Annotated in this window: 126 protein-coding genes, 1 tRNA gene and 4 pseudogenes (1 of these 131 only partly in view); 76 read left to right on the plus strand and 55 right to left on the minus strand. The window is 53.0% G+C overall.

The features are described from left to right. Window positions 1-715, minus strand: the 5' portion of a protein-coding gene (locus SIB58_RS01165) for a photosystem II S4 domain protein (RefSeq protein ID WP_066911194.1). The gene continues 65 nt to the left of window position 1, outside the view; only the first 715 of its 780 coding nucleotides appear in the window; the start codon lies at window positions 713-715; its stop codon lies off the left edge, out of view. Further along, window positions 712-1,242 carry a hypothetical protein gene (locus SIB58_RS01170; RefSeq protein WP_066911284.1) on the minus strand — a complete coding sequence of 177 codons (531 nt, stop codon included), beginning with the start codon at window positions 1,240-1,242 and terminating at the stop codon, window positions 712-714. The genes SIB58_RS01165 and SIB58_RS01170 overlap by 4 nt, the downstream gene beginning before the upstream one ends. Before the next feature lie 146 nt (window positions 1,243-1,388). Between SIB58_RS01170 and serA the strand changes: the two genes are divergently transcribed. From serA to SIB58_RS01190, 4 genes are all read left to right on the plus strand, one after another. Further along, the gene (serA, locus tag SIB58_RS01175) at window positions 1,389-2,975 is read left to right on the plus strand and encodes a phosphoglycerate dehydrogenase (RefSeq protein ID WP_066911197.1); all 1,587 of its coding nucleotides are present in this window, start codon (window positions 1,389-1,391) and stop codon (window positions 2,973-2,975) included. Further along, window positions 2,975-3,859 (plus strand): 50S ribosomal protein L11 methyltransferase, encoded by an 885-nt coding sequence (gene prmA / locus SIB58_RS01180; protein ID WP_066911200.1) that lies wholly within the window; start codon window positions 2,975-2,977, stop codon window positions 3,857-3,859. The genes serA and prmA overlap by 1 nt, the downstream gene beginning before the upstream one ends. Before the next feature lie 150 nt (window positions 3,860-4,009). Further along, window positions 4,010-4,309, plus strand: coding sequence for a ferredoxin (locus tag SIB58_RS01185; protein WP_066911287.1), 300 nt, complete (start codon window positions 4,010-4,012; stop codon window positions 4,307-4,309). Between the two features lie 106 nt (window positions 4,310-4,415). Further along, complete coding sequence (locus SIB58_RS01190; RefSeq protein ID WP_066911290.1) at window positions 4,416-4,802, plus strand: hypothetical protein; 387 nt, start codon at window positions 4,416-4,418, stop codon at window positions 4,800-4,802. A 71-nt stretch (window positions 4,803-4,873) separates the two neighbouring features. Here the strand turns inward: SIB58_RS01190 and psbV are convergent, their stop codons facing one another. Together psbV and rnz are read right to left on the minus strand one after the other, a co-directional pair. Next, on the minus strand, window positions 4,874-5,386 hold the full coding sequence (gene psbV, locus SIB58_RS01195) for a photosystem II cytochrome c-550 (RefSeq protein ID WP_066911293.1): 513 nt from the start codon (window positions 5,384-5,386) through the stop codon (window positions 4,874-4,876). An 87-nt stretch (window positions 5,387-5,473) separates the two neighbouring features. After that, window positions 5,474-6,445: a ribonuclease Z gene (gene rnz, locus SIB58_RS01200; protein WP_066911203.1), complete on the minus strand. Its 972-nt coding sequence runs from the start codon at window positions 6,443-6,445 to the stop codon at window positions 5,474-5,476. Between the two features lie 88 nt (window positions 6,446-6,533). Between rnz and SIB58_RS01205 the strand changes: the two genes are divergently transcribed. The 3 genes from SIB58_RS01205 to SIB58_RS01215 are packed head-to-tail and all read left to right on the plus strand — an operon-like array spanning window position 6,534 to window position 12,456. After that, complete coding sequence (locus SIB58_RS01205) at window positions 6,534-7,949, plus strand: SpoIID/LytB domain-containing protein (RefSeq protein ID WP_231857175.1); 1,416 nt, start codon at window positions 6,534-6,536, stop codon at window positions 7,947-7,949. Continuing rightward, window positions 7,946-8,755 carry a glucosamine-6-phosphate deaminase gene (locus SIB58_RS01210; protein WP_067326516.1) on the plus strand — a complete coding sequence of 270 codons (810 nt, stop codon included), beginning with the start codon at window positions 7,946-7,948 and terminating at the stop codon, window positions 8,753-8,755. Before SIB58_RS01205 ends, SIB58_RS01210 begins: the two co-directional genes overlap by 4 nt. Then, window positions 8,752-12,456, plus strand: a complete 3,705-nt coding sequence (locus tag SIB58_RS01215) for a hydantoinase B/oxoprolinase family protein (protein WP_066911209.1) — start codon at window positions 8,752-8,754, stop codon at window positions 12,454-12,456. The genes SIB58_RS01210 and SIB58_RS01215 overlap by 4 nt, the downstream gene beginning before the upstream one ends. On the opposite strand, the gene SIB58_RS01220 is transcribed toward SIB58_RS01215, so the two are convergent. Next, window positions 12,434-13,177: a YebC/PmpR family DNA-binding transcriptional regulator gene (locus tag SIB58_RS01220; protein WP_066911299.1), complete on the minus strand. Its 744-nt coding sequence runs from the start codon at window positions 13,175-13,177 to the stop codon at window positions 12,434-12,436. The genes SIB58_RS01215 and SIB58_RS01220 overlap by 23 nt on opposite strands. Before the next feature lie 50 nt (window positions 13,178-13,227). After that, window positions 13,228-14,130: a tRNA pseudouridine(55) synthase TruB gene (gene truB, locus SIB58_RS01225; RefSeq protein WP_066911301.1), complete on the minus strand. Its 903-nt coding sequence runs from the start codon at window positions 14,128-14,130 to the stop codon at window positions 13,228-13,230. 81 nt (window positions 14,131-14,211) lie between these two features. Here truB and SIB58_RS01230 point away from each other — a divergent pair, with 81 nt between their 5' ends. Together SIB58_RS01230 and SIB58_RS01235 are read left to right on the plus strand one after the other, a co-directional pair. Then, on the plus strand, window positions 14,212-14,973 hold the full coding sequence (locus SIB58_RS01230) for a class I SAM-dependent methyltransferase (RefSeq protein WP_066911212.1): 762 nt from the start codon (window positions 14,212-14,214) through the stop codon (window positions 14,971-14,973). A 12-nt stretch (window positions 14,974-14,985) separates the two neighbouring features. Continuing rightward, the gene (locus tag SIB58_RS01235) at window positions 14,986-15,447 is read left to right on the plus strand and encodes a DUF2127 domain-containing protein (protein WP_066911215.1); all 462 of its coding nucleotides are present in this window, start codon (window positions 14,986-14,988) and stop codon (window positions 15,445-15,447) included. 19 nt (window positions 15,448-15,466) lie between these two features. Here the strand turns inward: SIB58_RS01235 and rpmA are convergent, their stop codons facing one another. Both rpmA and rplU read right to left on the minus strand, forming a co-directional pair. Continuing rightward, window positions 15,467-15,733: a 50S ribosomal protein L27 gene (gene rpmA, locus SIB58_RS01240; protein ID WP_066911218.1), complete on the minus strand. Its 267-nt coding sequence runs from the start codon at window positions 15,731-15,733 to the stop codon at window positions 15,467-15,469. 51 nt (window positions 15,734-15,784) lie between these two features. Beyond that, window positions 15,785-16,159 (minus strand): 50S ribosomal protein L21, encoded by a 375-nt coding sequence (rplU, locus tag SIB58_RS01245; protein WP_066911221.1) that lies wholly within the window; start codon window positions 16,157-16,159, stop codon window positions 15,785-15,787. 126 nt (window positions 16,160-16,285) lie between these two features. Here rplU and SIB58_RS01250 point away from each other — a divergent pair, with 126 nt between their 5' ends. From SIB58_RS01250 to kaiC, 3 genes are all read left to right on the plus strand, one after another. Beyond that, window positions 16,286-17,176 (plus strand): circadian clock protein KaiA, encoded by an 891-nt coding sequence (locus SIB58_RS01250; protein ID WP_067326519.1) that lies wholly within the window; start codon window positions 16,286-16,288, stop codon window positions 17,174-17,176. Further along, entirely contained in the window at window positions 17,173-17,532 is a 360-nt protein-coding gene (kaiB, locus tag SIB58_RS01255; protein ID WP_066911227.1) for a circadian clock protein KaiB, read from the plus strand. The genes SIB58_RS01250 and kaiB overlap by 4 nt, the downstream gene beginning before the upstream one ends. Window positions 17,533-17,598: 66 nt before the next feature. Continuing rightward, window positions 17,599-19,137, plus strand: a complete 1,539-nt coding sequence (gene kaiC / locus SIB58_RS01260) for a circadian clock protein KaiC (RefSeq protein WP_066911230.1) — start codon at window positions 17,599-17,601, stop codon at window positions 19,135-19,137. Here kaiC and SIB58_RS01265 read toward each other — a convergent pair whose 3' ends face one another. Both SIB58_RS01265 and purD read right to left on the minus strand, forming a co-directional pair. After that, window positions 19,138-21,231, minus strand: coding sequence for an ATP-binding protein (locus SIB58_RS01265; RefSeq protein WP_066911233.1), 2,094 nt, complete (start codon window positions 21,229-21,231; stop codon window positions 19,138-19,140). It lies immediately after the preceding gene. 24 nt (window positions 21,232-21,255) lie between these two features. After that, window positions 21,256-22,572, minus strand: a complete 1,317-nt coding sequence (gene purD / locus SIB58_RS01270) for a phosphoribosylamine--glycine ligase (RefSeq protein WP_066911236.1) — start codon at window positions 22,570-22,572, stop codon at window positions 21,256-21,258. 101 nt (window positions 22,573-22,673) lie between these two features. On the opposite strand from purD, the gene SIB58_RS01275 reads away from it, so the two are divergent. The 9 genes from SIB58_RS01275 (at window position 22,674) to SIB58_RS01315 (ending at window position 31,174) form a co-directional block, all read left to right on the plus strand. Further along, on the plus strand, window positions 22,674-23,669 hold the full coding sequence (locus tag SIB58_RS01275; RefSeq protein WP_066911239.1) for a hypothetical protein: 996 nt from the start codon (window positions 22,674-22,676) through the stop codon (window positions 23,667-23,669). After that, entirely contained in the window at window positions 23,666-24,418 is a 753-nt protein-coding gene (purC, locus tag SIB58_RS01280; protein WP_066911242.1) for a phosphoribosylaminoimidazolesuccinocarboxamide synthase, read from the plus strand. The genes SIB58_RS01275 and purC overlap by 4 nt, the downstream gene beginning before the upstream one ends. Window positions 24,419-24,463: 45 nt before the next feature. Beyond that, on the plus strand, window positions 24,464-26,827 hold the full coding sequence (locus tag SIB58_RS01285) for a BamA/TamA family outer membrane protein (RefSeq protein ID WP_066911245.1): 2,364 nt from the start codon (window positions 24,464-24,466) through the stop codon (window positions 26,825-26,827). Continuing rightward, the gene (gene lpxC, locus SIB58_RS01290; protein ID WP_066911248.1) at window positions 26,827-27,681 is read left to right on the plus strand and encodes a UDP-3-O-acyl-N-acetylglucosamine deacetylase; all 855 of its coding nucleotides are present in this window, start codon (window positions 26,827-26,829) and stop codon (window positions 27,679-27,681) included. The genes SIB58_RS01285 and lpxC overlap by 1 nt, the downstream gene beginning before the upstream one ends. 42 nt (window positions 27,682-27,723) lie before the next feature. Then, window positions 27,724-28,152: a 3-hydroxyacyl-ACP dehydratase FabZ gene (fabZ, locus tag SIB58_RS01295; RefSeq protein ID WP_066911304.1), complete on the plus strand. Its 429-nt coding sequence runs from the start codon at window positions 27,724-27,726 to the stop codon at window positions 28,150-28,152. Between the two features lie 5 nt (window positions 28,153-28,157). Further along, entirely contained in the window at window positions 28,158-29,009 is an 852-nt protein-coding gene (lpxA, locus tag SIB58_RS01300) for an acyl-ACP--UDP-N-acetylglucosamine O-acyltransferase (protein ID WP_066911307.1), read from the plus strand. Continuing rightward, window positions 29,009-30,187 carry a lipid-A-disaccharide synthase gene (lpxB, locus tag SIB58_RS01305; protein WP_066911251.1) on the plus strand — a complete coding sequence of 393 codons (1,179 nt, stop codon included), beginning with the start codon at window positions 29,009-29,011 and terminating at the stop codon, window positions 30,185-30,187. The genes lpxA and lpxB overlap by 1 nt, the downstream gene beginning before the upstream one ends. An 11-nt stretch (window positions 30,188-30,198) precedes the next feature. Further along, complete coding sequence (gene msrA, locus SIB58_RS01310; RefSeq protein WP_066911310.1) at window positions 30,199-30,819, plus strand: peptide-methionine (S)-S-oxide reductase MsrA; 621 nt, start codon at window positions 30,199-30,201, stop codon at window positions 30,817-30,819. Window positions 30,820-30,997: 178 nt separating this feature from the next. Continuing rightward, window positions 30,998-31,174, plus strand: a complete 177-nt coding sequence (locus tag SIB58_RS01315; protein ID WP_170953742.1) for a hypothetical protein — start codon at window positions 30,998-31,000, stop codon at window positions 31,172-31,174. A 21-nt stretch (window positions 31,175-31,195) separates the two neighbouring features. Here SIB58_RS01315 and SIB58_RS01320 read toward each other — a convergent pair whose 3' ends face one another. From SIB58_RS01320 to SIB58_RS01340, 5 genes are read right to left on the minus strand one after another with little or no spacing between them, the layout of a single operon-like run. Continuing rightward, complete coding sequence (locus tag SIB58_RS01320; protein ID WP_066911254.1) at window positions 31,196-31,453, minus strand: hypothetical protein; 258 nt, start codon at window positions 31,451-31,453, stop codon at window positions 31,196-31,198. Between the two features lie 26 nt (window positions 31,454-31,479). After that, window positions 31,480-32,970 (minus strand): leucyl aminopeptidase, encoded by a 1,491-nt coding sequence (locus SIB58_RS01325; RefSeq protein WP_066911257.1) that lies wholly within the window; start codon window positions 32,968-32,970, stop codon window positions 31,480-31,482. A gap of 37 nt (window positions 32,971-33,007) precedes the next feature. After that, complete coding sequence (locus SIB58_RS01330) at window positions 33,008-33,595, minus strand: hypothetical protein (protein ID WP_066911260.1); 588 nt, start codon at window positions 33,593-33,595, stop codon at window positions 33,008-33,010. 5 nt (window positions 33,596-33,600) lie between these two features. After that, the gene (locus SIB58_RS01335) at window positions 33,601-34,182 is read right to left on the minus strand and encodes a type II secretion system protein GspK (protein WP_066911263.1); all 582 of its coding nucleotides are present in this window, start codon (window positions 34,180-34,182) and stop codon (window positions 33,601-33,603) included. A gap of 34 nt (window positions 34,183-34,216) precedes the next feature. Beyond that, window positions 34,217-34,942 carry a response regulator transcription factor gene (locus SIB58_RS01340; protein ID WP_066911266.1) on the minus strand — a complete coding sequence of 242 codons (726 nt, stop codon included), beginning with the start codon at window positions 34,940-34,942 and terminating at the stop codon, window positions 34,217-34,219. A 124-nt stretch (window positions 34,943-35,066) separates the two neighbouring features. Between SIB58_RS01340 and SIB58_RS01345 the strand changes: the two genes are divergently transcribed. The 3 genes from SIB58_RS01345 to pyrF are packed head-to-tail and all read left to right on the plus strand — an operon-like array spanning window position 35,067 to window position 37,417. Further along, a complete protein-coding gene (locus tag SIB58_RS01345; RefSeq protein WP_066911269.1) occupies window positions 35,067-35,393 on the plus strand; it encodes a DUF1825 family protein in 327 nt (108 codons plus the stop codon). 42 nt (window positions 35,394-35,435) lie between these two features. Then, a complete protein-coding gene (gene tyrS, locus SIB58_RS01350) occupies window positions 35,436-36,680 on the plus strand; it encodes a tyrosine--tRNA ligase (protein WP_066911272.1) in 1,245 nt (414 codons plus the stop codon). Next, window positions 36,680-37,417, plus strand: a complete 738-nt coding sequence (gene pyrF, locus SIB58_RS01355) for an orotidine-5'-phosphate decarboxylase (protein WP_067326522.1) — start codon at window positions 36,680-36,682, stop codon at window positions 37,415-37,417. Before tyrS ends, pyrF begins: the two co-directional genes overlap by 1 nt. 85 nt (window positions 37,418-37,502) lie before the next feature. Here the strand turns inward: pyrF and SIB58_RS01360 are convergent, their stop codons facing one another. Then, a complete protein-coding gene (locus tag SIB58_RS01360) occupies window positions 37,503-38,882 on the minus strand; it encodes an NAD-dependent succinate-semialdehyde dehydrogenase (RefSeq protein WP_066910309.1) in 1,380 nt (459 codons plus the stop codon). A 174-nt stretch (window positions 38,883-39,056) separates the two neighbouring features. Here SIB58_RS01360 and SIB58_RS01365 point away from each other — a divergent pair. Beyond that, window positions 39,057-39,242 (plus strand): annotated as a pseudogene (locus SIB58_RS01365) (orotidine-5'-phosphate decarboxylase); the annotation flags it as partial. A 40-nt stretch (window positions 39,243-39,282) separates the two neighbouring features. Here the strand turns inward: SIB58_RS01365 and plsY are convergent. The 5 genes from plsY to SIB58_RS01390 all read right to left on the minus strand — a co-directional run bounded on the left by plsY (window position 39,283) and on the right by SIB58_RS01390 (window position 43,547). After that, window positions 39,283-39,882 carry a glycerol-3-phosphate 1-O-acyltransferase PlsY gene (gene plsY / locus SIB58_RS01370; protein WP_066910315.1) on the minus strand — a complete coding sequence of 200 codons (600 nt, stop codon included), beginning with the start codon at window positions 39,880-39,882 and terminating at the stop codon, window positions 39,283-39,285. After that, complete coding sequence (locus SIB58_RS01375) at window positions 39,882-40,856, minus strand: DUF3086 domain-containing protein (protein ID WP_066910318.1); 975 nt, start codon at window positions 40,854-40,856, stop codon at window positions 39,882-39,884. Before SIB58_RS01375 ends, plsY begins: the two co-directional genes overlap by 1 nt. A 125-nt stretch (window positions 40,857-40,981) precedes the next feature. Further along, window positions 40,982-41,389: a DUF3119 family protein gene (locus tag SIB58_RS01380; protein WP_066910321.1), complete on the minus strand. Its 408-nt coding sequence runs from the start codon at window positions 41,387-41,389 to the stop codon at window positions 40,982-40,984. 17 nt (window positions 41,390-41,406) lie between these two features. After that, a complete protein-coding gene (locus tag SIB58_RS01385; protein ID WP_066910542.1) occupies window positions 41,407-42,156 on the minus strand; it encodes an MlaE family ABC transporter permease in 750 nt (249 codons plus the stop codon). Between the two features lie 23 nt (window positions 42,157-42,179). Then, window positions 42,180-43,547, minus strand: coding sequence for an MFS transporter (locus SIB58_RS01390; RefSeq protein WP_066910544.1), 1,368 nt, complete (start codon window positions 43,545-43,547; stop codon window positions 42,180-42,182). A gap of 89 nt (window positions 43,548-43,636) precedes the next feature. Here SIB58_RS01390 and SIB58_RS01395 point away from each other — a divergent pair. After that, window positions 43,637-43,707, plus strand: a tRNA-Gly gene (locus SIB58_RS01395). A gap of 22 nt (window positions 43,708-43,729) precedes the next feature. Here SIB58_RS01395 and SIB58_RS01400 read toward each other — a convergent pair. Beyond that, on the minus strand, window positions 43,730-45,829 hold the full coding sequence (locus SIB58_RS01400) for a glycogen debranching protein (RefSeq protein WP_066910324.1): 2,100 nt from the start codon (window positions 45,827-45,829) through the stop codon (window positions 43,730-43,732). A 69-nt stretch (window positions 45,830-45,898) separates the two neighbouring features. On the opposite strand from SIB58_RS01400, the gene SIB58_RS01405 reads away from it, so the two are divergent. The 6 genes from SIB58_RS01405 (at window position 45,899) to SIB58_RS01430 (ending at window position 49,076) form a co-directional block, all read left to right on the plus strand. Further along, on the plus strand, window positions 45,899-46,564 hold the full coding sequence (locus SIB58_RS01405; protein WP_066910327.1) for an MBL fold metallo-hydrolase: 666 nt from the start codon (window positions 45,899-45,901) through the stop codon (window positions 46,562-46,564). A 152-nt stretch (window positions 46,565-46,716) separates the two neighbouring features. After that, window positions 46,717-46,992: an HU family DNA-binding protein gene (locus SIB58_RS01410; RefSeq protein WP_006043393.1), complete on the plus strand. Its 276-nt coding sequence runs from the start codon at window positions 46,717-46,719 to the stop codon at window positions 46,990-46,992. 53 nt (window positions 46,993-47,045) lie between these two features. Next, window positions 47,046-47,942, plus strand: coding sequence for a tRNA glutamyl-Q(34) synthetase GluQRS (gene gluQRS / locus SIB58_RS01415; protein ID WP_066910330.1), 897 nt, complete (start codon window positions 47,046-47,048; stop codon window positions 47,940-47,942). Between the two features lie 63 nt (window positions 47,943-48,005). After that, the gene (locus SIB58_RS01420; protein WP_066910333.1) at window positions 48,006-48,227 is read left to right on the plus strand and encodes a hypothetical protein; all 222 of its coding nucleotides are present in this window, start codon (window positions 48,006-48,008) and stop codon (window positions 48,225-48,227) included. Between the two features lie 232 nt (window positions 48,228-48,459). After that, window positions 48,460-48,762, plus strand: coding sequence for a hypothetical protein (locus tag SIB58_RS01425; RefSeq protein WP_066910336.1), 303 nt, complete (start codon window positions 48,460-48,462; stop codon window positions 48,760-48,762). 68 nt (window positions 48,763-48,830) lie between these two features. Then, on the plus strand, window positions 48,831-49,076 hold the full coding sequence (locus SIB58_RS01430; protein ID WP_066910547.1) for a lactate dehydrogenase: 246 nt from the start codon (window positions 48,831-48,833) through the stop codon (window positions 49,074-49,076). Between the two features lie 46 nt (window positions 49,077-49,122). Here SIB58_RS01430 and SIB58_RS01435 read toward each other — a convergent pair whose 3' ends face one another. Further along, complete coding sequence (locus tag SIB58_RS01435; protein ID WP_066910339.1) at window positions 49,123-49,764, minus strand: alpha/beta fold hydrolase; 642 nt, start codon at window positions 49,762-49,764, stop codon at window positions 49,123-49,125. Between the two features lie 672 nt (window positions 49,765-50,436). Between SIB58_RS01435 and psbF the strand changes: the two genes are divergently transcribed. Together psbF and SIB58_RS01445 are read left to right on the plus strand one after the other, a co-directional pair. Beyond that, entirely contained in the window at window positions 50,437-50,580 is a 144-nt protein-coding gene (gene psbF, locus SIB58_RS01440; protein WP_066910550.1) for a cytochrome b559 subunit beta, read from the plus strand. A 628-nt stretch (window positions 50,581-51,208) separates the two neighbouring features. Continuing rightward, window positions 51,209-51,733: a pentapeptide repeat-containing protein gene (locus SIB58_RS01445; protein ID WP_197461144.1), complete on the plus strand. Its 525-nt coding sequence runs from the start codon at window positions 51,209-51,211 to the stop codon at window positions 51,731-51,733. A gap of 125 nt (window positions 51,734-51,858) precedes the next feature. Here SIB58_RS01445 and SIB58_RS01450 read toward each other — a convergent pair whose 3' ends face one another. Next, window positions 51,859-52,086, minus strand: coding sequence for a hypothetical protein (locus SIB58_RS01450; protein ID WP_156486659.1), 228 nt, complete (start codon window positions 52,084-52,086; stop codon window positions 51,859-51,861). 854 nt (window positions 52,087-52,940) lie between these two features. Between SIB58_RS01450 and SIB58_RS01455 the strand changes: the two genes are divergently transcribed. From SIB58_RS01455 to SIB58_RS01465, 3 genes are all read left to right on the plus strand, one after another. After that, a complete protein-coding gene (locus SIB58_RS01455) occupies window positions 52,941-53,276 on the plus strand; it encodes a hypothetical protein (RefSeq protein ID WP_231857149.1) in 336 nt (111 codons plus the stop codon). Window positions 53,277-53,488: 212 nt separating this feature from the next. After that, the gene (locus tag SIB58_RS01460) at window positions 53,489-53,728 is read left to right on the plus strand and encodes a hypothetical protein (protein WP_156486661.1); all 240 of its coding nucleotides are present in this window, start codon (window positions 53,489-53,491) and stop codon (window positions 53,726-53,728) included. 249 nt (window positions 53,729-53,977) lie between these two features. After that, a complete protein-coding gene (locus SIB58_RS01465) occupies window positions 53,978-54,343 on the plus strand; it encodes a hypothetical protein (protein ID WP_066910360.1) in 366 nt (121 codons plus the stop codon). A 389-nt stretch (window positions 54,344-54,732) separates the two neighbouring features. Here the strand turns inward: SIB58_RS01465 and SIB58_RS01470 are convergent, their stop codons facing one another. Beyond that, window positions 54,733-54,963, minus strand: coding sequence for a hypothetical protein (locus tag SIB58_RS01470; protein WP_066910363.1), 231 nt, complete (start codon window positions 54,961-54,963; stop codon window positions 54,733-54,735). Between the two features lie 332 nt (window positions 54,964-55,295). Between SIB58_RS01470 and SIB58_RS01475 the strand changes: the two genes are divergently transcribed. Then, a complete protein-coding gene (locus SIB58_RS01475) occupies window positions 55,296-55,484 on the plus strand; it encodes a hypothetical protein (RefSeq protein WP_156486662.1) in 189 nt (62 codons plus the stop codon). A 602-nt stretch (window positions 55,485-56,086) separates the two neighbouring features. Next, window positions 56,087-56,332, plus strand: a complete 246-nt coding sequence (locus SIB58_RS01480; RefSeq protein ID WP_066910369.1) for a hypothetical protein — start codon at window positions 56,087-56,089, stop codon at window positions 56,330-56,332. Between the two features lie 21 nt (window positions 56,333-56,353). Here the strand turns inward: SIB58_RS01480 and SIB58_RS01485 are convergent, their stop codons facing one another. Continuing rightward, window positions 56,354-56,590: a hypothetical protein gene (locus tag SIB58_RS01485; RefSeq protein ID WP_066910371.1), complete on the minus strand. Its 237-nt coding sequence runs from the start codon at window positions 56,588-56,590 to the stop codon at window positions 56,354-56,356. Between the two features lie 152 nt (window positions 56,591-56,742). Between SIB58_RS01485 and SIB58_RS01490 the strand changes: the two genes are divergently transcribed. Continuing rightward, window positions 56,743-56,922, plus strand: a complete 180-nt coding sequence (locus SIB58_RS01490) for a hypothetical protein (RefSeq protein ID WP_156486663.1) — start codon at window positions 56,743-56,745, stop codon at window positions 56,920-56,922. A 17-nt stretch (window positions 56,923-56,939) separates the two neighbouring features. On the opposite strand, the gene SIB58_RS01495 is transcribed toward SIB58_RS01490, so the two are convergent. From SIB58_RS01495 to SIB58_RS01510, 4 genes are all read right to left on the minus strand, one after another. Beyond that, on the minus strand, window positions 56,940-57,326 hold the full coding sequence (locus SIB58_RS01495) for a phosphoribosyltransferase family protein (protein ID WP_231857153.1): 387 nt from the start codon (window positions 57,324-57,326) through the stop codon (window positions 56,940-56,942). After that, window positions 57,227-57,652, minus strand: a complete 426-nt coding sequence (locus tag SIB58_RS01500; protein WP_231857155.1) for a hypothetical protein — start codon at window positions 57,650-57,652, stop codon at window positions 57,227-57,229. Before SIB58_RS01500 ends, SIB58_RS01495 begins: the two co-directional genes overlap by 100 nt. Before the next feature lie 351 nt (window positions 57,653-58,003). Beyond that, window positions 58,004-58,327: a DUF3104 domain-containing protein gene (locus tag SIB58_RS01505; protein ID WP_066910375.1), complete on the minus strand. Its 324-nt coding sequence runs from the start codon at window positions 58,325-58,327 to the stop codon at window positions 58,004-58,006. A 350-nt stretch (window positions 58,328-58,677) separates the two neighbouring features. After that, window positions 58,678-58,914: a hypothetical protein gene (locus SIB58_RS01510; protein ID WP_067326531.1), complete on the minus strand. Its 237-nt coding sequence runs from the start codon at window positions 58,912-58,914 to the stop codon at window positions 58,678-58,680. A gap of 9 nt (window positions 58,915-58,923) precedes the next feature. Between SIB58_RS01510 and SIB58_RS01515 the strand changes: the two genes are divergently transcribed. From SIB58_RS01515 to SIB58_RS01525, 3 genes and pseudogenes are all read left to right on the plus strand, one after another. After that, window positions 58,924-59,139 carry a hypothetical protein gene (locus tag SIB58_RS01515; RefSeq protein ID WP_197461562.1) on the plus strand — a complete coding sequence of 72 codons (216 nt, stop codon included), beginning with the start codon at window positions 58,924-58,926 and terminating at the stop codon, window positions 59,137-59,139. Between the two features lie 952 nt (window positions 59,140-60,091). Further along, window positions 60,092-60,232 (plus strand): annotated as a pseudogene (gene psbN, locus SIB58_RS01520) (photosystem II reaction center protein PsbN); the annotation flags it as partial. A gap of 146 nt (window positions 60,233-60,378) precedes the next feature. Beyond that, entirely contained in the window at window positions 60,379-60,576 is a 198-nt protein-coding gene (locus tag SIB58_RS01525; protein ID WP_231857151.1) for a helix-turn-helix transcriptional regulator, read from the plus strand. 295 nt (window positions 60,577-60,871) lie between these two features. Here the strand turns inward: SIB58_RS01525 and SIB58_RS01530 are convergent, their stop codons facing one another. Beyond that, complete coding sequence (locus SIB58_RS01530; RefSeq protein WP_066910559.1) at window positions 60,872-61,174, minus strand: DUF1330 domain-containing protein; 303 nt, start codon at window positions 61,172-61,174, stop codon at window positions 60,872-60,874. A 594-nt stretch (window positions 61,175-61,768) separates the two neighbouring features. Between SIB58_RS01530 and SIB58_RS01535 the strand changes: the two genes are divergently transcribed. Both SIB58_RS01535 and SIB58_RS01540 read left to right on the plus strand, forming a co-directional pair. Then, the gene (locus tag SIB58_RS01535; RefSeq protein ID WP_156486664.1) at window positions 61,769-61,912 is read left to right on the plus strand and encodes a hypothetical protein; all 144 of its coding nucleotides are present in this window, start codon (window positions 61,769-61,771) and stop codon (window positions 61,910-61,912) included. A gap of 706 nt (window positions 61,913-62,618) precedes the next feature. Then, entirely contained in the window at window positions 62,619-62,813 is a 195-nt protein-coding gene (locus SIB58_RS01540; protein ID WP_197461147.1) for a hypothetical protein, read from the plus strand. Between the two features lie 815 nt (window positions 62,814-63,628). On the opposite strand, the gene SIB58_RS01545 is transcribed toward SIB58_RS01540, so the two are convergent. The 4 genes from SIB58_RS01545 to SIB58_RS01560 form a co-directional block, all read right to left on the minus strand. Continuing rightward, complete coding sequence (locus SIB58_RS01545) at window positions 63,629-64,180, minus strand: hypothetical protein (protein ID WP_066910397.1); 552 nt, start codon at window positions 64,178-64,180, stop codon at window positions 63,629-63,631. Window positions 64,181-65,353: 1,173 nt separating this feature from the next. Next, window positions 65,354-65,743: a large conductance mechanosensitive channel protein MscL gene (gene mscL / locus SIB58_RS01550; RefSeq protein WP_066910407.1), complete on the minus strand. Its 390-nt coding sequence runs from the start codon at window positions 65,741-65,743 to the stop codon at window positions 65,354-65,356. Between the two features lie 286 nt (window positions 65,744-66,029). After that, window positions 66,030-66,515 (minus strand): hypothetical protein, encoded by a 486-nt coding sequence (locus tag SIB58_RS01555; RefSeq protein ID WP_156486665.1) that lies wholly within the window; start codon window positions 66,513-66,515, stop codon window positions 66,030-66,032. 489 nt (window positions 66,516-67,004) lie between these two features. Continuing rightward, on the minus strand, window positions 67,005-67,091 hold the full coding sequence (locus SIB58_RS01560) for a Nif11-like leader peptide family RiPP precursor (protein WP_074159356.1): 87 nt from the start codon (window positions 67,089-67,091) through the stop codon (window positions 67,005-67,007). 289 nt (window positions 67,092-67,380) lie between these two features. Between SIB58_RS01560 and SIB58_RS01565 the strand changes: the two genes are divergently transcribed. Next, the gene (locus tag SIB58_RS01565; RefSeq protein WP_156486666.1) at window positions 67,381-67,605 is read left to right on the plus strand and encodes a hypothetical protein; all 225 of its coding nucleotides are present in this window, start codon (window positions 67,381-67,383) and stop codon (window positions 67,603-67,605) included. Window positions 67,606-67,948: 343 nt separating this feature from the next. Here SIB58_RS01565 and SIB58_RS01570 read toward each other — a convergent pair whose 3' ends face one another. Both SIB58_RS01570 and SIB58_RS01575 read right to left on the minus strand, forming a co-directional pair. Beyond that, complete coding sequence (locus SIB58_RS01570) at window positions 67,949-68,509, minus strand: hypothetical protein (protein ID WP_066910422.1); 561 nt, start codon at window positions 68,507-68,509, stop codon at window positions 67,949-67,951. Window positions 68,510-69,217: 708 nt separating this feature from the next. Next, window positions 69,218-69,496 (minus strand): DUF3104 domain-containing protein, encoded by a 279-nt coding sequence (locus tag SIB58_RS01575; protein WP_067326534.1) that lies wholly within the window; start codon window positions 69,494-69,496, stop codon window positions 69,218-69,220. A 340-nt stretch (window positions 69,497-69,836) separates the two neighbouring features. Here SIB58_RS01575 and SIB58_RS01580 point away from each other — a divergent pair, with 340 nt between their 5' ends. Together SIB58_RS01580 and SIB58_RS01585 are read left to right on the plus strand one after the other, a co-directional pair. Further along, complete coding sequence (locus SIB58_RS01580) at window positions 69,837-70,013, plus strand: hypothetical protein (RefSeq protein WP_156486667.1); 177 nt, start codon at window positions 69,837-69,839, stop codon at window positions 70,011-70,013. 435 nt (window positions 70,014-70,448) lie between these two features. Beyond that, window positions 70,449-70,628: a hypothetical protein gene (locus tag SIB58_RS01585; RefSeq protein ID WP_066910563.1), complete on the plus strand. Its 180-nt coding sequence runs from the start codon at window positions 70,449-70,451 to the stop codon at window positions 70,626-70,628. A 463-nt stretch (window positions 70,629-71,091) separates the two neighbouring features. Here the strand turns inward: SIB58_RS01585 and SIB58_RS01590 are convergent, their stop codons facing one another. Then, window positions 71,092-71,217, minus strand: a complete 126-nt coding sequence (locus SIB58_RS01590) for a hypothetical protein (protein ID WP_255355651.1) — start codon at window positions 71,215-71,217, stop codon at window positions 71,092-71,094. A gap of 1,152 nt (window positions 71,218-72,369) precedes the next feature. On the opposite strand from SIB58_RS01590, the gene SIB58_RS01595 reads away from it, so the two are divergent. Then, a complete protein-coding gene (locus tag SIB58_RS01595) occupies window positions 72,370-72,555 on the plus strand; it encodes a hypothetical protein (protein WP_067326537.1) in 186 nt (61 codons plus the stop codon). A 34-nt stretch (window positions 72,556-72,589) separates the two neighbouring features. Here SIB58_RS01595 and SIB58_RS01600 read toward each other — a convergent pair whose 3' ends face one another. Then, complete coding sequence (locus tag SIB58_RS01600) at window positions 72,590-72,934, minus strand: hypothetical protein (protein ID WP_067326539.1); 345 nt, start codon at window positions 72,932-72,934, stop codon at window positions 72,590-72,592. Window positions 72,935-73,710: 776 nt separating this feature from the next. On the opposite strand from SIB58_RS01600, the gene SIB58_RS01605 reads away from it, so the two are divergent. Both SIB58_RS01605 and SIB58_RS01610 read left to right on the plus strand, forming a co-directional pair. Next, window positions 73,711-74,388: a hypothetical protein gene (locus SIB58_RS01605; protein WP_156486668.1), complete on the plus strand. Its 678-nt coding sequence runs from the start codon at window positions 73,711-73,713 to the stop codon at window positions 74,386-74,388. Window positions 74,389-74,941: 553 nt separating this feature from the next. After that, window positions 74,942-75,409 (plus strand): hypothetical protein, encoded by a 468-nt coding sequence (locus tag SIB58_RS01610; protein WP_066910435.1) that lies wholly within the window; start codon window positions 74,942-74,944, stop codon window positions 75,407-75,409. Between the two features lie 54 nt (window positions 75,410-75,463). Here the strand turns inward: SIB58_RS01610 and SIB58_RS01615 are convergent, their stop codons facing one another. Then, window positions 75,464-75,853: a VanZ family protein gene (locus tag SIB58_RS01615; RefSeq protein ID WP_066910438.1), complete on the minus strand. Its 390-nt coding sequence runs from the start codon at window positions 75,851-75,853 to the stop codon at window positions 75,464-75,466. A gap of 212 nt (window positions 75,854-76,065) precedes the next feature. Here SIB58_RS01615 and SIB58_RS01620 point away from each other — a divergent pair, with 212 nt between their 5' ends. The 5 genes from SIB58_RS01620 (at window position 76,066) to SIB58_RS01640 (ending at window position 78,198) form a co-directional block, all read left to right on the plus strand. Further along, on the plus strand, window positions 76,066-76,296 hold the full coding sequence (locus tag SIB58_RS01620) for a hypothetical protein (protein ID WP_066910443.1): 231 nt from the start codon (window positions 76,066-76,068) through the stop codon (window positions 76,294-76,296). A 46-nt stretch (window positions 76,297-76,342) separates the two neighbouring features. Beyond that, window positions 76,343-76,771 (plus strand): hypothetical protein, encoded by a 429-nt coding sequence (locus SIB58_RS01625; protein ID WP_066910446.1) that lies wholly within the window; start codon window positions 76,343-76,345, stop codon window positions 76,769-76,771. 824 nt (window positions 76,772-77,595) lie between these two features. Further along, window positions 77,596-77,811, plus strand: coding sequence for a hypothetical protein (locus SIB58_RS01630; RefSeq protein WP_066910448.1), 216 nt, complete (start codon window positions 77,596-77,598; stop codon window positions 77,809-77,811). Beyond that, window positions 77,808-77,960 (plus strand): hypothetical protein, encoded by a 153-nt coding sequence (locus tag SIB58_RS01635; RefSeq protein WP_156486669.1) that lies wholly within the window; start codon window positions 77,808-77,810, stop codon window positions 77,958-77,960. Before SIB58_RS01630 ends, SIB58_RS01635 begins: the two co-directional genes overlap by 4 nt. A 37-nt stretch (window positions 77,961-77,997) precedes the next feature. Next, complete coding sequence (locus tag SIB58_RS01640; protein ID WP_156486670.1) at window positions 77,998-78,198, plus strand: hypothetical protein; 201 nt, start codon at window positions 77,998-78,000, stop codon at window positions 78,196-78,198. A 74-nt stretch (window positions 78,199-78,272) separates the two neighbouring features. Here the strand turns inward: SIB58_RS01640 and SIB58_RS01645 are convergent, their stop codons facing one another. Continuing rightward, window positions 78,273-78,683, minus strand: a complete 411-nt coding sequence (locus tag SIB58_RS01645; protein ID WP_066910454.1) for a hypothetical protein — start codon at window positions 78,681-78,683, stop codon at window positions 78,273-78,275. 464 nt (window positions 78,684-79,147) lie between these two features. Between SIB58_RS01645 and SIB58_RS01650 the strand changes: the two genes are divergently transcribed. The 7 genes from SIB58_RS01650 (at window position 79,148) to SIB58_RS01680 (ending at window position 83,570) form a co-directional block, all read left to right on the plus strand. Then, on the plus strand, window positions 79,148-79,543 hold the full coding sequence (locus SIB58_RS01650; RefSeq protein WP_067326541.1) for a hypothetical protein: 396 nt from the start codon (window positions 79,148-79,150) through the stop codon (window positions 79,541-79,543). Continuing rightward, complete coding sequence (locus tag SIB58_RS01655) at window positions 79,543-79,803, plus strand: hypothetical protein (protein ID WP_066910460.1); 261 nt, start codon at window positions 79,543-79,545, stop codon at window positions 79,801-79,803. Before SIB58_RS01650 ends, SIB58_RS01655 begins: the two co-directional genes overlap by 1 nt. Before the next feature lie 735 nt (window positions 79,804-80,538). Further along, a complete protein-coding gene (locus SIB58_RS01660) occupies window positions 80,539-80,745 on the plus strand; it encodes a hypothetical protein (protein ID WP_066910463.1) in 207 nt (68 codons plus the stop codon). A gap of 899 nt (window positions 80,746-81,644) precedes the next feature. After that, window positions 81,645-81,881 (plus strand): hypothetical protein, encoded by a 237-nt coding sequence (locus SIB58_RS01665; RefSeq protein WP_066910466.1) that lies wholly within the window; start codon window positions 81,645-81,647, stop codon window positions 81,879-81,881. 495 nt (window positions 81,882-82,376) lie between these two features. Continuing rightward, a complete protein-coding gene (locus SIB58_RS01670) occupies window positions 82,377-82,628 on the plus strand; it encodes a hypothetical protein (protein WP_066910566.1) in 252 nt (83 codons plus the stop codon). A 167-nt stretch (window positions 82,629-82,795) separates the two neighbouring features. Then, entirely contained in the window at window positions 82,796-82,963 is a 168-nt protein-coding gene (locus SIB58_RS01675) for a hypothetical protein (RefSeq protein WP_156486673.1), read from the plus strand. Between the two features lie 334 nt (window positions 82,964-83,297). Then, window positions 83,298-83,570 carry a hypothetical protein gene (locus tag SIB58_RS01680; RefSeq protein ID WP_074159363.1) on the plus strand — a complete coding sequence of 91 codons (273 nt, stop codon included), beginning with the start codon at window positions 83,298-83,300 and terminating at the stop codon, window positions 83,568-83,570. A 351-nt stretch (window positions 83,571-83,921) separates the two neighbouring features. Here the strand turns inward: SIB58_RS01680 and SIB58_RS01685 are convergent, their stop codons facing one another. Together SIB58_RS01685 and SIB58_RS01690 are read right to left on the minus strand one after the other, a co-directional pair. Then, entirely contained in the window at window positions 83,922-84,590 is a 669-nt protein-coding gene (locus SIB58_RS01685; protein WP_066910474.1) for a hypothetical protein, read from the minus strand. A gap of 397 nt (window positions 84,591-84,987) precedes the next feature. Next, window positions 84,988-85,185 carry a Nif11-like leader peptide family RiPP precursor gene (locus SIB58_RS01690; RefSeq protein WP_066910477.1) on the minus strand — a complete coding sequence of 66 codons (198 nt, stop codon included), beginning with the start codon at window positions 85,183-85,185 and terminating at the stop codon, window positions 84,988-84,990. A 434-nt stretch (window positions 85,186-85,619) separates the two neighbouring features. Here SIB58_RS01690 and SIB58_RS01695 point away from each other — a divergent pair, with 434 nt between their 5' ends. From SIB58_RS01695 to SIB58_RS01705, 3 genes and pseudogenes are all read left to right on the plus strand, one after another. Continuing rightward, window positions 85,620-85,886 carry a Nif11-like leader peptide family natural product precursor gene (locus SIB58_RS01695; protein WP_074159358.1) on the plus strand — a complete coding sequence of 89 codons (267 nt, stop codon included), beginning with the start codon at window positions 85,620-85,622 and terminating at the stop codon, window positions 85,884-85,886. A gap of 306 nt (window positions 85,887-86,192) precedes the next feature. Beyond that, window positions 86,193-86,318 (plus strand): annotated as a pseudogene (locus SIB58_RS01700) (Nif11-like leader peptide family RiPP precursor); the annotation flags it as partial. A 214-nt stretch (window positions 86,319-86,532) separates the two neighbouring features. Next, window positions 86,533-86,895: pseudogene (locus SIB58_RS01705) on the plus strand (Nif11-like leader peptide family RiPP precursor); the annotation flags it as partial. A 791-nt stretch (window positions 86,896-87,686) separates the two neighbouring features. Here SIB58_RS01705 and SIB58_RS01710 read toward each other — a convergent pair. Together SIB58_RS01710 and SIB58_RS01715 are read right to left on the minus strand one after the other, a co-directional pair. Continuing rightward, window positions 87,687-87,845, minus strand: a complete 159-nt coding sequence (locus SIB58_RS01710; RefSeq protein ID WP_156486674.1) for a hypothetical protein — start codon at window positions 87,843-87,845, stop codon at window positions 87,687-87,689. Between the two features lie 88 nt (window positions 87,846-87,933). Continuing rightward, entirely contained in the window at window positions 87,934-88,236 is a 303-nt protein-coding gene (locus SIB58_RS01715; protein ID WP_066910483.1) for a DUF3303 domain-containing protein, read from the minus strand. 343 nt (window positions 88,237-88,579) lie between these two features. Between SIB58_RS01715 and SIB58_RS01720 the strand changes: the two genes are divergently transcribed. Next, window positions 88,580-88,909: a hypothetical protein gene (locus SIB58_RS01720; protein ID WP_067326544.1), complete on the plus strand. Its 330-nt coding sequence runs from the start codon at window positions 88,580-88,582 to the stop codon at window positions 88,907-88,909. Between the two features lie 248 nt (window positions 88,910-89,157). After that, window positions 89,158-90,033, plus strand: a complete 876-nt coding sequence (locus SIB58_RS01725) for an EamA family transporter (RefSeq protein ID WP_066910489.1) — start codon at window positions 89,158-89,160, stop codon at window positions 90,031-90,033. 1,010 nt (window positions 90,034-91,043) lie between these two features. Here the strand turns inward: SIB58_RS01725 and SIB58_RS01730 are convergent. Continuing rightward, the gene (locus SIB58_RS01730) at window positions 91,044-91,304 is read right to left on the minus strand and encodes a Nif11-like leader peptide family natural product precursor (RefSeq protein WP_074159359.1); all 261 of its coding nucleotides are present in this window, start codon (window positions 91,302-91,304) and stop codon (window positions 91,044-91,046) included. Window positions 91,305-92,375: 1,071 nt separating this feature from the next. Further along, window positions 92,376-92,744, minus strand: a complete 369-nt coding sequence (locus SIB58_RS01735) for a Nif11-like leader peptide family RiPP precursor (RefSeq protein ID WP_414494693.1) — start codon at window positions 92,742-92,744, stop codon at window positions 92,376-92,378. Window positions 92,745-93,843: 1,099 nt separating this feature from the next. Here SIB58_RS01735 and SIB58_RS01740 point away from each other — a divergent pair. Then, window positions 93,844-94,299 (plus strand): hypothetical protein, encoded by a 456-nt coding sequence (locus tag SIB58_RS01740; RefSeq protein ID WP_156487728.1) that lies wholly within the window; start codon window positions 93,844-93,846, stop codon window positions 94,297-94,299. A gap of 427 nt (window positions 94,300-94,726) precedes the next feature. On the opposite strand, the gene SIB58_RS01745 is transcribed toward SIB58_RS01740, so the two are convergent. Together SIB58_RS01745 and SIB58_RS01750 are read right to left on the minus strand one after the other, a co-directional pair. Continuing rightward, entirely contained in the window at window positions 94,727-95,035 is a 309-nt protein-coding gene (locus SIB58_RS01745; RefSeq protein ID WP_066910504.1) for a hypothetical protein, read from the minus strand. Window positions 95,036-95,545: 510 nt separating this feature from the next. Beyond that, on the minus strand, window positions 95,546-95,698 hold the full coding sequence (locus SIB58_RS01750) for a hypothetical protein (RefSeq protein WP_156486676.1): 153 nt from the start codon (window positions 95,696-95,698) through the stop codon (window positions 95,546-95,548). Window positions 95,699-95,867: 169 nt separating this feature from the next. Here SIB58_RS01750 and SIB58_RS01755 point away from each other — a divergent pair, with 169 nt between their 5' ends. After that, window positions 95,868-96,737 (plus strand): NAD(P)H-binding protein, encoded by an 870-nt coding sequence (locus SIB58_RS01755; RefSeq protein WP_066910510.1) that lies wholly within the window; start codon window positions 95,868-95,870, stop codon window positions 96,735-96,737. 163 nt (window positions 96,738-96,900) lie between these two features. Here SIB58_RS01755 and SIB58_RS01760 read toward each other — a convergent pair whose 3' ends face one another. Beyond that, the gene (locus SIB58_RS01760) at window positions 96,901-97,260 is read right to left on the minus strand and encodes a hypothetical protein (protein WP_156486677.1); all 360 of its coding nucleotides are present in this window, start codon (window positions 97,258-97,260) and stop codon (window positions 96,901-96,903) included. A 508-nt stretch (window positions 97,261-97,768) separates the two neighbouring features. Here SIB58_RS01760 and SIB58_RS01765 point away from each other — a divergent pair. Continuing rightward, the gene (locus tag SIB58_RS01765) at window positions 97,769-98,032 is read left to right on the plus strand and encodes a hypothetical protein (RefSeq protein WP_066910516.1); all 264 of its coding nucleotides are present in this window, start codon (window positions 97,769-97,771) and stop codon (window positions 98,030-98,032) included. 1,121 nt (window positions 98,033-99,153) lie between these two features. On the opposite strand, the gene SIB58_RS01770 is transcribed toward SIB58_RS01765, so the two are convergent. Beyond that, window positions 99,154-99,942, minus strand: coding sequence for a hypothetical protein (locus SIB58_RS01770; protein WP_066910519.1), 789 nt, complete (start codon window positions 99,940-99,942; stop codon window positions 99,154-99,156). An 803-nt stretch (window positions 99,943-100,745) separates the two neighbouring features. Here SIB58_RS01770 and SIB58_RS01775 point away from each other — a divergent pair. Then, window positions 100,746-102,017, plus strand: coding sequence for an FAD-dependent oxidoreductase (locus SIB58_RS01775; RefSeq protein WP_067326555.1), 1,272 nt, complete (start codon window positions 100,746-100,748; stop codon window positions 102,015-102,017). Between the two features lie 302 nt (window positions 102,018-102,319). On the opposite strand, the gene SIB58_RS01780 is transcribed toward SIB58_RS01775, so the two are convergent. Next, complete coding sequence (locus tag SIB58_RS01780) at window positions 102,320-102,589, minus strand: Nif11-like leader peptide family natural product precursor (RefSeq protein WP_082823370.1); 270 nt, start codon at window positions 102,587-102,589, stop codon at window positions 102,320-102,322. Between the two features lie 323 nt (window positions 102,590-102,912). Continuing rightward, on the minus strand, window positions 102,913-103,176 hold the full coding sequence (locus SIB58_RS01785; RefSeq protein ID WP_074159361.1) for a Nif11-like leader peptide family RiPP precursor: 264 nt from the start codon (window positions 103,174-103,176) through the stop codon (window positions 102,913-102,915). A gap of 955 nt (window positions 103,177-104,131) precedes the next feature. On the opposite strand from SIB58_RS01785, the gene SIB58_RS01790 reads away from it, so the two are divergent. Further along, the gene (locus SIB58_RS01790; protein WP_231884177.1) at window positions 104,132-104,938 is read left to right on the plus strand and encodes a hypothetical protein; all 807 of its coding nucleotides are present in this window, start codon (window positions 104,132-104,134) and stop codon (window positions 104,936-104,938) included. Between the two features lie 1,994 nt (window positions 104,939-106,932). Here SIB58_RS01790 and SIB58_RS01795 read toward each other — a convergent pair. Together SIB58_RS01795 and SIB58_RS01800 are read right to left on the minus strand one after the other, a co-directional pair. Then, the gene (locus SIB58_RS01795) at window positions 106,933-107,295 is read right to left on the minus strand and encodes a hypothetical protein (protein WP_067326562.1); all 363 of its coding nucleotides are present in this window, start codon (window positions 107,293-107,295) and stop codon (window positions 106,933-106,935) included. A gap of 671 nt (window positions 107,296-107,966) precedes the next feature. Then, window positions 107,967-108,449: a Dps family protein gene (locus SIB58_RS01800; RefSeq protein ID WP_186538612.1), complete on the minus strand. Its 483-nt coding sequence runs from the start codon at window positions 108,447-108,449 to the stop codon at window positions 107,967-107,969. Window positions 108,450-108,478: 29 nt separating this feature from the next. Here SIB58_RS01800 and SIB58_RS01805 point away from each other — a divergent pair, with 29 nt between their 5' ends. The 3 genes from SIB58_RS01805 (at window position 108,479) to SIB58_RS01815 (ending at window position 109,579) form a co-directional block, all read left to right on the plus strand. Next, window positions 108,479-108,649 carry a hypothetical protein gene (locus SIB58_RS01805; protein ID WP_156486822.1) on the plus strand — a complete coding sequence of 57 codons (171 nt, stop codon included), beginning with the start codon at window positions 108,479-108,481 and terminating at the stop codon, window positions 108,647-108,649. 319 nt (window positions 108,650-108,968) lie between these two features. Beyond that, window positions 108,969-109,139: a hypothetical protein gene (locus SIB58_RS01810; protein ID WP_156486823.1), complete on the plus strand. Its 171-nt coding sequence runs from the start codon at window positions 108,969-108,971 to the stop codon at window positions 109,137-109,139. A 212-nt stretch (window positions 109,140-109,351) separates the two neighbouring features. Then, on the plus strand, window positions 109,352-109,579 hold the full coding sequence (locus SIB58_RS01815; RefSeq protein WP_082823464.1) for a DUF1651 domain-containing protein: 228 nt from the start codon (window positions 109,352-109,354) through the stop codon (window positions 109,577-109,579). The last annotated feature ends 488 nt before the right edge of the window (window positions 109,580-110,067 follow it).

Here is a 110,067-nt window from a genome sequence, read left to right on the forward strand (position 1 = left end):
CGCTTCCCCGGTCCTGAAGCTGGAGGCGGTCGCCGATTTTCAGTTCCCGACTCGCCTGGCGGACTGGATACCAGTTGAGCCGCAGTCTTCCATCACGGATCTGACGAATCACTTTGGAGCGGGACAGTCCGAAACCCGCTGAGGCGATGGCATCGAGTCGGCAGGATGCTTCAACGCTGGTGAACCGCTTCGGCAGTCTCTGGGCTGGCCACTGCAAGCAGTCGATGCTCACTGCCTCCACGGACAGCGTTACGTCACGCACTTGTCCGGTCAGGCCGTTGAGATAGTTTGCGGCCTCCGGTGTGCAGACGGCCTGGGCTCCACGATCACCCCGAAGCCAGAGATCGCCAAGCCCATCAGGTTTCACGCCAAGGTCAATCAGCGCCTGGCGCATGTCTTGCGGTTCAGCACGGTCGAACAGGAAATTGCCCTCGAGCCTCAATCCCGAGATTGGAGCCGGCTCAGGTTGCGGTTCTTGATCGCTGCGACTGAGCTGGAGACGACAGCGTTCGGTGTCTGGTCTCCCACCGTCTCGGACCAAACGCAGTTCAGTCAGTGCCTCGAGACGGCGTGAGTCTTCCAGTTCAGGTCCGCTCAAAAAACTGCTCCAGCTCGGCTGCCAGGTGCGCAGCACCGTTTCCGCCTGCTCGATCAGGCGGTGCATTGCCTCGGGCTCAGCGAGCCCTTCGATCAACGACTCACGGGGAAGACTCACAGTTCACTCAGGCGAACCACCTGCTGAGGACGTACTTTCTGAACCAGCTGCCAGGGCACTTCCAGACCTGCTCGGGTTTCCAGCAGTAGCAACCAAAACTGCTCGTTGTGCCGATTGCGCAGAATACGGACTCCGTCCTCGTTGTCGGAGGGCACACTTGCTGCTGCGGCGTAGCTCCCCATTAACCCTGAGCCGAGTCCGAGCAGCCCGCCGATCAGTGCTTCTCCGATATCACCGAAGCGCGCAAAGGTGTCGAGTGTGGTGATTTGGGTGAAGGTGAGCCCTGCCATGAAGCCGAAGGGCATCAGCCAGCGAGACATGGATCGCTGGCGGCGGCTGCGGGCCATGTTCGGATTGAGCAGATCGACGTTCTCGATCTGCTCTGCCTTGAGGCCACCTTCAGCGTCTCCAGATTGTTTAGGAGCGACCAGCACAACCCGCATGAGGGGTGTGCCTGAATCCTGCAGGTCCTGGACCAGAGTCTCGGCAGAGGCGCGTTCTTTGAGCACCAGGACGCAGACGGGCATGGGGCGATTCGGTGCGGGCTGCCATTCTCCATGGAAGGCCAATAATTCAGCGGGAACCCTGAATTTGGAGGAGGTCAATCTCCCTGCTCAACAGTGATGTTCGGACCGATCTCTAAACTTCTAAATGGCTTTCTCTCCGCCGCTGGATGACCAAAGTTCTTGTTTCAGACCCCATTGATCAGGCTGGGATTGACATTCTTGGGCAGGTGGCTCAAGTGGACCAGCGGACAGGCCTGTCTCAGGACGAGCTCAAGTCGATCATCGGTGACTATGACGCTCTGATGATCCGCTCTGGCACTCAGGTCACCGCTGATGTGATCGAGGCTGCGGATCGTCTGCGCATCATCGGTCGGGCCGGAGTGGGGGTCGACAACGTTGACGTTCCTGCGGCCACCCAGAGAGGTGTGTTGGTCGTGAATTCGCCCGAGGGCAACACGATCGCTGCTGCAGAGCATGCGCTGGCCTTGTTGTTGTCTCTGTCCCGCCATGTGCCTCAGGCGCACGCATCGATGCGTGCCGGTTCCTGGGATCGCAAGAAATACGTGGGCAATGAGCTCTATAAAAAAGTGCTCGGGGTTGTGGGACTGGGAAAAATCGGCTCACATGTGGCCAAGGTTGCCAAAGCGATGGGCATGGAGGTGATCGCGTTCGATCCCTTCATCTCGGTTGACCGAGCTCAGCAGATGCAGGTCCGGCTTACGACCCTGGAGGATCTGTTCCGTCAGGCCGACTACATCACGCTGCATATTCCCAGAACGCCCGATACCGAGAATCTCGTGAACGCCGAGCTTCTCCGCTCGATGAAATCGACGGCCAGGATCGTGAACTGCGCTCGCGGGGGCATCGTTGATGAAGCTGCCATCGCCGAAGCCATTGACAACGGCGTGATTGCCGGGGCTGGTCTGGATGTGTTCGCATCTGAACCTCTGGGCCAGGACTCTCCACTGCGTGCAGTCGAGCGCGGGCTTGTTTTGACTCCTCACCTCGGAGCCTCCACCGAAGAAGCCCAGGAAAATGTGGCGACCGATGTGGCTGAGCAAATCCGCGATGTCCTGCTTGGACTCCCCGCCCGCAGTGCCGTCAACATCCCCGGTCTCAGCGCAGAAATCATGGAGCGTCTCAAGCCCCACCTGCAGCTCGCCGAGACCCTTGGTCTGCTGGTGAGTCAGCTGAGCGGTGGCCAGGTGCAGGAACTGGAGGTTCGTCTTCAGGGTGAGTTCGCCAATCACCCCTCTCAGCCCCTTGTGGTGGCAGCGCTCAAGGGACTGCTCACCAGCGCTCTCGGAGAACGCATCAATTATGTCAATGCCTCTCTTGAAGCCAAAGGGCGAGGAATTCATGTACTGGAGGTCAAGGACGATGCCAGCCGCGATTTCGCCGGGGGATCCCTTCAGCTCACCACCCGCGGTGGCCAGGGTGGACACAGTGTGACGGGTGCGGTGTTCGCGGATGGTGAACTGCGGGTCACGACCATCGACGAATTTCCGGTGAATGTGCCGCCGAGTCGTCACATGCTCTTTACCCGTCATCGGGATATGCCAGGAATCATCGGCCATCTCGGCTCTCTGCTGGGCGAGCACAACGTCAACATCGCCTCGATGCAGGTGGGCCGCAGGATCGTGCGCGGAGATGCCGTGATGGTTCTCAGTATTGATGACCCGATTCCACCTGCGCTTCTGGCCACCATCAACGGCATTAACGGGATTCAGGAAGCCCATCCCGTCACGCTGTGATGTGGTGGCGCTTGTCTTTGCCGGTTCAGCCTGAGCTGGAGGAATCGCTGTTCTGGAAGCTGAATGTTCTCGGTCTGCACCGGGTCGCTGTTCAGCATGCACCTGAGACACCCGATCAGCGCACCCTTCTGGCCTGGTTGCCAGCCCACGAATGGCCTGAGGATCAGCGATCTGAGCTGTTCAGCAGCCTCATGCCCCTGGCTGACACCTTCGGCCTCGCTCTGGCTCAGCCGGTGTGGGATGAACTGGCCGATGAAGACTGGAGCCTCAGCTGGAAACAGCACTGGCAGCCAGACCCTGTAGGGCAGAGTCTGCTGATCCTGCCCGCCTGGCTCGATGTGCCTGAAGAGCACGCTCACAGGCTTGTCCTGAAAATGGATCCAGGCAGTGCATTCGGAACCGGCAGCCATCCCACCACCCGTCTATGCCTGGAAGCACTTGAGCAAGAGCCTCCCTCAGGTTTGCGGGTCGCGGATTTGGGTTGCGGCAGTGGAGTGCTCGGGCTTGCGGCACTCGGGCTTGGGGCTCGCCAGGTGTTGGCCGTCGACACCGATTCCTTGGCTGTCAGAGCAACGACCGATAACTCTGTTCTGAATGGCCTCTCCGTTGATGCGCTCAGGGTCACCAAGGGGTCGGTGGACGTGCTGGCGAAGCTGCTTGATGATCAGCCTGCGGATCTCCTGCTCTGCAATATCCTGGCTCCGGTGATCGAAGCGCTTGCGCCCCACTTTGAATCTGTTCTTAGTCCTGGCGGGCGGGGTTTGCTCAGTGGCCTGCTGGTGGAACAGGCACCAAAGCTCACACAAGCGCTGGAGAGCCTGGGCTGGATGGTCGAGCCGCTTGCTGCACAAGGTCGATGGGGTTTGCTCGAGATTCGGCGCTAGCCTTGATAAGTGAGCCTTATAAATGTTTCTGTTTTGATTGGGCTTACACCGAAACAGTCGCTAAAGCGTGTGCCTTGACGCCTGGGCGATGTAGAAATGATCGGTCCGGCAGGCTCGTTTGTTACGAGCCTCTGCAAATTCACTCCATCCATGGCTTCTTACAAGGTCACCCTGGTCTCCGAAAGCGAGGGCCTCAACAAGACCATTGAGGTTCCTGACGATCAGTACATCCTCGATGCTGCTGAAGAGCAAGGCATTGACCTGCCTTATTCGTGCCGTGCGGGTGCCTGTTCCACCTGTGCCGGAAAAATCACATCTGGAACCGTTGACCAGTCTGACCAGAGCTTCCTAGATGATGATCAGATCGAAGCCGGATTTGTGCTGACCTGCGTGGCCTACCCCACCTCCGACTGCACCATCAAGACCCACGCCGAAGAAGAGCTCTACTGAACTCCGGACTCTTGATCCGAAAATCTGGAAGAAGGATCGATTGCCACCTCCACGCGGGGGTGGCTTTTTGCTGTCAGTGTGGTGTCACGTGGCTCTCCTCCTGTCGATGACCGCCGTTCCCGCTGCACCGCTGAGACCTGAAGTGGAAGGGCTGCTTGACCATGGTTCGGTTCACACCAGTGCTGGAGGCCAGTACAGCTTTCGGGTGATCGGGCCCTGCTGCCGCCTGTATGACCGCGAAGAACTTCCCTGGCCCTGTTGTCGCTTGGCTTGGCGCAGTAAGGAACCAAGTTGGCGACGTGTCGGTCGTCGCTTTGTCGCTGATCTCGGGTCGCGTCGTTGCCCGTCCTATTCAGTTGAACTGCTTCAACCTGGATCCAGACCTACGAACACAGTGCTTACGCTCTTCCCGATGCGCTTCACCGCTGAAATGCAGGAGTGGTGGTACAGCCGTCGGCCCAGATCATTCGATCCGAGCAATCTTGCGCCCTGAAGGGAAAGCTCGACGACTGGGCCATTAGCTCACTGGATCGATCCGGCATTCACCAGATCGTCCCCTGTTGCTCAGAAATAGATTTTGCCGCCGCCCCATTCCTGGCCAAGAACCTTCGGAGCCACGAGGATATAGGCCGACATCAACTGCAGATCTTCATCGGTGAGATCTCGCATCGCTGGATACAGATCACGGCTGCGCATGCTGGGGTGAAGATCGGCAATGCTGTACTCGCCGTCATAGGAGGTGGGATCCTGCATGTAGTCCACCAGCGCGGCGATATTGTCGCGCGACGGTGTGGCCAGTGCCAGGGTTTCCGGGTCGAGACCAACGTTGTGGTTGGTTTTGGTGATGCCGCCGGCATGGCAGGTGCCGCAGCTGGTGTTGAACACTTTTCGACCCGCTTTGACCTGCTGTTCGCTGAAGGTCACCGCTGTGCCTTCAGGGTCGGAAGGCACGGTGAGTGTCTCCGTATCCCAGAGGGCGGCATGAACGGGTGAGCTGATCGACAAGACAGCCAGCACCGGCAGGACGATCAGCAGTCGAATCAGCGACTTTCGCAGGTTGAAGAGAAGAGGAACCATGAAGGATGCCAGAGACTGATGGATACAGCGCACCAAGCTCTTGTATCACGCTGAGGTATCAAAGTGACGCCGTTCAGGGTGCACCGATCACGAACTGTTGCAGCATGCGGTCCTTGATGAAGCGGTCACCTCGAGGCAGAGGAAGTCCTTCGCCAGGATCGTGTTCGGGAAAATCGCTCTGGCTTCCGCAAGCAGATCGTCTGCAGTCACAGCGTTGCCAGGTGCATAACGGGGGCTGAGATGGGTGAGGACAAGTTGTCCGACACCCGCTTCAGCTGCGGTCTGGGCCGCCATCGTGCTTGTGGAGTGCTGTCGCTGAAAGGCCATGTCGGCCTCGGCGTGGGAAAAGGTGGATTCGTGAATGAGCAGGTCTGCACCCTTGGCCAAGGCCACGGCTGCTTCGCAGAACACAGTGTCCGTGCAATAGATGAGACTCGCCCCGGCTTGTTCTGGCCCGCTGAGCGTTTTGCCGTCAATTCGCCGTCCATCTTCAAGGGTGACCGTTTCGCCTCGCTTGAGAGAGGCATAGACAGGTCCGGGGGGGATCGCCATCTCCCGAGCCTTGTTGATGTCGAAGCGACCCGGCTTCGGCTTTTCCTCAACGCGATAGGCATAGGCAGGAACTCGATGGTGCAGTGGTGTGGCCCGCACGGTCAGATCTGCATCTTCAAAAACGATGCGACCTGCTTCAGCGGCACTGCGGACTTTGTGCACCTTGAGTGGATAGCCGATTCTTGTTGAGCTGGTTCGCAGCACCCCCTCCAGATAGCTTTCGAGGGGATCAGGGCCATACAGATCCACACCACCACTGCTGCCGCTCAGCCCGAGGCTGGCCAGCAGGCCTGGAAGACCGAAAACGTGGTCACCATGCATGTGCGTGATGAAAATCCTGCGCAGCTGGGACAGCCTCAGATCACTGCGCAGGAACTGGTGCTGGGTTCCTTCTCCACAATCGAAAAGCCACAGTTCCGAACGCTGAGTCAGTCGCACGGCCACCGCTGAAACGTTGCGGGCTCGGGTTGGGACTCCAGAACTGGTGCCGAGAAAGGTGACCTGCACGGCATGGTGGGCTCAATGGTCAATCTGCCATGAAGGCCTGGCTGCAGTCCGCAGGGCGGGGCACACTGAGCAACCATTGGCCTGATGAGTGGTTCTGCACATTTCCATCGGTCGTGCTGCTGCTGGAGCAGCCCTGACGCTGCCACTGGCTGTGATTGCCCTGGCCGCTGAAGCCAGGACTGCGGTCACTGCCCAGGAGCCGCAGATGCGTGTTTTGGTGGCAGAAGGCTCGGAGTTGATCCTGCGCTCCGATGGCGATCAGCCCCTGCTCGTGCATGGCATCGCCCGTCACGAACGCCGCCTGGAGCGTCTGCAGGTTCGCTTGCGGAGGGGGCGCCTGACTCTTGCGGATGGCAGTGCAGATGGCCTCGCCTCGATTCGGATCAGCACGACTGACCCCCGTGGGATCTGGCTCGGGCGCCGGCGCTATCGCGGAGATCTGGTGCTCCTGGTCCGCAACGGCAGGATCCAGGCGATTAATCAGCTGGGCATTGAGACCTATCTCCCCAGTGTCGTTGGCAGTGAGATGCCTGCCAAGTGGCCGCTGGCAGCCTTGCAGGCCCAGGCCGTCGCTGCCCGGACCTACGCCCTTCGCCAACGGGGACGCAAGCCGGATTTCGATGTGAAGGCCACGGTGAGCAGCCAGGTTTACAAAGGCATCGAATCGGAGACTCCAAGTACCCGCAGCGCGGTCGCCACAACCCGCTCTCTTGTTCTGGTGCATAACGGCCGCTTGATCAATGCTGTTTTTCACAGCAGTTCCGGGGGGTCTACTGAGCCCAGCGGAGAGGTCTGGCAAAACCAGCTGCCCTATCTCGTGAGCGTTCAAGATCATGACCAGCACAGTCCTGTGCATCGCTGGAACCAACGTTTCGATGAAGGCGATCTGCGCCGCCGCTTTGAAGAGACCGGTGGAGTGGAGCGGTTGAGTGTGCTCAGCACCAGCTCAACCGGCAGGGTCCGTTCAGCTCGGATTCAAGGCCCGCTTGGGTCCCTCGTACTCACAGGTCGTCAACTGCGTCAGCGTCTGGGCTTGAAGAGCACGATGGTGCGTTTCTCTTTGCTGCAGGCAGAGCTGGAAGATGCTGGCGAGTCCATTGATCCCGCCGATCATGGATCGGAGTCAGCGCCGCAGCTGATCGGACTCTGGCGTGATTCCGCCAGCGGTACTGGCGGAGCGGCTGATCCGGCTTCACCAGCGCCCGTCATAACAGCGGCTCCCTTGCCCCCACCCCCGCCCAGAGCGGGCTTGACCGCATCGATTCGCGCCGGAAGCATTCCAGTGACTTCCCTCGGCACGATTGTGCTGGAAGCAGCAGGCCAGGGTTATGGCCACGGAGTGGGCATGAGCCAGTGGGGAGCCCACGGACTGGCCAGTCAGGGCGCTGATTTCCGTGAAATTCTCCATCACTACTACCGCGGGGCAACGATCAGGCCGTACCGACCGGCTGATGACCCATCAGTGGCATTCAGCACCGGTTCGGAGCCAGCCTTGATGGGTTGACCTGCCGCGATCGTTGCGTGCCCCAGTTTCTGTCCAAACTTGCGCTGCATCGCCGCCCGGAGCCGCTCGCGCTGATGGAGGCAATCGTGGATCACGTGGCGGCCCATCTCGCCCAGGCCCTTGAAGGGGAGCGCTTCAAGCCGCTGGGAATGGCGACGGGAAGGACCATGGAACCGTTCTACGAGGCTTTGATTCAGCGTCTGGTGGCATGGCCAATACCACAGCTCGAACAATTGAAACGCTGCTGGCTGAGTTTCAACCTTGATGAATACGTGGGCTTGTCGTCCGGAGATAACCGCAGCTTCGCCGCCTATATGGATGCCCAACTGGGTTGTCATCTCGATCTCTCTCCCTGCCAGTTGCAGCTGCCGGATGGAACGGCCAAGGATCCAGCCGAAGAGGCCCAACGCTATGGATCTGCGTTGCAGAAGGCAGGCGGTATCGGTCTTCAGCTGCTGGGTCTTGGTGGCAATGGTCACGTGGGTTTCAACGAGCCACCGTCACAACCCAGCAGTCGCTGCCGTGTCGTGACGTTGCAGCGAGCCACGCGGATTCAGAATGCCAGTGCTTTCGGCGGAAGCCCCGATAGGGTCCCTGAGCAGGCCATCACCCTTGGTCTTGATGAGATTCTTGCTGCTGAGGAGATCCATCTGATCGTTACCGGAGCCGCCAAAGCAGAGATTCTGCGGACAGCTTTGCTGGACCCCTGCAGTGCCGAAGTACCTGCCAGTTGGCTGCAGCGCCATTCAAGAGTGCATGTCTGGGTGGATGATGCGGCCTGTGCTCACCTGCCGCTGTTGTCTTGAACAGCTGGCAGTTCTGGATTGACCGTGGAGGCACTTTCACCGATCTGGTGGCACGCAATCCATCCGGCCAGTTGTTGGTGCGCAAAGTGCTTTCTGAACAGCCGGATGTTCCCGGGGATCCGGCTGTTGCCGCCATGCGCGAGTTGATGCAGCTCACTCCCGAGCAGCGGATTGATCCTGGATTGATCGAGGAACTGCGGCTGGGCACCACCGTTGCCACCAATGCACTGCTTGAGGGGGCGGGAGAGCCTGTGCTGCTGGTCACCAATCGCGGCCTGGCTGACCTGTTGCTGATCGGTGACCAGCACCGTCAGGACCTCTTTGCTCTGGCCATTGCCAAACCACCAACGTTGCTGGCCGCCGTTGAAGAGGTTCCCGGTCGCCTGGATGCGGATGGACGGGAGTTGGAAGCACTGCTGCTCGAGGACGAGTTCATGCAGAGGCTTGAGCGTCATCACCAGAACGGCATCCGCTGTTGCGCCATTGCGCTGATGCATGCATGGCGTGATCCCATACATGAAAAGGCGCTGGCGCAGCTAGTTCGTAGCGCTGGGTTCAGAACGGTGGTCTGTTCCCATGAGGCCAGCCCACTGCCGCGCCTGGTTCCAAGAGGACAAACCACGGTGGTGGAGGCTGCCGTCAGGCCTGTGCTTTCCGCCTACCTGGATCAGGTTCAAGCTGCTTTGGGTGATCAGGCCCGATTGAGGGTGATGACCTCCAGTGGAGCTCTGCAACATCCAGATTCACTGCTCGCCAAAGACACAATCCTTTCGGGCCCTGCCGGCGGCATGATCGGAGCTGTTGCCGCCGCTCAACAAGCGGGCCTTGGAGCCTCGGCCCTCGTGGGTGTCGATATGGGGGGCACGAGCACGGATGTGTTCTGTCTGCCTTCGGGCGCGGCTGACCGGGAGTGGGAACGCAATGCTGAAACCGAGATTGCCGGATATCAGCTCACAGCGTCGCGGCTGCCGATCCATACCGTGGCGGCAGGAGGGGGATCGATCATCAGTGCTCATGGTGGTCGCCTGACGGTGGGTCCACGCTCGGCTGGAGCTGAACCAGGGCCTGCCTGCTATCGCCGAGGTGGCCCTCTGGCCATCACGGATGCCCATCTGCTGCTGGGCCGACTGCAGGTAGATGCCTTCCCGGCAGTTTTCGGACCTGATCGCGATCAGCCTCCTGATCTACAGGCGACCCGTCAACAGTTTCAGGCGCTTTCCTCTCAACTGGGCCAGGCCCCCGAGCAGCTGGCCGAAGGTGCTCTTGACCTCGCTGTCGAGGCGATGGCCGGAGCGATCCGCCATGTCTCCCTCTTCCGTGGCCATGACATCCGTGGAGGAGTGCTGGTTGCTTATGGCGGTGCTGCAGGGCAGCTGGCCTGTCGACTGGCCGAGTCTCTAGGTCTCAGGCAGGTGCTGCTCCACCCTCTGGCTGGGGTGCTCTCGGCCTATGGCCTTGGCCAGGCCCGTCAGCGCCAGCTGCATCAGCGTTCCATCCGTCGTCCACTTGACGCGACATTGCTGACTCAGTTGCCGGCCATGGTTAGGTCTGACCTGAGCACAGCACTCGTGGGACTGCAGCAGCTCTCCGCTGGGTCTTCGGCAGCAGCGGAGCGTCAGATCAGGATCGAGCTGCGCGATGCCTCTGGCGAACAAGGTCTGATGCTCTCACTGGCATCAGGTGTTGAAGACCTGGATCTGCATCAACTTGAAACCTGGTTTGACCAGGCTCATCGGCTTCGGTTTGGCTACACGCCGCCGCGCACGGCCCCTCTGATCGCCGAACGCCTCGAGGTGGAGGTGCTTGATGCGAGGGCGGAGAGCTCCCTTCAATCCAATGCTGAAGGCCATGGCACCGAAGCCCACTCATCAGTGAGGGTTCAGCGGGCTCAGGTTCATTGGAGAGAGCAGGGCTGGTGTGATGTGCCTGTGCTGGAGCGCTGGCAGTTGAAGTGCGATCAGCAGCTGTCGGGGCCCGCGCTCATCCTGGACCCCACGGCGAGCATCGTTCTGGAGCCAGGGTGGAAGGCCCGGCTGCTGGATGACGACAGTGTGCTGCTCGAGGGGACATCCAGGGCTGCCTCTTCGAGGTCTTATGCCGGGACGGATGCCAGTGGAGCGACTGACGAGCAGGACAAGGTCCCGGATCCTGTGGATCTCAGCCTCTTCCATCACCGTTTCATGCAAATTGCTGAGCGCATGGGAGAACGGCTGCGTCAGACCAGTCGATCCGTGAACATGAGGGAGCGGCTGGATTTTTCCTGTGCGCTGTTCGATTCGCAAGGGGCGCTCGTGGCCAATGCGCCTCACATCCCTGTGCACCTGGGTTCGATGAGTGATGCGGTCGTGGATCTGCTGGAGCAGATCCAACGCGGTGAGAGGCCTGCGCTGGCGGCCGGAGACACCGTGATCAGCAACGATCCATTCCACGGTGGCACCCACTTGCCTGATATCACGGCGATCACACCTTGTTTTGTGGAGGGAGATCACGATCCCTTCGCCTTTGTGGCCTGTCGCGGGCACCACGCCGATGTGGGTGGTCTGACACCAGGTTCGATGCCGCCCTTCAGCTCCAGCATTGAGGAGGAAGGTCTGCTGGTGCGCAACCACTGGTTGTCCGCCAGGGGAACGCCGGATCGGCAAGGTTGGAATCAGTTTTTGCAGGGGCTCAGCTCACCCCCAAGAGACCCCGAACTTCTCTGGGCAGATCTTCAGGCCCAGGCAGCGGCCAATCATCTGGGCACTGAATTGTTCGATCAGCTGCTCCAGCTGGAGGGCTGCCAGCGTGTTCGGCGCTATCTGCAGCATGTTCAGGACCATGCTGCAGCCACTGTTCGGCGCCTGATCGACCGTTTTCAGGACAGCACCTTCGAGGTTGATCTCGACAACGGTGCAAGGCTCAAGCTGGCCTTGAAGGTCGATCGGAAACGGCAAGAGGCTTTGCTCAATTTCTGTGGGACCAGTCCCCAGGGCAAGCACAATTTTCACGCTCCACTGGCGGTGACCAAGGCTGCCGTCCTTTATGTGATTCGCTGTCTGGTTGAGGAGCCGATTCCCCTCAATGCCGGATGTTTCCAGCCGTTGACCCTGATCGTCCCGGAGGGCTCCCTACTCAACCCCAGCTCGCCGGCTGCAGTCGTCGGCGGCAATGTGGAAACATCGCAGGCGCTCTGCAATCTGCTGTTTGCTTCTCTCGGGGTGATGGCCGCGGCCCAGGGCACGATGAACAACCTCACCTTCGGTGACGGGCGCAGGCAGTATTACGAGACCATCGCCGGTGGCGGAGGAGCAGGCCAGGGCTTCGCTGGATCAAGCGGAGTGCAGACGCATATGACCAACTCCAGGCTCACCGACCCTGAGATTCTCGAGCAGAGATTTCCAGTGAGGCTTGAACGCTTCGGCTTCCGTCGAGGTAGCGGCGGAGTCGGTCGTTGGCCTGGAGGCGACGGGTTGGAGAGGGAGTTCCGCTTTCTGGAACCAATGACGGCAGCGCTCTTGTCTGGTTCCAGGATTGTTGCCCCTTTCGGCCTGGCCGGGGGAGAACCGGGCGCAGCGGGAACGGCGCTGCTGACCCGGGCCGATGGAACGGTGCAGGAGCTGGATGGTTGCGTGCAGCTTCAGGTCAATCCAGGGGATCGACTGCTGATCGGCACTCCCGGTGGTGGTGGCTTTGAGCCACTTATGCGGTCAGGTCATCGCTGAGTTTGAGGTTCGCGCTGACACTGCAGATGTCGTCGAGTTCCTCTAAGGCGTCCAGCAACTTCAGACACTGTTGGGTGCTCTCTTCGTTGTCCGGTCTCACCTGGGTAAGGGGGTGCCAGAAGTGACCCCATTCCGAGACCCCCCAGCCTTGATCGCGCAGTCCTTTCTGCAGGGATTCGAGCGCTTCGAAGGGACCATGCACCAGGGCTTCCTCGGGACTTCTGAGCTGATAACCATCGGCCTCCAGATTGAGCAGGCATTCCAGCAGTGCCTCCTCATTGATCGCCGGGCTCCTGAGGCTCACTTCACTGCGGTGCTGGAAGAGATAGCTCACGCATCCGCTTTCGCCGAGGTTGCCGCCGTGTTTGCTGAAGGCCAGCCGTACAGCGGCTGCGGTGCGGTTGCGGTTGTCGCTCAGTGCTTCCACCAGAACAGCCACTCCTCCGGGGCCATAACCCTCGTAGCGGATTGATTCAAGCTGTTCCGTGTCACCAGCCTTTCCGGAGCCTTTGGCGATGGCTCTTTCGATGTTGCTTGCTGGTACTCCAGCGGCCTTGGCCTTAACAATCGCCGTGCGCAGTTGGAAATTGCCATCAGGGTCACTGCCCTGGCGTGCAGCCACGCTGATTTCGCGTCCGATCCTGGTGAATACAGCTCCTCGCTTGGCATCCACCACGGCCTTGGTGCGTTTGATCTGGGACCATTTGCTGTGGCCTGCCATCGGATGCTTCGGCGTCCGTTTGCTTACTGCAAAGTACTGAGCTTGCAGCATCACCCCCGCGCTTCAAACACCACCTTCGGTTTCAGACCATCCTCTGCATCGGGAACACCGAGGCCGAGCATGCGCCCTCCGTCACTGAGAACGACCACAGCATCAGCCGCGCCGCTGATGCCGGGGGTGATCCGGCGCCCACAGCTCCAGTCCAGTTGTTCGCTGGCACTGAGCAGGCGCTTCGGCAGATGAGGCAAGGCCAGCTCGGGGCGCATCAAGGTCATTTCCCCCTGGCCGACCTCGTCCGGCGCGGCAGGCAGAGCCACCGCTTGGTGGTCATGGAAGCCGAGGGCCTGGGTTCGCCGCAGGCTGGCCAGACAACCTCCACATCCGAGTGCTGCACCCAGATCTCTGGCAAGTGAACGGATGTAGGTGCCGGCTGAGCAATGCACCTCCACGCTCAAACGGGCTTGCGCTGCATTCCACCCCAGCAGTCGCAGTTGATGAATGGTCACAGGCCGTGCCGCAAGCTCCATCTGCTCGCCGCGACGGGCCCTGGCGTAAGCACGCTCACCATCCACGTGCACGGCTGAGACCTGAGGGGGCTGTTGGCTAATCGCGCCGAGGAACCGACTCAGTGCCTGGTCCAGCGTTTCTGAGCTCAGATCTGGGACTGATTGTCTGGACAGTTCATCCCCCTGCAGGTCGTCGGTGTTGGTGGTGATCCCCAGCTGGATCACGCCTCGATAGGTTTTCTCACCAGGCAGGTAAGGCAACAACCTCGTCGCCTGTCCCACTGCGATCGGCAGGACACCGGTCACCGCGGGATCCAGAGTGCCGCCATGACCAACTCTGCGGATGCCCAGCACTCGCCTGATGCGAGCGACGCAAGTGTGGGAGGTGATTCCAGCCGGCTTGTCGATCACGGCGAAGCCGATGGGCGCAGTCAATGTGCAAGCCATGTCCAGCTGTCGACTGTGGCACCCTGCCTTTGGCACCAGTGGGCTCGCACGTAGGTTTGCCCGATCGCGTCCTGATGGTCCATGCAGTCACTCAATGCCTCCGCTGGTGTGGACATTCAGGAGTTTCTCGACAGCGGCTTCTCAGTGAAGGAGCATCTCGCGTCTTACCTATCGCTCTCAGCAGCGGAAGTCGCCGAGCGACTGCCTCAGAGCACTGAGGATCTGGCAGCGATGCATCCGGGAGCTTTCGATCCTGAGCGAGCGGCTGATTTCTATGAGGACACGGTTGGCACGGGCCATCTGTTCGAATTGGCAGCCTGGCATCTCAGCAGTGCCGACTACATCGCAGACACTCTGCGGCTGCAGAAGCTGTTTGCTCATGGCGATGTGCTCGATTTCGGAGGCGGTATTGGAACGCATGCTCTGGCTGCAGCGGGTCTGGAGAGCGTTCGGCATGTCTGGTTTGTGGATCTCAATCCTCAGAACCGTGGATTTGTCCAGGACCGTGCTAATCGTCTGGGACTTGAGAAGCGTGTGAGTGTCCACCGCGATCTCGACAGTCTTCCCCGTCGGCGTTTCGACACGGTGGTGTGTCTTGATGTGCTTGAGCACCTTCCTGATCCCTCGAGGCAGTTGATGGAGTTTCACCAACGCCTCAATCCCGGCGGTCGGGCTCTACTCAACTGGTATTTCTTCAAGGGGCACGACGGTGAGTACCCCTTTCACTTCGATGACCCGCGGCTGGTGGAAGACTTTTTTCGCTGCTTGCAGAGCCGCTTCCTGGAGTTGTTTCATCCACTGCTGATCACAACCAGGGTCTACCGTCCGATTGAGGACAGCTGAGCTGAACGATCGATGGCCCAGATCTCAGGACAGGGTCGCTGGCTGATTCGTCTGATTGTGGTTAAGAAGCTCCTCCTGGCCGGAGTTCTCCTTGCGATCAGCCTGGCCGCTGTGTTTGGGGATGTTCACTATGCCGAGCTGTCGGATTTCGCCGAAACCTGGGGGAAGGCGGACCGTCAATTTCTTTCTTCGCTGGCAGTGAAGGGAACTCTTTTGGGCCCGACACGTCTGATGCGTCTGGCTTTTGTTTCGGGGCTCTATGCCGCCTTGATCCTTGTGGCGGCCTGGGCCACATGGGTGGGTCGCCGCTGGGGCGAGTGGTTACTTGTCGGAGTCCTCGGCCTCGCTCTGCCTCTGGAACTCGTCGATGCCTTGCATGAACAAAGCCCCAGAACATGGATTGTTCTGGGGCTCACCGTGATTGGCCTTGTGTTGACAACCCGTATGGCACTGAGCTCAGAGCGGCGTCCTTGATCAGGAGACGTCGTGCTGGTCAAACAGCAGCTGTGATGTTGATGCGCTTGCGATTGCGCAGTCCGCGTCGGATCGTCTCGAACTTCACCACGCCATCAGTCAGTGCAAAGAGAGTGTCGTCCTTGCCGTGACCAACATTAACTCCGGGCAGAACTGAAGTGCCGCGCTGACGGATCAGGATGGAGCCTGCGGTGACGGATTCTCCGCCGTAAGCCTTCACTCCGAGACGCTTGGAATTGGAATCGCGGCCGTTACGGGTTGAACCTGTGCCTTTCTTATGAGCCATGGGGAGGGATGGAAGAGGAGGGAGAACGTTGGTTGAGATTGATCCGGATGATCAGCTGATGGGTTTGCCACCGACGGAAATCGACTGAACCATGACTCTGGTCATCTCCTGACGATGACCATTCTTGCGACGGGTCTTCTTTTTGGGGCGCATTTTGTAAACGATCACCTTGGGGCCGCGGCGGTGCGCCATCACCTTCAGCTCCACACTGGCGTCCTTCACATAAGGCTTGCCAAGAGTTGTGCCCTTGGAATCCTTCACGAGGAGAACGTTGTCGAGAGTTACGGTCGCGTCGACCTCAGCGTTCAGTCGGTCGAGATCGTAGTAACGATTGGCCTGCAGCCAGAACTGCTGACCGGATGCCTCGACGATCGCGTAGGTGCCTGTTTCTTGAGCTGCAGAGGTTGTTGAGCTGGATTCGGCCATGTGCTGAGGGACGCGGTCAGGCTCGGACAAGCCGATTTGGCCTGAGCCGCAATCGAAAGACAAACAAAGATCCTCGGTCTTCTTAGCCCCTTTCGTCAAGATTCAGCTCAGGATCCTGTCGCGGTGATGGCTCGTCCGGCACTTACGATCGCTTTGCTGCTCAAGACGAGAGATCTCGTTGAGATCTGCTGCCAATGGCTGCCGGTGAATCGCTATTCACCCGTTGATCTCGGTGCCGTCGAGTCGGGTCAGGGTGTTGTTGAACTGCTCTCCCGCCAGCGTGAAGCGGTGGATGCCGTCGTGATTGAGCAGTGCCTGCTGGATGACAAGACCCGTGAAGCTCTCGGCAGTGAGGGTTTGTTGTTCCCCGCTGTGGTGGTGGGTGAGTTGATGGGGCGTGTGGATTACCACCCTGAAGAGGTCCATCTGCCTGGAGATCAGCTAGAGCAGCTGGGCTACAACGTTGATGCCTCCATTCCTCGCTTCCTGCGCCAGGGGCAGAAGGATGCCAGACCCGAAGACGGCGCTGAACAGAACGCCATGCCTTCCATGGATGGCAGTGCATGGAAGCTGTCTAGTCGCCTGCAGGAGCGACTCGGGTATCTGGGCGTTTTCTACAAGCGAGACCCCTCTCGCTTTCTGGCCAACCTCCCTCCTGATGAGCAGCGGGACCTCGTTCAGTCACTTCAGCGCACCTATCGGGATCTGTTGATCAGCTACTTCAGGGATCCGGCTGCGGCTAACCAGGCACTGGAGAGTTTCGTGAACACAGCCTTCTTCGGGGATCTGCCGATCACCCGAGCTGTGGAGATCCACATGAATCTCATTGACGACTTCTGGAAGCAGCTCAGACTTGAAGGGCATAAAAACGATTTTCTTCAGGACTATCGCCTCGCTCTGCTCGATGTCATGGCTCACCTCTGCGAGATGTATCGACGTTCGATACCTGCTGAGGTCTCCCTGACACCCGCGGCCGGGGAACGTCGCGTTCTCACCGATCCGGAGGTGGCCCCATGAGCCCACGCAAGACTTACATCCTCAAGCTCTACGTGGCCGGCAACACGCCGAACTCCATGAGGGCGCTCAAGACTCTGCGCAACATCCTCGAGACGGAGTTCAAAGGCGTCTACGCCCTAAAGGTGATCGATGTGCTCAAAAATCCGCAGCTGGCGGAGGAGGACAAGATCCTCGCTACACCAACTCTCTCAAAAATCCTCCCCCCTCCGGTGCGTCGGATCATCGGCGATCTGTCCGACCGTGAGCGGGTGCTGATCGGACTGGACCTCCTCTACGACGAACTCACCGACAACAGTCTCACTTCATCGTTGATGGATGCGTTGGAAGAGGTGGAGTCAGCCGAATCAGATTCTTAAGCCTGCCCGTGCACCAGCAGGTGATGACTCGTTTTTTCCTTACCTTGCAGCCATAAGAGCGTCGTTATGCAGATTTCCAGCTCCAGTGGTTCTCCACAGATGCAGGTTCAGAAGCTTCCGACTGGGATCGAGGGTTTTGATGACGTCTGTCAGGGAGGCCTTCCCATCGGTCGCAGCACGCTGATCAGCGGTACCTCCGGTACCGGCAAAACAGTTTTTTCACTGCATTTTCTGCACAACGGCGTCGCCCACTTCGACGAACCGGGAATTTTTGTCACCTTCGAAGAATCGCCTCTCGACATCCTCCGCAATGCCGCCAGCTTCGGATGGAATCTGCAGGAAATGGTCGAACAGGACAAGCTGTTCATCCTTGATGCATCCCCCGATCCCGATGGTCAGGATGTGGCCGGAAGTTTCGACTTGTCCGGTCTGATCGAGCGGATCAATTACGCCATTCGCAAATACAAGGCGAAACGGGTGGCGATCGATTCAATTACTGCGGTATTTCAGCAGTACGACGCTGTGTTCGTTGTCCGTCGCGAGATCTTCCGGCTGATTGCTCGTCTCAAGGAAATCGGTGTCACCACCGTGATGACCACGGAGCGCATCGACGAATACGGTCCGATTGCTCGCTACGGCGTTGAAGAGTTCGTTTCCGACAATGTGGTGATCCTGCGCAATGTGCTGGAGGGCGAACGCCGGCGGCGCACCGTGGAGATTCTCAAGCTGCGCGGTACCACGCACATGAAGGGAGAATTTCCATTCACGATGGGTGCGCATGGGATCAGCATCTTTCCGCTCGGTGCCATGCAACTCACTCAGCGGTCTTCGAATGTGCGCATCAGTTCGGGCGTTCCCCGACTCGATGAGATGTGCGGCGGTGGTTTCTTCAAAGACTCGATCATCCTGGCCACCGGAGCCACGGGTACTGGCAAGACGCTGCTTGTCTCGAATTTCATCGAGGATGCTTGCCGCAACAAAGAACGCGCCATCCTGTTTGCCTACGAGGAATCGCGAGCCCAGCTGCTCCGCAACGGCACCAGCTGGGGTATTGATTTCGAACAGATGGAGCAGGACGGACTGCTCAAGATCATCTGCGCCTATCCGGAATCGACTGGCCTCGAGGATCACCTGCAGATCATCAAGACGGAGATCAGTCAGTTCAAGCCTTCACGGATGGCGATTGACTCCTTGTCCGCCCTGGCGCGCGGTGTCAGCCACAACGCCTTCCGTCAATTCGTGATCGGTGTGACCGGCTATGCGAAACAGGAAGAAATCGCCGGTTTCTTCACGAACACCTCAGAGGAGTTCATGGGCAGCCATTCGATCACTGATTCCCATATCTCCACCATCACCGACACGATTTTGCTGTTGCAGTACGTGGAGATCCGTGGAGAGATGGCCCGCGCCGTCAATGTCTTCAAGATGCGTGGTTCTTGGCACGACAAGGGCATCCGTGAGTTCGTGATCACCGGTAATGGTCCGCAGATCAAGGATTCCTTCTCCAACTTTGAGCGGATCATCTCCGGGGTGCCCAATCGGGTCAGCAGTGATGAGCGCAGTGAGCTTTCGCGCATTGCCCGCGGTGTATCCCCCGACGCCTGATCAGCTCTCCGTATTTGGCGTCAAAGCCAGGCGTTCATCTTCACTCTGTCGCTCAGCTCTCCACCGCAATTCCTCCGGATCTTCCTGAGCCAGCGGGAGCTCAAACCAGAACGTCGTACCCACGTCGGGCTCGCTCGCCATTGAGATCATGCTGCCGTGTTTTTCAAGGATGCCTCGCACGATCGACAGGCCAAGCCCCGTCCCCACCTCGGTGTGAACAGCATTCTCAACCCGGTAAAAGCGCTCAAAGATGCGTTGCTGGCTTTCCTCACTGATGCCATAGCCGGTGTCACACACCTCCACCCGGATCTTCGGCAATGGCGAACTCAGGATGCAGGTGGGCCCTTCGTTGCTGTCGCTGTCCGGTTCTGATGGCACCATCTGGCAGCTGTCGGGCCACGTGTAGGCCCTGATCATCAGACGACCGCCGCTGCGGCTGAACTTCAGCGCATTGCCGACCAGATTGTCGAGCACCTGCAGGATTAGGTCCCAGTTGCCCAGAACGTCGGGAAGGTCGCGGTCGGCTTCGAGGCTCAGCTCAACCTGCTTGTCGCTGGCGTTCAGCTGGTAGCTGCGCAGGGTCTGCTCCAGTCCGGGGCGCAGATCAACGGCAGAGAATTGAACGACTCGATTGGATTCCAGTCTTGAAAGATCGAGAACGTCGTTCACCAGGCGGGTGAGGCGATCTGTTTCCGAGTTGGCAACGCCCAGAAATTCCTTTCGATCCTCTTCGCTGAGCTGGTCTCCCATGTCATGGAGAGTCTCCACGTAACTCTTGATGTTGAACAAGGGTGTGCGCAGTTCGTGGGAGACGTTGCTGATGAAACGGCTCTGAGCCGCATTCAGCTCCACTTCCCGGGTGAGGTCCTGGATGGTGACGGCGATCCCCTTGAGGGTGTCGCCGCTTGGCTCGCGAACGGCCTGGATCACGAAACGCAGGGTTCTCGGTGGATCACCGACACTGCTGCGCAACTCATTGGTGTCCGTTTGCTTGGAGAACACGGCATCGAGAGGCTCATGCAGTTCAACGGACAGCAGTTCCGGCAGCTCGTTGAGAAAGTCCTGGCCTTCGAGATTGCGACCTTCCCAGCGAAACAGGCGTCGTGCCGTCGGGTTGACAAGCACGATGCGTCCATCACCGTCGAGCAGAACCGCACCGTCGGCCATGGTGGCGATCAGCGAAGCCTGTTTGACCTGGGCTGCCTGGAGTTCTTCGATATTGGCAGCGTCATAGTCCTGCAGCTGTGAAGCCATGGCATTGAAGCCATCCAACAGTTCTCCCAATTCGCCACCCATCGGCAGGCCGATGCGAGCACGGAAGTCACCATCGCCAATGGATCGAACCCCTCTCAGCAGCTCCTTGACCGGACGGGTGATGGTCAGTGCGTTGAAAACAGCGCCCAGAATCACCAGAACCCAGATGGAGATGAACACCGCCACCGTGACCTCACGGGTGAGGGCTGCGCTGGCCAGTGCGGTTTCATTGGGGTTCACACCCAGAGCCAATACCCCCAGGTAGTTGTTGTTCTCCACCAACGGCACGAACACATCCGTGACCTGACCCTGGGGAGTCATGTGCTGGCGGACCAGCGGATTCTGGGTGCGGTTGCGCAGTTCATCCGGCAGTTCCAGACGCCGGCTCAGGCGCAGATCCTCGTTGCTGGCGTCGTCACTGCCGCTGACGGGTATCCCCAGGTAGACAATGCCATCCGGATCAGCGAAAAAGATGTAGCGCAGACTTCTGCTCGAACGCCAGAAGGTCTCTGTGACGTTGGCGAGTTCGCGGTCCCGTCCTTCCGCCACCAGCTCGCTGACATTCCCGGCCAGCAGAAGGCCCAGATCCCTGGCATAACGGGTGTCATTCATTGCCGTGTCGCGCTGAATGCCGTTCAGCGCGAAGAAGGTGATGCCCGTCATCATTAGGCTCACCACAAGGGTTGCCACGGCCAGCAGTTTGGTCTGAAGGCTGAATTCGGCCCACCAGGAGCGAGCCTGCGGCCACAAACCTCTTGCGGTTGTTTCCTCAGCTCCGGCGCTTGGAGTTGCCCATTCCGCCGGGGCCTCTTTTTGAGCCGTGGCTGGATCGCTGGCCATTCCGCCGGAGCACATCAACCGAGACTAGGACCGGCGCACCTGATGACCGATGTCGCGGCGGAACTGCATCCCGTTGAAACGCACCAATTCGAGGCCTGCATAGGCGCTGGCGAAGGCCTGATCAAAGTCCGCCGCTTGGGCGACCTGGGTCAGAACTCTTCCTCCGGCAGTCTTCACCGTGCCATCGGCCTGACGACGTGTGCCGGCATGAAACAGTTGCCGTTGCCTGTCGGGATCCGACTGCAGCTGGATCACATCCCCTTTGCGTGGAGTCTCGGGATAGCCCTCAGCGGCGGCGACAACACAAGCGCTGCACATGCTGGCAATCGACAGTTCGGGTGCCAGATCTAAACACCCGAGGGCGCAGGCCTGCAGAACCGTTGCCAGTTCTGGACCCATCAAGGGCATCAGGGTCTGGCATTCAGGATCACCGAAGCGACAGTTGAATTCGATCACCTGTGGACCTTCCGGGGTCAGCATGAGGCCGGCATAGATCACGCCTCTGTACTGGATTCCCTGATCCCTCAGTGCTTGCAGGGTGGGTTCGAGCACAAGCTGCTGAACCCGCTGGAGTCCGGCTTCATCGAGCAACGGAGCGGGTGCATAGGCGCCCATGCCCCCGGTATTCGGTCCCCTGTCGCCCTCGAGCAGCCTTTTGTGGTCTTGGGCTGGCGGCAGCAGCACCATGCGCTCGCCATCGCATAAGGCGAAAACAGACACTTCAGGACCTTGCAGGCGTTCCTCCAGAACCAGCCGATCGCCTGCGGAGCCGAAGCGTCCGGCAAAGGCGTCACGGATCGCCGCTGCGGTCTCTTCGTATGTTTCGGCGACGGTGACTCCCTTGCCGGCAGCCAGGCCATCGGCTTTCACCACCAGTGGCCGTTGAAGCTGTTCCAGCAGCTCAAGCCCTTCGCTGACGCTGGCGACGGTCCAGTGGCCAGCGGTGGGGATTCCAGCTTCCCGCATCAAAGCCTTGGCCCAGGCCTTGCTCGCCTCAAGCTGGGCTCCATCGGCGCTGGGGCCAAACACGGCCAGTCCTGCATCGCGCAAACGGTCGGCTACCCCAGCGGCAAGGGGGGCTTCTGGTCCGATCACAACGAGATCGATTGCTTGCTCCAGGCAGGCTTTGACCAGGCCCTCGGCATCCTGTTCCCCAATCCCCAGCGACTTGCAGTCGTCGAGGTCGACGGTCCCTCCGTTTCCCGGAGTGACCCATACAGCTTTCACTCCTGGGCAGCGGCGTAAGGCCCAGGCCAGAGCCTGTTCACGGCCACCACCGCCCACCACGAGCAGATGTCGGAGCGCTGGGAGGGCCTGAGGACGGGAGCTGGAATGGGCCATGGAGGCAAGCGTTTCGGGCGGAGGCCCTTAGGTTTGAACGTCGCTCCGCTGTTGTTGATGGCGGAGAGATCGTTCCATCTTTGTTGAACGCCTTCCGGCCCATGGGTTTGCTCCCCCTGCCTCTGACACTTCTTTTGGCGGTGGTGCCTGGCTCCGAAGCGCCAGGTTCCTCGGTGTCGCTCCAATCCTCAGGGCCCATGCTTCAGGAGTCCTTCGAGACCGTTCTGATCGAAGGAGGTATCCCTGAGTTGAAGTTGGCTTGCGAGGAGTCGGCCAGCTTTGGTCTCAATGAACGTCTCCAGTTGCTGCGTGATCGGCTCATGCTGGTTGCTCCTGCACCGCAGCGTTTTGATGTGGTGATGGCCAATGCCAGGGCTCTGATGTCCTGCAAGGCGCCGGACAGTGCCCAAGTGGTTCTCAGTCGCTATGGCCCCGGTCCCGGTCGCCGAAGGCGGGAATGGCTGCTGCTGTCCTGGCAGGCTGCCAGTGCGGCATTGGATCAGGAGCGCATTGTTCTGGCTCTGCTGCGTCTGGCGGAAGGAGACCTCACCAGGCTCGATGCTGAGCAGCTTGTCGTGGGTCTGGATGAGCAAGGACTGCCCTTAACTCGCTCAGCTCTTGACCTTCTGGCAGAAGCGCAGATCGCCTCCGGGCAGCCCGAGCAGGCTGTGATCACCCTGCTTGCGGGCCGAACGCCAGGTGTGATCGCAGCACGTCGTCTTGGTCTCGCTGCAGAGCTGCTGGATGTGATGGAGTCCGAACGCAGTGTGTCTCTGATCGAGGCGGCTCTCGATCAGGCCGCGGCGGAGCAGGCCTGGAACCAGGCGGAGGACTTGCTGCGGCTGCAGCTGCGTCTGGAGCTTGCCAGCGGCGGCAGCGGTGAACGTCCCCGCGAACGCTTGCAGCGACTGGCAACCAGGCTGGATGATCGCTTCACACTGCTGGATCTCGATCAGGATCTGCCGGGAGGGTCGCTGGAGCAACAACAGCAACTTCAGCAGGAACTGCGCTCGCCAAGGGCACCGGGTGGCCATGCCGCGCTGGGAGAATCACCAGCACCTGAAGCCGGCGCGACCGGCGTCAACGAGCAGCCATGACCATTTCTCACGGCGACCTTCTTTACGAAGGCAAAGCCAAGCGCATTTATGCAGGCTCAAGCGACCAGCAGGTGCTGGTGGAGTTCAAGAACGACGCCACTGCATTCAACGCTCAGAAGAAGGCTCAGCTGGATGACAAGGGGCGTCTCAACTGCCTGATCTCAGCCTGTCTGTTCGAGTTGCTGGAGCGAGAGGGAATCCCCACGCATTACTGCGGAATCGCTGAGGAAACCTGGATGCTTGTCCAGCGCGTCGAGGTGATTCCAGTTGAGGTTGTGTTGCGCAACATCGCCACCGGATCGCTCTGTCGCGAGACGCCGATCGCCCAGGGCACAGCCCTTGAACCGGCTCTGCTTGACCTCTATTACAAAGATGACGGCCTGGGTGATCCGTTGCTGACGGATGCACGCCTGGAACTTCTGGGTCTGGTCTCCAGAGAGCTGCGGGGGCGGATCGAGTCATTGGCCAGGAAGGTTAATTCCGTGCTGATTCCTTTCTTCAGGAGTGTCGACCTGCAGCTGGTTGATTTCAAGCTGGAGCTTGGACTGAATGCCACAGGTGAGCTGCTTGTCGCTGATGAGATCAGTCCTGACACTTGTCGACTCTGGGATCTGTCCTGCATGGATGCAGAGAAACGCATCCTCGACAAGGACCGCTTCCGGAAGGATTTGGGCGGTGTGATCGAGGCCTACGGGGAGGTCTGCAAACGGGTACAAGGGGCCTGCCCGACACCCCGCAACTGCAGTTAAGTTCACCGACGTTTGTGGCCGGCACGGCCGACTTCCGTCTCCCCAATGGTCGCTTTCTCCTCCAGCCGAACCAAGAACGCCGTTCGGCGAGGTGCCGTGGGATTTGCCCTCGCCCTTCCATTGATCAGCGGCCTGCCGGGGCAAGCCCAGGCTGAGCCTGATGGGACTGAGATCGAAGCTGCTCAGGCTGAAGAGATACAGGTGGATGTCGAAACAGAAGCTGTCGAGTCAGAAGCTGTCGAAACTGAGGGTGTTGAGGCTGAAGCTGTTGAGGCCGAGGGTGTTGAGGCTGAGGGTGTTGAGGCTGAGCTGACCGAGGAGCAGATCGACGTTGAGCAGATTGAGGTCACCCCTGCCCCGGCCGCAACTCCCGTTGCCGAGCCGATTGACGAGGGGCCACAACAGCCCAGGGTGTTGATCACCGAGGTGATCATTGAGGGCATCGATGGACATCCAGAGCAGGAACGTCTCGAGCTCGCGGCCTATGACGCCATGCGTGTGCGCCCTGGCAGCAGGGTGACGAGAGAGGAACTGAAGCTTGATCTCGATGCGATCTACGCCACGGGATGGTTCTCGGACGTGCGCATTGAGCCGATCAACGGTCCGCTGGGTGTGCAACTGGCTGTGCAGGTGGTTCCCAACCCGGTGATGACCCAGGTTGTTCTTGAGCCTGAAGACAACAAGATCGAGCCTCAGGTGATTGAGGACACCTTCAGTTCCGATTACGGCCGCACGCTCAACCTCAATGAGCTGCAGCTGCGCATGAAAGAGCTGCAGAAGTGGTACGCCGATCAGGGTTATTCACTGGCCCGTGTTAGCGGACCCACCAGGGTGAGTCCTGATGGGGTGGTGCAGCTGAAGGTGCTGATCGGCACCGTGGCCGGTGTCGAGGTCAAATTCATCAACAAGGAAGGGGAGGACACCAACGAGAAAGGAGAGCCGATCAAGGGCAAGACCAAGCCGTGGGTGGTGAGCAGGGAAATCTCCATCAAGCCCGGGGAACCTTTCAACCGCACCCAGCTTGAGAGCGACATCCGTCGTTTGTATGGCACATCGCTGTTCAGTGATGTGAAGGTGACCTTGCAGCCTGTCACAGGTGAGCCAGGCTTCATCACCATCGTTCTGGGCATCGTCGAGCAGTCCACTGGCTCGCTCTCAGGTGGTCTCGGCTACAGCCAGAGTCAGGGGGTCTTTGGCCAGCTCCAGCTTTCCGACAGCAATCTGTTCGGTCGTGCCTGGGACCTGGCACTGAACTTCACTTACGGTCAGTTCGGTGGACTTGCGAATCTCACGTTCTCCGATCCCTGGATTAAAGGAGACAACCATCGCACTTCCTTCCGGACCTCCTTCTTCCTCAGCCGGGAAGTTCCTCAGGTCTTCCAAAGTCAGAACGATGGAGATATTGTTGCTCTGAATGATTACTTCGATAACGACTCATCTAAGACCTATTCCATTAGCTCCAGTAATAATCCCGCTGGAAGCAAATTTGATAATGTTGATGAGGCAAATGATGAGTTTTCTGATACCAGCTGGTTTGATTTTGAGGGCGATTCAATCGCTTTGGAGCGTATTGGCGGAAATGTGATTTTTGCTCGTCCGCTCAATGGCGGCGATCCTTTCAAGAAGGTGCCCTGGCAGGTATTGGCTGGACTGAATCTTCAGGCTGTTCGTCCCATCAACTATGCGGGTGAGACAAGGCCTTACGGCATCGCCAGCAGAAGAATCAAAAAAGATCGTGTCAACAAGGATGAGGTGATTTGTACCGCCTTCAATTGCGCTGATCAGAACACGCTCGCCAGTATTCGGGTCGCAACCACTTACAGCACACTGAATGATGGTCGGAATCCGACCTCAGGTAATTTCTTTAGTTTCGGTACGGAACAATATCTCTCTGTTGGAGAAAACTCGCCGACCTTCAACCGCATCCGCACCAGCTACACCCATTTCATTCCTGTCAAGTGGCTGAAGATCGCCAAGGGCTGTCGCCCCAAGGAGGGTGAACCGGAGAATTGTCCTCAGGCTCTGGCCTTCCAGATCAAGGCAGGCACCGTGATCGGTCAGTTGCCCCCTTATGAAGCCTTCTGTCTGGGTGGATCTAACTCGGTTCGCGGCTGGTTCGACTGTGATCTAGCTGTCGGGCGCAGTTTCGGCGAAGCAACCATTGAATACCGCTTCCCTATCTTCAGCATCTTCCAGGGCGAAGTGTTCATCGATGCAGGTACCGATTTCGGATCCCAGGCCAATGTCCCCGGCAAACCAGGTGAGCTGCTCGACAAACCAGGTTCGGGTGTCTCTCCAGGTATTGGTGTGATCGTCACCACCCCTGTAGGACCTCTGCGTCTGGAGGTGGCCAGCCAAAACTTCACGGGAGAGTACCGCTTCAATCTGGGCGTCGGCTGGAAGTTCTGATGGTCCTGTGGCCTCATGATTACGACGGAGCCTGGACCCTTGAGGGTCCGGCCCGGCGCAGCGGCATTGGCCTGCACAGCGGTGAAGAGGTCTCAGTCACCCTGCAGCCTTCGACCCAGCCAGGCGTCTGGGTGAGCTGGCCAACAAACGGCGGCGACCCGCTCAGGCTGGAGCCTTCCCAGGTGCGTGACAGCCCGCTGTGCACCACTCTCGAGCTGGGTGACCGAAAGCTCGCCACGGTGGAACACCTGCTTGCTGCTATCGCCGGGTGCGGTCTCACCCATGTGCATCTCGAAGTTGAAGGCAGGGAGATTCCTCTTTTGGATGGCTCCTCCCAGGGATGGGTGGAAGCCATTGCCGAGGCAGGCCTTGCCCCGGCATCAACACCTGCTCCGGCTAGGCCGCAGCTGCGGCAGCCGATCGCTCTGCATCGCGGCAGCAGTGTGATCACCGCCACGCCAGCTGAGCAGTTCACGCTGGTGGGCGTGATTGATTTCCCCCAGCCGGCCATTGGTCGTCAGCAATGTGCACTGGCACTGACGCCAGACAGTTTCGTGGCGGAGATCGCTCCGGCTCGCACCTTCGGCTTCCGTGAGCAGGTGGATCAACTGCGTGCAGCGGGGCTGATTCAGGGTGGTGCCCTTGACAACGCTCTGGTCTGTGATGGCGACCACTGGCTGAATCCACCCCTGCGCTATCCCGATGAACCGGTGCGCCATAAGCTTCTTGACCTGATCGGTGATCTGGCGCTTGTGGGTTTTCCGCGGGCGCAGGTGCTGGTCTACCGCGGCTCCCATGGTCTGCACACCGACCTGGCAGCGGCCCTGGCCGATCGATCCAATGCTCAGCCCTGAACCGATTTGACTTCCTCCTCCGCCACCGCCGCAGCCCAGCCTCTGCTCACTGCGGAGCAGATCATGGGACTGCTTCCCCACCGCTATCCCTTTGCGCTTGTGGATCGTGTCCTGGAGCACGTGCCCGGTGAAAAAGCTGTGGCCATCAAGAACATCACCCTCAATGAGCCTCAGTTCCAGGGCCATTTCCCTGGACGTCCGTTAATGCCTGGAGTGTTGATCGTGGAGGCCATGGCGCAGGTGGGTGGTCTGATCGTCACCCAGATGCCCGATCTTCCCAAAGGTCTTTTTGTTTTTGCCGGTATCGATGGCGTGCGCTTCCGCCGTCCGGTGATCCCCGGTGACCAGCTGCTGATCACCTGCGAGCTGCTGAGTCTCAAACGCAAGCGCTTTGGCAAGGTGAAGGCTGAGGCCACGGTGGATGGTCAACTGGTCTGCTCCGGGGAGCTCATGTTCTCGCTGGTTGACTGACCATGATGAGTGAACAGCGATCCCCCGCCGTGACTGCTGAGGACCGTCCTCCCCAGATTCATCCGCTTGCGGCAGTCGATTCCCGGGCCGAGCTCGCCACTGGTGTGGTGATTGGCCCTGGTGCCGTTGTGGGTCCTGATGTTCGCATTGGCCCTCATACCTGGGTCGGGCCCCACGCGGTGCTGGACGGTCGACTCATCATTGGCGAACACAACAAGATTTTTCCGGGTGCCTGCCTCGGGCTCGAGCCTCAGGATCTCAAGTACAAAGGCGCTCCGACAGAGGTGGTGATCGGCAATCACAACACCATCCGTGAATGCGTCACGATCAACCGGGCCACCGATGAGGGAGAGCAGACCCGCATCGGCGACCACAACCTATTAATGGCCTACTGCCATCTGGGGCACAACTGTCTTCTGGGCAACGGCATCGTGATGTCCAACAGCATCCAGGTTGCCGGGCATGTTCTGATCGAGGACAAGGCAGTGATCGGTGGATGCCTGGGGATTCACCAGTTCGTTCATATCGGCGGAATGGCCATGGTTGGAGGCATGACAAGGGTGGACCGGGATGTGCCTCCCTACTGCCTCGTTGAGGGCCACCCCGGAAGGGTGCGAGGCCTCAATCGCGTGGGTCTGCGCAGGCGGGGCCTTGATCGCAAGGATCAGGGGCAGGAAATCAAGCAGCTTCAGGACATCTGGTCGCTGCTCTATCGCTCGGACCATGTGATTGCTGAAGGTCTGCGTCTTGCTCGTGAGCAGCCCCTGATGCCTCTGGCCGATCATCTCTGCTCCTTCCTCGAGGGATCGATCAGTCAGGGAAGGCGTGGACCCATGCCTGCTTTCGGTGGTCGCTGATGGTGCGTGTGCTGATCAGCACCGGTGAGGTGTCTGGTGATCTTCAGGGAAGTCTTCTGGTGCAGGCCTTGCATCGGCAGGCTTGTTTGAGGAGCCTTGATCTTGAGGTGCTGGCCCTTGGGGGACCACGCATGCATGCAGCTGGCGCGGAGCTTCTTGCCGATACGGCTCCACTGGGCTCGATCGGTCTTCTGGAGCACCTTCCACAGGTTGTCCCCACATTGAAGCTGCAGTCGAGGGTCAACAGGGAACTCAGTGCTCGGCCCCCTGATGCAGTGGTGCTGATTGATTACATGGGAGCCAATGTGCGTCTCGGCAAGCGTCTGCGCCGCAAGTTGCCGCAGGTTCCCATTACCTACTACATCGCTCCACAGGAATGGGCATGGCGCATGAATGACAAAGGCACAAGCAGCCTTCTGTCCTTCACTGATCGCATTCTTGCGATCTTCCCGGAGGAAGCATCCTTCTATGCATCCCATGGTGCGCAGGTCACCTGGGTTGGCCATCCTCTGCTCGATCTTGCTGGCCGCAATCCTGACCGTGCTGAAGCCTGTCGCCAGCTCGGCCTAGATCCGAAGGAACGCTTGCTGCTGCTGATGCCTGCATCCAGGCCGCAGGAGTTGCGCTATCTGATGCCCGTGCTCGCGGAGGTGGCGGCACGTCTGCAGGCAAGAGATCCGAAGCTGATGGTGATGGTGCCGGCAGGTCTCAGTCGTTTTGAGCGCGAACTTCAGGAGGCGCTTGAAGCCGCCGATGTGCGTGGACGGGTCATTCCAGCCGCCGATGCTGATGCCCTCAAACCGTCACTTTTCAGCGCGGCGGATCTAGCCCTCGGCAAGTCGGGAACTGTCAATCTTGAGCTGGCCCTTCAGGGAGTCCCTCAGGTGGTCGGATACCGGGTGAGCCGCATGACGGCCTGGGTCGCACGCCATCTGCTTCGCTTCCATGTGGATCACATTTCGCCAGTGAATCTGCTGCTCAAGGAGCGCTTAGTCCCTGAATTTTTGCAGGAAGACTTCACTGCCGACCAGTTGATTGCTCAGGCCATTCCTTTGTTGGAGAGCACTGATGAGCGCCAACGGATGCTGATTGGCTATGAACGTCTACGCCAAACGCTGGGGGAACCGGGAGTGACCGATCGCGCCGCTGCCGCAATCCTTGATCAGCTGTCGACCTGAGTTCACCTGTGATCCGCATCTTGTTATCCCTGTTTGTGGGAGCTTTGCTCCTGATCTCACCCGCCTCAGTGCTTGCCGAGCAACAGAGCGCCGTGTTGGCTGGAGGCTGTTTCTGGTGCATGGAGAGTGATCTAGAGAAACTTCCTGGTGTGATCTCTGTGGAAAGCGGCTATAGCGGCGGCAGCGTGTCCAATCCGACCTACAACCAGGTGAGTGCTGAAACCACAGGGCATCAGGAGGTGGTGGAAGTGCTGTTTGACTCGACCAGGATCAGTTACCCCAGGCTTCTTCAGTCGTATTGGCGCAACGTGGATCCCTTCGATGGCGAGGGTCAGTTCTGTGATCGCGGAGACTCCTACCGACCCGTAATCTTCACCAGCAGTGATCAACAGAACAGCGAGGCTCTCGCCAGTCAGTCAGAGGCGGCAAGGGAACTTGGAGTGTCTCAATCCGCTCTCAAGGTGGAGATCAAACCTCTTGAAAAGTTCTGGCCTGCTGAGGATTACCACCAGAATTTTGCCGAATTGAATTCAGTCAAATACAAGTATTACCGCTGGGCCTGCGGAAGGGATAAGCGCCTCGATCAGGTCTGGGGTGACCAAGCTCGCACCGGTGATTCCTGGACGAAGTAGGTGTTGTAGTGACCAGAACTCAGCAACTCCTGGTGGTTTGATTGCGGGAATCTGAGGAAATTCTGTAGCGGTCGTTGCGCTCTGAATCAGCCACTTCGCAGTGAAGGTGCGGGTTTTACGCCATCGATGACACAGTTTGGATTGCGTACCATTCAGCTGTGAGTTGTGAAAGGTCTGTATGTATCTGCTGACCATCAAAGACGGTCTTGTGACGCGTCATGTTGGTCCGTATCCATCTCCGAAGCAGGCCTCTGATGACTTGGAGCGAGTCATGGCCAGTTGCTCGGAGAGGGCACGCTGGCAGATTCATGCTCTCGAGAATCCCCATTCCCTCTCCATGGTCGTCGCGTCCTGACTGGGGATCCGCTCTATTTCGTTAGGGATTCTGTATGTCTGAGGCGTTTGGTCTACGGCCGGGATAACCCCGTAGCAGCCCCGATTCGATCATCAGCCCCACGCCCGCATTGATCACGATCAGGCTGAGCGTCCCGTACCACCACCATGGACCGCCATCACTTCCAGCCAGCTGAAGTGTCCTGCGGCTGACGGCCTCCCCGAACAGGCAGAGGCCGGCAGGTAACAGCAGAACACCCAGCTGGGCGCGTACATACCAGCGAAAGGGGCTGGAGGCCATGCAGCTTGCTTCGTTGAGATTGAAATTTAGGCCTCGACGGTTGAGGACTGCTTCAACACCCAGTTCACCAGCGTGCGCACGCCGTAGCCCGTGGCACCTGAGGGATTCAGTCCGCGGCCCTTGTCGCTCCAGACCGTGCCTGCGATGTCGATGTGGGCCCAGGGAATGCCGGCATCCACGAACTCTTTGAGGAACAGAGCTGCGGTGATCGATCCACCGGGGCGGGGTCCGGTGTTCTTCATGTCGGCCAGCAGCGATTTGAGGCCTTTGCGATAGGAGCTGTGAAGCGGCATGCGCCAGAGGCCCTCTCCGGCATTGTTGGCAGCGGTTTCCAGATCACTCGAGAGCGCATCATCCGGGGTCCAGAGTCCGGCGATCTCATCGCCTAAGGCAACCACACAAGCACCGGTCAGCGTCGCCAGATCCACGATCGCATCGGGTTTGAGCTTGGAGGCGTACACCAGGGCATCAGCGAGGGTGAGTCTGCCCTCCGCATCGGTGTTGTTGATCTCGATTGTGGTGCCGTTGGACGCCGTGACGATGTCGCCGGGATGAACCGCGGAGCCGTTGATCATGTTTTCGCACGCGGCCACAAGCATGTGCACCTCCACCCCCGCTGGGCGTAGTTCAGCGATGCTGCGCATGGCTCCAAAGACAGCAGCGCTGCCGCCCATGTCGAACTTCATCATGTCGATTTGGGCAGCCCCGACCTTGAGGTTGTAGCCGCCGGAATCAAATGTGAGCCCCTTGCCCACCAGAACGAGGCGCTTCTTGGCTACGCCGCTGGGGCGATAGGTCAGGTGGATGAATTTGGGATCCATGTCAGAGCCCTGGCAGACCGAGAGGTAAGAGCCCATACCGCGCTCCTCGCAGTCGGCACGTTCGAGCACGGTGAGGTCAAGTCCGTGCTCGTGGGCGAGGGTTGCCGCGGTTCGGGCCAGTTCCTCCGGGGTGACGCTGTTCGGTGGCGCCGCCACCAGCTCCCTGGCCAGCTCCACCCCGGCGCAGACCGGGTGAACTGTTTCCAGCGTCTGGTTCAGGCCCCCTGGCCATTGGCCCAGCAGCTCAAGCTGTTCAGGTCTCTGGCTCGGTTCGGGCTTGCTGCGAAAGCGCAGGTCGCTGTAAAGAGCCAGTCGCACAGCTTCAGCAGCGGCAGTGGCATCGCCGATGGGGTCCCCGGATCCCATCGGCAGCATCAGGCCGAGAGAGCCACCCTGGCCTTGTGCGGCACGGGCGGCGGCGGCGGCGGCCATGCGCAGGCTGTCCCGATCCACAGAGTCGGGATCCCCCAGCCCCAGCAGCACCAGGGTCGTGCAGTCGCTTCGCAGCAGTTGAAGGCTGGCCAGATCACCGCTCTTGCCTGTGAAGGGCTTCTGCTTCAGCCATTCCGACAGCTGAATGTTGAAGCGTTGTTCCATCGCCTCCACCAGGCCTTGGGGGTCGTCCTGAGGAATGCCAAGCGCAAGAACGGAACCACTCCAGGCCTCAGGGGTGGCCGGAGAGAGGGAGATTTTCATGGAGAGCCGTTGCCTGAACCGATGCTAGGAGCTGTGCTCAGGTGGCTTGAAACGGCGTGGCCCATCGCTCGCGCGATTCTTTGTTGAACGGTGGCTGCCAGCGTCGGATCAGGGTCTGTTCCAGCTTTCGTCGCGCCCGGGTGGCCCTGGGTACATCGCCCCAGAAACGGATGCTGGTTCTGCAGCTCAGGCCGCAGTCCACGCAGGCCTCTTGATAAGCCGCAAGGTAAGCCTTGCAATCATGCTCTCCCTTCCAGCGTCGATCGGCCGCCATGGTCTCTCCGATGTAAAGCAGGATCGGGTGTTCCAGATCTGCGGGACGGTCCATGACCCAGTACAGCGCCGCTCCCTGATGGGGGCTCTGCGGCCATCGCCAGAAACTCAGCGGTAGTGGTTTGAGCGACAAGGGTTGAATCTCCGAAGCTGGATCGTCATGGCCGCTGAACAGGCTGCCCTGCTCCTGACTTCGGCCGTCCGCCTGAAACAGAGGGCTCTGGAAGCTGTGGATGCGCTCCTGCCAGATTTGGAGCTGTTGCCTATTCAGTGCCAACTCGGCAGGTTTGTTGTCCTGACCGGCAGGTGTCGCCTGTTCGAAAAGGTTCCCCTGGCGAGGAGAGGCAGGCATCGCGATCAACCTCGTGGCGGCAGGCTTGGGCCTGCAGGTCTGGAGCCGAAACGAACACGCCCGATCAGAGCTTCCACAGTTGCCGGGGGCAGGCAGAGCCGCTCCTGTAGATCCGCGAGGTTCTGAAACGGTTCGCGCCGCCGTTCTGCGAGCAGGCGTTCCACCCGGTCATCGGGCCACGGGAGGGTCGTGGCCAGCAGGGTGGGGCTGGCGGCATTCAGATCGAGCGGTGCCTGCTCCGGTAACTGCGGGGCATCCCCGTGCCAGCGGAAAATTAGATGGGGTCTCCACTGCTCGCAGAGATTTTCCGAGATGTCGAGCAGCTGAGCCAGATCCTCCATCTGGCTGAACTGAACCCCGCCTTGCTGAAGGCGCAGCAACTGATCCACCATGATTTCGCTGCAGCCCGGCAGCTGGCGCCACTGCTCTGCGCTGGCTCTGTTCACGTCGATGCACCAACTCGGAGCGACCGTTGTTTCTTCTGCAGGCCAGGGTCTGGGGTCCACGCGAACAGGATCCCTGGGCAGGTCACCCATGGCCTGGAGCACCTTGCGGGCCAGTGGATCGAGCCAATGCCGGCGAGCCATCGCCGCGTTTCTCCCTTGCAGCCTGGCCAGGACCCTAGGTCCAGCGCGGCGGCCTGGTGGGAACCTGCACCAGCCCCTCACGAAATGCTGTGACAACAGCCATGGTTCGGTCTCTGGCCGGCAACTTGCGCAGCAGGCTGCCGACATGACTTTTTACGGTGTCAATCGACACCACTAAAGCGTCGGCGATCTCCTGATTGGTCATGCCTCGGCAGAGGCCGCGCAGCACGTCCTCTTCGCGCATGGTGAGTTCCTGCAGTGGCACCTGATCGCCGCTGCAGCTCAGCCTGCTGTGGTGCAACACGCCACTGATCAGTGGATCGAGGTACTGCCCGTCGGTGTCGATGGCCGTGAGCGCTGCCGCCACCGTGCCGGTTCCGGTGGCCTGAGCCGAGCAGATTCCATGGCAGCGGGCATCGATGGCATCCAGGATCGTGCGCGGGATGGGACGCTGAAGCAGCATCAACACCCTGATGTCGGGGTTGTGGTCCCTGGCCCGGCGCACGAGGCTGGTGCCACTGCCGCTCTCGAGGGTATCCGTGCAGAGCAACAGGTTGGCAGCGCTGGTTTGAAGGCTCAGCAGGCAGTCATCTTCGCTGGTGCAGGCAGCCACCAAAGGTCCCTGTCCTTCGAACCAGGCTGTCCAGCTGCTGAGCAGAACAAGGTCGGCGCTAGCAATGGCCGTGCGACTGCGCTTGAGCAGGCTGTGACCCTGGCGGGACCGTTGCTGAAGAGAGGGGATCCGTTCGCTGAGATCCAAGGAAGGAAGAGGCTCGGGGCCATTGCCGCTGACCCATTCATGTTGACGTGAATCGGGGGGCGTGGATCCGCACTGTTATGGGGAGCTCAAATTGTCCAGAATTGCTCAAGTTGATGGGTGGGCCATGGCGTTCTTCGACTCCGAGATCGTGCAGGAGGAAGCCAAGCGTCTGTTCGGCGACTATCAGCAGTTGATGCAGCTGGGGTCGGATTACGGCAAGTTTGACCGCGAGGGCAAAAAGAAGTTCATCGACACGATGGAGGAGCTCATGGAGCGATACCGCGTGTTCATGAAGCGCTTTGAGCTGTCGGAAGATTTCCAGGCCAAGCTCACTGTGGAGCAGCTGCGCAGCCAGCTGGGTCAGTTTGGTATTACCCCAGAGCAGATGTTTGAGCAGATGCAAGGCACACTGGAACGGATGAAAAGTCAGCTGGACCAGCCGCCCAGTTGAAGCGGCCCGTACGATTCAGCCCGCAATCGCTCCGCCTCGCCCATGGCTTCGACACCGTCTCTGCCGGCATGGCTGTCGCGTGGCATGGCCGATCTGTTCCCAGCAGGAGTTGGCGATGATGCTGATCAGTCGCTGGCGGCGAGGTTGACGCAGGCAGAGCGTGATGGCAGACCCCTGCGTATCAAGCTTGGTATCGACCCCACCGGCAGCAACATCCACCTCGGGCACAGCATCCTCTTCCGCAAGCTGCGTGCTTTTCAGGATGCGGGGCACACAGCAGTCCTGATCATCGGCGACTTCACCGCCCGTATTGGTGACCCAACAGGCAAGAGCGCCACGCGGGTGCAGCTCACAGCCGAAGAGGTTGAGGCCAATGCAGCCACTTACCTGGCGCAGCTGGGCGAGGGTCAGCCGAAGCAGACGGCTCTGCTGGATTTTGAGACACCTGGCCGCCTTGAGGTGCGCCGCAACAGCGAGTGGCTCGAAGGTCTTGATCTGCCTCAGATCATTGGCCTGCTGGGGACAGCCACCGTGGGCCAGATGCTGGCCAAGGATGATTTCTCCAAGCGCTATGGCAGTGGTGCACCGATCGCACTGCATGAATTTCTTTATCCGTTGCTGCAGGGCTACGACTCCGTGGCGGTGAATGCTGATGTGGAGCTGGGCGGCACTGATCAGAAGTTCAATGTGGCCATGGGTCGCGACCTGCAGCGCCATTTCGGATCAGGGACGCAGTTCGGTCTTCTGCTGCCGATCCTCGTGGGTCTTGATGGTGTGCAGAAAATGAGCAAAAGCCTTGGGAACACTGTGGGTCTGGAGGAAGACGCACTGTCGATGTACTCCAAGCTTGAGAAGGTCGGTGATGCCGCCATTGATGACTACGTGACATTGCTGACGGATCTGAGTGCGCAGGATTTGCCTGACAACGCACGCGATAAGCAGAAGGCGATGGCTCTGGCGGTGACCGCCAGCCGCCATGGCATGGAGGCCGCCCAAAAAGCTCAGACCGATGCGGCGACACTGGTGAGCAGCGGCGGGGATGCCGGCGCTGATGTGCCCGAGGCGTCACTTGCAGCGGTGAATTTTCCAGCAAAGGCTTTCTATCTGCTCAGTGCTGTGGGCATCTGCGCCAGCAGCAGCGAGGCCCGGCGTCAGATCAAGGGTGGTGCTGCCCGGCTGGAGGGGGAGAAGATCACCGATCCCAATCAGGAATTCGCCACGGCGGCCGAGCTTCAGGGCAAGGTGCTGCAGCTTGGCAAGAAGACCTTCCGCAGGCTGGTGGCCTGATGGTAATCCACCCCGCCGATCGGATCATCCTTGCTCTCGATGGCATGGCCCCGGATCAGGCCTTGGGCTTTGCTGCACAGGTGCAGGGACTGCGCTGGGTGAAGGTGGGTCTTGAGCTGTTCTGTCAGGCCGGCCCTCAGGTGGTGGCCCAGCTACGCGATCAAGACCTGCGGGTGTTTCTCGATCTGAAGTTCCACGACATCCCGGCCACGATGGCGGGTGCCTGCCGGCGGGCAGCGGCACTGGGTGCGGAACTGATCACGGTGCATGCCTGCGCCGGCAGCGAAGCGCTTCAGGCTGCCCAGGCCGCGGCGGTGAAGGGGGCGCAGAGCGCCGGGCTTCCGGTACCCACGTTGCTGGCAGTGACGGTGCTCACCAGCTGGGACGAGCAGTATTTGCAACAGGAACTCGCCATCAGCCAGAGCATCGCCGAGCGCGTGCCGGCGTTGGCGCAGCTTGCGTCTACTGCTGGCATCGGCGGCTGTGTGTGCTCACCTCTGGAGGCTTCAGCGTTGCGGGCACAGCACCCGGAGCCGTTTGCACTGGTCACGCCGGGAATTCGTCCGAAGGGCGCTGCTGTTGGTGATCAGGCCCGGGTGATGGGGCCGGCGGAAGCGATTGCAGCGGGCGCCAGCCAGCTGGTGATCGGCAGGCCGATCACCAAAGCCGAGAATCCCAGCGCGGCGTTTGCCGCCTGCTGCGCAGAGCTGGATCGGCAGAGCCGTCAGACTGAATAAAGCCCGGGGCTAGTGCTGCTTCTCGGTCACACGACCTTTTGCAGGCTGGTGGGGTGAGCAAGCCTCCTGCGATTTCCAGAAGCGATCAGTTAGCCATGACGATGCTTTTGATGTTCACGAACTCGTGAATTCCAAGTTTCCCGAGCTCGCGTCCGAAGCCACTGTCTTTGCATCCCCCGAAAGGAACCCTGGGATCACTTTTCACAAAATCGTTGATGGCGATTGAACCTGCCTGTAGCTGTTCAGAGGCCAGAGCAAGGGCATGATCGCGGTTCGCTGAAAAGATGGCTGTTCCGAGTCCAAAACGGCTTGAGTTCGCCAGCTCCATGGCCTCCGTTTCATCTTTTGCCCGCACAATGCTCACCACCGGACCGAATACCTCATCGTCAAAGGCAACGCTGCCCGGTTGAACGTTCTCGAGCACAGTTGCCGGGTACCACCAACCGGGTTGATCAGGAATCATGCCCCCGTGGATCAGGTCACTTCCCGTTGCAACACTGGCTTGTACCTGCTGATGGACCTGATCACGGAGATCGCGGCGTGCAAGAGGCCCCAGTGAGCACTGTTCATCCATTGGATCGCTTGGATGAACCAGCTCCAGCCTTTGAAGCACTGCAGTGCGAAATGCGTCATACACCGCTTCGACGACGATCAACCTCTTGGCAGCAATGCAGACCTGTCCAGAGCAGAGCATCCTGATCTGGACACATTTCTGAGAGGCAAGTGCGATGTCCGCATCCTCCAAAATGATGTAGGGGTCCTGTCCACCAAGCTCGAGAACACATTTTTTGAGATGGGTTCCTGCCAAAGACGCCACAGCCCGTCCTGCAGCTTCGCTGCCGGTGAGCGTCACACCCCGCACAAGTGGATTGGCAATCACCTCCCCAGTGTCAGCAGCTCTGATTGCCAGGTTGGTGACCACATGGTCGGGAAGACCTGCTTGACGGACCAACCTCTCAATGGCCTGACTGCAGCCGGGCACATTGGAGGCTCCTTTGAGAACCAGGGTGTTTCCAACCACCAAGGCAGGCGCTAGAGCACGAAACACCTGCCAGAACGGAAAGTTCCAGGGCATGACCGCAAAGATCACCCCAAGGGGGCTCGCAATCAGATTGGCCCGGGATTCATCAAGTTCAATGCAGTCGTTACGGAGATATTGCTGCCCCATTTCGGCGAAGTGGCGACAGGCCCAGGCACATTTATCGAGCTCGGATCTTGATTCACGCAAAGGCTTGCCCATCTCCTGGGTGATCAGGCCAGCCAGTTGCTCGCGATCCCCTTCAAGCTGCCTGGCAATGGCCAGCAGAGCACTGGCACGATCCTGGGGTGAAACCTTTTCCCATTTCAGAAATGCCTGATGGCAGCGCAGGATTTTGTCTTGCGTTTCAGCGGGACTCAGTGCTGCATACCGAGCCAGTTCATCGCCGCTGGCTGGATTGATCGAGACGAATTCAGACTCGCTCATCAGCGCTTTGCTTGCTCCGGGTCAGCATCTTTGCAATGGTTCGTGCAACTGACAGCGATCTCTCAACCCAGGGGTTGGAGGGCTGGTGTTAAAGCTCATTCAGCAACGCATGCTCCTCTGCGCAGAAGTTCTCCGTGGTGCTGCTTTCCTGCAGCTCCGTAGATCATTCCTCGTGCCGGCATCGGTGGTTGTGTGTGTTCTGCGCAGGAGGCCGCGGCTCTGCGAATACAGCATCCACTGCCGTTCTCACTGGTCACTCCAAGCATTCGCGCCAAAGGCAGTTCGGTCGCTCGGCCGATATCCAGGGCAGCAGACCCGAGCGGTGCCTTCTCTTTCTGCTGCCAGGAGCTGGTGCATTGATCAGAGCTCAGCATGAGAGTTCCAAGCAGGCCCGCTGGACTCAAGACTTCTGGCCCACCTTGGGCTCAGTTCCGTTGATCAGCCGCTGGATGTTGCTGCGGTGCCGCCAGAGCACCAGCAGCATTGCCACAAGGGCTACCACCAGATTGGCGTTGCTGTCTGAACCGGCGGCCATCAGCAGCGGCAGGCTCAGCGCTGCCACCACGCTGGCGAGCGACACGATCTTGCTGAGGCTGAATACCGCCATGAACACTCCGAAGCAGGCCAGTCCAACCGGCCAGGCCAGACCGAGAAACAGACCAAGCCCTGTCGCCACGGCCTTGCCGCCTTTGAAGCCCAGCCATATCGGCCAGATATGGCCGGCCAGGGCCGCAAGACCTGCCAGCACCTGAATCCAGTCATTAAGTGGATTGTTCTGGGTCAGGGCAGCGGCCAGCAACACCGCAGCCGCGCCCTTGGCCACGTCGACCAGAAACACAACCAGAGCGGGCTTTTTCCCCACATTGCGCAGCACATTGGTGGCTCCTGTGGAGCCGGAGCCGATCGTGCGAAGGTCGATCCCCTTGCACCATTTCCCGGCCAGGAAGCCGCTGGGAATCGAGCCGAGCAGGTAGCCCAGCAGCAGCGTGAGGAAGGGCATCAGAGCAGGTCGTCTTCGTCGTCGTAGGTTTCGCCTGGACCAGCGGCAAAAGCCAGCCAGAGCGGAAACTGAAGCACGGGAATGTCCACCACCCGTTCCGCAGCATCGATCAGGATCAGGGGCACTTCACCGCGTTCCTCCAGTCGGTCCGCCCGCTCCACGAGAGCATCGCCTCGTTCAAACAGAACGATGCCGCTGCTCGGGCCGAAATCTTCCCGACCCAGGCCGAGAGCATCCTGCAGGCCTCGTCTCCAGTCGCCCAGGCGTTCGGGTTGTCCTGCCAAAACCAGGGTCTGGAACTGATCGCCGTAAAGCTCGCCGATGACAGCGATCAGGGCAGCCGCAAGCAGCACATTGCGAGGTCGACTGCCGCGGCTGGCCTGGGCTCCCCTCCCTCCTTGATTGAAAAACCAGTCCTCGAGCAGAGTGATGTCGCTGTCGTCCAGGCTGCGGCGCAGTTTCCAGGGTTCCGCGTAGAAGTCTGGCTGCTCCATAAAACGCCTGAGGTTGTCTCGGATCAGCTCCTCGTCGGGACGGAAGGTGTCGGCCAGTGCCGGAGCGCTGTCGGCGTTGGCCATCGCCTGTTCTGCGGCGGCTTCAGCTGCCTGGGCATCCAGTGGTGAAGGCTTCACCACCACGGGCTGCGCCACCAGCTCGAGCGTTTCCACCGACTGGGCAAGCCCCTGCAGGGCTCCACCCAGATACTCCTGAAACCCCTTCACGCGTCTCGCGATCGCATCGGACTGGCCAGCGAAGCTGGCAGACATCTCCTGCTCCAGTTGCTGCTTGCGCTGCTGGAGGGTGTCGATCTCCTGTTGCAGTCTGTCTCGCCGAGACTGAAGATCCATCAGTGCCAGCTGGATCAGCGATTCAGACGAAGGTTCCACGTCATCGCTTGCGGCGATGGAGGCCTCACTGTGCGTCACTTTGGCTTGCGGCGCGTCCTGGAGTGGCAGATCGTTGTCGTCAGGCATGGTCGGCTTATCCTCAACTCATTTCAGCGGATCGCCGGGTTCATGGCCTAAACACAACGTTCTCGTTGCGTTCCGGTGATGGTGCTGCGACCTAGATGCCCGTTTTGAAAATGGGTGGTGCTGGCTCAGGGCTGGGGAGTTTCCAGGGAGCCCACCCGCTGTTCGAGCTGCTGGCGCAGCTCAGCAGGATTGAAGAGGATCGGCAGGAAGTGGATGCTCTTGATTTCGCGGAAATAAAACAGGCCTGGCAGCCAGGGAGCAAACAGTCGCCAGCTCTGCCATTCGGCGTAGGGAAATCTGCGCAATTCCTGCTGTCCACGCCAGACCACCAAAGTGTCGCCGGTGAACTCAAGACGCAGGATGTAGGTCTGCACCAACAGGAAAACACCGAATAGCCCTACAACCACTGTCGGCCATGGGTTCAACGGCAGTGGCAGCAGGCAGATGCTGACGAGAATGATCAGCAGCGCCAGTCGCGGGCTTGGGCTGATGCTCACGGGGGCTTGGTCAGGATTAGAGGTTGTTGTGGTCATGGAGTTAAGGGGTTTCTTCAGCCTCCGAAAAGGATCTGAGTCAGGAGGACGTCCATCAGGGCCACGGTCACCAGAATCATGACCACCGCACCGGTTGTGCTGGTGCCCACCTCCTTCGGCCCTCCCTGGGTGGTCATGCCCCAACCACAGGCAAGCACCGCGATCTGCACTCCGAAGACCAATGCTTTCACCAGCATGAAAGGAAGGTCATCCGGCACAAGCCAGGTGCGTGCTGAGGTCCAGAACACCTCAGGGGGGATCTGGTAGATCTCCGTGCTGCTGATCTGACCTCCCAGGAGCGCCACCGCAAAGAACAACAGGCACTGCACAGGGGCCATCACCACCATGGCGATCAGGCGGGGTACGACCAGGTATTCCACCGGATCGGTGCGCAGCATCGTGATGGCATCGACCTGTTCGGTCACTTTCATGGTTCCCAGCTGCGCCGCGTAGGCGGTTGCCACCTTGCCTGTGAGCAGGGTGGCCGTCAGCAGTGGCGCAATCTCACGCGCCAGGCCAATCGCCAGAACGCCGCCGACTGTTGTGCTGGCACCCATGTTGCTGAGTTCCTTGGCGACCTGAATGTTGAACACCGTGCCCGCAGCGAGTGCGGTGATGATCACGATCAGGAAGCTGCCGGGTCCGGCCTCCTGCAGCTGATCCAGCAGGTCGATGGTGTTAATGCGCCCCTGGACGGTGGCGGTCACTGCCTGTCCGCCGATGATCAGGCTGCTGCCCAGCCTGTTCAGCCATCGGGGCGATTTCAACTGGGTTCGGAATCGGAAGGAGGTCATGCGCGTTGCAGGTGGGCTCCGCGGTCGGGCCAGCGTCGCATCAACAGAAGACCAATGATCACAAGAATGGCTGGAATCAGACCCATGCTCATCCGAAGCGCCACCAGCGCTGATGTCGGTTGACCATCAACAAAGCTCAATGCGCCTTTGCATCCTTCTGCTGCGCCTGCAAGGTATCCAGTCGCTGTCAGCAAGCTGCCAAACATCGACATGCTTAAACCGATAATGAGCTTCTGACCTAGGACCATCCATGCGGTGTACATACCTGCTGGATGGGAAGGGTCGGCATCGATTGCATCCGGCAAGAGAGACCAGGGGATTAGGTAGGCGGTGGACGCTCCAACGCCCACCATCACGATGAGGCCAATGAGCGGTATGAATTGAAGAACACCTGGGTCGCTCCCCATTGGTGGAAACAGAATCGAGAGCAGGCATGCTGTGATCCAAAGTGATCCTCCCCATCGCAATGCCACCAGGCGGCCGTGGCGGTTGGATACCCAGCTCCAGATTTGCAGTCCTAGGAGGGCACTGATCTGGAAAGGCAGCAGGATCCAGGTGGCTAGACCTGATGGCACATGAATGACCTGAACCAGCCAGATCAGTGCGACCACCTGCATCAACTGCAGGCCAAACCACAGAAGCAGATAGAGCCCAAGCACCATGAGGAAACGGGGATTAGAGCGAATCCGCTGCAGCTGCTGAATCCAAGGTTCACTTGTTTTTGAGGGTCGCTGAGCGAGTTTTGCGAAGGGAGCTAAGCCCCAACAGCAGGCCAGAGTTGTAACGGCAGCGATTGTTCCTGTGATTCGGCCCATTAATACATAACCGTTCTCGCAGTCATTGAGGACAAAAGAAGCAACCACAAGGCCACTGAGGCCAGCAGTGATTGAACCGGTGAAACGGGCAGCATTCAGGCGGGTACGGATCGCCGTGTTGGGAGTTAGTTCAGTGGAGAGGGCCGCATAGGGCAGGTTGACGCTGGTGTAAGCAGACATCAGCAGGATCGCCATCACCACGTAATAGATGGTGCGTTCCCTAACGCTCCCATCGGGAACCCACCACATCGCTGCCAGGCTGATTCCTAGGGGTAAAGCCGCCCCTAGCATCCATGGGATGCGGGGACCCCAGCGGCTGCGCGTGTGATCACTCAGCCAACCGATCAGTGGGTCGTTGAAGGCATCCCATACCTTGATCACCATCAGCAACGAACCTGCGATAAAAGCGGGTAGGCCGGCGATGGCTGTGAAAAAAGGAAACAGGAAAAAGCCAAGCTGCGTTGCAGCCAGTCCCGTGCCTGCATCACCCAGTCCGTAGGCGACCATCAGGCGGCGGCGAGATCCCCCTGGAAGGGTGCTGGTGCTCATCAAGCAGGGAGGGGCAGACGGACCGCCATAATGAATGCGCACAACACCTGAGATCACGCCACTCAAGGCGTTGGTACAGATGTATTTGTGCGGGCGTAGTTTAGTGGTAAAACCTCAGCCTTCCAAGCTGATGATGCGGGTTCGATTCCCGCCGCCCGCTTGAAGTTCCAACCCCAGGTTTCTCAGAAGTTCGCTTCTTGGAGTTTGAGCGTGTTGGCATACTCGCGAGCAATCATCACCACCAGGCTTCTGGCTTCGAGGGGGACGCCGCTCGGACTCCAGGGTTCCAGTGTCTTGGGAAGGTCCTCACCTGCGGGAAGGGCTGTGTCGATCAAGCGGTGCCAGGGAGAAGCCGGCTTCGGCAGATCAAAGTGCATGGCCTTGAAGTAAGCGTTGAAGCCAGCCCAGAGCACTGCTCCCTGCTTGCCGCGATGCAGGCTCATCGCCAGGCAATGGGACCAACTGGCCCAGTCGGGTTTGCCCAGTTCCACTCCGTGCCACTGGCGCCACAGGCCATCAGGATCACTGCTGCGGCGCTGCTGCTGTGGCTGTTCGCCATGAGCAACCACAGGGTTCAACAGTGCCGAAAGCTCTGAGCGCACTGTCAGCAGTCGCTTCACGAAGTTGAGCAGCTCCCTGTCGCAGTGTTCCTCGGACCAGATCATCCAGCTGAGCGGGGTGTCCTGGCACCAGGTGTTGTTGTTGCCTCCCTGACTGCGTCCAACCTCGTCGCCCATCAACAGCATGGGCACGCCTCGTGCCAGCAGCAATGTGCTCAGCATGTTGCGTTGCTGCCGCCTGCGCAGGGCGGTGATGGCATGGTCACTGCTGGGACCTTCAACGCCATGGTTCCAGCTGTTGTTGTGATTCTCACCGTCGCGGTTGTCCTCACCGTTGGCAAGGTTGTGCTTGCTGTTGAAGCTCACCAGATCCATCAGTGTGAATCCGTCGTGGGCCGTGAGCAGATTCACGGAGCGGCCCAAGCCCGCTGGTTTGCCGTCATAGAGATCAGGGCTGCTACGCAGGCGCTGTGCCAGGGGCCAAGTGCTGTTGTCGTCGCCTTTCCAGAAGCTGCGTACGGCATCGCGAAATCGCCCGTTCCAGGTCCCGATACGCCGAGCCGGGAAGTCATTGAGTCGATAGAGACCACCGCAATCCCAGGGTTCGCTCACGAGTTTGAGCTCACTGAGCAGGGGGTCGGCCTCCATCGCTTCGAACAGTGCGGGCTTATCCAACGGCTTCAGTCCTTCGCCACGACTCAGGGCAATGCCGAGATCAAAGCGAAAGCCATCCACCCCCAACTCCAAGGCCCAGCAGCGCAGCGACTCCAGAATCAGCTCACGGCTGAGTGGCTGGTGGGCTGCAATGGTGTTGCCACAGCCACTCACGTCCTGGTAGTCCCCCTTGTCTGTTTGGTGGTAGTAAGTGCGATCGGCGAATCCACGCCAGCTCAGGGTGGGGCCATCAACATTGCCTTCGGTTGTGTGGTTGTAGACAACATCGAGCAACACCTCCAGGCCGGCGTCATGACAGGCTGCCACCAGGTCACGCATTTGATCTCTGGCCTTCATCGGGTCATCGCCGCCGACATAGCCCTGATGCGGAGCGAACCAGCTCAGTGGGCTGTATCCCCAAACGTTGTCGCGCCCAGGGGGTGCGTCCTGCGGATCGAAGGCCTGCACGGGTAGCAGTTCGATCGTGGTCACACCCAACTGCTTGAGATAGGGGATCTTGTCGATCACTCCCAGCAGGCTGCCCTTTCGATCCGGGGCGACGCCGCTGTCGCTGCGTTGAGTGAAGCCTCCAACATGCAGCTCGTAAATCACTGTCTGCTGCCAGCTGTGCCGAGGTCTGGGGTGGGCCTCGAAATCGAAGCGATCCCGTTCGCAGACCAGTCCCTTCAAGCAACAATGGGTGTTGGGTGAAGCACCGGTGGCGGCTTCACGCCGATAGATCGACCAGCCCGTGATCGCTCTGGCACAGGGGTCCAACAGCACCTTCGCGGGCCGGAATCCATGGCCCCCAGGCGCGAGCGGACCGAACACCCGGTAGCCATAGCAGCAACCTGCCGTCAGGCCCTCCACCTCCACATGCCAGTAGTCACCGGAGCGGTGTTTGCTGTCGTTCAGATCAATCAGCTGTTCGGGGCTGCTGGCCTCAGCCGTAGGGAAAATCAGCAGTTCCACCCGGTTGGCGTCTGGAGCTGCCACAGAGAAATTCACACCTTGGGCGGTGATGCTGCTGCCAAGAGGCCAAGGTTTGCCTCGTCGGATCGCGCTCAAAGATCCACTCCCAGGAGGCAGGTGAAGCCTTCAAAGTAGTGATAGCTCCGGTGACTCATCGTGTCTGTGATGACCTCCTCGCTGGAGCCAGGCCGTCCTCCTCTACAGATCCGGCCTGATCTCTGGCTGTTTCCGCCCAATCGTGACTGTCGTGGAGGCTCGTCCTGGTGGCTCGACGTGGATCCTGAACCCGTTCTGATCGATTGTCCGCCGCTGACCCAAGCCACCTTGGAAGCCTTGCAGGAACTGGCGCATGGCCGATGCGCCCGAATTCTCCTCACCAGCCGTGAGGGGCATGGACGCCTGCGTCGTCTGCAGGAGCGCATGCAATGGCCCGTGCTCGTTCAAGAGCAGGAGGCCTATCTGTTGGCGGGCGTTCAACAGCTCGAAACATTCTCCGAGGAGACTGTCACTCTCTCAGGCCTGCGACTGCTCTGGACGCCTGGACCCACTCCCGGTCATGCCGTTGTGCATGCTCCGGTGCCGGTGAATGTGCTGTTCTGCGGACGTTTGCTCGTGCCGGTGGCTAGGGATCAATTGGCACCTTTGCAGCATCGGCGCACGTTCCATTGGCCCCGACAGCAGCGCAGCCTCCGTCAACTCCGTCGGTGGCTCCCTTCAGAAGCTTGTCCACGACTGGCCTCTGGGGCCTCTCTTGGGGCCCTGCGTGGTGGCCATCTAGCCCCCTTCAACAGCTGGTATCAGCAGTCAGAAGCAGCATTTGACACGGTCTGATACACACGAGATTCGGTGAAAGCATTGCGGCACGGTGTTTTTCGGTTGCCGCACAGCGATTGTCTCCATACGATTAGCGCGCTCAGGGAAGCCGTGCGGATGTCGACCTCCGCATCGTCGATCCAACCGCTTCCGCCACTTTCCCCTACCCAATGAACAAAGCTGACCTCGTCAATCTGGTTGCCGCCCGCACCGAGCTCACCAAGACCGATGTGTCTCTGGTGGTGGACGCCGCTATCGAAACCATCATCGATTCCGTTGTGGAGGGCAAGAAGGTCTCCATTCTTGGTTTCGGTTCCTTTGAGCCCCGCGAGCGCTCTGCCCGTCAGGGTCTGAACCCCAAGACCGGTGAAAAGATCAAGATTCCTGCCAAGCGCGTACCTGCCTTCACCGCCGGCAAGATGTTCAAGGACCGCGTTCAGGGCTGATTCCCTGCAAGAACTCTTGATCGGGGTGGTCCTTTAGGGCCACCCTTTCTTGTGTGAACCTTCCAGATCGTCTTCAGGCTGTGTTTGAGCAGGGTCGCCAACGGCGTCTGAATGGTTATCGCGGACGTTTTGCTCCGACTCCTTCGGGTCCCCTGCATCTGGGCAACCTGCGCACGGCTCTGATCTCCTGGCTACAGGCCCGTCTTCAGGGAGGTGAATGGTTACTGCGGATTGATGATCTCGATACTCCACGTATCCGGGTCGGCGCGGTCGAGTCCGCCCTAGAAGACCTGCGTTGGCTTGGATTGCACTGGGATGGTCCAGTGATCATGCAGAGCCAGCGCCTCTGGCTCTACAACGCCTGCCTCTCTGCACTTCGGCATGACCAGCTGCTTTATCCCTGCCGATGCAGTCGCCGCCAGATCGGTGCCGGACGGCGCTACCCAGGAACCTGCAGGGAGATGGCAAGGGGTTGGGGTCTTCAGGATGGACGCCTGCCGTCCTGGAGGCTGAAAGTGAAGGCCGCAGATGAACCGCTCTGTGGTGATTTGGTCCTGCGGCGTGCTGATGGATTCATCGCTTACCACCTTTCAACGGCGGTGGATGAGCTGGCACTGGGCATCACCGAGGTGGTGCGGGGCGCCGATCTGGCGGCGGTGTGCATTGCCCAGCAGGCGGTGATCGCATCGCTGGAGGAGCCACCTCCCAGCTATCGACACACACCGCTGCTCTGCGATCCGGAGGGGCAGAAGCTCTCCAAGCGCGAACAGGCCGCAGGGCTGGCCCCTCTTCAGGATCAGCAGTGGTCGTCGCAGAGGGTGGTGGGCTGGCTGGCTGGTTCGCTGGGTCTGATTGACCAGCACTGCTCTTTATCGGTGTGCGAGTTGCTGCAGGAGATTCGAGCCAGGCCATTGGCGCTGCAGGCTTGTTTCGACCAAGCAAATTCTTAAGGAAGCCTTCGGGATCACAGGCGTCTGCAGCTTCCACACTGAAGTTGCGTTTTTGGCTCGGACATGGCGATTTGCTCCAGCTGCGGCGGCAGTGGCATCAAACGCATCACCGAGCAGCGCTTCAGGACTTGTCAGAACTGTCTGGGCAGAGGTGTGGTCCAGCCGGTCTCCACCTCCATAAGCTCAACGACAGGTGGTTCCGTTGTTCACTCCCTTGAGGAGAGAGCTGAGAGGTTCAAAGAGGACATGTTCAGGGCAGCGGCGACTTCCGCTTCTGCCAAATAAAAAATGTGGCTGTCGCCACGACAGCCAACAGCGGTACAGCTGTGAACAGTAGAAGTGCAACCGCGGTCCAGTCGGTGTACATCCGATCATTGACTGAGTGGATGCATTCTTTCAGTTGATCTCAGGCTTCAGGCCTGGCGTTTGCTTTTGAATTCTGTGAAGCAATTCAGGTCTTTGGCCTCGGTCATGTCTCCTTATCAACAATGTCTTGAAAAATTTGCTCAGAGCATTGATGCCTGCAACTGTCTCTCTTGTGATTGGCAGCGTTGAAGCACCAGTGCATGCAACGTCGCTGGCTGGCGTGAGGCCGCTTCTGCTCGCATGTTTCCGCAGCTTCAATGAAAACAGCTGTGATCGAGCTCTTGTGATCACAGAGGCGCTGCAGCAGCGTGCCGGTGAGAGCGAGCTCTATCCCTGTCAGACCTTGCTGCTTGGACTGCAGGCGGAAGTGGTGATGGTGCAGCTTGCTGAACAACGTGACCAGAAAGCCATCGAGACTTTGCGTGAGAGTGAGCGTCTTTGTTCAGGCCTTTGATCTGAAGTTCACGATTCCGTTCAGAATGGGTGGTCATGCATCAAGCGTCCGTCGTGAATCTGTTTCTGATGAATGTTGCGGCTCTGGTCACGATCAGCGCCAGTCTGATCAGTGCCGTTCGCGCACAGGTGCGTTTCGATGACTGCCAGCCTGTCGCTGGTGGAGGGATCACTTGCAACACAGTGCCTTACGGCAACACCCGAGCCGACATGATTGACGGTGAGTTCGGCCTGATGGATCAGGCCAGTCCTGGATGGGCGGAATACAACCCCTATGAGGGGTACGACGACATGCTGGGAGGTAACCAAACCTGAGGGCTGGATCCACAGCATTCCTCCCGCGTGGATGTCATGGGGACCGTCACTCCAGATTCATCAGCCCACGCAGGAAGTCATGCATGTGTTCCACAGCCAGATCGAAGTTCTGCCCTTCGCGACGACCTGAACGTATTCTCGGCTTGAAACTGTGATCACCATCTGGCATCCAGGCAAGCTTCAATCGATCTGAGAGCGCATAGTTTTTCACTTCCTCCTTGCTGCCCATCGCATCACGTTCTCCCTGAACAACAAGAGTGGGGGTTTGCAGATTCTGTAAATGCTTCACTCGCAATGTCTCTGGTTTGCCTAGGGGATGAAAGGGATAGCCGAGACAGATGCATCCCAGAATCCTGTTTCCGCTCCACAACTCATCGGCAACCAGGCTGGCGATTCTCCCCCCCATTGATTTGCCTCCGATGATCAGAGGTTGATTGGCATCCAGAGATTGCACCTGGTCGACGTAATACTTCAACAGAACGTCGGCTCTGTTCGGTGGTGCTTTGCGGCCACTGATGCGTCTTTGGGTCATGTAGGGAAATTCGAAGCGGATGACCTGCCACCCCTTCTGCGCAAGGCCCTGAGCCATCTTCTGCATGAAAGGCGTGTCGATGCCGGCGCCGGCCCCATGGGCCAGCAGCACGGTCGCTGGCCCCGTTAATGGGCCACACGTCAGTGTGTTGTCCATGCTGTTCTCAGGCGGAACGTCTTTCTTCGCTCAGTCAAGACGGGCGTGACCTGAATGTGAAGGGCTGGAGAGGGATGAGGACTGCTCCTTTCCGTCCTGCACTCGATTGGTGGCTCACTGAGCGAAGCAGGACATTGAGCGCGTTGACTTGATTTCCATGTTTGTCAATCAACCAATATGTTTCTTCAGGATGGTCAAATTGTTTCGCCGCACAATGTTTTTGACGTGGAGCATCTGTACTAAAGGTGCGTAAAATCATGATCCATGGCTTGGATTTATGTTGCTCGCTAAAGCATCAAAAATGGCTCTGCCAGTGAAATTGGCAGCGAATTGATCAAATTAGATCGACCCTGGAATGCAAATGATGCTTGCCGCTCTCAAAGGGTCACATTATTCCGTTCAATTTGATTGATAAAAATGAGTCGATGCAGGTGCAGCATTGAGGCTGAAATAGTGCATCAATCAATACCCGGGGGGCAGGGCCGGCTTTTAAGGTATTCGAAATGAGTGATTGTTGTGTTCAATTACAAGATCCTTTTGGTTGCCTCTCCAATCGCGTTCTCAGTTGTCAGCACGGCATTTTGGCTTACTCGGTGGGAAATTATTGTTTGGGGAAAGCAGTTTTTCGGGGTGCCATCGATTCAGAACCGTAAAGAGTGGATCGATAGTCCCTTGGCTCCTTTCAAAAGAAAAGATGGAGGCTATCCTGTGTTTACGGTCAGGACTCTGGCCGTCAATGCATTAGGTATTCCAACTGTGTTCTTTTTGGGAGCGCTCGCAGCAATGCAGTTTATCCGTAGAGCAACGCTTTACTGAACAAATGGATTCTTTTGAATTTGTTGAAGAATTTGTTTTTGCCGCAGTCTATTTTTCGGCATTGATTTGGTTTTCTATGTATTTAGTTTCGGGCTATATTTATCTAGTCGGTTGATTTTTGTGCTCAATTTTAGGTCTGTTTCGCTGCTAAAAGCTTGATTTCGGCTTAAATGAATTGAATCTCGTGAAGAAACAATTCTATTGCAAGGTTGAAGCAATGTTTTCAATAATATTTTGTTCTTGAAGTGTGTAAATGGCTCTGTAGAGTGCTGAGTCTGCTCCTGCTTCGCCGCTATGTATTCTGATGAGAGCTTGTCGAATAAGCTCTGCAAGAAGTGCTTGAGTTTGATCTTCCAATAGTGGTAGAGAACTCTTGTGAAACCATACTTCGAGTCCGCAGCATAATCATTCATCTGGGACCAATTCGGGCGACCAATGAGATTCAAGGCGGTGCGATTTTGCTCTCGCCAATGCTCGATTTGTTTCGTTCAGGTGGGTCATGTTGTCAGAGTGCCGCACTTGCTTGCCGTAGCTTTTTGAATAAAAGGAGTGTTTAATGAAATCAGTTATGCGAATTGCCAGTCAATTATTTCGATCATTCCTCGCGATTGTGTTCTGCGCATTACTGATGCTGCCATCAAAAGCATTGGCGATTTATCCCAGTGGTGGTGGCCTTCCGGATGTCGGTCTTGACCGAAGTCTGCAGGGAAGTGATCAGGCGACAGAGGCTTTTAAAGAAAAATATCCTTTTTACGAACGAGATGAAGACGGAAAACCCATTACCAAGGAATTCGTTAAATATGACTTATCCAATTACGATCTGTCCGGACTCGATCTAAGAGGTGCTTTATTCAGTGTTGCGACCCTCAAGCGCGCTGATCTTGAGGGTGCAAATCTTGAAGGCAGCATCGCCTATGCAACTCACTTCGAAGAAGCAAATCTCACAAATGTGAACTTCAGAGATTCTGTGCTGACCAAGAGCTTCTTTATGGCAACGACCATTGATGGAGCAGACTTCTCTGGGGCCATTATTGATGATCCACAGCGTGAGGCGATGTGTTCAAGAGCTTCTGGTGTTAATCCGGTAACTGGCGTTGAGACTTACGACAGTCTTGACTGTTTGAGTTTGGATATGAGGTCTGCTAAGTCGTAATTGTTCTAAACTGCTTTCAGGATTGCTTTCATTCTCTGCTTAGGTCAATCATTAACTCTTTGTCCTAAAGTAAGAGTATTGTCAAAATGTTGACTGTCTTCAAAACCACCGACATTCTTGCTTGACTAATCAACCATCCGGCCGAGGCGCAGTTGGCGTTGAATCACCTTTTCAAGGTGATTCACCTTTCTCTCAAGCTCTTCCACTCGTTTTTGAAGGTCATCTCCCTCTTGATGATTACCATCTGACAGATTCTTTCTGCCTTCATTCATCATTTCTGAGTAGGTTAGAGCTCTCTCTGGTTTGTATTCTTCAGGACTGGGCATTGTGTTGCTTGTATTGTCAGGTGTCATTGTATGGAAGATCTGAGAAAATCTAGTTATCTAAACTAATTTTGGGTGGTGGCTTTGTTAGTCGCTCGTTGTGTTGTTCATTGTACGAAAGACTTTTTACGTTTTAAAGTGCTTGGCCTCGAGAGATCTTAAGCTTTAAAGTCACTAGCAAAGTTGATAATAAAACAACGGTCAATCAAGTGCTTGTGATGGACGTGTTGTAAAGGTTAACCACAAGATCTGATCATCAGAAAAAACTGGCCTGCTCTTGTTTGCCAATCAATTTCTCATGAGCACCAACGAGTCATTTGCTCATCGAGCACCCCTGCAAATGGAGGCCTCATCAAGAGGACTGTCCAGCATGGCAAGCCGTTGCGTTCTGTTGGTTCAATGGTTAATTGCTCACTGTTTGGCTGGACGAATCAGCCAGGTTTTGGCTCAAACGATTAGAAACCTTTATCAGGAGTTTCGAACTCCCTTAATAGAGCACCGGCCTCTTCAGGATAACCCTGCTTCAACAGCAAGCGAATGCGAGCCTCCCACCATGGTCCAACTTGGGCCTCAGCATGTTCGAGAAACACTGGATCGGTGAGGCGAGGCTTCACCTCTTCAGATTCTCCGAAGTGGAGTGTTGACAAAGCTTGTCTCTGTGATGGCGAAAAATTACTACCACGTTCAAAGCAGGATGTATTGATCAGATCAAGTTCAAGTAGCGATTGCAATGGCTGGCCTCCACTGCGTTGCGCTGTTGATGATGATCATTCCACGTGGTAATGGCTTCAAACCGCTTGCATCGCAGCTGTAACGCGCCATGCTGCTTCTGTTCTGCTACGTATGAGGGGTTGGTTATGAAGTGCGTCCCAGGCCTTGGGTTCTTGGCGCTGCTCGGTCTCAGTTTCAACAGCTTTGCACTAGCCAATATCAAAGATGAGTTTCAACGTGCTCAGGGTTGTGATTATTTCAAGGCTCAATACGTTAGTGACGTTGGCGTTTATAAGGATGCCAAAGTGCGCTTTTGCATCAGCGCTGATCAACAAGAATTGATCTATGTTATGGCCATGGGTACATCATGGGTTGTTCCCTTTAATCGTCAATATCGATCCAAGGGCATCCTAAGCTTTAACACATTAGAAGATAACCGCCTTGTTCTTTACCAGAAAGAAGATGGCGTAGTCACAAGAAAAGTTTTGGGACGCAAGCGTGGCTCTTAACCAGGGGAGTCTTTTATTAAGCTTGCAGGTCTGGCACGGCTTGTCTCTGTTCTGGCTCTGCTGATCTTTTCGCTTGGCTGCGTTGTCTTTGAATGGTCAGCTGGTTGGCTATTTGACAGTCTTCTTTGCCTTGCGATGAAAAACTTAAATTAAAAGAGATCCTCATGGCGTACCAAGCACGGAATTCCCAGGCTCCACGGCGAGGATCCTCCATGCCTCCGAAGCCCCAAGATTCGATCAACCTGAAAATTGCCTCCTCGACATCTTTCACTGAGGAATGGCAGCCCAGCCAGTCACAACTTGAAAATCAAATCAATGTTGCGATAGAAGATATTCGTGCGACCCTTCAAACCCTTCAAAGTGACATTGGAGCGAGTGACCGTTATGTCTTAGGGCTTCTGGATGTCGTTGCCGACGATTACCGTGCACAGCTGCCATCTGGAAAGTCCTGATGGATTGAAGCTGGCTGATCCCTGATGATTTTTTCTTCCAGCGTTAATCACTTTGCGTTGCGCAAGTTCAAGAACGGAGGCCAGCCGGTGCTACATGGGAAACTTAAAATTGATACGACCGCCTGTCTGTAGTTTACAAAGTGCTGTTGATAATATCAAATGATTTTCACTTTGGATTCAAATAGTACTTGCTCGATTGGTCTGCAGGAGATGATTGCTGGTTAGTTATTGCAAGAGGGTCAGTCTGGCATGGTCATGCTGAGTGCTTTGATTGGTGTTTCGCTTATTTTCTGGTTCACTGTTGGTTTTTTTAGCCACGTCAACTGGTTCCAAAATGCTTTTAGGCGCGAAGCTGAAAAGATTGACCGTCAGCAGATTGCCAGCCAGGGTAAAAGTCGAATTGTGACTGGCTCTGGAAGTCTGACGGCTAAAAAAGGTTTTGTTTTGGCCTACTGGGACGATATCAATCAGTCGTTCTCTGCTGGAGGTGCTGAGCAGGCGGAGCGAAGTCCAGTGGTTTTCGATATCGCGGCGATTAACCTTGTCGCATTCACCTCTATTTGCATGCTTGTATTTGTTAGCAAGGGTTTATTTCATTCTTTGGGTATGATGTAGGGTTCTGGGTTTTCCTTGGGACAGCTGCTCTTATATAGTCTATTCCTGCAAGGGCTGATTCGTTATGTTGGCATCCAAGGGATATACTCAGCTTTACTCGAGTAAAATATTGCCTTTGACTTGTTTTTGATTTCTTCGGGCTGGCATAAGCTATTTACGAATTTTCCTCAATAACATTATAAATTCGGCTGTTAATTTCTGAGAGCACTCAAGGATTGTTGGAGACTCAGCATGAGTGACCTTGTTGGCATGCCAATCAATACTGCAGCTATCAGTAACGCAGGCGTGAAGAAGGTTTTCTTTGCCTCATTGTTTCTTCTAGTCGACCTGTAGCAGTATTTTTATAATTTTTTGAAGGCCTTGCAATCAAAATGTGGGGTGATCAGGCTTCACTTTTTTCTGCAATAGCCAGCACCAATATTCATCCATCCAGACTTGCAAGCTTCTCCATTCGTAGGTGCGACCTCATAATAGATCGGCGAAACACAGGTCGTGCCAAGCGTGTTGACGTAACCCAGTGGGCATTGGTTGTGTCCCTGAGCTTTGGGAATTTTTTTCTGGGCCAGAGCTGCAGCCGGCACCATGAGCAGAGTCAGCAGGAGTAGGAGTGATGGACGCATGGTGTGCCTTAGGTGTTGCTTGAAAGTGTTTTAAGTCAGACCTGCCGAAACTGCCAACAATCCGACGATATCCATTTCTCCTGCAGCCTCCCCGGACAAGCGACGTCCTGCCGTGAGTCATGCATGAGTTGATCAGCCGTGCGCGCTTGCTGACTCGATGGACAGCGTTTTCGTCTTTCAAGCAAGAGGCTCGGACTCGCTTATGAGCAATTTGTAGCTCTTGTCTGCTTTGACGCAGCGATTGATTTTGTGTCTTGGTATTGCCTCAGCGGAGCGCCTGGGGGTACTGTTAATTCATTGCAATCTTGTGTCATTTCAGGGCGCGGATCATGATGGGTTTGCTGATTGGAAATCTTGAGCTGGATGCACTGACGTCTACTGTTTTTATTATTGCAACAGGGTTTTTTCTAGGGAGTTTTGTCTATGTTTCTCGAACCAATGACATGATCGGTGCTTTGAAATCGTTGTTGCCTAAAGGCAAGAGTAGGAAGCCTTTGCCAGGTCCGGATGAGCCACTCTAAAGATAAGTGAATTGAACTGCACCAAGACGATAGCTTTTGCTGATTTGCCACCATTCTGGGCAGACTTTCAGAACCGTGTTCTGCAGCGAGCGGCGTGAATTTGTAGCTCGCTCTCGAATGTATTGTTGGATGTGCTGTAAGCGTGAGGTGCTTTGTTTCCTGTGGCTAAGACCCCTGCTGAGCAATTGAACCCCTGTTGATCGATATTCAGCTGAAAGGTCTCTATTTGCAGGCCTGGCTGTTCTTCCAGTACGGGTGTTTGCCTTTCCAAGGCTGGCATTGGAGGTGTGACTGGTCCTGAAAGAAGCAATGCGATCAACATGCAGCCAATTCTGTCATGGCCGATTTTGTCCTATCTCAGCGCTGATTGGAAGGGCGCGAAGCCTCCTTACCCAGGGATCATCTCAAGCCATAGCAGTCCGCTGAGAGACAGTGATGCAATGGCTAGTGAAAGCCAGTTGTCTTTCAGAACACGGGTCATCCATTTTTCGCATCTGCATCACTAAGACGAGCTCTGACACAATGAGCCAGTTTTTGAGATATGCAAGCTGAGTCCTGAAAACGGGTTCAGCGGCCAGACTGGTCGTTGCTGCTTCGGTTGCATGTCACAAGAGATCCCACTCCAGGAACAGGTGCGCAAATGGTTTCGTAGTCATCTGCTGGGTCGTGAGGTGGAACTCCAGGAGCTCTATGAACTTCCTCAGTGTGAGCTGGATCTGCTGATGGCCGAAACGGCAGAGATCCGTTCTGACGTGGAGAATCGTGCCCGCAGCCATGGCCGCTGGTGTACTGCGGGATACATGCTCGAACTGGCCAGGATCATTGATTCCAGAAGAGCCGAGGCTTGATCGGCATCTTCTGTTTCGGTTTCACTGTGCGCTGCGGTCCATCACTTTGTTGAGCACAGCTGTTTTGATGCGAGCCCGGTCCCTTTCCACGTAGATGGCAGCCCAGTGATCTGGCTTGTTTTTGTCGTGGATGGCCTTGATTTGACCATCAAGCTTGCTTAGCAGTTCATCCACAAATGCTTCCGGGGTGTCTCCAAAGGTTTCGTGCTGGCTCAGCAACTTGTCGAGCTTTTTGAAGAGTTGCGTGGCTCGGGACATGAATCAGGGCAGAAATGATCTTGATCATGACTCCTGGTGGGACAGTGGAGCTGATTTGATCTGAGATCGCTGATTGTTGCTGCGCTGTAGAGCTGATCAACAGTGTTGCTGCTGATCAATTAGAAGGAAGCGGTTTTGTGCCAAGTTCATCCATGTCAAATACTTCATCCCAGCCTGCCGGATTTAACCCACTCGCCATGGTCGATATGTGGCAAGATATGCGCGCTTTGGTCGATCAGTGGGAATCAAAACACAATTCAAGCCCTGCAGATGCAGCTGTTGCTTTTCAGGAATTCTCGGCAACTCTTGTGGATCAATCCAAGACTATCTGAGTTGCAACGATGGAAGTTTATGGCTTTTCAGCTTGAAAAGTTTGACGTTGTCTGGTGAATTCTGCTACGTGTGCGTACTGAATGTTCACGGGCTTAGCTGACTTGCAGAGAGGACAGTCCTTTTCAGGCCAGGCTGGTAATCGTATTTCATCGAGAAAAATAAAATTTTTCACTCCTAATTCGTTGGCTCCAACATCGCCACGGTTCACGTAGGCAGCAATCCCAAGAGGTTTTCCTCCTGCTTGAACGACGGCTTGATAGGTGAGGCGCACCGAAAACCCTGTGTTGATAATATCATCGACAATTAGAACAGATTTGTTTTTGAGAATCTCCGCGTATCCTCGCTTGATTTTAAAGTTAATGGTTGCCCTTCTTTGTTGACAACGCGCTCGGTGAATACACAGCGACTGCCAACTGCCAGTGCTGTGTATTGGGCGCAAATCACACCGCTAATTGCAGGTCCACAGACAATATTAGGAGATAGGCCGTTATTCTTAATTTCTTTCCCGAGTAACTGGGCGAGTTGATAGGCTAATTCAGGCCTGAGGTTAATGAGATCCTTCGCCACCCACCCAGCGCCATGGTCGCCCGAGGCATAGACAAAGTGATCGTTTTCGATCAGCGTTCCGCTTGACTCCAGAATTTTTCTCGTTGCTTGTTGTATCGGTTGGCTAGGCATCATCACGGCACACGAGCATGCTCCCAGATTGGCAATTTTTTCAGCCTCCAACCATCTCGGCTGCGCTCGATCGTCTTCACACTCCCTGTTCACGATGACCCCAGATCAGACAGTCCAGGAGCTTCACCAAGGCTACTGGTGAATCATCCACTGAACATGACGATCTGCCCCTCGATCGTGGGGGAGTGACAAGTCCAACCTCGGCCTCGCCGATTGCCGATTTTGCAATCCCTTACCAGAGCAAGCTGCCCTTCGGCAATGAGTATGTGATCTCAGGCACATGTTCTATGCGATACACATACTGAAGGCAGGAGAGGCGTCGAGCACTTCTCCTTTGGTGATAGGTAGACGGAGGCCGTGAAGGCCTCCTTTTTTTATCTCAAGCTTTTTGCGGAGAATCGATCAGTCCTCGAATCCATCCCAGCCTTCCTGTCCAATCCCGTCTAGTCCATGCAGAACGTGGGTCACCTGGGTGGGATGAACCCAGCGAATTGCGCCGTCGTCAACGTCCGCCACCTGAAAAAGCGAGTTCAGCCTTGAATGTTTCCCCCATCCCTTGCAGAAAATCACTTGCCCTAACCACCAGTTTCTTTCGATATCAACTCTTTCGGTGGCAGAAGTCAGCTCTCTGACGATGACGAACTGTCCAGGTCGAATCGACAGGAAAGCTGAAGCGGCATCGATGACATTTGATGTGGGAGGCCCCAAGGGAGGGTAAATCGGCATGGAAGTACGTATGTTCTTCCTCCGGTCTAACCCTGGTTCGTCGCCCAAGGAAAGAGTAAAGACACGCACTTGCAAGGATTAGGTATTCGTCCTTCCCGGCCCTGCGGTTCTTCCCGCATGGTGGTTTTTCCGCCACTTCTCGCTGGAGACCCTGCAGGCATCTGGTCTCGCCTAATCCGGCGCTGCAACTGCAGGGAAGCGCCGGAGTCGCAGTTAGGCGACCAATCGAACCTGTCGACGATTGGTCAGACAACCTGGCATCGGTTCACCCCAGACCCTTGCATCACATGCTTCGTGAAGGCGCATGAATTGAGTCAGGATCCTTGAATTTGTGAGGCTCTGGGGTCAAGTCAACAGGCCTCAAGTTGCTGGCCGCGCATTGGCGCTTCCCAGTCCATGGTTTGTTCACTGTCTGACCAGTGTTCTGACAGGGTGCTTAGCAGATCGCGAATCGCATGATTGGAACATGCCGTGTCTTGCACAAGGTCATCCAGGATCTGTTCGATCCGATCGCAGGCTTTGTTGACCAGTTTGAGCTGCTCCTCAATAGGCCAATGCTCCTCCATTGCCAGTGTGGTTTCATCCATTGGGCCGTGATGGTGGCAGTTGCACCGATCGTCACCACAATGAAGCCATCTGTCGACCCGCATCTCTACCGGTTCGCAAGATCCGAGAGTGATGTTGTTCGTCGTTTGCTGCCTGGGGATCACACCGGGATCAATCCATCAGGCTGCGTTGTTGTGGCCTTCAGAAAGCTTTCTATGAGCTTTATCCGCTTTGCGTATGATTTTTTGAGCCTGCTCCCTCGTTAGGCATTCCTCGGCTTTGAGCTTGAGCCTGAAAAGTTTGCGGTGCTGTTTGTCCGGATTCATCTATTTCACCTGCTTTCAGGATCTCGTGGCACGAAGGCCTTGAAGAGGTTAACGGGCGGTTAAGTAGCCCCATGGTACTGCTGGGCTGAGAGAGAGTGTGCTGCCGCGGAACGTTGCTTGATCATTCAGGGATCACAGCATCACTCTGTACTGATCCTGATATGGCCAGGTTTCTGACCACCGGGCGTGCGCTTCATCCGTGATGCTGGAAAGATGTCACTCATCCATCGCCCTTGCGCTGTCTTGTCATGTCTGTCAGTTGACGCTGCTCTGGCTTTCTGCAGATTCACGGCCAGTCTGTGCGAGCCAAGCTTCAACGAGCTTAAGCTGTGAGGCTTCAGGCGTTTTGACCGGTTTCGGTTCATGCATTGATGAGCCCTGAATGGAACGAAAAATCGGATTGACATCCTTCGAGCCCTGGCTCGGTGGATTGGCAAGACGTCGCAGCTCTTCGCGGTGATTTTCAGCTCGTGTGAGTTGATCCTTTGAGGCCAAAAGCCGAGAGATTGATTAGCCACTGTCAATTTGCTTTGTTATGAGTTTCATGCGGCTGATGTGTGCTCGCAAAAATGGTTTTTGGAGTTCGTAGATGTTCGCGGGAGTTCGCCGCACAGGCCTGCCGCTCTGATGATTATTCCTTCTCTGAGGCAAAATTGTTTCGGGCGTATCGCTTTTGTGCATCCGTGTCTATTGCTCGCGAATTTGCTCACATATGTATGCATCGTGTTGTCTTGCTGCTAGTTGCATTCGCTCAATATCCGTACATAGAATTAACGCGTGAGCGTTAATCTTTAAGGCTTGTATTTATGCCAATTGTAAATGCTTGGCGAAGCAATCGTTACAGCAAGGCCTTTTTGAGCGGCCAGTATTAACTGAGTATTGAATGGGGCTCATGGAGCTTACAAGCCAAGATTTTTCGGCATATCTGATGATTGGTTCGCTGGCCGCATTGGTACTGGGGACCCTCTTGTATGGGATTTACACCGCATTTGGTGCTGGCTCTGCGCAGTTGACGGATCAGATTGAAGAGCATGCCAGGCTGCACAAACTAGGCATTGCCCATTCTCATCAAGGCCAGGGTCGCGCTGTCGCTCGTGGCGGACATGCCCATGCGAGCCATGATGCAATGAATTCCTGAGTTCTTGAGTTGCCCCATGTCCACATCGAATATCATTCGCCTTGGCTAATGACGCTGGTGCACCTCGCTTCCTAAGGCTTGCGCAGGTGATTGAAATGACTGGAGTTGGGAAAACATTCATTTACACCCACATGGAAAAGGGTAATTTCCCAAAGCAGATACAAATTAGTGCAAGAACAGTTGTGTGGTTAGAGCAAGATATTATTGAATGGATGAAGGAAAAGATGCATCAGAGCTAAAAGTGTTTGAAAGTGATTGTTAATTTTGTCATGAGTGCCTCGAATCTGTTAGAGGTTAGACGTTGCATCTATACATCCATTTAATTCGGTTCTACCGTCTAGTCCGACACTGCAGAGGATGACAGTGTCGGTTGTGCCGTAGACGACCAATCGCATCCTGTCGAGACCACGATCAGACCTTCAAGTTGGCACGCATTTCTGGATTAGTCTGCATCACTTGCATCAGCGAGCAGGATGAAATGACCCAGACTGATCCGTGGTTGATTGCTTTCGTTCATGATGTGGATGCTGAAACTTAGCGGGCAAGCTTGTCTCCTTCTTCCAGGATGCTGAAACAGGCTTCGCTGTTCGGAGCCCTCAGGCGAATCATGTCCTGATATTCAGGCGCCTCATAGGCAGCTTTTGCTGCTTCGACGGTCGGAAATTCGATCAGAACAGTGAGATGGCCTGGGTTGCCTTCCCTCACATCGGTGTGAGCGTCCCGTATAAACATTTTTGCTCCACACTTCTGGAGATATGCTTCAGCGGCGGCTGCATAAACCATGAATCCTCGGGGATCGTTGATTCGGCCTGTCGCAAGCCAGTAGCCTTTCGCCATTGCTTGATGAATCGGTCCCATTGATTCTGGCGATCACGTCGGAAGGGCGCAATTCTCGTTGTTCATTGGCCTTTCTTGCAAAGAGATCGGTGGCCTTGAGCGGATGACTATTTGTTGGCTCATTGACATAGCAGTGAATCCATTGGCTTGTGATCAAGGCGGTAGCTTGAGCGTTATTTCTCAATGTCTGACAAGCAGAAAGAGAGAAGCAGCAGTAGTGCCACGGCGATCAGCATCAGCTGTCTGAATTCAACTCATCATCCCGGAAGCGGAAATAAACCGCGAGCACCAACACCCAGAACAAGGCCAGAAACGCAATCATTGTGAGATCGGTGGTGCGTTAACCGTGAATGAAGCTGATTATGAATGGTGATGAGTATTTATACTGTGTTCTGCAAAACCTCGCGTCCTTTGTAGGCCTTGGTTGTGTTTGCTCACCCATGGCCGTGTTGGCGACTCATGCGATTCAGGGTTGCCGTCGCTCAAGACAACCGATCAGAATGTATCTATTGAAGCCTTGAGAGAGAAATTGGTCACTGCCCCGTAGACCTGAGCCTCAAGGGAGGCCAGAACTGATTCAGCAGAGTTCTGGCAATGAAAGTTTTTCTCGCTCTCCTGGGCATCGTCGGCATTGTGATCGCCACGGTGCTCCTGTCTCAGAGAGAGTTCTCAGATATCAAGGATTCTCCTCAAGCAGAATCGAATACACCTGAGGCTGTTGAGCTCAGGCGGGAGTGAGCGTTTCAAGCCCGGGGGGCCTCGCTGCTGTTCTGTGCAGACCTGGCTCTCCCAGGGGAATGATCTGCTCAGCTGTGCTGAGTCTCAGCTCTGACCAGAGCAAGGGCTTAGTCCCTCATCAAGGCCTGTTTGGTGCGATGACCAAAGGCTCAGTCGTCATGTTTTCGATGATGATCGTGTGACTTTGACGAGTCGCGATTTTTTCCAGAGGTTCGTGGATGACTAAGCCCGCTCCGAAGATGCACAGTCCCGCGAAAGCGATCGAGGCAGGAAGCACCCAAGTTGCAGGTGCTTTCGAATGAGATCGATTCATGTTTGGCTGTAGGGTTCTGCGATATTGAAACCGTTATTGCTGATCTTGAAGATGAAAAATGGTGCGCTGTCAAGTAGCAAGGCAACTTGTATTGATTTGTTAAAGTCTCGCCCTCTCAGCTGCTGCAAGTAGATCAAGATTCTATGGCAAAACAATCCATGGAGACGATTGAAGATTAATGCTCCCCAGGCTTGCATTGATGCATGCTTTCTGATGAAGTATTCAGCCTGGGTCGTATGACTTAGTTGAATCCCGTCTTGTCCGAGCCTGAATTTAGGCATTGTGCACCATGAGGATCAAGCTCAAGGGCTCATACCAGCATTGCATTGAAAAAGTTTGTATCTTTTACGAAACTGATTATGATGTGGTGTACATCATCAGCGTGAATTGGCGATGCCGAGTAAAAAGTATGGAAAAGTGCGTGTGAATCTGCTCTTTGGTGTAACAGAGTCAATGACCGGATTGAGTGGGAATATTACCGAAAGCAGCATTCCGGAGGAGAAGTTAAAATCATCAAGGCGGGTGAGTGCAATTTGGTTGAATTTTTCAGAAATTGGTCGCCAAGTGATATCTCTGACTTGGGATTAATCAGATTGAGTGATTTGGTGATTAAATCAATGGGTGATAAGCAAATGTATGAATATAATGTAACGGCCAATCGAGATTTTTTGCATAAGGCTAGGAGCCGGATTGCACGGCGCTTTGAGTCGCGGATGTATGATGAATGGCTCAAGATTAAAGTGCTAGATACTGGGGTAGAGCTGAATCAGTAAAAATTTATAGTTGTTTGACGGTCCAGTGCGTTCTGTAAGGTAAGGCGATCTTGATCAGCTGGTTTGACTGGGATCAATCACATAAAGAGCTGTGGCTAATCGGGCCAACGCCCAGACTGTTGACTCTTAGGCCCTGCAATAGTGATCCATCAGGCAACCCCCACAAACACGATTCTGGGCCGTATTTTGGTTCACAATCTTGCAAAGACTCATCCGGCACGAGCCATGTTTTCTTATTTGCAGAAGTCAAGGATGAGGATCTTCTTTACCAGAAGAGTCGAGTCTCATCTTTAACGATGAAATTCATTGCAACACTTTGCTTGTCTGCACTGACGGGGGTTTCAGCTATTGATGCAATGGCTGGAAGTGCGTACTTCAAGCCTCGATGGCACGCAAGGTCAAGCTCAATGACAGTTGCAGGCTCAAGGTCAAAGGTTCATGGTGGATCTGTGAAAGTGAACGGAAGCTCCAGCTCCGTCCAGGTGAATGGACGGCACGGACATTCATACAGCTGGTAGCCGAGCAGCAATCAAAACTGGCAGCTTCTCATCCTTTCTGCGGCCTTGATGAGCCAGTTGAGCTGCATCGCACATCCTCTCATTGGTTTAGAGGTTGACTTTAGTAATTAAATCAAAAATTATTATCTGTTGTAGTTGGTTGATAGCCAAAGATATTAAGCATTTGATTGCGCAAATTAGCAGCGGTTTTTAACGCTATCAGCAATTGTTTCTCATGGGCGGGTCTTTTTTTAATCACATACTCGATGTCTTGTATAACCATATGAATCATGTTCATCGCAAGAACGCACTGAGCGTCTTCACAATGCTGCTGCCTCGTATCTGTGTACATAGCAACCACTTCTTTGATGTAGTCAATAAAAACAGTCTTTGAATAGTCTTTGGCAAAAATATCTTCAGCATTCCAACCAAGCTGTTTAATCAGATCAGCGCAGCTTTTAAGGGCAAAGCTGGTTTGTTCATTTTCCTGGATTTGCACCTTGATGAAATGATAAATATTTGATACGCAATATTGTATTCCATAAGTCAAGCTGTCCTCGCGTTCCAAATCATTCTGAATCCTGGACCAGACAATTCTTGCGATTCGATCGTCTGGTGTCATTTTTGATAATTCTGCTAATTCGTTTGAACGAATCGCTAGCTCTTCATTTAGATCATGATTCATAATGAATTTTTAATGGCCGTGTCTAGGATTAGTTGTTTATTTTATTCTTGGATTGAAGAGCTGAATGACTCAATATAATTATCTTCACGGTCTTAACCGAATGAGTGGTTTTCGCAGGAATGCCCTTATTGTACTTTACAAAAGATTTAGGGTTTGGTACCAAGAAAGCCCAGCCTTGATCAATATTTGATGGTTCTTCAGTTGAATTGTTATGTTGGCTGCAGCAGGGATCTTTTGCATGATTTTCTGTCTTTGTTCGCAAAGAAGTGAGCCCACTCAATAATCAGATCGTTCAATGTTTTTAGCGACTGATGCTGTTCTGTAGAACCTGGTTCTGTGTATTTAAAGTCCATAAAGATCCGATCTGCTTTAATTTGCTGTTTTATGCAAAGCTCATTTATTGACATCGTTGAACTACTTCATTGTTTAGTTACTTCAAAGCTTACAGGCCTTTGTAAACTATTGTAAATAAGTAAAAATGCCTGCGATGCTTCCGGTGAGGCTCTGGCCGATGAATTTCTTGTGGATGTGGCCTGGATGGACGACGCGACCCGGTTGGTCACCTTCCAAGCCGGTAGCGGTTAACGATTCACGACCGAAACAGCAGGAACGCTGACAGAACAATTGACCATGACTATTGAGTAGAGGGATGCAAGCGAAGCTCAATGGATTTCAATCAGCTGTCCGGTCTTGTTCTGGTGGTAGTTGGCGCAGTCTTTTTTGTGACTGCTGTCCAGCTTTACACTTTCTGGGCGAGTGAAGCTGTACTGGTCTCAGCGACGAAGAGGTTGGACGAAAAAATCGAGACGCTCAAGCGCTTGTTTCCAAGCTTCACTTTACGACGACGCAAGGCCGCTTAACAGCTGCTGATGCGGAGGGTCTTCAACGTTGCACTGATGATTGCAACGTTGAGTATGCTCGAGCCAAGAGCGTTTTGATGGCCTCGCACCTTCAGCTTTAGGTGTCTCTCCATCACGCTGAACCAAGTTCGCTCCTGGGGTTTTGAGCTGTAGCTGACCGGTATGAAATCTGCTTCGTTAAGCAGCCTTTTCACAGGACTGCTTTATGGCTGATGACGTTGTTTCCATGATCTGCTTTCGGACTGTCTGATTGGGACCGAGCTCGCATGACTTCTGATTTTTAGTTGTGGGCTCGGAATACTTGATCTAGGTCTCAGGACTTGTTATTGAAGCTTTCCATCACTTCTGTTAAGCGTGTGATGGCTGATGTCAGTTGAACCTGGGGGTCAGGTTTTGAAGTTTCAATGGTTTCTTTCTTACGTTTCATCTTTTCAACGGCCCTCACGACAAAGAAACAGACAAAAGCAATAACAACAAAGTCTATTGCTGCAACAATGATTTCTCCTCCTGGTAATTTAGCTAGTGATTGAACATTCGCTTCTTTCAATGCTGGTTCAAGTGCATTGGTCATGATCAATTGAACAGTTGCGTTCACAACCTTTCCAAACGCACCTGCGATGATGACGGCAACTGCCAGGTCGACAACATTACCTTTGTTGATAAATGCTTTGAAATCTGAAAAGAATGTGGTTTTTTTGGGCATGCGAAAAGGGTTGTCTCTTTCTTGCTTTAGCCATGGATTTCCAAAAGCCCTATTGTTCTTAGTGGATGATTTTTATTGCTCCCTGTTTGCTCGAGCGCCATTGGATTTTGAGGCTGCTAGCTCTTGAGCGTTACTCAGGTTGTGATTGATAGGCTACATTAAGGAAGTGAGACGGTATTGATGTCTTAGATTGATTTTATTCAGTTCGTGATTAGATGTCCAAGTCCAAGAGTATTTCGACATCTCTGGACGAAATGACGACGGCTTTGAATGATTTCGAGTAATTTTATCTAAGAGATGATAGTTTTTCAAACCATGCCGGCAGATTGCCTGTCAGGCATATTTCTTGATCAGCTTTGGTGCTATCATTTTTATTAAGAACATACCACCTCTCTCTGGCATTCACGGGGTCATCCTCGAGATAGAGCTCTGTTGCCCCTCGGCTTTTGCATTTGCCCGTCATCCGCACGGTCTTATCTGCAGCATCAGCAACTGGAACAAGTAAGATTCGTTCTGCGTTGAGCCCATAGAATTCATCAGTTACGACGTTGTACTTTTGTATATCTGCTTTTGATTGTGTGGGTGATGAGAGTAGTAAGAGTACACAAATGACTGACATCAAAATGTGTTGACTTAATACTGCCAAAGCTTTTTTTAACACACTGATTAAATCGAGGTTTTTTGTTGAGTCTTTCATTGCATTATTGGTGATCGAATGCTTATTTTTTTGAGTAAATCTGCTCAAGAAAAATTGCTGTTTCTTCGACTTCAAGCATTAAATCGTCCATTGACATGATCAATGTCCATGCTGCGATGGCTACGTCCTGATCAGTCCTGTAGATGGCCATGAGCCTCTTTCTCCATTGTTCCGGTTGCGAGTCGTAGTTGGCTTTGAATTCGTAGAAACTTGGTCTCGCGGTGTTCATGGCATTTTGTAATTATTGATTATCACTGAAGCTGAAAGCTTGGGTAGTTTATTAATACTAATGAGCGTATCATTGTTTTCATCTGTTCGTTTGTTCTTGTTAGGCTCTTTAATGATTAACTTACCATTCTTGGGCAAAATCGTCAGCTGATTTTGCAATTGTTAATTTAATATTGCTTAGGTTGCTGGTATTTCGCTTTTCTGCTCATCTATTTTGTTGATTTCTTCGTTGCTTAACTCTATCACTGTTTGGCTATCGTGTCCCAGTTCAACGTCGATTAAGTTATCTATGATGATAGAAAATCCTGCTTGTTGGGCAAGGCCTACGATGCAACCTTAGCATTTTGATTCTTTTATTTTCTGCTGGAGTTTTGGATCGGCTTTTACTTTTTCTAGAAATGCTTTGAGTTGGTTTTCTGACATGTTCGTTGCAGGCTATAAATTTTTTATAGTAATAACCGGCTCAGCCGTCCGCTGCTTGAAGCCTTTCTGACATGTCTGTTGCATTGTCAAGTTGTCGTGCTGTTGAGAACCGTTGGCTTTGCAATGTTTTTCTGCAAGTTTATTTCGCCATTTGCAGCTTTGACTTGATTGTCGTGAGCTCATTGTTTTTGATCAATCAGGTCTTTATGCAACTTTTGACGTCGCGATCGATTCTGATGGGGATGCATGGCTCACTTTTCAAAAAGGTGGAGATAGGAACCAAGGTGGCGTGGCCAAGTTCAGGTTTGATCCTGTTGCCGGTCTGAGGCTTCAGCGCGAATTTTTGGGCGATTATTGTGATGTTCCTTACGTTATTGCCATTGCTCCTGATGATGGCATTTGGATTACTAACAATGGTGGAAGTCATTTGCACATTGGCAATCAATTGATCCGTATTGACCAAAATGATGGGAGCTTGGAGACATTTGATGTAGGAACTCATTCGGGACCATAGGTGGTAAATGTTGATGGAGCTGGTCATGTTTACGTCAGTGGATTTTCAAGTTTCTCATTCTGTGCTCTTGAGGAGGCAAAATATGATCCACTGCATCATCGGGGGGAGTTCCTAAGCCCATTAGGTAGTTTCAACTTGGACGGCGAGCTCGAACGTCCAATCGGGGTTGAAATTGATCCTATTGGCAATGTCTGCGTTTGTAATAATTATTCGAAGGCCCCCCCGGGAGTATGGTTGCATTGTATTTTCAAATCGTAGGACTTGCTGAACCGGTTGCTGCACCTTTGATTGGCCCCACAGTGTCACTGTAGTAAGAACATTGGTGAACTCAATTTTTACTTCTTCAGCAATAGTTTGGTTTTATATCGACTAGTTCTTTGGCCGGCGTTGTCCCTGTGATCCAGTGGATCTGGTGTTCCTCGGCTGTGTCCTGGCGAGCCAGTACGAGCATTGGTACTGCTGCCACTCCCCGCTCAATCTGGTCTCTGTAAATGCTCACAAGCTGGCGATATCGTTGTGCAGTCCAGCCGTGGTTTGCTCTGTCGCGACTTTCCCAGTATTCATGCAGGGCTCGTTGACAATCTTCCATCCCAAACTCCTGCCAGCATTTCTGCTGAGCCAGTAATGGATCGCTTCCCACTGCCATGAGTCGTTGGTAGTGGGTTAGTTCAGGTGCCTCATCGCGTCCATCCGGGGGAATGTGTCGCAGCAGCTGGTTGAGCTGTATGCGGTCGAGGCGAAGCCAGCATCGATCTCTTAGCAGGACTGGAAGCTCCCATGACCAGTCCCTAGCCTGGCTCACATCCATCAGTAAGTCGCGCAACCCAAGGCGTTGGGCTTCAGTGAGCCCCACCAGAGGCTGAGTGTTGGATGTCAACGGACCATCGCCTAGCTGTATCCCCATGATGATGTCCTTTCTCTATCGTTTGCCGTTGCCTCAGCTCACACCATCGCCTGCATCATTCGAACATTGTGATCAGCTCCCAACAGCTCAAGCATGAAATCACAGCTGCTGGAGATGGTGGATCCAGTCGTTTGTTTATTCAAGCTGACCTGTGGTGGATACAGCACTAGTACTTGGCCTCCTATTTTTCAGAGACTTGCAATTATGTCGGGAATCGCTCAGTTTGCCAGATTTTGAATTTGGATCCCATGTCAGTATGGAGTAAGAACAACCTAGCATCTGTTTTGGTCGCACGTTCTCAAGTTTTTCATGACTCCCCTTGGCAACCTGGAATGATACTTGGTGATATTCCTTCCAAGGAAGAAGATTTTGTTCTTTTCAGACCGCCGGTATTTCTGTTGTACCGAAGATTTGATTGAATTCATCAAAATGCCGTTGCAGTTCTTCGGCCTTCAGTGTTGTTTGCACATCATTCATCTATAGTGAACTTTTGAATGACACTTGTTCCATGCATCTATTGAATGCGTACACTTAGGTCATTTGCTTTTGCCAAACAAGATTTCTAGATGAAATCAGCAGCGTTGCTAGTGCAATTCGAAATGCTGTTGCCAGAATCATGATCCGTGAAACTCCAGGCTTCTGGTCCCTCTTTTCAGCCTGGCTTTGCATGAATTATGGTTGTTCTTTGAGAATTACTGCTGGAAATGGTCAGGCACGCACCATTGGAACAACTTTGCCTTTTTCCATGCCTGCAAGGCTTAAACGCGTTGTCTGTTCGGCGTTGACTTGTCGTACTTCGCCGCTTTCAGTATCAACCACAGTCAGCATTGTGACGCCATGTATTTCTTTGAACTGATCTGGATATCCAACAACCCAGCCAATCCACCAACTTGTATCAGTCGGATCAGGATTCAGTGTTGATTGCACGAGCACGAAGTCTCCAGCTTTCACCCCGACAAATGGTGGACGGTCATTGCCTTTTGGCATGGTTCTCCAGCTTTGCTGATCAGAACCTCACACCCTGATATCGCCTGAGGCGATAATTGCTTTCTAAGAGCTTGAGTCAAAGTGGTCCATAAGCATTAGGACTTATTCGATGATGGGTTTTTTTAGGAGTTTGCTTTCACGCTTCCCCTCGCTGTGTTTTTCCGAAGTGTCGGATTTGATTCAATCAACACCGCCCCTCTTTAGTGACGATTGGATCGCGATCACTTTTGAGTGTTCATCACTCATGGTGTCGATTCACTGATCGTTAAATTCAGTTCATTTGTGCCCTCAAGCACTTCTAGTGTTTGGTTTATAATTGTCTTTTCAATAGCCAATTTCTATGCTCACCAACGAGGAAAGAGAAGAGTTGCTTGCCGTTGACAGGCATGAATTCCCTGATGACTCCGATCTTGGTCGTGTTGATATAAAAAAAGCCACCATTTTGGGTCAAGCCTGGGTGAAGCTGCGTCGTGGGGAGCAACAGTCAGAGAAATCTTTCCTGGGAATGACGTCCTGAGAATGGCTCGATCAGCTGTTCAGACGACTGTGAATCTCTCGCATAGGCGATAATATTTCAGCAACTGCTGATATCGAGCAATTTCCTGCTGATCGGTCTGAGCGTCGACAATGCCAACTTTCGATATTGATTTTGGTTGAGAAGCTGCTTTCTTTGGCGCACCTTGTGTCCTTTGTTTCGTTTGCTTCTCTGCCGACAAACTGCTGACTGGCTGGATCAATGGTGTTGCCGCTTGTCATGGGTAGTCGCCCTGATCAAGGTTGCGAGTACCCCCTTGCTTTTTCAGAGCAGCTGCTCCCGCCCGATGGAGCAAGGCCAGTGGGTCTTGCCTGTTGATCAGGATCCTGCCAGCTCCAGCTGGAGCAAAGAGTTGATGGATTTGAGGACAGCTTGGATTTGTATGTGTAACTTTTGATGGAGGACCAATCGATGATCATGGCATTTGAAGCGAAGGACAAGACAGAGAGGTTCATGGATGCTGCCAAAGAGCGAGCCAGGGCAGCGTTGCATGAGACCTCACCCAAGCTGACTTCCCTTGAAAAGGGGATGCTCAAGGCGCTGAAAAGTCGTCAGCGCCCTGTCAAGCATGGGCAAAAGACCACTGTCCGCAGTTGATTTGCTGTTCAGTGCCCCTGTTCAGCAGCTGTCTGGGAGCTCAGTTCCGACTCTGTCGAGCTCATGCGAGTTCGACTGCTTCCGCTGGATTTGAACTGCGCAGGCTCCGATGACTGATCAGAGTGAGCCACCCTTGCCAGCATTTTGTTGTTGGAGCAATCAGGCTTTCGAGTGGTTCATGGCACTGCGCTGTAATCAAGCTGCAAATCGCTAACGGAATCTATTTGTCATAGACAGACTTCATTCCTTTAAGACATGTAATAAATGTCGAGTGATTTGTTTAAATAGTGTTAAAAATTTGGTCATGGATGTTTGCTTTTCTCTTTTATGTCCAGTGTGGGAAGTATCAACTCGGAACAGTTCCAATCATTACGTTTTGGCTGCCATAAAAGTGAATTGTAAAAGATTTTTAGTGAGCTCTTTTTAGTGAGCTCTACATTGTTCTTTTCTGAGCAACCGCGATTCAGCCCAGTGCAGCTCTGCGATGAATCAATATCAGATCAGCAATATCCAGTTTTTTCATTTCTTCTAGAAGTTCCTCGTAATCCATGGCCGAGGTTTTCTTGATTGATTTTTGAAGGGCGCCCATCAAACCTTGTCGTGAAGTTACGTAACAAAGTACCCTAACCGTAACGTTGTGTAAACGATCAAATGTTCCCGAGCTGGTTCATGAGGCTTTAGCGGTATCTGCTGTATCAGCCGCAGCGCCTTGCTCAGGTGCTGCAGCCGATGCCAAAGCCATCCTGCCCGGGAGCCATGCAGCGTGACCTATCCATTAGGGCGTCCCTGCTAGCTATTGGAGCGATAATGCGTTTCTTGTTCGCTCACACACCCCATAGGTGAGCAATGGTGATTGTTCGTCCTGGTTTCTTTGCAGGGCTAAAACCCAAAACACAACCATTCCCAGTCTTGCTTTCACACGACTGTCAGTTGTTGAAGAGTTGGAGACAGGATGATTGTCTCTGGAATTGACGTTGTGAATGAGCGTTCTCAATCGATACGGGACAACTATCACGCCTGCTCTAGCTTTGATGTGTCGAATTTGGCTTTGACCGATGGGGTCCGCCAATGACCCGTCTCAGCTGATGTGCGACTCGCCCGTTGAGGTTGTATTGCTCTCTTTTTCGTGGACGCCACAACAATTTGTACATTCCTGGATCGGATGGCTTCCAATGGCAGGCTAATCCCCATCAGGATGAATCTTTTTCTCTTGGTAGTGAGTTGATCCAATCATGATTGGTATTCAATTGCTTTTTCCCAGCCTTGTCTTAACAAGCATCTTTCGAGCATCAGATAACTTTAAACTTTGTGCTAAATAATTGGCTTATTCGTTTATGGAATATATTTGAAGACTGAATTCAAACTCACTTGAGACGCCTGTTTGAGCAAGCACTTCGAGCTACATCGCTGCTGATGTTTTCTCCAAGGCCCTCCAGATTGCGAGCAGTCTGGTTTTATAAAGGAATGGCAGCATCGACAACCCAGCCTTGCTCCTTGAGCCTTTCGGCTTCGTATGAAGCCTGTTCAGTCGGCACTTCGATGAGGCGGAATCCGTCGCCTTTGCTGCAATACAGCCTGGTTTGTCCAATCACAGCGGCGCCCTCCGAGTTGGGACATAGCCAGTCTGCTGCATAACGCCTTATCGGGAAGGTCCTGAAACCGTACCGGCTTGTGCGGCTCTCCCATCTCGCGAGCCACATTCAGTGGCAATAGACCGAAAAGGTCTTAAACGGAGACACCCATGACAACGACAAAGCCGCCGGTACATGAAGTGAATCTTGCCCAGGACAAGGGGCATGTGTTCACCGAAGCCACAATGATGAAAATGCAGGCTGAAAAAAGAAGAAATCTAAGAGCGGATCGTCTTGATAACGACTTCAGTTGGGGCGAAGCTCTGCTGAGCTGTTTCGGTAATCACCATCTCTGAACGTATTGGTTTTCAAGGTCATCAAAGTTATGCGTCATGGCTTGTTGAGCGCGCTCTCTGTGGAGTCAATTCGATCAGATTCGTTATTGCTCGCAATGGAGTTTCTGATCGAAGTGATACCCCAATGGTCCGCAAGAACGGCGATGACCCCATCAGCTGCTTGATTGAGCACCGTCTCTAGCCGCTGGTTGTGCTCCTCGCTGGTTTCGCAGCCAAATGAACTGTCTTTTTGGAGATCCGCCTTGCTAATCCACTCCATGCGGGCGCGCTCATCCTCAGTGCAATTGGCGCGTATCCACGTTACGGCAAAAGCGATGAGCGATTGTCTTGCTGCGGCTGCTGTTTTGTGCAGGTCGGATTCCATCAACAGCACGTCCATTGCAAGTTTCAAAGCCCAGAACAGGTGAGAAGCTAGGCGTTTCTCAAAGTTGATTCTGATCAGATGATCCCAGGATCTGTTGCATGTTCTGGGGCCAGGCCGTAGTTGTTGCAGCGCGATCGCTAAGTCAGTTCCAAGATCAGTTGCTCTGACGCGATCCCGACTGCATCATCAGCTCGAACCCTTCCACTCTTGATATTGGTGTGATTCGTGTAATGAGGCCTGGTTTATCAGAGTTGTGGGCCAGAAAGCAACCAGTCGTACACGAGCCCAGTGCAGCTTGCCTTTTGCGGCCTTTCGACTGATCTGATCAATCAACCGCTGAAATGGTCGGCTAGAGATCAGCTCTCCTGGGCAAACAGCTGGGGTAACATTCGTGAAATAAAAGCTGACCAGTAAGCCAGAGCCATCGCGATAGTGATTCGCGTTGCAATCAACCGCTGTTCACTTCAGCATCTGAGACTGATTCGCGGGTCGGTCATCCACTTCAGCTCTTCGGAAGCAGATCGTGATGCTTCAGAGATTCCTGTTATGTGTCCAGATTGGCTTTCAGTGGTCCGTTATCTGGTTGCTCCAGCAATTTCGTTAGGGTCGATCATATCCATGGAGCACCTGTTAAATCGTTCACGGCATCACAGTTTTGCTTCCTTGCCTTCGACGCAAACAATGAAAGGGAAACGTCATGGTCAGGACAGGCATTCCATGTGCGGGTTTGATACGTTTGTCTTGAGACGTTGGACTTTTTTTTATCGATCTGGTTGATCTGAAGTATCAAATTGATTCCTCTCTCTCTCCCCCCGCCGCCTGTTGAAACCTTAGTGGTGCACTGGAATGCCTTTTCCTATGACACTTTTGAAAATCGTTTAGAGGCGAAAAAATTACCCTTCAAGCGACTGTCGGCGCGACCGCGTTTTAGGGCTTATCGGCTTGGTGGGATTTTATTTGTCCATCCTTTATTGCGCTGCGCGAATCATGGGGTTCCCGATCTTCCTCAGCAATGCATTCGCTTGCTTGAGGACCTCTTCAAGCGACACCGACCTGAACGTCTCTTCACTCTGCAAACCGGAGGTATTCCGGCACCCGGATCTGCCAGGATCAACAGTCTTTATCGCATCACACAGATTCAATTTCAGGGTTCGTGCCTTCCTGTCAATGGAACTGGCACCGACGGTCCACCTCCTGCGATGATGTTGTATGACCTTGGCTGGGTAAGTAGTGGTCTGGAGCCTGCAGTCTGCAGCCAACGCCCTCTTCTGCTTTCATCCAATTCCCTCTCCATTCCTTGGCTTCAGCGAAAAGGAGTGATTGATTCATCTACACAAGTTGAGATTTTAATAGCTGTCACAGATGTCGACGCTCAGGATGCAGAACAGTCTCATAGACAGTATGAATCCAATAAACAATTGGCCGCAGATGCACTCGTTTCATTGCTTTGGAAACAACTTGAACTTTGATTCAGAAATCTCCCCTGGGATTGTGCGGTTCTATGCTTCTAGTGTTGATTGGTTGAGAGATTTTCTGCTTGTTGATTGTCCAATGAATGATTGATTGCGATGAAGCCAAATTCCCTGTTTAAATTTGCATTTAATCACAAAGCTCTTGTTTATAATCTTGGCGCGATCAGCTCGTATTTCTCACAACTTTGTTTTCTGGCGCATGCTGTTTATCTTTTGATACACCATCTTAGGCCACACTGGTCTCTTGCAAGTTTTGCGTTTTTCAGCCTTACATCGATTGTTTTGATGGCTCCCTATAAGTGGGATAGAAAGTGGATGCGTTACAAGAGTACAGTTGGCATGATTTCTTTTACTTTGGTTCTTAGTATCTATGCAATCTGTTGGCTCCAAAACTAGATGCCTGTTTTTTGATTGCAGCACTCAGCTCTTCCAGGTGAACCTCGCTCAAGCAGTTTGTCAGCTCATGGCCAGGGATTGTCCAATGAATTGGTTGCTGATGTATTCACGTTCGCCTTGGTGAAGTAATGTGGATGAATAAGTGAGCAAATAAATGATCAATCGGCTTCCGGTCATCCTGTTTGCGCTTGGTTTAGCAGGATGCAGTTATCCATCTGAGCAGAAAGCAAAAGAAGCGTGTGATAAGTGGAGAAACAGGCATGCAGCAGTGACGATTATCAGTTACAGAGACGAGCAGCCACTCAAGCCTGCAGACCGAGGCAAAGAGTTGGGGATTATCTTGAAAGAGATAGAAGAGGAGGATTTAAGTGCTTACAGAGATGCCGATAGATTCCGAGCAGAAACAAAAGCATTCCAGATGGATTTCTATGAAGAGCTAGTTCAAGAGGATCGGGAAGGTCGTGAATTGATTGAGCATGAAGTTACTGCTCGATGGTGTAGAGAAGACAGTGTTAATCAACAAATTCTCGGGTATGAAAATAAAAAGGTCATCACTAAAGTCTGGCAGAACCAACAGGGAGCGAAAGGTAAGGGTGAGGCGATCAAGCGCTTTCGCTACTGACCAGACCAGAGAATTGAAGTTTGTCTCAGCTTTAATCATCAAATCTTGTATCAGTCATATGTCAGTCTCTTCTTTGTGCAAAATATTGCATTTGGCCCGAAGTGCTCTGGCCCATAGTGCAAGTATGAACCCAAGTAGTAAGCCTGAAAGGTTCCCAATAAAGTCAAGCCATTCTCCATGGCGATTCACATAAGGCTGAATAACTTCGATCAGTCCGCTGTACAAGGCGAATAGTAGGATTATGTACATCCATCCTGTTGGCCTGCGTAAAGAAGCGGGAAATGCCAGGGCTGCGTATGAGATCAAGTGGTGTGTTTTGTCTGATCCAGGAGCATCAGCAAGTTCTGCTAGCGGCGTCAACGACAGTACTGTAATACTGGAAAGAATGAAGATGCTGATAATCAGCCAGTGTTTTTCGACAGTGTTAATTGCCTGAATCTTCATGCTTAATTTACTTAGAAAGCGCCAGTCGCTGGCATTGCTTCATTCTGTTCGTTGGGGTTGGTTGTCATTCGTTGAGCAATTGCTAGTAGGCCTACGAGAATGCCAAGAGCCAAGGCGGCAAGTAAAAGTCTGTTCGTGGTCATAGACCTGAAAATTACTCGATCAGCCTAGTCGGTCAGTTGGTAGTCTTTATGTAACCCCTCAAGTCTTTTATGAATCAATTGTTTACGGAAATTGTAAGAGTTGCTGGTCTTGCCATTTGTTTGCAGTTATATGGACTTGTCCACACCCTTGCTGCTAACTACGCCACTGATGAAAATAAAGCAAAAAAGATTGAGAGAGATGGATTTTTTTCAAGTCATACCTGGAAAGTTGCCTTAGCGGGTGCTGTTTTCTTTTGGGTTTTAATGTTCAACTGGGGAAAAACCTGCCTAAAAACGTAAATCTTTGTGCTTTGCTAATGAATGCATTGATTCCGGTTTAATTGTTATGAAATTTATCTCGTTCCTTGGCGCACTAGTCCTCTCGGTTTCTCCCGGCTTCGCTGGCAACTATGTTTATTTAAACTGTGAAGTTGAGGTTGTCAATACAAAAACAGACTTGGATGCAAACAATGTTTTAGAAGAGAATTCAAAGACTGGATCGATTGTGTTCAAGGTTGATCTTGATAATAGTAGAAGTATGGGAGCTGGAGCCAGTGATTGGGAGGATATTCAGATTGTTGACGGTGTTATAAGAGACTTGCGTATTGGTGAGGTCGATGGATTCAGATATGAGGCTAAACGTGCTGTGCGGATACAGCCTCCTGGTAAGTTTTCTGTGAATACAGTCGCTTTGAGCGACAAAATCTTGGTCACGATTTCTACTGAAGGGCAATGTTCTGAAATTGATGCATTGGTGTTTGATGAAGCCAAGTGATGCGTTTGATTCCTTGTATCGGTTTTCCGTTTTTCGCCACGATCGCCAATGAGCTGCGATGCCTCTGCGGGGCTTCATTAATGCAGCAAGGGGCGTTCCCTCGGCTCAGGGGGACAGGCTCGCTGTCCAGGTGCGGTTGCTGGTTGTATAGACCAAAGGGCTCTGCGGCAATGGTCAGCAGGTGGTCTTGTGAAGGCCGAGTCACAACGCGATCGTCTAGAGGCAGGTCATGCGGAGTACGGCCGGATCCTTGGCTTTTTGTGGGTTTGATCACTTCTGCCTGGTGAGTTGATCAAAGTTGTTTGATTCAGCGAGAGGATTTTTTCGGTATTGCTTGACGAGTCATTGGTTCGATCGTCGGGACCAAAACACCCTTTTTGTTGTCACGTACAACCCAATAACTTACGACAGCTGCAGTGATGAGCACAAAAACCACTGCAGCACGAACCATGTGGTGTGTGATGTCTTCAGGGTGTCGAGTCCATTTTTTATTCATGAAAAACAGTTCCCGACTCATTCTTGTGGCAATTGAGTGGTTGGTGCTGCTAACAATCGAATGATTCCTTAATTGGCATCTCTTCTGTCCGTACAGTCCAGCCAGTCTGTGTCACCAGTTTCAGCTTCAATCAAAATCGTGTAGTGATGCCGAGCGCTTCCTTCTCAGCCTGAGCTCTGTTGCTAAGAAGCTTTCGCACTGCTTCATTATGTTCTTTGTTCTGCCCGGGCATTCGGTGGGCAGCCATCGGAACAGTTCGGGACTGGTGATGACGGCCGAGGCTTTTGGCTTCACAGTGGGGTGAAGTTAAGACATCTGATTCATTCCAATGGCAGAGGAAACACGCCAAATAACGATTACAAGAGAAGAAGCCGATTTGATCAACCTCGCGTTGGAACTCCTAGTGGACTCCCGCGTTGAGCAGTTGAAGGAATTGTTGCTGCATCAGAAAGCTCGCTGGCAGACGGAAGAGGGCCGAGCAACTGTTTTTTCTTTGCGTGACCGCGCTCTTTACCCAGAGCCTCGTTGGGACGATCTTCGTTGAATTCCGATCGCCTGTTGCGTTCATGGCTGATGCCAGAGCAGGTGGTGAGGGAGAAGCATGAGTATCCCGACCGCTATGGACACCTGTTTGTCTCCACCTCCTGGGTAGGACGCCCGCTTCACAGCTTCGCATTACTACGAGTGACGTAGCCAACCGCCCTGAATGATATGGTGCATTTCCTTCCAGTTGATCCATCAGCTGCGTCGTGTGGCTTCGCATAGCGATTTCCTCGGCGGTTTCGTTCAGCAGTTCCCAGTGCTTCAGATGAATGAATCTACTTATGCCTTCATCAGAAGCCGCAAACTGAAGATTGATCTTATGGAAGATAGTTCTGAGCCGACCTGGTCAGATGCAGATATTTTATTTGAGGCTTTGCAGACGGGGTGAAGCTATCTGTGATGGCATCGGTTGTGATCTCTCGTATTGCTGCTGTGAGAAATCGCGCCAGCTCAGCCATTCAGCTAGTGTAATCGCCTCGGCTCCGAAAAATCCAGCATCAAAGTGACTTCTTTTCGAATGTCGTAGCTTACAAAAACTTGTGAAATCAACCAACAATGAATGTCTTGAGCTTGACCCTTAAAAAACTTTTTTATAAATTGCACAGCACTTCTTAGAGTCTTGAATTGCATCGAGCCAATTCCTTGCTTGTAATAGGTATAAATGGTTTCAAATGCACTGCTTCTCTCCCAGAGTTGGAAGCGCTCACCATTAGAGAGGGTGAAGTTCCATGCATCTGCTGCACCAAGTTTATGATGATGTTCTGTGGTGCTTGTAAGTCCCTCTTCGATCACGGTGTCAATAAAGTTCTTTGTTTCTTCAGCAGATAGATTGCAGAGAGCTGTCATTGCATCCATAGCCAGTATCCCCACCATGATTGATCAGTCGGTCGTTTGGTTGTAATTGATTGATAAGGGTTTGATGAGAAATTGCTGAGTTTCTTGAGGGATGAGTCGCACTCCATTGATGAGTTCAGTGTATTGATCATGTAGTGAAGTTTTCCTTCCCGCGATGTCGCAATACAAAAAACACGTACTCTGCGTGGCTGATGATTGGTTCCGGAGGCTGCTGTTTCGCCTGAGTCGCTTCATGATTTCCGCTCATGCTTCAGAAGTGCAACTGAACTCCAAAGCCTGCAGGTTGTTCAGAAACATATCCTCGGCCAAATCCATGGGTTGGAATTATGCGGGGGTAACGATTGACCTCAAGGAGATATTCTCTCCGCGCACATCTGTAGTCACGAGTTTCACGACGCATTTCTCTGCGGAGCTGCCTCAGCTCATGCCGTCTTTGATGCTCGTAGCCCCTGTCTTCTGCAGCGGGTGCCATTGTCCAAGTTGTGGCTTCAATCAACCCGGTGCAAAGAATCGCTTTGGTGCGAACCCAAAGAGGTTCTGGTGCGCTTTTCGGGAACGTCTCAGATCGTCTGGTCAGCCTTGGATCAGCTCCTGAGGAAGTGGACGACATCGATGTTCCGTGGAAACAACAAACACTGTCGATGGGGGGGGGGGAGATTGGTTGGAGATTGAGTGTTCGTCCCTCCTCTTTGGTGATGATCAATGCAGCGAATGAACACCACATCCCCATTCAGGCTGCTTCTGAGAGCTTGACGCCCTGGTTTGGATCGCCCCCGTTGATTCCCTTCAGGAGGCAGACTCCACCAGAGTCAACTCTCTATCGGGCCAGCCATGAATCACTGCCACCCGCTGACAGCCGTTCATTGAGGCTCAGCTGATGAACTTCCCCAATGGCTTTGGTGGTGGCTGGGGCCAAAGCGGCGGTAATCGCGGTTTTCGAGAAATCGAACCCGTTTGCAAGCCTGGACCGGATTTCGATTCATGTGCTCGGCATCAGCTCATCGGCTCCAGTGCGGTGGTTCTGGCGATTGTCCTGTTCGTTGGACTCTCAGGGTTTGTCGTCTGGTTTGTTGTGACCGATCAATGGTTTGCTTTGGCAGACAAGCTTCGTCGACTGCGTCATCGAAAGCGGTACTGATCATTCGGAACTAATCAGCTGCGCTGAGCATCGGTTAACAGGATCCACAGTGTCCGAGTCTTGACTGCGGTCCGCTGACTCCGTTCCTGTCGATAAAGATCGAGAATCAGGTCTCAGTCCATGTGGTTGATGCAGACGGCAAAAGCCACAGCGCTGACCCAGATCCAGCTGTGATCAACCCGACTCAGCCACGGCACAGGCCAAGGATCGGACTGCATGTCCACCTTTTCACGGCTATCGACGTGGCCATGACAGCCGCTCTTGCTGTCAGTCCTCATGGCAATAATCTTCGCGTTACAGCTTGGATCAAGAGATGTTCGGCTAGATGTACCCCAAGGTGCAATGCAAACAAAAAGCCCCAGTATTTGTTGGGGCTTTGAGGGGATAGATTCCAGATTCATGACCACTTGATCAATACTCCCTTCGCCTTCTCGAGGTACCGCATTCACTCGGAGAAAGCCGACCTGCTCCACAGGCGTCCTGTAGTACCTCCCATCGCTTGATTGGTGTGTTTGCACCATGACTATTAATCATTACATATACAGCTGGGGTGATCAGATGTTGTTTCAAAAGCTGTTGATTCGTTAAAGCAGACGCTGGAATCCCAGGTAGTGATGTGATGACTAGCGCGCAGCAAAGTGCTTTTAGAGAGTTGTGCGTCATGGGTGCAAGTGGGAACAGATCACGACTTCGGCCATTGGCTTGAGATCAGCGATTTCAGCGGTTTGTGGCGTATTGAGCCTTCGACTCCTTCAAGCTCACAGTGCTTCTGGTGAATCCAGCCACACTGCTCTGGTGATTTTCCCAAGAAGCTTTGGCGAGCTTCTGGTGAATCGATCAGATTCCACTTACAGGCTGGAATCAGTACATGCGGAAGTTGGTGACGGCATGGCTCCAGGGTACTCAATCCGCACCGTGGTTACGGCGGTTGGTGTTGGCTGAGCAGCCTTGCTGTAACTGACGCCTCGGATGGATTAAAACCATCGATCGACGGCATAAACGGCAATTTTTAATTCCGTTGAGCAAGAATTTTCTTTTCTATGACTGATTTGTTAACGCCTGGGGGGCATTGGTAAAGACTCTGAAACGGGCGTTTCGTCCAACGGTGCTCACATCAGTTTTCTCTTCCGTCAATGGCAGTTGACGCGCCGATCAAGTCCAGAACCATGGCGGTCAGCCGAGCTGGCAACAGTTCAAAGCTCAGCAGCTCAGAGCAACGAGGGCAACGATGACGATGGCGGCGCTGATGGGCTCCATGGCGTTCTCCTGTCTGAATTCACCATCGATCAGATGGCTTGAATTCACCATCCCCCTTTCGAGGGAAAGACATTGTGAGCACCATCACAGCCCTGCTTGAGGTCTGTCATCGATTCCAAAGCGGATCCTGGAAATGGTGTGCCCATCGAAACCGTACAACTCACCAAAGCTCGTAAGAGCAATGCCTCGTTCTCATGACTGGGTGGGATTGTCTGCAATGACTTCTGCCAATGCAACGCCATCGAAGCCCGGGCAATGGTGCTCAGATGCGCGAGATAAACCGCTCCTACTCACTTCTGCCCTTTGAGATTCACTCGCAGACTCCAACGCACACGAAGGTCCCTGGATCGCTGAAGGCAAGAATCATCAAAACGGCCACGATGCTTCCAGCAATCAGCACAACAGGCCATATTTCCTCTTCAGGGCGCATTTCAAGAAATAACCTTTGAAGTCTGATAAGAGAACTCTGCTTCTCACGGAACTTGCTAGTCAAGATCCTGAAACCGAACCTTCCAGGGCGGCTGTCACCCTTTCGTGAAGCATCTAGCGGCCATAGACCTAAAAGGTTCCACCTGGTGGTACTCATGTCAGCAACTGCCCTTCGACCCGATCTCACTGCAGAGCAAAGCCGCCGTGCACGACTCGCAAAAATTGATCTGGATGAGGCCATCTATGAGGCCGCTGAACAGCATCCTGATATTTGGCCACGCGGGCTGATCACCAAAATCGCCACGGAACTCGGAGTCACACCGGCAACAGTTCGTCGTGAACGGACCATGCTTTTGCCAGGAGTCAAAAGCGCACCTGAACTGGGCTGGTGAATAGTCAGGCAGTGGTTTGCCGGATGTTCAGGCACAACGCCATCGAAGCCTTGGTGGCGATGCAGCAACCAGGTAGGCGGAAGCGTTGACTGTTCAAGTGCTGACGCTCACTTGGATGGGGGTTTGACCAGGATCAATCCTGGTCGGTCAAAAAGGCGACCGGCCCCACCCACCATTACAGTGAGCCAAAGGACAGCCCAAAGGCACTAGTCCAGCAAGTAGCGGCTCAAGCAAAGACAAGGAGAGCCAAGGTCTCCGGGCAGTTAACAATTGCCGGGCGGCAGGTGAGTGTTGACTGAAAAACTTTGGTGTCACTGACGCTCTCTGATGGTTTGGGCCTGGCTCCATCTCCTGCCAACACAGATTGAGGATCAGTTCCCTCTGGAGGTGATGGCTCCAGGGGATTGGCATGGAGGACAACGATCAGCTGCCAGTTTGATCGGCTTGTCTCAACTGACTGAGGTGGCTACAGCGACATCAAGTCATCATCTGTTCATGAAGAGATCCCTGTTCGCATTGCTGCCTTTAGCGCTTGCAACGACAGCACCTGCCGTCATGGCTCAGAAGGAAATCCCCAAAGCTCCTGGTCATGATCAGTGCCCGCTTGGTTACGTCAACACTCTCGGCACCACTTGTGTGTCGCCCATCTACTACGAGGTGGCACCCACATACGGTGAAGCCTGTAAGTCGGGATGGATGAATATCGGTGCTGGTTACTGCAAGAAGAAGACCCTCGGTATTTTCTGAGGAGGCACGAGGGCTGGAAGGAACTGATCGTCGCGGTTTAGTCGTTAAACGAACAACACGGACTGGCTGCTTACGCGTCAATGGTGAGGGAACTTCCAACACCAAAAACAGTGGCTCCCGAAAGGGGGCTTTTCTCTTGGCAGCAATCTTGTACATTCGCTGCGTAGATGAGACGACTTGACCAGTGCTGCCCAGCCTGTGGGGTTTGTCGTTACGCGGTCACCTGGCTCGGGTGGTGTCGTTACATGCTGCAGCCTCTCTGTACAGCGCTGCTCGCAATTGCTGTTGGCCTCACTGCTGCTCTGATGGTGTTTGACCCCATTCACGCCGGATGATGGGGGGACGTTATGGATCAGGGCAATGGCCAGATTTTCGTGATGATTCGATCTAGGCCTATTCCACAGGCAACACCAATGAGGATGGCGATAGCTGGGTCTAGATCACTCAGAGAGCTGACGATGAGTCCAGTTATCGCGCCAACAATGACTGCTCTTTTGATCGATCCCTTGTTGATGCTGCCCATGGCTTGAATGCCGTGATCACGCACATTGTCATTGTTCGGTCCGGGTCGCGGTCAGACTTCAACGAATCCCGACAAGTTTCACCCACTGGTTGATCTCAGCTGGATCGCCCGGCAATGGCCAGAATCCCTGGAGCTCTTCCGATCGAATGGCAGGCCCACACGACGAGATCAACAGGATTGAGCGTGAATTGGATAGGGCTGCTGCAGGCAAGTTGAAAAAGCATCAGTCGACTGGCAAGACAGCGAAGCATCAAAGTCTTGATGCCGTTGTTGCCACATCTGGGCTTCTTGTTGTTGTCGCTATTGCCATCGTTTTCGGAGGACGGCTCAATATCACGCAACGAGCTGCATTGACTGGGGGGGTATTGGGAGCTGCTGCAGGTTTACTGGTGGGTTATGGCTTAGGAAGGATTCGCTGAAACGTCTCGAACAGCATCCGCTGACTGGTCACAGTGGCGGGATGCCAAATAACGGGCGCCTGATGGTTGATTGCCATCCGCCGAAGAACGGCATCGGCAGGCTCACGAATGCCCAGGAAGGGACGGTCTGTAGCTTCCGCGACGACATGATTTCTGCACCTGCGCAGTGGCTGATGATCGAAAGCAGGCCGTTTTATGATGTTGGTCGGCCTCGCCACCTTTGCATATGTAGAAGATAAAGAATTGTCAGTCTCGTTCTGATGAATTGTTTGCGTTCATGCTTGAAATTGATTTCTAAGCGTTCATTGGCATACTTCTGGGTAACTTCAACGAAGACAAACCTGAGCGTCGTCACGCAGACGTTGCCAAACTGACTGCGCGACCTAGCGTTAAGCCTAAAATATTTAACCTGACAATCGCATGAAATAAATGGAGAGACTTTGCGCTTTTAGTGTTGAAACTTACGTAGCTGGGCTGGTATTTGAAAAATGTATCAATTGAAAGGTATAGGTAATTCAGTATTGAAGGGGGCGCTTTGAATGTGATTGGTTCTGTTTCTGCCTCGTTTTTTTGGAAGTATGAATAGTTTATTCGCCAGTACCACCAGGCAAAGGAGACAATGATAATTGGCAGGAACAGCAACATTTCCACCAGAAGCAGCTTTGGATCTTTTATTGGAGCTATGAGGAGAAGGTTGATGGAGAGCAGCTCAACGAGCCAGCACATTGACAAAAAGATTGCGAGAATGTCTTTCCCTAATCGATTATTTCTCCCAATGACTCCAGAAACTATTAAGTAAGCTGTTGCCAGGAGAAACAGGCTATTCAACGGGTGGCCAAGAGAAGTGAGATTTTCTAGGAAAAAATTTGTGTCCATCAGTAATTGCTTGGTGCGGCCGTTTTCTATCTCTGTCAGGGAAAGCGACCTGTTGAATGCAGTCGTAAACAGGTATGAAATCATCAAAAAATAAATCTCCCTAGGTCTTGACAGATATTTTGTCAATGCGTCAATAAAGGCCAATCTTGTGTGCTCAGTTAAATCCAGGCTAGCAAAATGATATTGCAATGCTTTGAGTATGGGCTTTGGGGCTTGCGATATTTTGCTTGAGTTGGTGGCATCGTGACTTCAGTTGATCATGCTTGATGCTGATTTTTTACATCTATGGCCTTGGCACGCATCCTGGAATGCCGCCAAGCCCTGCCGAATTCTCTCCTATGAGTAGGTTTCCTCATAGGAATGATTTAGTGTAAAAATCTGCTGTAATTGATTTTGGTCTTGTTGTGGATATCTCATATCAGCATTCCATTTTTAAAGTCGCTTGGATCTTTATCTGCACAATTTAGCTCAATTGTACCGCATGATTGATGCTTTGATTGAGGCTAGCTTCTGCTCAGAATATTTTCTGTGTTGCTTGGCTTTAGTCAATGCCCCATTCAACTCCATCGAGTTCGTCTATGCCGAGGCCGTCCGCAAGGTCTGATAGAGAAATCAAAAACCCCAATTCTTTGGCGATGTCTGCGATGGCACTTGGATCTGTCGTTGCTTTAATTTTGTCTTGCAGTTTTGAGTCATTTTTGATCTTTTTCTTGAATGCTTTAAGTTGCTCTTCGGACATGGTTTTGCAATCTGTTTCTTCGTCATAGCAATGATCTGAGGATGTGTCTTTATTTATGAATGAATCGAATTCAATTGCGCCAGGTATTGTGGTTTATTTTGGGCCGTTTGGAGGTGACTCAACAAATAAAAAAGTACCTAAAGTTGCGAGAACTTTCTGCAAGGGTTTGGATTGGTGCGGTCACGCTGAGCCCTATTGATTGGTAGTACGAGAGCTGATTGAGATTACTCTGACCCTACTCCTGCTCCAACAATTTCCAGTACCCCCCCTGCTGCTCATCAAAGCCCCTGCAACTTCATGGGCTTTTATTTTTTCAACAGCCTGACTAATCCCATAAATCAGCCTTCAATACCTGGCGCGATTGAGCGCATTAAATATTAGCTAAAGACGCTGCAAATTATCGTTGCTATAACCGTTAAAGACTTCTGCTACCCATGTCCCTTGAACAACTCAAAGCCTTCCTCGCCAAAGTCAGAGACGATTCCAATCTTCGGGAGAGACTAAAAGTAGCTAAGACTTCTGCAGACGTTGTAGGCATTGCCAAAGAACATGGTCATGAATTCACCGCAGACGTCTTACATCAGAGCAGCCGTAAGCTCACTGAAGAAGAGCTGGAAGGCGTGGCTGGTGGCGAAAGTTGCCCTACGGTGCCCATTTGCGGAAACATGAACTTTGGATGTTGCACTAGTACAGGTGTCTAATGGCTCAAGCATGACGTTTATTGTTTTTTTGATTATCCCTTGAAAGTCCAAAGATAACCTTCCAATACCTGGCACGAGTGAGCGCATTTGTGCCGTAATCGGCAGGTGAAAGTATTTGCATTTTCAAAAAGGTGGCGACAGAACTCTGAGCCACTTGCCAGAAGCTCTCCAGAACCTCGTGGGGTCTACACCAGTGCCGTGTAGCGGGTTTCACCAGAAGGGCTGTGATCTTGAAGGAGTCGAGGCGGCAACACCCCCAAACATTCACTCCTTAAAACCATGACACAAGAATAACTCACCGCTTTCATCGCGAACGCCAAAGGCAACACCAGTCTTCAAGAGCAGCTAAAAGCAGCGGCTGATGCCAATACTGTTGCTGCCATTGCCAAGAAAGCAGGTTTTAGTATCTCTGCTGATGACCTAACTAAGGCTTAATCAGAGATTTCTGAAGAAGATCTGGAATGCGTAAGCGGAGGGGGCTGGGGTACTTACGTTAAAGTGACCGTACAGTGTGCAATCAACAAATCACATAAGGACACGTATAACTTTATAGGGTGGGATCAGTGTAAGCATTTGAGTTAATAAAAAACTCATTTATTCGCTTTGATAGGTTATGTCCGATGAGTGACTCAAGGCTTTTCTTGAGTTACTCAAAGCCTCTGCTGATGTTAATGCTGTGGTTTCTATTGCCAAAGCATTGGGTTTTAGTATTTCTCATGACGACTTGAAGAAGGCACAATCAGAACTTTCAGAAGTAGCACTGGAAGACGTGGCTGGCTATGGCTGCAAGAACCAGTTAATTGATCTATCTACCCCAATAGGTGTTTTATCGGAAGCCCTGTCCATGGGTCTCTTCAGCATGTTGCGGGAGAAAACCAGCTTACAAACTCAAAGTCCATTGTTGAAACGGCTCATTGACGATGTTGACGACTTTACTGATGATTCAGAAAATTCAAGCCATGGTCACCCTCGTGCCGATCTTGCCGATGCTGCCTTTTTTGCTTCATAAGTCTGCTTTTCACTGCAATGATTCTGCACGGATGGCTTTGGAAAACCCTGAACAGTCCGTTGTTTGATTGGTGTGAGCTTGTTTGTCGGGCGATCATCTGCACAACCAGACTTCATTGCCCACCCCTTCGGATCTTTTATCACTTTTGCTTCGCTTTCATGGCAACAGGCTCCCCGACTGAAAGTGATCAAACTCTGGCTCACTCGGCAGCATCATGTCGCGATTGATCAGCGCGGAGTTCGATGGAAGTCTGACGTGAATGCATTGTGTATTTGGCCACTTGCTGCCTATCTGAATGCACATCTATGTATATCTGGATTTTTCTTCTGTAAACGGTATTTGAAGCGCCAGTCAAGGCTGTGTAGCTAAAAACTGAAACCTTCCGTTTGGATACCTGCTTTGAGTGTTGAACAGCTTTTGCTGGACGTGATGGCTTTTGGCGCTGCTCTGACGATTCTTTGGGCCTGGCGTATAGGAACGTCCCAAAAGCAAAGAGAAGAGTCGTGATTACGCCTGTCTCTGCAGCCTGGGCCAGGCTGCTTGGCTTGCTCTTTGTTCGCCGAGTCAGAAAAAGTTGAGCTCAAGTGCGGTATCAAGACGATCCAGAGGCATGGCATCGGTCAGTCGTTCGGAATTCGTTGCCAGACGACTCAGTCCCCGCCTCCGCACCGTTGAAGTTCACTTGCGTTCACGAACCTCAGTTACCGCATGCACGGACGCTTGACTTCAGACGAGCCAGCGCTCGAAGGCATGTCTATTCAACTTCAGGCATGGGTGAAGTGATGCACGATTCAGTGTGGCGTCAAGGTGAAGGTGATTTCGCCATCGTTGCCAGTTGCATAATCACGACAGACCTCAGGTTCAACGCCAAGCGTCAAAGGTCCACAGCTTCCGCCATGCCATGCCAGCCGCACATCTGCTTGGTTTGGATTGAGATCAGGCTCCTCCATTGTTGGGGGCAGCGGTGGTTCGACGGATGCTCAGGAATACTGCCATCGAAGCCTGGGGCCACCGCTGCTCGGCCCTTGGTTCAGCTGGTCAGACCTTATTCAATCCCTCTTCCAGCTCGACAAACTCCTCATCGCTGAGGCCGGGGATAATCTCAGCGGTGACGCCGATGCCTTTGGTCCATGGATAGGTGTGCTTCTGCACTGCTGCCAGGTTGTCGGCTTCCACCAGCAGTACGCCTCCACCGGTGTGAGGGTGGATCTGGCGCGCCAGCAGCTTGAAACCGGCGAATTCATCCATGGGCTTCCCTCCCTTGATGTAATCCACGATTGCTTTGGCGTACTCCTCACTAGCGGGATCGGGAGCGGACCACTGGATCATGAAGGGTGCCATCTAACAGCTTGCAGACGTTGCTCGATCATCGCCTGCATAGGCACGGGCAAGTGTTCAGATGTTGATTGCCGCGCTGATCTTATTTTCTATGGCAACTTTCAGCCCGTTCTGTCTGGGCACAGCTGGACTGTCATCCGCTCGTCGTCTTCACGAATACGCCACTTCTGGCATAGGCCTTGAATTTATCCCTTGGCTATTGAGCAACTGGGCCACTTACGGCCCTCAAAGAACCACTGATGCAGTTGCTGTAGGTAGGGTCTCCAAAGCAATTGGTAAGTGCTGCCTCTTAACGAGCTCGTTGGTTGTGGGGTAGCGAGGTAGGACAGAATCCTGGAGCACATGCATGAATCGATCTCAGGCCCTTCACGACATCGAACACTGGTCGGGGAATGGAGAGCTTGAAGAAGCCACATATCGTTATGCCCTGATCATCGTTGACTTGATCAACGATGCAGCCGCCGAGGAGCTGCTGCATTGTCAAACCTCGGACGACGTATCAGCCTGGATACGGCGAGATGCTCTGGATTGGCAAGCAAAGCTGAGCGACGAGGCATTCACCGAGTGGTTTGAGATTGGGCACGGCAAAGCCTATGGATGCATTGAACAGATGCTGAGCTGTATCGACTACGACTTTGTTCTCGAACTGTTGCTCTCAATGCGTCAGTTGGATTAGCAAGTCAGGCCCCGGCTTGCCGAAGAAGCCTCTGGTGTAGACAGAGGACTGATGGCTGATTTTTCGCGATTGGCAATTTCACCTTTAAGTCATTATCAACCACTCCACGCTTAAATATTGATGGCCATGCCCCCTGTTATTTGTGATTGATATTTGTGTTGCTTGGATTTTGTCTTTTTTGGACGCCTTTGTGAAATGCTTGATTGCTTTCAGACTGTTGTATTCTGCCTCCAGTTGTTACCGATGCCGTGGTTAGGGGGTTGATCTGGGGAATCTCTACTTGCTTTGTTTTTAGCTTCTATATTGTCTTGTCTAAATATCTTCTTGCGCACTTTTCTGCGCCATGGTTGTTGCTCGCTTCAGGTGTTGGAATTGTTGCCTTAATCCCCTCTGTTGTTAAGCGATCTCATGTCTATAAAAGCTGGGATCATACGCAGTGGAGGCTGGTTATTTCAATGGCTTTATTGAGTGGGCTGTATAATTTTTCGGTCCTGCTCAGTATCAATTATTTACCGGCGTCGATTGCGACAATGTTTATCGGACTTTCTTCTGTGACACTGTTGCTTCGAACATGTGGTATCGAGGCAAGGTCGCCCATGTTGCTAGAGGTTTTGGCAGTCTTTTTTGCTGTTGTTGGGGCTTTCCTTGTGTTAGGAGTGAAGCTTCAATCATTTTCCTTTATTGGTTTGTTGTTTGGCGTTTTTACGCTGATATTTGGTACGAATGCCGTCATATTGACCGGCAGAATGCGCGGAATTGTCAATGCAAAAGAAGTTGTCTTCTCTAAGCAGATTAGTAAGGTGGTTTTTGCCTGTTTTGGGCTGATTTTGATTTCACGATTGCCTGCGGCCCCCTACCCTGCATTGGCAGTGCTCTGGGTGTTGTTGCTGGCTACTGGATGCTTGAAAATGCTAGAGAGTTTTACAGCTTCAAAGACTGCATTTGCTTTGCCACCGGTGACTTTTAGGAATATATTATTACTTAACTTGCCAATTGTTGCTTTTGCAGAGTCTTGGCTTTTCGATGTTCACCTTGATCACTACCAGTGGATCGGTATATTTTTTATTATGCTTTCTGCTCTTAGTGCGATCTTTTCCGGTGAGAAACGTCTTAAAGCGCTTTGAAAAGTTCTTTGGTCGTTTGTCATCCTACCTACGCAAGAGATTTACATTTTCAAGCTCAGTTGTTTTATGCGCCGGATACTCAGGCATAAATCCTTCGATTGCTAGGAGCACGTGCAACAAACAGTCGGGTGGAAGCGATGCCCTCCTAGGTGATGAGTTGATCAGACATCTCAGCCGCTTCACTTAGCATGCAGTGGGGTAAAACCACTGCAATGCATTTTAAAGAAGGCGAGCTAATCGCAATTTTTTTCGGATCAATCGCAATCCTGCATGCTTTCCCCTTTGCCTGGGAGAGCCACGAGATCAACAGGTGCGTCGAGTATCAGCGACAGCACTTACACAATAGTGGTTTGACTAAAAACAGAATTCATGCCAAAGCAGTGAATTATTGTCAAGGAGGTCAAGCAGGCATCAGTCCATAACGGGCTGAGTGATTAGGTCTTCACGCTTGAAATGATGCCCGCCATGCTGGTGACGGATCAATGCTGGCTCTTTGTGTCGAATGTGCTGTACCAATGCATTGCCCTCATGGTGTTCAAGTGCGCTCAATTTTGCCAGGCATTGAAGCGTGATTTCTGGAATTCTGGAAGTTGTTGATGTGTGAAATACCTGCATCTGCAAAGGGTTTCTTTATAGGATTAGGTTGAGGTTTTAAGTGTATTTCTGATGTTCGCTCTTAACGCCGGTGCAATAACGCACATTGAGTACTGGTGTCTTTAGGGCTATCTGATGTTCCTGCAAATCAATAACAGAGCCTAGGGGGCTCATGCCAGGGAGACAGAATAGACGGCTCGTGCTGAAGTTGTCTTGATCGAAATTGCTAATGACTAGTGGACATTAGTATTGATTAAATTTTATCCTATTTTCAATAGTTTCTATTGCAATTGTGTTCAGCATGGCTGGCTGCTTTTGTTGTTTTGATTTTTTAGAAACAAAGGATTGTGAAGGTGCAGGGGTTAATTCCCAAGACAAAACCCGCTCTTGGCGGGGATTCTCGCTTGTCAATGGATTTAGAGGTCAACCGAATCGTTTTTGCAGAGAGTTTTATGATGACACATGCAGTAAGATCCGAACTGTCCTCCGCTTGCTTCTTCAAGCTCCTCTTCTGTAATTTTCGATGGTTGATTGAGGCCGTTTGCAGAAAATGCAAAACCTGCTGATTTCGCCGCATCAACGACTTCTTCTGTTGACTTTGCAGTTCTGATTGTCTCTTGGAGGCTTCTATTGCCTTCGAGTTTTACCAAAAATGCGTTGAGTTGTTCTTGAGTCATGGGTGTCTCCTAGAGGGACCATTTCGTTTTACGCCTCTCACGCTGCAGGGAGTAGAGGGGCAACCGACCTCAGCAGTACGGTTTCAGGACCTGTCCGGGCGGGCTGCACGGAATCAGACTCACAAGCTTGGTGGCGATGGACAGGCAGAAGCCAGCTGGCTGGAAACGGTGTGAGTGCAGGATTTGGGCAAACATGGCCGGGGAATTCAGAGTTTGCTATGAACTAATTAGCTATATGCACTTTGATGAATCAGAGTCAGGACGCTAAGCGTCATGAGAATGACCAAAAGCATCGATCGGATGCCGGTTCTCTCGATATTGAAGTTGAGCGGAACCGCAGTGTGAATCACCTGTCAGCCAAGACGATCAGTAATGAAGAACTCAAGAAGGTTGACAGACAGACAAATGAACTCATGAAGGACCAGGGGCCAGCCACCTTCCGAAAGGAGGTCAATTGAAATGAGTAACGAACATCATCAAAGCGGCAGACGCCCAAACAAAGCTGATCTTGAACGGCTTGATCCTGTTCATCGTGAGAAAGAACCGCTGAAGCAAGCTAGTGCAGAGGAACGACACAGTCATCCCAACGAAAAGAAGCGAGAGCACTCTCATAGTGGAGACAAGTTTGTGGAGGAAGTCAAGCGTCTTGATGCTTCATAAATCAGGAAGTTCTCCAATGGTGAGAATGGGACCACTCATTATTCATCTTCATTCGGTGCGATTCGTGTGGAGACCAGGCCATTGGAGGGGCAACGTGCAGCCAGTGGTTACGGATGCTCTGGCATAACGTCATCGAAGCTTGGTAGACCACATAGAAATCAGGCGGGCGGTTACGTTGCCTGCCTGGTGGTAGAAGACCCTGCAAGTCAATAACAGAGCCTAGGGGGCTCATTCCAGGGAGAAAGAATTGATTTCTCGCGCTGAAGTTGTCTTGATTGAAATTGTTAGTGTCTAATGGACATCAGTATTGATTTAATTTTATCCTGTTCAATAGTTGCTATTGCAATTGTGTTCAGCATGGCTGGCTGCTTTTGTTGTTTTGATTTTTTGGAAACAACGGATTGTGAAGGTTCAGGCGTTAATCCCCAAGAAAAAACCCGCTCTTGGCGGGACTTCTCGCTTGTCAAGGGATTCAGAGGTCAACCGAATCGTTTTGCATAGAGTTTTATGATGACACATGCAGTGAGATCCGAACTGTCCTCCGCTTGCTTCTTCAAGCTTCTCTTCTGTAGTTTTCGATGGTTGATTGAGGCCGTTTGCAGAAAATGCAAAACCTGCTGATTTCGCCGCATCAATGACTTCTTCTGTTGACTTTGCAGTTCTGATCGTCTCTTGGAGGTATCTATTGCTTTCGAGTTTTACCAAAAATGCATTGAGTTGTTCTTGAGTTATGGGTGTCTCCGAGAAGGACCTTTTCGTTCTGCGCCTCTCACGCTGCACGGAGTAGAGGGGCAACCGACCTCAGCAGTACGGTTTCAGGACCTGACCGGGCGGGTTGCACGGAAGCAGACTCACAAGCTTGGTGGCGATGGACAGGCAGAAGCCAGCTGGCTGGAAACGGTCATGCTTGAAGCGGTGACTTTCGCATGGATGGCTGATGACAGTTCGCGCGCTTCAAGGTCACGCTGTTGAGCTAAAGCGAAGTGGTGACTACTTAAACCGATGTCAACTCTCTGGAAAAGGACATCAATGCTGCTGGTGTTTCCAATGCAAAGTCGAAAAAGACCCGAGTTTCAAGACAGTGATGATTTATAAAAATCGACTGTTGAAGATCCTCTCGCCACTGATCTTGATAGGAGATTCCTGTCCTCAGGAAGATGCTGATCAACCTCAATGAATGGAAGCTTTCATTTGTCTCACTTTCCATATGAGCCAGTGTCAGACCAGGAGTAAACGTGCGAATTTTGAATGTCTCGGTTGCATCAATTCAAGCCACTGATTTTCTGTTTGCTGCAGCCTCGATAAGGTTTTGAAGAATACGAGCTCAAGGTATGCTCTCTGGACCGAATGCTTGTGAAGAGGCGATCAGTCAGGTCTGAGTCTTCTCTGAATGAATCATGTCTCCTTGCATAGAGTGCTCTGATTGCTCGAACTTTCAATCCGTCAACAGAGTTGCCGTGGAGCCTGAAACTATTGGACATCATCAGCAAGAAAACCATGCTGGTTAGCAAGACACAGGGTCCTTGACAGTGTTTGAGCGAAAAGTCTTAGAAATGACGTGTTCGCAGCTTTGACTTTCGATTTGGTCGATTGGCTGATCACTGTGCCGGTCGAGCTGCCTTGTAAAGGCTGAGTGTGAAGCAAGCAGCACCGAAGCTGACGACCAAGACCAAGAGATCCGATGTTCCGAACATAAAGCTTTCTCTGATAAACCAATGTTAAGCGGTTTATTGCGGAATGTAAAGAGGGCGGGTGGCTCGGGGCTGCTCTACCTGCCGCGCTGTGCGGGTATAGCTGAAGAGTCAATCGATGAACACATGCAGGCTCAGGGCATTTCTCCATCGTTGCCCAAGCCCAAGCAGGCTCCCTGCTCCCCTACGTGTTGATCGCCATACATGGAAAAATGCATGCAGGCCACTGCACTCAAATTATTGGAGGAGTGATGACTCAAAGGCATGTTGCTAATGCTTCGTTGTCTCTGCTGGGGTGCGTGCCATTTCTAATATTCCCGCAAGTTCAGGCAGCTGTGCCGAAAAAGTTCTCTCTTGATTGCGAGGATGGCACCTTGATTCGAGTGACTGAGCTGTCTGCTCAATCGACCCATCGTTCTCCACTGGCTGATCTCATTGAGGTTCGCTTGAAAACTCCGCAGTCTGGATCTTCTCGATACAGGCTGCTATCAGTGTTTCCTGGAGATTTTGGTGGGCGCTGGGTTCATACGAGTCCAGAGGGGCCAAATTTCAGTCTTATCCTGTCAGGTCAATCGTCGATTTGGTATCTTGATTTTGATGGAAATCCATCAATTCGTTGTGCTCGCGATCAATCCAATCTTTGATGTCGACTTAATTCAAAGTAGCGTTCGCAATAATTATTGAGCCGGCTTATCTGTTTTTATATCACCGTCCTTTTCGGCTTGGTGATCGCTGATATATCGGATGCCGAATAAAGACTGGTCACTTGGTGGCCAAAGTTGATCCGGGAACGGATTCGGTTGGCTAATGAACGACCTGGAAGGAATGGTATACCGCTTCACCATCGACAATCCAACGGCACGTCGGTAGTGGCTTGTTGTTGAGACCAGGCCGTTGAATGTTGGTGATTAGCCTATCCTTAATGCCAGATATTGCAGTTCAATTTGTGCATTTGGTTCGGCTTTATGTGGAAGTTTTGTAGTGTTAATTGTTGTATTGAGTATAAACAATGTGAACGCCATCCGCCTGTTTGTAAGATGTTTGATAGCTCTCGTGAAGCCCAATGCCTTCTTATTGATCACCCGTCATAGGCTGGCCAGTCAAGAGCGGTACGATTACATCTGCCTTAAGCGCGATTAATTTTTCTTGTTTGGAGATGTAGTCTGCTTCGAGGATGTTTTCAGATTCATTTCTATTATTCGAATTCACTTTCACTGTTATGACGATGTTGTTGACAGCATTTTCATCAGCTGTTCTCCCGTTCAGTAAATCAGGTGCACCTGATCCCAGATCTCGGTACGGATGAACAACTTTGTAGTCATGCTCATGACATATTCCACTAGCGTTGAGAAATGTCTCTCCCGTAAGGTCGTTAGCCACTTCGGTGACTGAGGTTTCTGTATTGCTTCGGAGTGCTGGACGCAGAGAATCATCTGGCAGGGTGGGGCCAACATCTGATTCAACTACATTTTGAGTTTCAGGATGCGCGCCACCGCGATGACCAACAGCTTTAGTTTCTTCAGCTGCGTCTGTATCAGCCCAACCTGAAAAGCCAATGAGAATGGTCTCTTCATAAGCTTTCCCTTCTCTCCAACGCTTTTCAACTGATAGCTTATGACCTTCTGCTGATTCTGGTTCTCTCTCTTCTTTTGGAAGTTTGTTTCACTTTTCCCAAAGGTCATGAATTGTATTGATCTGATTGGAAGCTGTCATTGTTGTTAGGAGTAATGTTTCGAGGCGCTGTCCCTGAACTTCTTCATAATCACAGCTCTTCTGGTGAACTCCGCTACACAGCTTTTGTATAGACAGTTCGAGGTTCTCGTGAACGCCTGTTGAATCGCTCAGATCGCTCTTCAAGGCCTGCTTCAGTTTTTGTTCAAGCCTGTGCTTTCATGACTTCCCGGCCATAAAAATCGGCTGGTGGCGGGTAAGGATTGGCTGAGAAGCCATGTTGTTATCGACGCCGCTTGATGGATTCGAATCATCGAGTGACTGCTTGATGATCGCTCCGTACTGGAGAACGGTCTGGGTTGGCTGTTGCATGTCGAGGAAGGAAGTTCTGCGGTTTCATGCGTCCGCTGCCGGCTCTCTGTGCGCACTGAGTAACAATTCAAACGACCTCAGACCAGCTGTCTGGGGCCGTTTGCAGACGGCCATCGTGCCGGCAGCTGCAAAATCTGCTATTCCAATTCGTAGAGTGGATTGAACAAAGATGATCCTTGTCATGGCCTCCACTGGCATGTTTGGTCGTCCTGTCGTTGAAGGCTTAGCCAAACGTGGCCTGCCAGTCAGGGCAACAGCACGATCTGAAAAAGGGTTGGCAACGTTGGATGCACCTGGGGCTGAACTTATTCCCGCCGATATGGATGATCCCTCATCTTTGCTCAAATTAATGAATGGAGTCGACAAGGTGTTGGTCAATGCACCCATGGACGATCAGAAAGAAGTCCGAGAGAAAAACGTTATTGAGGCTATGATTCGCTCTGGTAATGGAGCAAAGATTGTCCTTTTAACTGGTGGAGTGCAGCATGATGATGCACTTGGTGCGGCTGGGTTGGCCACCGAGAAATTAATGCGTTCCTCGGGTCTGCCCTGGACGGTTGTCGGTCCTCAGACAGTCATGGAAACCAATTTCAAACCATTTCGGGAATTGATCCAAAGTGAAAGCATGTTGATGTCTTGTGTTGGAGCAGCAAAGGTTGGTTTTGTGGCATTAGACAATGTCACAGATGCATTCATAGCTGTTTTAGAATCAAATAATGATGCACATGGTGGTTGTGAATATGTGATTACTGGGCCAAAGGCCGTGACTTTCGAGGATGTGGCCACTGCTGCCACAGAAGCTCTTGATCGCCGCATCATCTATCAAGACATGCCAAGAGATGAGTTTCGGAAGCTGATGGTCACAGAAGCCGGTTTTTCAGAATCAGATGTAGATATTGAGGTGATGTGTCACCTCGACGCTTTCCGTGCAGGTAAGGCTGCTCGGACGACAGATGACTTTACGAGACTCACGGGAAAGAAATCAAAATCCGTGAAGGAGTGGTGGATTGATAATGCAAACTTTTTTCTCAGCACCTAACAACTATCGAAAGCCTATATTGCGCAGGCTATCTTATCACTATGCAGGAGCTTGTTTGAAAATGCTCGGATACGTCTGACTCTGCTTCGTGTCTCAACTTCTGAAGAGAGTAAACAATGAATTAGAAGATATGCGGTTGGAAGGATTGCCCGCGAAGTGATAATCAAATTTTATTTCCTGCAAGCACTTTGGCGACCTGACATTGTCCATTGCTTATGAACTTAATCCCAGAGCCAATGAACTCATATGCATGATTGTATTTCAACGTGCTGCGATCGACTCTGAACATATAGCTTGTGCGCTTGCCGTTTCTGTTTTTACCTGTCTCATAAATTTTTAATTCGGCTGGGGTTATTTTTAAATGCCTCTCTTTATCGTTAATAGTCGCCCTGTTTGCATCAAAATCGAAAAATACTTGTCGCGTGAACAATGTGTAGGGAGAACCATTCCATGTTGATGTTATGTCTGCACATGTGATGTGAGTTGGTACTGCCTCGGCACTGGTAGTAATCAGCCCTGCCACTGCAAAATCCTTGCCGCACCCAGTAGACCGCCAACAACAGAACCGACAACAACACTTTTGAGACCTTCCATTGATTGTCACGTCTGATCGCATCGTTGCTGAAAGGGTGCTGAAGGCGCATCCCCTGAACGGGCCAAAGTCATTTCTGCGTGCACAGCTCGACCCAATGCATCACATCGAATCCACCAGTGAGCTGCCACTGATATTACGCGCGTGCAGCAGGGTTCTCCTCAACTAATTGGAAGGTCTTATTTTTTCGAAGCTGGCTCCAGCTGCAAAGCTCCAGAAGGTCCGCTTCTGCTTGAGCGCATTCCTCGTGCGGTGGTGGTTACCTGCACTGGATTTGCTACTGCCAACACTACCTGCAATATCCCAACGATTGAATCACTCTTTTCGAAGGGTTCGATGGACTGAACCTGCTTGAATCAGTGCTAGCAATCCGGCAAGCTCGATTACATGATTTAAACTACTCGGTTTCATTGATAAGCTTGGTAAAGTCAATGACATATTGTTTATCAGTCAAGGAGAGGTTTGGGGAGGTCAAGGTGCCGATAAATTTATTGGTGCCACTGGTGAGGGATATCCTGTTATTTACAACTATACTTTTGTAGCAGATATTGTTCGGCTTTTGGTTAATGGTACTTGGAACAATGTTGAATTTGAGTTGATCTTCGCGGGCGGCTCTGGCGACTCAATCATGCTGCTAGTTGGAATTAATGAAATTGAGCAAATTATTCTTGTTCAAGAAACTTTTCTGTTAGGCTATCCGTAACGCTGCACTCGTTTGGTTGTGCTTCATTAGAGTTGGTTGCACGGGAGATGGTTGGTATCCGCATAACTCACATTACTTTCTCTTCAAGATTAAGTGTTGCTTTGAACTGCCCCAAAATGGCATCATGTTTGCCGATATTCGGCTCAGATGCAATTAGTAAATGCAGAATTGCCAACTAAGTTTGTTGTGCAATGATGAGATTGTATCTGATTCAGGTTGTTCCTGGTACGAGCTTCATATGCCCTCTGCGCATTGATCTTTGGATTGCTGGCCTGGTAGTCAGTAAAGCAACCTTCAGCCACAGTTCGCTTGAAGAGAAGACCACCAGCCTTGATTTTTTGATAACGCGTTCCCTCAGGACAGTATGATTAACATCAATCGTTCTTATTGCTTTTCTTGCTTTGCGTCTGTTGACAAGTGTTTAGTTCAGAGCCATAAAGCCCGAAGCATTCATTTGCTTGTGCTTGGTTTGGAGCTGCAACCAATCAAGTGATGCCGACTGAAGCGGCAGCTGACAATCTAGAAATGAAATTCATAGGTTTGCCGTGAATAGAGGAGGGTTTCCCCCGATGTACTCACCATCGCCCAACTTTACTTGTTCCACTTCACCCCATCAGGTGGTCTTCAGAACGGTTGCCTCCCCCATTTGGGTAGCCCTAAAAACTCTCCTTTAGTGCAGCCCAATACTCACATATTCCACTCCCGACCGCCTGACTCCATCAACCTGGTTGGATGCGTCGTGCTACCGAGTTGCACCCTGATCGACTCGAAGCCTTGATAACCTACTTCGAAGCGAATTTTCAGTCCTGTCGTCGTCAAGAATTTCTAGGTTTTGAAGAAGTTCTTAATTCCTGGGGCAACTGGGGGCGACCCAGAAAAGGCTTGATGATCCGGCATTCTCTAACAGAACTACTTTGTTTATGGAATCGATCAATTGTCTAAAGTGCTGTCTTTTTTGCTGGGTAGGTTTCAGGCGCGTGCTTCAAATGTGGATCTATGTTTCTTCGGACATAGTCTTGGCGCGACGGGTTTCAGTAGCATCCTCTGGCTGGTGATTGCTGTATAACCACCCTTTAGGAGCTAAACAGGTGAGCTTTGGGACCATATATTCTTCGAACTTGTCATCGAGAATGAGATCGTCCAAGAATTAAAGCGATCAGGATCGCCACATACAGTTGACCACTCACGGTAATGATTGTGACAACTACTGAAGAGATTGTATCTCCCGAATTTACAACTCCAGATCCTACTGTGGTTAAAAGGTTAAAAGCTGCTGCCATTAACACCGGCGAAAAATGGCCAACTGTACTCGATGTGCTTCCCAGGTTGTTATTTGTACCACCATTGGTGAGAATGTTGAAATCAAATGCGCTGGGATGCAGCTCAAGAGTTGCTGTCAACAGCACGCCACCGGCCACCCCAATCAAGAGATAACCTTCCACCGCAGCCATTACCACAGCAACAGTTACGAATGGTTCGCGTACGAGTGATTTTATTAGACGTAAAATGCTTGCAAAATAAAATAAAATCCAAGTGATGACATGCAAAAATGTAAGCCACTGGCCTAGGTTTGGAAGTAGCTCCAGGCTCAAACGCCAGATTACTTCAAGCGTAATGGCGAAAATTCCAAGCCCAAAGAAAACTGAATTCAGCTTTTTTATTTGTGTATAGCGGCTGACCAGCCCAAGTATTACCCCTGCAAGGGCTATGTTTAGGAAAGATTGAAAAGCCGGATAGCGCTCTGCTACTGGTAGTAACAGCAGAAAAATAACTTGTGCTGCCAAAAGTGTGATATATCCACGATGGCGTAAGCGTAATCTTCTGATGAACTCCCGAGAGTAGTGAACCATATTGTTGCCTGCGGCTTTGTTGGTTACATATTGATAGCGAGGGAATTGAGGTTTGTCCAAATGGTTTCCTGCTTCACGCTAATTCTTTCTTTAAATTGTATTTTTCATGTATGGCGCTCTATTGCTTTGATCCAAGTACGACCCTGGTGTAATGGCTGGTGGTGGTCGTTGCTTGTGCTAGAAACTTTGGGTTGTTTGATCCAACGCTTTCCCCGTTCGTCATTCACAAGTGCCAGGATTCATGAGTCTTGCCTTTCTCTTCATTTTTTGAGTGTTTCGCAATCTTGGTAAAGTTTGGACTTTGGATATGTCTGTATTGTCAATTTCATTTGTCAGATTGGCATTGTTTGTAACCAGTTCTTATCTGAAAACTGACAGAAATGTCTGAACGTCATCGATTGGTGCAGTGATATTACAGAATCCACCTGCCGGACTGATTTCAATCAATCAAATGAGTGAGAAAAGCTCATTAATGGCCAGTGACAGAGCTCACTATTTTTTCCACAGCTGTCTTTTCTATGCCTGGGGTGGATAGGGGTGATACTGAAATGGGTGTTTCTGGAAATAGCGAATGCGTTACATCCAGTTATCCTTGAATCGACTAACGGCCTTAGGGAGTTGTTCTTCCTCTTGGTGGTCAGGCGATTCCGTTAGACAGCGCAGATGGCGAACAAGGACAGACCACTTGTTGATCGGCATGCATATTAGAACAGTATCGGCTTGTTGATGAACGACCAAGCGGGTATGGCTTGACTACCCCTCTTCAATTCAGAGTTGTTGGCTTTCAATGCGCCTGCGGTACCGCCAGGTTTTCATTTCATACCTTTCGGCTCATGATGCAGTTGTGAGCTGATCGATCAGCTATGGATCACAACGTCATCGAGCATCGCACGACGAATTGCTGCGTCGTGGGGGGTGGGCCTGCCGGACTCATGCTTGGTCTTTTGTTAGCTCGTCAGGGGATCAAGGTCACAGTTTTGGAGTCTCAGATCGACTTTGATCGAGACTTCCGTGGAGACACTATTCACCCAGCGATTCTTGAAGCCCTCGATCAGATCGGTCTGGCCGAGCGTGTCCTTGAGATACCGCATGGCCGAATGGAGATGGCTCAGCTGTGTTCTGAGGGACTACTCACCAACTTGGCGGATTTTCGTCGCCTGAAAACGCGCTTCCCGTTTGTTGCTGTGCTCCCGCAAGTTGAGTTTCTTAACTGCATCGCTGGAGAAGCCAGTCGCTATTCAGGTTTCGAGCTGGTGATGGGAGCTCGGGTGGAGGAACTCATTCAAGAGAGTGGCTCCTCGCATGGAGTGCTCTACCGAGATCGGCAGCATGAACTGCATGAGGTTCGTGCCATTCTCACTGTTGGAGCAGATGGGCGATTTTCCAAGGTTCGCAGTCTCTGCGGGGCTGAATTGCAGAGCACCTCACCACCGATGGATGTTCTTTGGTTCCGCGTGCCTCGGAGGCCTGACGATCCCCATGATCAGCTTCGCTTTCACGTCGGCGGAGGTCATCTGGTTGTGCTCCTTGAACGTGACAGGGAGTGGCAGGTTGGTTATGTGCTCTTAAAAGGACAGTTTGGGGCCACCAAGGCTGCTGGTTTGGACGCCTTTCGCAGAGATCTGAGCCGTCATGTGTCCTGGCTTGCAGACCGGGTGCATGTGCTGAAGTCCTGGAAGCAGATTGTTGTTTTATCCGTTCAATCCAGTTTCGTGAAGAGGTGGCATCAGCCAGGGCTTCTGCTAATCGGCGATGCTGCTCATGTGATGTCCCCAATCGGAGGCGTAGGAATCAATGTGGCGATTCAGGATGCAATCTCGGCTGCAAATCTGCTTACAGAAGCGCTAAGACAAGAATCTATCGGCCTAGATCAGTTGGAGACTGTGCAATTGCAGCGGGAGGGGGCAGTTCATTCGATTCAGGACTTTCAGACCATGGTTCAGAACCACATCATTAAGAATGCTCTCAATAATGCCCAACCCTTCAGGTTGCCTTTGTTGCTTCGAATTTTGCTCAAGCTTCCAGTTTTGCGGAATCTGCCAGCGCGGATAATTGCCTTTGGAATCAGGCCATCAAGAATTTCCGAACACTTGATTCTTGACTACTGCAACTCTCGTTCGTTCAGTGTTCAATAAAGAGATTGAAAGTTGCAACTATGAGGTTATTAAATGCTGGCGGGAATGGCAGCAAGCCGAAGAAACTCAGCCATCCCCAACCAAGGTGGAGCTCGAACAGAGAGATTGCTAGGAATACCAGAGGAGTGGCTCAAAAGCATTCAGGACAGCCTCTAAAATCACTATAAAGTTGAGGTGAATCGCCATTTCGTGTTATCTACCTCTGTACAATTGTGTAAGCTTTTAAAGGTTGATCAACGGGATTTAGCTTGTGTCTGAAGAAATGATTACCCCCTTTTGCTGATGGGGCATTGATTAGTACCTTACCTCTTCTGTTTCGCGTAACTTCCCAATAGCAAACAACTCAACGCCCGACCGAGAACACAGTCTCCTCCGCCAGCGGCGCCCTCCAATTCTTCATCTGAAAGGTCCGGTGATTGAGCGTCCTTTAAATCGTTAGAAGAAATCGTAAAACCTGCTTCTTCAGCTATGGCAACGGCAGCTTCGGCATTGCCTGCAGCTCTTAGTTTCTGCTGAAGACTGGTGTCGCTTTTGACTTTTTCTAAGAAAGCTTTGAGTTGTTCTGGGGACATAGGTTCCTGCCTCGCTTTGACAGTCATAGCAACGGTGTGCACGGCACGCTGCGTTGGCGGTTATGGTATAAAAAACCTCATTTTTACCCAATAAATTGTTGGCGTAATTTGGAAAAATAGCTAGTAATCGATGTCATTCGTGCTACTGTTGTTTCCGAATTTGTGTAATCCAGTTCCCCTGTCAAGGTTCTGATTTGAAAGGGCTTTGTTGCTCAACTAAGTTAATGGATCCTTGGCAAGCTTGTCGGGTATGGAAAACCACCATGAGGCTTCATGGTGGTTTTAGATCCTGTTGTCAGATAGGATTAGCAAGTTCTTGTTTTCTAACACTTTCTTGAGTATGGGCTGCATGTGGCCGTGTATGTGTTGCCGCATGAGCCTGTTGAAAGCGTGTTTGTTCCACCAGCAGCACTTTCCAGATCTTGGTTTGTCAGTTCCATGCGTGGTTCCTCAAAAGTTGCTTTTAATCCTGCTTCCTGAGTGATTAGGGAAACAGTTTCATAGTCAGTTGCCTTGTTAAGGGCGGCCTGCATGCTTTTGTTCTCTTGTAGTTGGCTGATGAATGCTTGGAGTTGTTCTTGTGACATGATGTGTCTGTATTTGGTACCCTTTCGCTCTACGATTCCTGTTTAGAAGTCGGGAGAGGGGCAGCCGCACAAAAAGATACGGTTTCAAGATCCTTCGTTTGAAGGAGCAGTCAGATTTGGTCTGAAGTTCAGTCATATTCACTGGCAACGTTGGATCGTATGAATTGACATGAATAACCCCCACCCTGCGGGGATGGTGAGTTGTTGATTGGGGCTCAAGCCAGTACTTCGTGTCGCTCTTCTATCGTTCGATAAGAATCCCTTTCTTGATTTTAGTCGCCACTGATCAATTCGGCCCCAGGAATGGCAGTTTGAAGTAGATAGGCATCGGTTATTAGTTATGACTTTAAATGAACAGGGTTCAGTGTTTCAGGATTTGATTCACTTCTGAAGGCTGGATTTTTATTGGCATTAGCTTCTGCTGAATCTTCAGCCTAGACTTTTACGTTTTTTGATCTTTGGAAAGTAACTTCCCTGTATTTTTTGCCATCCAAATAAAAGAATCTTTCGCAGCATTCCACTTGTGTTCTCGGTGTTACCTGCTAAGCCAGTTTTGGAATCAGCTTGACCCTCTGACCACCAGCTCCCCAGAAGCTCCATGCAGCCTTTGAGCTGTAGCCGACTGATCACAGCAGATCAAAGTCTTTCAACTGTGAAAATCAATCAATCAATCAATCAATCCAAGACATGAAAACTTCAACTCAATACAGATTTGGTTTCAGCACCTTTTCTGAGATCTTGAATGTTCGTCCGGCGATGCTCAGCTATGTCATTGGCCATGTGATCGAGCTGATCACTGGGCAGGGAATCCTCAGCCAGATTGGTTTTGACCACGATTGTTGACCCGCCAGATCATTGCTGAACTAGCCGCGACCGACGATTTTCAGCGCCATGCCTCGGGTGCCGTTAGAGGTGACCCTAGGGAGTTCTTGGGCCTGGGATTGTGTCAGTGATGATGGATCAATGGACGCTGAATCGGCTCAACTTCCAGGGGTGCTGGCAGGGCCGTGGTGCTTGGTTCGGGCGTGATGCGGAGGACCGACTTGATCTCGTATCACCGGTCAGGGTGATGGATCCCACGACGTACGACATCTCTTTTAGCGATCCCGACACCGGCGTCTGGGATGGATCTGGATTGTTCTTTGCCCCCGGCGGCCAGGCCAGGTATGACATCAGCCGCAGCACCTACAACGCCGGCGGCGGATGCTGGCAATTTCAAGGAGCTGGAGGTCAGTCCAGTCTTGTGCCAAATCTTGACCGCCGCCGCTTCGGCCACGAGATCAATCTGTTTCATGGTCGGTCCCGATCCATGCTGGTGCTGATCTGGGAGCCACTGGGGACGCTTTGGCGCCTGGAATTAGTGGGCGCCGTTGGTTTCCGTTGCTGCAGGGCTTCGGTGCCCGAACCGGAACGTCCTGCATTCAGGACTGCAGAGGCGATGTTGGCACCGCTGCGGGGTTGGTCTGGTGTGGTGGAAACGTTCCTGCCACAGCCTGGTTGCATTGGTCAGGTGAGTACAACTCAGTCGTCGGTTTTTGTTCCAGATCAGTTCATGCGCCATGAAAGGACTGCCGTCATGCAGGATGCGCTGGTTTTTTCGGTTCCTGAGTATCTGCCGGAAGGTGCCTTTCAGCTGGAGATCGGCGGTCTGCTTGGTGTGGGGTTGTTTCAGCAGCTCAGCATTGTGTTTGATGACAGCAGACGTCTCAAAGCCTGGGAACGTCGACGGTTCTTGGCTGATTCCAAAAAGGTCGGTCCTTAAAAGAGCTTACTTTTAAAACAGTCGTCGTCGGAAAGTGTGATCACTTCTGCTTCCTTAGCAGGCAAACAATGAATCCTGCGCACTTGCTGGGGCTGCAATGTCCCCTATCAACACCACATTATAAAAAGTCAGTTTTGTCAACTTCTGCTCATCTGCGTTCGATCGTGTCAGGTATTTGAGGCTGATTTTGAGCTTTTAAAGGTGATTGAATGAGCCCACGACACACGCCATCTTCCAATCGTGCAGGGTTGGTGAATGTGTATGTTGAGCTGCTCTACTTCACATGTATCAAAGAGACCGATGCAGGTATGAAGAAATTTCTGTTCACTTTTTGACTCTCGGCATCGCGAAAAGGTTTGATATGCAGATGGGTGGCTGGAGTGGCAAGCAGTCAATGTATGGAAAGAATTCACCGTTTGAAAACGAGTTAAGCCTTTTCGCCTATCCATCACCGCTTAGGCGTATAACACTTGCCTCCGTCAGGCGTATGCATCGATTCCCAGGCTTCGACGGCGTTGTGGTGCAATATCTGTTTGTTGGCTAATTCTGATGCTGTTAGCCAATGCGTGATAATTGTCTTGGCCAATATAATTGGGGAGCTTTAGTCTAAAGTATCGCAGTATTCATTGACGATCTCTATCTCACTCATGACATTTGTGTGTTGTGCAGTTAGCCCCAGGCGCTTCATGGCTGTAGCTATCGTGATTTGAGACGCATCAAAGTCTGCGCATCTCAGAAGCTGTTTTTCAAGTCTAGATGAGCACCCAGTAATCATAAAGAAGCAGGCTGCTAATATTAGCTTGTTGACAAGTTTCATCGTTTTTTCAGATAGGTCTGTTTCATAGCACTGAAATTGATTGTCGACCTTGTTTCCTGTATTTCCATAGTGTTATGCCTGAGCATGTGTCTAATGACCGGCTGACCACTGCCGCGTCATGGCCTGGTTTCCACAATGACCCACTGAGAGTGGGCGGTGATCAAGTCGTTCTGGAACCAGCAGATATGACCCATCCGCGTTTTGCACAGCCAGCCAACACCGTTCCTTGCTGGGCACCTTTCAATCCGTAGGCGATTTTTTTTGCATCTGCGCGATTGCGACACGATCCCAGGCACGGCCGCTGATTTGGCGATTCTCAGCAGATTGGTATCTGATTGGCACCGTTGCCTGTCAGCATCTTTCGAGGCAAGCGCGTGCAATCGGCCGTTAGTTCGTAGCTGCCTCCATCGACCCTTTCCCAGAATCTCGGTTTCAGCCTCTGCCCGTGCCCTGGTTTGCTCTGGTCTTCGCTTGGCAGCCATTGCTCAAGCTCATGCCCTCAAGAGCTAACCGCAATAGCAACAGCAGATCAATGACTGCCACTGTTACCGCTGTATCTGGCGATATAAAGGGGAAGTGCGCTTCCGATTCATTCCGCCACTACTATGCATATGCGGCTGATCTGATCGGGCTAAATGATCTTAGGTTCTCTCAGTTTGTTGGCAATAATCGCATGACCTCCGTGCAGTGCCATGGCACCAATACCGGTTACCGGAGTTGATGTCTGCGGCTGTATGAGTGTTGGTTTGAGTTGCTGTTTGATAGCAGGTTTGATCGTTGATAAGTTCTGGTTGCCTCTGCCCAATCGCGCAAGGTGTTGGAGGCTAATCTAAGGAATTTGGGTGTAATTGATGCAATAAATAAGCCCCGCTTTGGTAGGGGCTTTGGTGGATATAGAGTACAACTCTCATTGCTTATAGTCGGACTCTCCACTCAAGCTGCATCGATATTGTTTTATGGCTGTATAAACCTTACGCCTGAGCCTGGATCAAGGTTTGGTGTCAATGATCCTCCACACTTTCACCACTTTATCTCCCCTGATCTGGTGCTAATCCATATCGCGTACGAACACGCACTTTCGCAATGCGCGCGCCATCGCCAGGTCTCAGTAGTGCTCAATCAGATGTGACTGCTCTCGCACGCTTGACGAAAGCATCCATGCCGATTATTCCTGTTTTTATTGATTAAGTGATCTCCCATCATCTTCTCTATAAACAAAGAACTTGATTATTTTCATTTCAACAGGATTTGGCATGTTAACATAGTTCTTGGATTCTATGGATGGGTCTTCCATTCCAGTGATCTCTGTTGAATTATCATTCTCGCTCCCGTCCACGCAGATTCGGTTGTTGTCCTCAAGCCATGTTTCGTCGTCATGATAAGTATATTTTGTGCCTCTCTTTAGCCAGCTGATGCATGCTTTGATGGCTTCTGTTTTCCACTCGTAGCGTTCGATTTTTGCAGCCTTCGATTCGGTGATGGAGAAAAGTAGTGTGAACTGGGCTACGACTGCAATCGTAGTCGGGAGGATTTTTCTCAAACTATTTTTTAAGGCATTGACGGATTGAATTTACATCTTCCGTTTTCAGCCTCCATCACAACATTTCCGGGCCACGGTCCAGTGCATAGGCTTCTGGTAGTAGTGCACCGCCTACCGTCACGTATCAATGCGGTGCGTGATCGCCGTCAGGTCCAACAGCTCCCGCTTCTTGGCGTGCCTCGCCTTCAGCCACGGCTGGCCCTCATCACGATCCGTCGCTCACAACATCGCGCGCAGCCTGCCAGTCCGCTTCCTCCGACATCTGCGTCTTACCCGCACGCTTAAAAAGAATCTCGCCTTTCCAAAACTCATCGCCAAGCGTCAGCGCACAGCCCTTGCGATGAGTAGGGAAGGGAAGGTTGAAAAGCCATGCTGTAACTGACGCTTCCTGATGGATTCAGACCATCCATCGATCAGTGTGGAGCCAACCGTACTTATTGATCTTGCCTTAATGGCGGCAGCTCCTGTTATCCAACATGGCTTGATTCCAAACAAGGACCGCTCACCTGTTGATCGCCATGTACCGAAGCACGGTGTTGGTTGGTAAGTGAACGACCGGGAGGAAGGTCTGTAGTTTCTGGAATGACAAGCCGTCACATCGCTACGGATGGGGATCACGACTGATCCTGCTCGGATTTCCCATTGGATAGCTTCCCTCCAGTAGGCCTTTTTCAGTCCTCCAGCAGGCTTCTGAGCATCCAGGCGGTTTTCTCGTGAATCTGCAGCCGCTGGGTCAGCAGGTCAGCGGTGGGTTCATCGCTGGCGGCCTCCGCCAGGGGGAAAATGCTGCGAGCGGTTCTGGCCACGGCCTCATGGCCAGCCACCAGTTCGCGCACCATGTCGAGAGCAGCAGGTGGTTGGCTGACTTCCTTGATCGATGCCAGTCCGGCAAGGGTCGCGCCGCCATAGGGGGCCACGATGCCAAGAGCCCTGATTCTCTCGGCGATCTCGTCCAGGGAGTTCCACAGCTCGGTGTACTGGTCCATGAACATCAGATGCAGGGTGTTGAACATCGGACCGGTCACGTTCCAGTGGAAGCCATGCGTTTTTCCATAGAGCACATAGGTGTCAGCCAGTAATCGACTGAGCCCAGCAGCGATCTGCTCGCGCTGTTCCTGAGGGATACCGATGTTGATCTGGGGTGCGCTTTCCATGGGGCTTAATAGAGCTGCTTCATCGGTCTATGCCTGCTCGAAAACACCTGGGTGGAGGCCAACCGTCCTGCGAGGTTCGGTTTCAGGACCTTGTTGGAGTGGCTTTGCTGGAGCATGTTCCCCGGCTGATTGATTTCCTGCATGCCGATCTCCTGGAGCCAGTCCTTCTACCTGGCCCACTGCGCTGCATTGATTGCTGAGCACGATCTGATAGCCAACGCGGTCCTGCCAGGGATAAGAAAATTGGCTGGATCGTGGTTGAGTCTGCTTGGAGAGCAAAGACAGGTGGAGGGGCCCATTGTCAGCAGATGCTGTCTGGCTCGTTGTGGATCAAGGTCATAGATCCCGTGTTGCCGGGGATTGAGATCACCATCAGAGGGTGCAAGGCCCCCCTCCGCAATGATTTTTCGTAGCGGCTTATCAAGCAGTGCAAACGGGTGCATTTGGTTACAGACTCCTATCGACCTCTTCTGGCAGCCTCAAAGTCGCCATCGTTGGCCCTGTGATCGAACACAAGTCTTGAAGCCCACCCCTGAACAGAGGTGGAATCCGCTGATCGGCTTTGTGGCCAGCGCCACCATCGCCTGCGTGCTGATCATCACCATCGGGCCCAATCCGGTGCTCGTTGGGTATCTGCTGTTCACCGGATTGATCTGGTTGCTTCTGTCATCCGGAGTGGTTGATCAGTGAATGGCTATGCCTGATTGTCAGCCCGCTTTGCTTAAGACAAGAGAGACACGAGCCATGAGAACTCCGTGAAGCTCTGGTTTGCCTCATGAACCATGGCTTGACTGTGGCTGAAGCTGCCAGCAGAAAAGAGGTGCTGAAGCGTGGGAGCAGGACTTATGTGTCCGGCGACACAGGACGCCTCACGTAGCTTTTGTCTGTCGAGATCGCATCAAATGGAAGGCTGGCTGACGGACGCGAACAAGTGCTGGTCAGTCAGGTTCCATCGAGATCCGAAGGCCTGGGAGCAAGACGTTCGAGTGATCGTTGACCACTGCAGGGAAATGCGAGATGGACAGCCAGCACTCCTGAAGACGCGAAGAAACATGCGTTACGAGGATGCGATCGCGCTCTGGAAAGAGTTGCGCCGTTATGGATGGACTGTTTCTGGGGCTGCCTGGTGACAACGTCAAGTGTGCGTTGTTCATTACGAGAGCTCAGAAACGGCTTACAAGCTGACCGGTACTGATTTCTCGGTTCAGAACCAAATCTTCATCGACAGCCTTGAGTCAGCTCTTTGGGCAGTTCAGAAAATCAAAGGATCGCCAGGAGCAATCGAAAATTTGATCAAAGAGATGGCAAAAGTCAAATAATCGTCAAATATTCAGGCTTAAAGAAATTCTGGGGCGAGCCCTTAGGGTCGGTGTATGTCATAAGCGGAGGACGATGACGCTTCAGGGCAAAACCTGACTTTGTGGGGGCTGCAATGTGCCTAATTAATTTCCCATTTTAAAAAGTCGTTTCTATCCGTTTTTGCTGAAGTGTGCTCAATCGTGTCATGTATTGGAGGCTGATTTAAAGGATTTGGATGTGACTCATGCAATAAAAAGGTTTTCAGGGACTTTGGATGAGTGGCTGACAATTACCACTTTTTCAGTGCGCCATCCAAGCA

Source organism: Synechococcus sp. MIT S9504 (genome assembly GCF_047497135.1).
In the GTDB taxonomy this organism is placed as follows: Bacteria; Cyanobacteriota; Cyanobacteriia; order PCC-6307; family Cyanobiaceae; genus Synechococcus_C.

Coding starts and splice junctions, on each gene's coding strand:
- SIB58_RS01275 (WP_066911239.1), top strand. CDS start 22,674: ATGGGTTTGCTCCCCCTGCCTCTGACACTTCTTTTGGCGGTGGTGCCT.
- SIB58_RS01515 (WP_197461562.1), top strand. CDS start 58,924: ATGGTGGCAGTTGCACCGATCGTCACCACAATGAAGCCATCTGTCGAC.
- SIB58_RS01235 (WP_066911215.1), top strand. CDS start 14,986: ATGGCCCAGATCTCAGGACAGGGTCGCTGGCTGATTCGTCTGATTGTG.
- SIB58_RS01170 (WP_066911284.1), bottom strand. CDS start 1,242: ATGCCCGTCTGCGTCCTGGTGCTCAAAGAACGCGCCTCTGCCGAGACT.
- SIB58_RS01535 (WP_156486664.1), top strand. CDS start 61,769: ATGAAAGTTTTTCTCGCTCTCCTGGGCATCGTCGGCATTGTGATCGCC.
- serA (WP_066911197.1), top strand. CDS start 1,389: ATGACCAAAGTTCTTGTTTCAGACCCCATTGATCAGGCTGGGATTGAC.
- SIB58_RS01190 (WP_066911290.1), top strand. CDS start 4,416: ATGACCGCCGTTCCCGCTGCACCGCTGAGACCTGAAGTGGAAGGGCTG.
- SIB58_RS01695 (WP_074159358.1), top strand. CDS start 85,620: ATGTCCCTTGAACAACTCAAAGCCTTCCTCGCCAAAGTCAGAGACGAT.
- SIB58_RS01285 (WP_066911245.1), top strand. CDS start 24,464: ATGGTCGCTTTCTCCTCCAGCCGAACCAAGAACGCCGTTCGGCGAGGT.
- SIB58_RS01360 (WP_066910309.1), bottom strand. CDS start 38,882: ATGAGCGAGTCTGAATTCGTCTCGATCAATCCAGCCAGCGGCGATGAA.
- SIB58_RS01585 (WP_066910563.1), top strand. CDS start 70,449: ATGGCATTTGAAGCGAAGGACAAGACAGAGAGGTTCATGGATGCTGCC.
- SIB58_RS01335 (WP_066911263.1), bottom strand. CDS start 34,182: ATGGCTCGCCGGCATTGGCTCGATCCACTGGCCCGCAAGGTGCTCCAG.
- SIB58_RS01470 (WP_066910363.1), bottom strand. CDS start 54,963: ATGCGTCCATCACTCCTACTCCTGCTGACTCTGCTCATGGTGCCGGCT.
- rpmA (WP_066911218.1), bottom strand. CDS start 15,733: ATGGCTCATAAGAAAGGCACAGGTTCAACCCGTAACGGCCGCGATTCC.
- SIB58_RS01600 (WP_067326539.1), bottom strand. CDS start 72,934: ATGGACGTGCTGTTGATGGAATCCGACCTGCACAAAACAGCAGCCGCA.
- SIB58_RS01435 (WP_066910339.1), bottom strand. CDS start 49,764: ATGGACAACACACTGACGTGTGGCCCATTAACGGGGCCAGCGACCGTG.
- SIB58_RS01620 (WP_066910443.1), top strand. CDS start 76,066: ATGAATCAATTGTTTACGGAAATTGTAAGAGTTGCTGGTCTTGCCATT.
- SIB58_RS01645 (WP_066910454.1), bottom strand. CDS start 78,683: ATGGTGGGGATACTGGCTATGGATGCAATGACAGCTCTCTGCAATCTA.
- SIB58_RS01805 (WP_156486822.1), top strand. CDS start 108,479: ATGCCTGCTCGAAAACACCTGGGTGGAGGCCAACCGTCCTGCGAGGTT.
- SIB58_RS01545 (WP_066910397.1), bottom strand. CDS start 64,180: ATGAATCATGATCTAAATGAAGAGCTAGCGATTCGTTCAAACGAATTA.
- lpxA (WP_066911307.1), top strand. CDS start 28,158: ATGAGTGAACAGCGATCCCCCGCCGTGACTGCTGAGGACCGTCCTCCC.
- psbV (WP_066911293.1), bottom strand. CDS start 5,386: ATGGTTCCTCTTCTCTTCAACCTGCGAAAGTCGCTGATTCGACTGCTG.
- rplU (WP_066911221.1), bottom strand. CDS start 16,159: ATGGCCGAATCCAGCTCAACAACCTCTGCAGCTCAAGAAACAGGCACC.
- SIB58_RS01815 (WP_082823464.1), top strand. CDS start 109,352: ATGGAAGGCTGGCTGACGGACGCGAACAAGTGCTGGTCAGTCAGGTTC.
- SIB58_RS01430 (WP_066910547.1), top strand. CDS start 48,831: ATGAATGTTGCGGCTCTGGTCACGATCAGCGCCAGTCTGATCAGTGCC.
- SIB58_RS01405 (WP_066910327.1), top strand. CDS start 45,899: ATGACCTCCTCGCTGGAGCCAGGCCGTCCTCCTCTACAGATCCGGCCT.
- lpxB (WP_066911251.1), top strand. CDS start 29,009: ATGGTGCGTGTGCTGATCAGCACCGGTGAGGTGTCTGGTGATCTTCAG.
- SIB58_RS01250 (WP_067326519.1), top strand. CDS start 16,286: ATGGCTCGTCCGGCACTTACGATCGCTTTGCTGCTCAAGACGAGAGAT.
- SIB58_RS01325 (WP_066911257.1), bottom strand. CDS start 32,970: ATGAAAATCTCCCTCTCTCCGGCCACCCCTGAGGCCTGGAGTGGTTCC.
- purD (WP_066911236.1), bottom strand. CDS start 22,572: ATGGCCCATTCCAGCTCCCGTCCTCAGGCCCTCCCAGCGCTCCGACAT.
- SIB58_RS01475 (WP_156486662.1), top strand. CDS start 55,296: ATGGGTTTGCTGATTGGAAATCTTGAGCTGGATGCACTGACGTCTACT.
- SIB58_RS01780 (WP_082823370.1), bottom strand. CDS start 102,589: ATGTCCCCAGAACAACTCAAAGCTTTCTTAGAAAAAGTCAAAAGCGAC.
- SIB58_RS01690 (WP_066910477.1), bottom strand. CDS start 85,185: ATGTCCGAAGAGCAACTTAAAGCATTCAAGAAAAAGATCAAAAATGAC.
- SIB58_RS01375 (WP_066910318.1), bottom strand. CDS start 40,856: ATGCCTGACGACAACGATCTGCCACTCCAGGACGCGCCGCAAGCCAAA.
- SIB58_RS01610 (WP_066910435.1), top strand. CDS start 74,942: ATGATCAATCGGCTTCCGGTCATCCTGTTTGCGCTTGGTTTAGCAGGA.
- plsY (WP_066910315.1), bottom strand. CDS start 39,882: ATGCCCTTCCTCACGCTGCTGCTGGGCTACCTGCTCGGCTCGATTCCC.
- SIB58_RS01265 (WP_066911233.1), bottom strand. CDS start 21,231: ATGGCCAGCGATCCAGCCACGGCTCAAAAAGAGGCCCCGGCGGAATGG.
- SIB58_RS01540 (WP_197461147.1), top strand. CDS start 62,619: ATGCCGAGTAAAAAGTATGGAAAAGTGCGTGTGAATCTGCTCTTTGGT.
- SIB58_RS01420 (WP_066910333.1), top strand. CDS start 48,006: ATGGCGATTTGCTCCAGCTGCGGCGGCAGTGGCATCAAACGCATCACC.
- SIB58_RS01490 (WP_156486663.1), top strand. CDS start 56,743: ATGTCAAATACTTCATCCCAGCCTGCCGGATTTAACCCACTCGCCATG.
- SIB58_RS01345 (WP_066911269.1), top strand. CDS start 35,067: ATGGCGTTCTTCGACTCCGAGATCGTGCAGGAGGAAGCCAAGCGTCTG.
- SIB58_RS01315 (WP_170953742.1), top strand. CDS start 30,998: ATGTATCTGCTGACCATCAAAGACGGTCTTGTGACGCGTCATGTTGGT.
- SIB58_RS01510 (WP_067326531.1), bottom strand. CDS start 58,914: ATGGATGAAACCACACTGGCAATGGAGGAGCATTGGCCTATTGAGGAG.
- SIB58_RS01790 (WP_231884177.1), top strand. CDS start 104,132: ATGGATCAATGGACGCTGAATCGGCTCAACTTCCAGGGGTGCTGGCAG.
- SIB58_RS01445 (WP_197461144.1), top strand. CDS start 51,209: ATGCTGCCATCAAAAGCATTGGCGATTTATCCCAGTGGTGGTGGCCTT.
- SIB58_RS01775 (WP_067326555.1), top strand. CDS start 100,746: ATGGATCACAACGTCATCGAGCATCGCACGACGAATTGCTGCGTCGTG.
- SIB58_RS01595 (WP_067326537.1), top strand. CDS start 72,370: ATGACAACGACAAAGCCGCCGGTACATGAAGTGAATCTTGCCCAGGAC.
- SIB58_RS01670 (WP_066910566.1), top strand. CDS start 82,377: ATGAAGAGATCCCTGTTCGCATTGCTGCCTTTAGCGCTTGCAACGACA.
- SIB58_RS01580 (WP_156486667.1), top strand. CDS start 69,837: ATGCTCACCAACGAGGAAAGAGAAGAGTTGCTTGCCGTTGACAGGCAT.
- kaiC (WP_066911230.1), top strand. CDS start 17,599: ATGCAGATTTCCAGCTCCAGTGGTTCTCCACAGATGCAGGTTCAGAAG.
- SIB58_RS01675 (WP_156486673.1), top strand. CDS start 82,796: ATGAGACGACTTGACCAGTGCTGCCCAGCCTGTGGGGTTTGTCGTTAC.
- SIB58_RS01575 (WP_067326534.1), bottom strand. CDS start 69,496: ATGCCAAAAGGCAATGACCGTCCACCATTTGTCGGGGTGAAAGCTGGA.
- SIB58_RS01450 (WP_156486659.1), bottom strand. CDS start 52,086: ATGACACCTGACAATACAAGCAACACAATGCCCAGTCCTGAAGAATAC.
- SIB58_RS01460 (WP_156486661.1), top strand. CDS start 53,489: ATGCCTCCGAAGCCCCAAGATTCGATCAACCTGAAAATTGCCTCCTCG.
- truB (WP_066911301.1), bottom strand. CDS start 14,130: ATGGCTTGCACATTGACTGCGCCCATCGGCTTCGCCGTGATCGACAAG.
- SIB58_RS01465 (WP_066910360.1), top strand. CDS start 53,978: ATGGTCATGCTGAGTGCTTTGATTGGTGTTTCGCTTATTTTCTGGTTC.
- SIB58_RS01755 (WP_066910510.1), top strand. CDS start 95,868: ATGATCCTTGTCATGGCCTCCACTGGCATGTTTGGTCGTCCTGTCGTT.
- SIB58_RS01425 (WP_066910336.1), top strand. CDS start 48,460: ATGCCTGCAACTGTCTCTCTTGTGATTGGCAGCGTTGAAGCACCAGTG.
- SIB58_RS01530 (WP_066910559.1), bottom strand. CDS start 61,174: ATGGCGAAAGGCTACTGGCTTGCGACAGGCCGAATCAACGATCCCCGA.
- SIB58_RS01710 (WP_156486674.1), bottom strand. CDS start 87,845: ATGGAGGAGCCTGATCTCAATCCAAACCAAGCAGATGTGCGGCTGGCA.
- SIB58_RS01330 (WP_066911260.1), bottom strand. CDS start 33,595: ATGCCTGCCTCTCCTCGCCAGGGGAACCTTTTCGAACAGGCGACACCT.
- purC (WP_066911242.1), top strand. CDS start 23,666: ATGACCATTTCTCACGGCGACCTTCTTTACGAAGGCAAAGCCAAGCGC.
- SIB58_RS01380 (WP_066910321.1), bottom strand. CDS start 41,389: ATGACCACAACAACCTCTAATCCTGACCAAGCCCCCGTGAGCATCAGC.
- tyrS (WP_066911272.1), top strand. CDS start 35,436: ATGGCTTCGACACCGTCTCTGCCGGCATGGCTGTCGCGTGGCATGGCC.
- SIB58_RS01410 (WP_006043393.1), top strand. CDS start 46,717: ATGAACAAAGCTGACCTCGTCAATCTGGTTGCCGCCCGCACCGAGCTC.
- SIB58_RS01230 (WP_066911212.1), top strand. CDS start 14,212: ATGCAGTCACTCAATGCCTCCGCTGGTGTGGACATTCAGGAGTTTCTC.
- SIB58_RS01560 (WP_074159356.1), bottom strand. CDS start 67,091: ATGTCAGAAAACCAACTCAAAGCATTTCTAGAAAAAGTAAAAGCCGAT.
- SIB58_RS01590 (WP_255355651.1), bottom strand. CDS start 71,217: ATGGGCGCCCTTCAAAAATCAATCAAGAAAACCTCGGCCATGGATTAC.
- SIB58_RS01785 (WP_074159361.1), bottom strand. CDS start 103,176: ATGTCACAAGAACAACTCCAAGCATTCATCAGCCAACTACAAGAGAAC.
- kaiB (WP_066911227.1), top strand. CDS start 17,173: ATGAGCCCACGCAAGACTTACATCCTCAAGCTCTACGTGGCCGGCAAC.
- SIB58_RS01720 (WP_067326544.1), top strand. CDS start 88,580: ATGAATCGATCTCAGGCCCTTCACGACATCGAACACTGGTCGGGGAAT.
- SIB58_RS01505 (WP_066910375.1), bottom strand. CDS start 58,327: ATGCCGATTTACCCTCCCTTGGGGCCTCCCACATCAAATGTCATCGAT.
- mscL (WP_066910407.1), bottom strand. CDS start 65,743: ATGCCCAAAAAAACCACATTCTTTTCAGATTTCAAAGCATTTATCAAC.
- SIB58_RS01800 (WP_186538612.1), bottom strand. CDS start 108,449: ATGGAAAGCGCACCCCAGATCAACATCGGTATCCCTCAGGAACAGCGC.
- SIB58_RS01715 (WP_066910483.1), bottom strand. CDS start 88,236: ATGGCACCCTTCATGATCCAGTGGTCCGCTCCCGATCCCGCTAGTGAG.
- lpxC (WP_066911248.1), top strand. CDS start 26,827: ATGGTCCTGTGGCCTCATGATTACGACGGAGCCTGGACCCTTGAGGGT.
- SIB58_RS01220 (WP_066911299.1), bottom strand. CDS start 13,177: ATGGCAGGCCACAGCAAATGGTCCCAGATCAAACGCACCAAGGCCGTG.
- SIB58_RS01185 (WP_066911287.1), top strand. CDS start 4,010: ATGGCTTCTTACAAGGTCACCCTGGTCTCCGAAAGCGAGGGCCTCAAC.
- SIB58_RS01655 (WP_066910460.1), top strand. CDS start 79,543: ATGAACTTCCCCAATGGCTTTGGTGGTGGCTGGGGCCAAAGCGGCGGT.
- prmA (WP_066911200.1), top strand. CDS start 2,975: ATGTGGTGGCGCTTGTCTTTGCCGGTTCAGCCTGAGCTGGAGGAATCG.
- SIB58_RS01680 (WP_074159363.1), top strand. CDS start 83,298: ATGGCAGGCCCACACGACGAGATCAACAGGATTGAGCGTGAATTGGAT.
- SIB58_RS01630 (WP_066910448.1), top strand. CDS start 77,596: ATGGCAGAGGAAACACGCCAAATAACGATTACAAGAGAAGAAGCCGAT.
- SIB58_RS01485 (WP_066910371.1), bottom strand. CDS start 56,590: ATGTCCCGAGCCACGCAACTCTTCAAAAAGCTCGACAAGTTGCTGAGC.
- SIB58_RS01320 (WP_066911254.1), bottom strand. CDS start 31,453: ATGGCCTCCAGCCCCTTTCGCTGGTATGTACGCGCCCAGCTGGGTGTT.
- SIB58_RS01480 (WP_066910369.1), top strand. CDS start 56,087: ATGTCACAAGAGATCCCACTCCAGGAACAGGTGCGCAAATGGTTTCGT.
- SIB58_RS01625 (WP_066910446.1), top strand. CDS start 76,343: ATGAAATTTATCTCGTTCCTTGGCGCACTAGTCCTCTCGGTTTCTCCC.
- pyrF (WP_067326522.1), top strand. CDS start 36,680: ATGGTAATCCACCCCGCCGATCGGATCATCCTTGCTCTCGATGGCATG.
- SIB58_RS01665 (WP_066910466.1), top strand. CDS start 81,645: ATGTCAGCAACTGCCCTTCGACCCGATCTCACTGCAGAGCAAAGCCGC.
- SIB58_RS01730 (WP_074159359.1), bottom strand. CDS start 91,304: ATGACTCAAGAACAACTCAACGCATTTTTGGTAAAACTCGAAGGCAAT.
- SIB58_RS01750 (WP_156486676.1), bottom strand. CDS start 95,698: ATGCAACAGCCAACCCAGACCGTTCTCCAGTACGGAGCGATCATCAAG.
- SIB58_RS01390 (WP_066910544.1), bottom strand. CDS start 43,547: ATGAGCACCAGCACCCTTCCAGGGGGATCTCGCCGCCGCCTGATGGTC.
- SIB58_RS01570 (WP_066910422.1), bottom strand. CDS start 68,509: ATGGGGATACAGCTAGGCGATGGTCCGTTGACATCCAACACTCAGCCT.
- SIB58_RS01615 (WP_066910438.1), bottom strand. CDS start 75,853: ATGAAGATTCAGGCAATTAACACTGTCGAAAAACACTGGCTGATTATC.